General features: G+C 72.5%; 98 protein-coding genes, 5 tRNA genes, 1 pseudogene and 1 riboswitch (1 of these 105 only partly in view). Of the genes and pseudogenes, 61 read left to right on the top strand and 43 right to left on the bottom strand.

Annotated elements, in window-relative coordinates:
• Positions 1–372: 372 nt before the first annotated feature.
• Positions 373–1701 (bottom strand): nicotinate phosphoribosyltransferase, encoded by a 1329-nt coding sequence (locus ABT123_RS14165; protein WP_351313121.1) that lies wholly within the window; start codon positions 1699–1701, stop codon positions 373–375.
• Between the two features lie 95 nt (positions 1702–1796).
• Between ABT123_RS14165 and clpS the strand changes: the two genes are divergently transcribed.
• The 9 genes from clpS (at position 1797) to ABT123_RS14120 (ending at position 9003) form a co-directional block, all read left to right on the top strand.
• On the top strand, positions 1797–2111 hold the full coding sequence (gene clpS / locus ABT123_RS14160; RefSeq protein WP_351313119.1) for an ATP-dependent Clp protease adapter ClpS: 315 nt from the start codon (positions 1797–1799) through the stop codon (positions 2109–2111).
• Positions 2111–2725 carry a DUF2017 domain-containing protein gene (locus ABT123_RS14155; RefSeq protein ID WP_351313117.1) on the top strand — a complete coding sequence of 205 codons (615 nt, stop codon included), beginning with the start codon at positions 2111–2113 and terminating at the stop codon, positions 2723–2725. The genes clpS and ABT123_RS14155 overlap by 1 nt, the downstream gene beginning before the upstream one ends.
• Positions 2726–3081: 356 nt before the next feature.
• Positions 3082–4563: an amino acid permease gene (locus tag ABT123_RS14150; RefSeq protein WP_351313115.1), complete on the top strand. Its 1482-nt coding sequence runs from the start codon at positions 3082–3084 to the stop codon at positions 4561–4563.
• Between the two features lie 80 nt (positions 4564–4643).
• Positions 4644–5066: a M67 family metallopeptidase gene (locus tag ABT123_RS14145; protein ID WP_351313113.1), complete on the top strand. Its 423-nt coding sequence runs from the start codon at positions 4644–4646 to the stop codon at positions 5064–5066.
• A gap of 99 nt (positions 5067–5165) precedes the next feature.
• Positions 5166–5279 carry a putative leader peptide gene (locus tag ABT123_RS14140; protein ID WP_351313111.1) on the top strand — a complete coding sequence of 38 codons (114 nt, stop codon included), beginning with the start codon at positions 5166–5168 and terminating at the stop codon, positions 5277–5279.
• Between the two features lie 114 nt (positions 5280–5393).
• Positions 5394–5672, top strand: a complete 279-nt coding sequence (locus ABT123_RS14135; RefSeq protein WP_351313109.1) for a MoaD/ThiS family protein — start codon at positions 5394–5396, stop codon at positions 5670–5672.
• Positions 5672–6622, top strand: coding sequence for a PLP-dependent cysteine synthase family protein (locus ABT123_RS14130; protein ID WP_351313107.1), 951 nt, complete (start codon positions 5672–5674; stop codon positions 6620–6622). The genes ABT123_RS14135 and ABT123_RS14130 overlap by 1 nt, the downstream gene beginning before the upstream one ends.
• Positions 6623–7195: 573 nt before the next feature.
• Positions 7196–7642, top strand: a complete 447-nt coding sequence (locus ABT123_RS14125; protein WP_351313105.1) for a DUF7144 family membrane protein — start codon at positions 7196–7198, stop codon at positions 7640–7642.
• Complete coding sequence (locus tag ABT123_RS14120) at positions 7639–9003, top strand: DUF2254 domain-containing protein (protein ID WP_351313103.1); 1365 nt, start codon at positions 7639–7641, stop codon at positions 9001–9003. The genes ABT123_RS14125 and ABT123_RS14120 overlap by 4 nt, the downstream gene beginning before the upstream one ends.
• On the opposite strand, the gene ABT123_RS14115 is transcribed toward ABT123_RS14120, so the two are convergent.
• Together ABT123_RS14115 and ABT123_RS14110 are read right to left on the bottom strand one after the other, a co-directional pair.
• A complete protein-coding gene (locus ABT123_RS14115; RefSeq protein ID WP_351313101.1) occupies positions 8942–9304 on the bottom strand; it encodes a DUF488 domain-containing protein in 363 nt (120 codons plus the stop codon). The genes ABT123_RS14120 and ABT123_RS14115 overlap by 62 nt on opposite strands.
• The gene (locus ABT123_RS14110) at positions 9301–9714 is read right to left on the bottom strand and encodes a hypothetical protein (RefSeq protein ID WP_351313099.1); all 414 of its coding nucleotides are present in this window, start codon (positions 9712–9714) and stop codon (positions 9301–9303) included. Before ABT123_RS14110 ends, ABT123_RS14115 begins: the two co-directional genes overlap by 4 nt.
• Before the next feature lie 263 nt (positions 9715–9977).
• Here ABT123_RS14110 and ABT123_RS14105 point away from each other — a divergent pair, with 263 nt between their 5' ends.
• Complete coding sequence (locus tag ABT123_RS14105; RefSeq protein WP_351313097.1) at positions 9978–10730, top strand: MBL fold metallo-hydrolase; 753 nt, start codon at positions 9978–9980, stop codon at positions 10728–10730.
• A 73-nt stretch (positions 10731–10803) separates the two neighbouring features.
• On the opposite strand, the gene ABT123_RS14100 is transcribed toward ABT123_RS14105, so the two are convergent.
• Together ABT123_RS14100 and ABT123_RS14095 are read right to left on the bottom strand one after the other, a co-directional pair.
• On the bottom strand, positions 10804–12069 hold the full coding sequence (locus ABT123_RS14100; RefSeq protein WP_351313095.1) for a PTS transporter subunit EIIC: 1266 nt from the start codon (positions 12067–12069) through the stop codon (positions 10804–10806).
• Between the two features lie 296 nt (positions 12070–12365).
• Positions 12366–13667, bottom strand: coding sequence for a PTS transporter subunit EIIC (locus ABT123_RS14095; protein ID WP_351313093.1), 1302 nt, complete (start codon positions 13665–13667; stop codon positions 12366–12368).
• Positions 13668–13850: 183 nt separating this feature from the next.
• Between ABT123_RS14095 and ABT123_RS14090 the strand changes: the two genes are divergently transcribed.
• The 4 genes from ABT123_RS14090 (at position 13851) to rdgB (ending at position 16107) form a co-directional block, all read left to right on the top strand.
• Complete coding sequence (locus ABT123_RS14090; RefSeq protein ID WP_351313091.1) at positions 13851–14120, top strand: PTS sugar transporter subunit IIB; 270 nt, start codon at positions 13851–13853, stop codon at positions 14118–14120.
• A 98-nt stretch (positions 14121–14218) separates the two neighbouring features.
• Positions 14219–14944, top strand: coding sequence for a ribonuclease PH (gene rph, locus ABT123_RS14085; protein ID WP_351313089.1), 726 nt, complete (start codon positions 14219–14221; stop codon positions 14942–14944).
• A gap of 145 nt (positions 14945–15089) precedes the next feature.
• Entirely contained in the window at positions 15090–15473 is a 384-nt protein-coding gene (locus ABT123_RS14080; protein ID WP_351313088.1) for a hypothetical protein, read from the top strand.
• A gap of 31 nt (positions 15474–15504) precedes the next feature.
• A complete protein-coding gene (gene rdgB / locus ABT123_RS14075) occupies positions 15505–16107 on the top strand; it encodes an RdgB/HAM1 family non-canonical purine NTP pyrophosphatase (RefSeq protein ID WP_351313087.1) in 603 nt (200 codons plus the stop codon).
• Positions 16108–16162: 55 nt separating this feature from the next.
• On the opposite strand, the gene ABT123_RS14070 is transcribed toward rdgB, so the two are convergent.
• The 4 genes from ABT123_RS14070 to bcp form a co-directional block, all read right to left on the bottom strand.
• Positions 16163–16237 (bottom strand) — tRNA-Leu (locus ABT123_RS14070).
• A 51-nt stretch (positions 16238–16288) separates the two neighbouring features.
• Entirely contained in the window at positions 16289–16780 is a 492-nt protein-coding gene (locus ABT123_RS14065; protein ID WP_351313085.1) for an HNH endonuclease, read from the bottom strand.
• Positions 16777–17307: an HNH endonuclease signature motif containing protein gene (locus ABT123_RS14060; protein ID WP_351313083.1), complete on the bottom strand. Its 531-nt coding sequence runs from the start codon at positions 17305–17307 to the stop codon at positions 16777–16779. The genes ABT123_RS14065 and ABT123_RS14060 overlap by 4 nt, the downstream gene beginning before the upstream one ends.
• A gap of 169 nt (positions 17308–17476) precedes the next feature.
• Entirely contained in the window at positions 17477–17944 is a 468-nt protein-coding gene (gene bcp / locus ABT123_RS14055; RefSeq protein WP_351313081.1) for a thioredoxin-dependent thiol peroxidase, read from the bottom strand.
• A 75-nt stretch (positions 17945–18019) separates the two neighbouring features.
• Here bcp and ABT123_RS14050 point away from each other — a divergent pair, with 75 nt between their 5' ends.
• The 3 genes from ABT123_RS14050 to ABT123_RS14040 all read left to right on the top strand — a co-directional run bounded on the left by ABT123_RS14050 (position 18020) and on the right by ABT123_RS14040 (position 19224).
• Complete coding sequence (locus ABT123_RS14050) at positions 18020–18370, top strand: DUF3618 domain-containing protein (protein ID WP_351313079.1); 351 nt, start codon at positions 18020–18022, stop codon at positions 18368–18370.
• Between the two features lie 23 nt (positions 18371–18393).
• Positions 18394–18735: a GroES family chaperonin gene (locus ABT123_RS14045; RefSeq protein ID WP_351313077.1), complete on the top strand. Its 342-nt coding sequence runs from the start codon at positions 18394–18396 to the stop codon at positions 18733–18735.
• 72 nt (positions 18736–18807) lie between these two features.
• A riboswitch (guanidine-III (ykkC-III) riboswitch) is annotated at positions 18808–18872 on the top strand.
• A gap of 31 nt (positions 18873–18903) precedes the next feature.
• Positions 18904–19224: a DMT family transporter gene (locus tag ABT123_RS14040; RefSeq protein WP_351313075.1), complete on the top strand. Its 321-nt coding sequence runs from the start codon at positions 18904–18906 to the stop codon at positions 19222–19224.
• Here ABT123_RS14040 and ABT123_RS14035 read toward each other — a convergent pair.
• Positions 19218–21542 (bottom strand): transglycosylase domain-containing protein, encoded by a 2325-nt coding sequence (locus ABT123_RS14035; protein WP_502970950.1) that lies wholly within the window; start codon positions 21540–21542, stop codon positions 19218–19220. The two genes, ABT123_RS14040 and ABT123_RS14035, sit on opposite strands and share 7 nt — an antisense overlap.
• 175 nt (positions 21543–21717) lie before the next feature.
• Between ABT123_RS14035 and ABT123_RS14030 the strand changes: the two genes are divergently transcribed.
• The 5 genes from ABT123_RS14030 to ABT123_RS14010 all read left to right on the top strand — a co-directional run bounded on the left by ABT123_RS14030 (position 21718) and on the right by ABT123_RS14010 (position 27116).
• On the top strand, positions 21718–22545 hold the full coding sequence (locus ABT123_RS14030) for an ABC transporter permease (protein ID WP_351313073.1): 828 nt from the start codon (positions 21718–21720) through the stop codon (positions 22543–22545).
• Positions 22546–22660: 115 nt separating this feature from the next.
• Positions 22661–23488, top strand: a complete 828-nt coding sequence (locus tag ABT123_RS14025) for an ABC transporter permease (protein WP_351313071.1) — start codon at positions 22661–22663, stop codon at positions 23486–23488.
• Positions 23489–23498: 10 nt separating this feature from the next.
• A complete protein-coding gene (locus ABT123_RS14020; RefSeq protein ID WP_351313069.1) occupies positions 23499–24464 on the top strand; it encodes an ABC transporter ATP-binding protein in 966 nt (321 codons plus the stop codon).
• Between the two features lie 64 nt (positions 24465–24528).
• On the top strand, positions 24529–25218 hold the full coding sequence (locus ABT123_RS14015) for a DUF1707 SHOCT-like domain-containing protein (RefSeq protein ID WP_351313068.1): 690 nt from the start codon (positions 24529–24531) through the stop codon (positions 25216–25218).
• Positions 25219–25787: 569 nt separating this feature from the next.
• Entirely contained in the window at positions 25788–27116 is a 1329-nt protein-coding gene (locus ABT123_RS14010; protein ID WP_351313066.1) for a DUF445 family protein, read from the top strand.
• A 174-nt stretch (positions 27117–27290) separates the two neighbouring features.
• Here ABT123_RS14010 and ABT123_RS14005 read toward each other — a convergent pair whose 3' ends face one another.
• Positions 27291–27608: a hypothetical protein gene (locus ABT123_RS14005; protein ID WP_351313064.1), complete on the bottom strand. Its 318-nt coding sequence runs from the start codon at positions 27606–27608 to the stop codon at positions 27291–27293.
• Positions 27609–27676: 68 nt separating this feature from the next.
• A complete protein-coding gene (locus ABT123_RS14000) occupies positions 27677–27865 on the bottom strand; it encodes a hypothetical protein (RefSeq protein WP_351313062.1) in 189 nt (62 codons plus the stop codon).
• Between the two features lie 154 nt (positions 27866–28019).
• Here ABT123_RS14000 and ABT123_RS13995 point away from each other — a divergent pair, with 154 nt between their 5' ends.
• From ABT123_RS13995 to ABT123_RS13985, 3 genes are read left to right on the top strand one after another with little or no spacing between them, the layout of a single operon-like run.
• Entirely contained in the window at positions 28020–28613 is a 594-nt protein-coding gene (locus ABT123_RS13995) for a GNAT family N-acetyltransferase (RefSeq protein WP_351313061.1), read from the top strand.
• A 41-nt stretch (positions 28614–28654) separates the two neighbouring features.
• On the top strand, positions 28655–29635 hold the full coding sequence (locus ABT123_RS13990; RefSeq protein ID WP_351313060.1) for a hypothetical protein: 981 nt from the start codon (positions 28655–28657) through the stop codon (positions 29633–29635).
• Between the two features lie 51 nt (positions 29636–29686).
• Positions 29687–30670: a YDG/SRA domain-containing protein gene (locus ABT123_RS13985; protein WP_351313058.1), complete on the top strand. Its 984-nt coding sequence runs from the start codon at positions 29687–29689 to the stop codon at positions 30668–30670.
• A 31-nt stretch (positions 30671–30701) separates the two neighbouring features.
• Here the strand turns inward: ABT123_RS13985 and ABT123_RS13980 are convergent, their stop codons facing one another.
• Positions 30702–31709 carry an SEC-C metal-binding domain-containing protein gene (locus tag ABT123_RS13980; RefSeq protein ID WP_351313056.1) on the bottom strand — a complete coding sequence of 336 codons (1008 nt, stop codon included), beginning with the start codon at positions 31707–31709 and terminating at the stop codon, positions 30702–30704.
• A gap of 56 nt (positions 31710–31765) precedes the next feature.
• On the opposite strand from ABT123_RS13980, the gene ABT123_RS13975 reads away from it, so the two are divergent.
• From ABT123_RS13975 to ABT123_RS13960, 4 genes are all read left to right on the top strand, one after another.
• On the top strand, positions 31766–32596 hold the full coding sequence (locus tag ABT123_RS13975) for a class E sortase (protein WP_351313054.1): 831 nt from the start codon (positions 31766–31768) through the stop codon (positions 32594–32596).
• A gap of 92 nt (positions 32597–32688) precedes the next feature.
• The gene (locus ABT123_RS13970) at positions 32689–33018 is read left to right on the top strand and encodes a DUF6412 domain-containing protein (protein ID WP_351313052.1); all 330 of its coding nucleotides are present in this window, start codon (positions 32689–32691) and stop codon (positions 33016–33018) included.
• Between the two features lie 142 nt (positions 33019–33160).
• The gene (locus ABT123_RS13965) at positions 33161–33967 is read left to right on the top strand and encodes a YidC/Oxa1 family membrane protein insertase (RefSeq protein ID WP_351313050.1); all 807 of its coding nucleotides are present in this window, start codon (positions 33161–33163) and stop codon (positions 33965–33967) included.
• Between the two features lie 171 nt (positions 33968–34138).
• Positions 34139–34996: a fumarylacetoacetate hydrolase family protein gene (locus ABT123_RS13960; protein ID WP_351313048.1), complete on the top strand. Its 858-nt coding sequence runs from the start codon at positions 34139–34141 to the stop codon at positions 34994–34996.
• Positions 34997–35060: 64 nt separating this feature from the next.
• Here ABT123_RS13960 and ABT123_RS13955 read toward each other — a convergent pair whose 3' ends face one another.
• Positions 35061–36209, bottom strand: coding sequence for a Gfo/Idh/MocA family oxidoreductase (locus tag ABT123_RS13955; protein ID WP_351313046.1), 1149 nt, complete (start codon positions 36207–36209; stop codon positions 35061–35063).
• Between the two features lie 55 nt (positions 36210–36264).
• Here ABT123_RS13955 and ABT123_RS13950 point away from each other — a divergent pair, with 55 nt between their 5' ends.
• From ABT123_RS13950 to ABT123_RS13890, 13 genes are all read left to right on the top strand, one after another.
• The gene (locus ABT123_RS13950; protein WP_351313044.1) at positions 36265–37371 is read left to right on the top strand and encodes an ROK family transcriptional regulator; all 1107 of its coding nucleotides are present in this window, start codon (positions 36265–36267) and stop codon (positions 37369–37371) included.
• 645 nt (positions 37372–38016) lie between these two features.
• Positions 38017–38796, top strand: coding sequence for a hypothetical protein (locus ABT123_RS13945; RefSeq protein ID WP_351313043.1), 780 nt, complete (start codon positions 38017–38019; stop codon positions 38794–38796).
• Between the two features lie 121 nt (positions 38797–38917).
• Positions 38918–39643, top strand: coding sequence for a GntR family transcriptional regulator (locus ABT123_RS13940; protein WP_351313133.1), 726 nt, complete (start codon positions 38918–38920; stop codon positions 39641–39643).
• Between the two features lie 156 nt (positions 39644–39799).
• Complete coding sequence (locus tag ABT123_RS13935) at positions 39800–40921, top strand: TIGR03364 family FAD-dependent oxidoreductase (protein WP_351313041.1); 1122 nt, start codon at positions 39800–39802, stop codon at positions 40919–40921.
• A gap of 5 nt (positions 40922–40926) precedes the next feature.
• Positions 40927–41622 (top strand): phosphonatase-like hydrolase, encoded by a 696-nt coding sequence (locus tag ABT123_RS13930; RefSeq protein ID WP_351313039.1) that lies wholly within the window; start codon positions 40927–40929, stop codon positions 41620–41622.
• The gene (locus ABT123_RS13925; protein ID WP_351313037.1) at positions 41619–42668 is read left to right on the top strand and encodes an ABC transporter ATP-binding protein; all 1050 of its coding nucleotides are present in this window, start codon (positions 41619–41621) and stop codon (positions 42666–42668) included. Before ABT123_RS13930 ends, ABT123_RS13925 begins: the two co-directional genes overlap by 4 nt.
• 271 nt (positions 42669–42939) lie before the next feature.
• Entirely contained in the window at positions 42940–43827 is an 888-nt protein-coding gene (locus tag ABT123_RS13920; RefSeq protein ID WP_502970953.1) for a 2-aminoethylphosphonate ABC transporter permease subunit, read from the top strand.
• Positions 43814–44611 (top strand): ABC transporter permease, encoded by a 798-nt coding sequence (locus tag ABT123_RS13915; protein WP_351313035.1) that lies wholly within the window; start codon positions 43814–43816, stop codon positions 44609–44611. The genes ABT123_RS13920 and ABT123_RS13915 overlap by 14 nt, the downstream gene beginning before the upstream one ends.
• 35 nt (positions 44612–44646) lie before the next feature.
• The gene (locus tag ABT123_RS13910) at positions 44647–45738 is read left to right on the top strand and encodes a 2-aminoethylphosphonate ABC transporter substrate-binding protein (RefSeq protein ID WP_351313034.1); all 1092 of its coding nucleotides are present in this window, start codon (positions 44647–44649) and stop codon (positions 45736–45738) included.
• A 173-nt stretch (positions 45739–45911) separates the two neighbouring features.
• On the top strand, positions 45912–47438 hold the full coding sequence (locus tag ABT123_RS13905) for an alkaline phosphatase family protein (protein ID WP_502970952.1): 1527 nt from the start codon (positions 45912–45914) through the stop codon (positions 47436–47438).
• 97 nt (positions 47439–47535) lie between these two features.
• Positions 47536–48315: an HAD-IIA family hydrolase gene (locus ABT123_RS13900; protein ID WP_351313030.1), complete on the top strand. Its 780-nt coding sequence runs from the start codon at positions 47536–47538 to the stop codon at positions 48313–48315.
• 106 nt (positions 48316–48421) lie between these two features.
• Positions 48422–49075, top strand: coding sequence for a hypothetical protein (locus ABT123_RS13895; RefSeq protein WP_351313028.1), 654 nt, complete (start codon positions 48422–48424; stop codon positions 49073–49075).
• On the top strand, positions 49072–49728 hold the full coding sequence (locus ABT123_RS13890) for a class F sortase (RefSeq protein ID WP_351313026.1): 657 nt from the start codon (positions 49072–49074) through the stop codon (positions 49726–49728). The genes ABT123_RS13895 and ABT123_RS13890 overlap by 4 nt, the downstream gene beginning before the upstream one ends.
• 58 nt (positions 49729–49786) lie before the next feature.
• Here the strand turns inward: ABT123_RS13890 and ABT123_RS13885 are convergent.
• Positions 49787–49860, bottom strand: a tRNA-Lys gene (locus ABT123_RS13885).
• Between the two features lie 176 nt (positions 49861–50036).
• On the opposite strand from ABT123_RS13885, the gene ABT123_RS13880 reads away from it, so the two are divergent.
• The 4 genes and pseudogenes from ABT123_RS13880 to ABT123_RS13865 all read left to right on the top strand — a co-directional run bounded on the left by ABT123_RS13880 (position 50037) and on the right by ABT123_RS13865 (position 56932).
• On the top strand, positions 50037–51491 hold the full coding sequence (locus tag ABT123_RS13880; protein ID WP_351313130.1) for a peptidoglycan-binding protein: 1455 nt from the start codon (positions 50037–50039) through the stop codon (positions 51489–51491).
• A gap of 1841 nt (positions 51492–53332) precedes the next feature.
• Positions 53333–54382, top strand: a pseudogene (locus ABT123_RS13875) (SPFH domain-containing protein); the annotation flags it as partial.
• A 191-nt stretch (positions 54383–54573) separates the two neighbouring features.
• Entirely contained in the window at positions 54574–55188 is a 615-nt protein-coding gene (locus tag ABT123_RS13870) for a lytic polysaccharide monooxygenase auxiliary activity family 9 protein (protein WP_351313023.1), read from the top strand.
• Positions 55189–55213: 25 nt separating this feature from the next.
• Entirely contained in the window at positions 55214–56932 is a 1719-nt protein-coding gene (locus tag ABT123_RS13865; protein WP_351313021.1) for an AMP-binding protein, read from the top strand.
• On the opposite strand, the gene ABT123_RS13860 is transcribed toward ABT123_RS13865, so the two are convergent.
• Positions 56892–57752, bottom strand: coding sequence for a DMT family transporter (locus ABT123_RS13860; RefSeq protein ID WP_351313019.1), 861 nt, complete (start codon positions 57750–57752; stop codon positions 56892–56894). The genes ABT123_RS13865 and ABT123_RS13860 overlap by 41 nt on opposite strands.
• Positions 57753–57867: 115 nt before the next feature.
• On the opposite strand from ABT123_RS13860, the gene ABT123_RS13855 reads away from it, so the two are divergent.
• From ABT123_RS13855 to ABT123_RS13845, 3 genes are all read left to right on the top strand, one after another.
• On the top strand, positions 57868–59070 hold the full coding sequence (locus ABT123_RS13855; RefSeq protein ID WP_502970951.1) for an AI-2E family transporter: 1203 nt from the start codon (positions 57868–57870) through the stop codon (positions 59068–59070).
• Positions 59071–59240: 170 nt separating this feature from the next.
• Positions 59241–60536, top strand: a complete 1296-nt coding sequence (locus tag ABT123_RS13850; RefSeq protein ID WP_351313015.1) for a sensor histidine kinase — start codon at positions 59241–59243, stop codon at positions 60534–60536.
• The gene (locus ABT123_RS13845) at positions 60506–61174 is read left to right on the top strand and encodes a response regulator (RefSeq protein WP_351313013.1); all 669 of its coding nucleotides are present in this window, start codon (positions 60506–60508) and stop codon (positions 61172–61174) included. The genes ABT123_RS13850 and ABT123_RS13845 overlap by 31 nt, the downstream gene beginning before the upstream one ends.
• Positions 61175–61235: 61 nt before the next feature.
• On the opposite strand, the gene ABT123_RS13840 is transcribed toward ABT123_RS13845, so the two are convergent.
• Positions 61236–61309 (bottom strand) — tRNA-Lys (locus tag ABT123_RS13840).
• Between the two features lie 90 nt (positions 61310–61399).
• Positions 61400–62158, bottom strand: coding sequence for an IclR family transcriptional regulator (locus tag ABT123_RS13835; protein ID WP_351313011.1), 759 nt, complete (start codon positions 62156–62158; stop codon positions 61400–61402).
• Positions 62159–62418: 260 nt separating this feature from the next.
• Between ABT123_RS13835 and ABT123_RS13830 the strand changes: the two genes are divergently transcribed.
• Together ABT123_RS13830 and ABT123_RS13825 are read left to right on the top strand one after the other, a co-directional pair.
• Positions 62419–63507, top strand: a complete 1089-nt coding sequence (locus ABT123_RS13830; RefSeq protein WP_351313009.1) for an LLM class flavin-dependent oxidoreductase — start codon at positions 62419–62421, stop codon at positions 63505–63507.
• Positions 63508–63773: 266 nt separating this feature from the next.
• The gene (locus ABT123_RS13825) at positions 63774–65465 is read left to right on the top strand and encodes a glycosyl hydrolase family 18 protein (protein WP_351313007.1); all 1692 of its coding nucleotides are present in this window, start codon (positions 63774–63776) and stop codon (positions 65463–65465) included.
• 73 nt (positions 65466–65538) lie between these two features.
• Here ABT123_RS13825 and ABT123_RS13820 read toward each other — a convergent pair whose 3' ends face one another.
• Positions 65539–67338: a putative bifunctional diguanylate cyclase/phosphodiesterase gene (locus ABT123_RS13820; protein ID WP_502970949.1), complete on the bottom strand. Its 1800-nt coding sequence runs from the start codon at positions 67336–67338 to the stop codon at positions 65539–65541.
• A 374-nt stretch (positions 67339–67712) separates the two neighbouring features.
• On the opposite strand from ABT123_RS13820, the gene ABT123_RS13815 reads away from it, so the two are divergent.
• Positions 67713–68906, top strand: a complete 1194-nt coding sequence (locus tag ABT123_RS13815; protein ID WP_502970948.1) for a M6 family metalloprotease domain-containing protein — start codon at positions 67713–67715, stop codon at positions 68904–68906.
• A gap of 57 nt (positions 68907–68963) precedes the next feature.
• Here ABT123_RS13815 and ABT123_RS13810 read toward each other — a convergent pair.
• From ABT123_RS13810 to ABT123_RS13780, 7 genes are all read right to left on the bottom strand, one after another.
• Positions 68964–69037 (bottom strand) — tRNA-Lys (locus tag ABT123_RS13810).
• Positions 69028–69642, bottom strand: a complete 615-nt coding sequence (locus ABT123_RS13805; protein WP_351313003.1) for a bifunctional DNA primase/polymerase — start codon at positions 69640–69642, stop codon at positions 69028–69030. The genes ABT123_RS13810 and ABT123_RS13805 overlap by 10 nt, the downstream gene beginning before the upstream one ends.
• Positions 69643–69837: 195 nt before the next feature.
• Positions 69838–70182, bottom strand: a complete 345-nt coding sequence (locus ABT123_RS13800) for a DUF8844 domain-containing protein (protein ID WP_351313001.1) — start codon at positions 70180–70182, stop codon at positions 69838–69840.
• A gap of 259 nt (positions 70183–70441) precedes the next feature.
• Entirely contained in the window at positions 70442–71779 is a 1338-nt protein-coding gene (locus tag ABT123_RS13795) for an AAA domain-containing protein (protein WP_351312999.1), read from the bottom strand.
• Complete coding sequence (locus tag ABT123_RS13790) at positions 71776–73338, bottom strand: hypothetical protein (protein ID WP_351312997.1); 1563 nt, start codon at positions 73336–73338, stop codon at positions 71776–71778. Before ABT123_RS13790 ends, ABT123_RS13795 begins: the two co-directional genes overlap by 4 nt.
• The gene (locus tag ABT123_RS13785; RefSeq protein ID WP_351312995.1) at positions 73326–74540 is read right to left on the bottom strand and encodes a hypothetical protein; all 1215 of its coding nucleotides are present in this window, start codon (positions 74538–74540) and stop codon (positions 73326–73328) included. The genes ABT123_RS13790 and ABT123_RS13785 overlap by 13 nt, the downstream gene beginning before the upstream one ends.
• Positions 74479–75333, bottom strand: a complete 855-nt coding sequence (locus tag ABT123_RS13780) for a phosphatase PAP2 family protein (RefSeq protein WP_351312993.1) — start codon at positions 75331–75333, stop codon at positions 74479–74481. Before ABT123_RS13780 ends, ABT123_RS13785 begins: the two co-directional genes overlap by 62 nt.
• Before the next feature lie 99 nt (positions 75334–75432).
• Between ABT123_RS13780 and ABT123_RS13775 the strand changes: the two genes are divergently transcribed.
• Positions 75433–76026 (top strand): histidine phosphatase family protein, encoded by a 594-nt coding sequence (locus ABT123_RS13775; protein ID WP_351312991.1) that lies wholly within the window; start codon positions 75433–75435, stop codon positions 76024–76026.
• Between the two features lie 161 nt (positions 76027–76187).
• Here the strand turns inward: ABT123_RS13775 and ABT123_RS13770 are convergent, their stop codons facing one another.
• Positions 76188–77030 (bottom strand): YwqG family protein, encoded by an 843-nt coding sequence (locus tag ABT123_RS13770; protein ID WP_351312989.1) that lies wholly within the window; start codon positions 77028–77030, stop codon positions 76188–76190.
• Between the two features lie 33 nt (positions 77031–77063).
• Complete coding sequence (locus tag ABT123_RS13765) at positions 77064–78419, bottom strand: NsdA family TPR-like regulatory protein (RefSeq protein ID WP_351312987.1); 1356 nt, start codon at positions 78417–78419, stop codon at positions 77064–77066.
• Between the two features lie 247 nt (positions 78420–78666).
• Here ABT123_RS13765 and ABT123_RS13760 point away from each other — a divergent pair, with 247 nt between their 5' ends.
• Positions 78667–79062 carry a hypothetical protein gene (locus ABT123_RS13760; RefSeq protein WP_351312985.1) on the top strand — a complete coding sequence of 132 codons (396 nt, stop codon included), beginning with the start codon at positions 78667–78669 and terminating at the stop codon, positions 79060–79062.
• 57 nt (positions 79063–79119) lie between these two features.
• On the top strand, positions 79120–79986 hold the full coding sequence (locus ABT123_RS13755; protein WP_351312983.1) for a spermidine synthase: 867 nt from the start codon (positions 79120–79122) through the stop codon (positions 79984–79986).
• A gap of 30 nt (positions 79987–80016) precedes the next feature.
• On the opposite strand, the gene ABT123_RS13750 is transcribed toward ABT123_RS13755, so the two are convergent.
• A complete protein-coding gene (locus ABT123_RS13750) occupies positions 80017–80178 on the bottom strand; it encodes a type II toxin-antitoxin system Phd/YefM family antitoxin (protein ID WP_351312981.1) in 162 nt (53 codons plus the stop codon).
• A 35-nt stretch (positions 80179–80213) separates the two neighbouring features.
• The gene (locus tag ABT123_RS13745) at positions 80214–80753 is read right to left on the bottom strand and encodes a hypothetical protein (RefSeq protein WP_351312979.1); all 540 of its coding nucleotides are present in this window, start codon (positions 80751–80753) and stop codon (positions 80214–80216) included.
• A gap of 79 nt (positions 80754–80832) precedes the next feature.
• Here ABT123_RS13745 and ABT123_RS13740 point away from each other — a divergent pair, with 79 nt between their 5' ends.
• From ABT123_RS13740 to ABT123_RS13730, 3 genes are all read left to right on the top strand, one after another.
• Entirely contained in the window at positions 80833–81522 is a 690-nt protein-coding gene (locus ABT123_RS13740) for a response regulator transcription factor (protein ID WP_150207646.1), read from the top strand.
• Positions 81519–82907 carry a sensor histidine kinase gene (locus ABT123_RS13735; RefSeq protein ID WP_351312977.1) on the top strand — a complete coding sequence of 463 codons (1389 nt, stop codon included), beginning with the start codon at positions 81519–81521 and terminating at the stop codon, positions 82905–82907. The genes ABT123_RS13740 and ABT123_RS13735 overlap by 4 nt, the downstream gene beginning before the upstream one ends.
• A 148-nt stretch (positions 82908–83055) precedes the next feature.
• Entirely contained in the window at positions 83056–83769 is a 714-nt protein-coding gene (locus ABT123_RS13730) for an NADPH-dependent F420 reductase (protein WP_351312975.1), read from the top strand.
• Between the two features lie 17 nt (positions 83770–83786).
• Here ABT123_RS13730 and ABT123_RS13725 read toward each other — a convergent pair whose 3' ends face one another.
• The 5 genes from ABT123_RS13725 to ABT123_RS13705 form a co-directional block, all read right to left on the bottom strand.
• Positions 83787–84209 carry an NUDIX domain-containing protein gene (locus tag ABT123_RS13725; RefSeq protein WP_351312973.1) on the bottom strand — a complete coding sequence of 141 codons (423 nt, stop codon included), beginning with the start codon at positions 84207–84209 and terminating at the stop codon, positions 83787–83789.
• Between the two features lie 83 nt (positions 84210–84292).
• Positions 84293–84365: transfer RNA gene (locus ABT123_RS13720), tRNA-His, on the bottom strand.
• Positions 84366–84460: 95 nt separating this feature from the next.
• The gene (gene orn / locus ABT123_RS13715; RefSeq protein ID WP_351312971.1) at positions 84461–85063 is read right to left on the bottom strand and encodes an oligoribonuclease; all 603 of its coding nucleotides are present in this window, start codon (positions 85061–85063) and stop codon (positions 84461–84463) included.
• Between the two features lie 92 nt (positions 85064–85155).
• Positions 85156–86328 carry a helix-turn-helix domain-containing protein gene (locus ABT123_RS13710; protein ID WP_351312969.1) on the bottom strand — a complete coding sequence of 391 codons (1173 nt, stop codon included), beginning with the start codon at positions 86326–86328 and terminating at the stop codon, positions 85156–85158.
• A gap of 375 nt (positions 86329–86703) precedes the next feature.
• Positions 86704–87039 (bottom strand): hypothetical protein, encoded by a 336-nt coding sequence (locus tag ABT123_RS13705; protein WP_351312967.1) that lies wholly within the window; start codon positions 87037–87039, stop codon positions 86704–86706.
• A gap of 306 nt (positions 87040–87345) precedes the next feature.
• On the opposite strand from ABT123_RS13705, the gene ABT123_RS13700 reads away from it, so the two are divergent.
• Both ABT123_RS13700 and ABT123_RS13695 read left to right on the top strand, forming a co-directional pair.
• Positions 87346–87879 carry a universal stress protein gene (locus ABT123_RS13700; RefSeq protein ID WP_351312965.1) on the top strand — a complete coding sequence of 178 codons (534 nt, stop codon included), beginning with the start codon at positions 87346–87348 and terminating at the stop codon, positions 87877–87879.
• 109 nt (positions 87880–87988) lie between these two features.
• Entirely contained in the window at positions 87989–88555 is a 567-nt protein-coding gene (locus ABT123_RS13695; RefSeq protein ID WP_351312963.1) for a GPR1/FUN34/YaaH family transporter, read from the top strand.
• Between the two features lie 98 nt (positions 88556–88653).
• Here ABT123_RS13695 and glmS read toward each other — a convergent pair whose 3' ends face one another.
• From glmS to ABT123_RS13680, 3 genes are all read right to left on the bottom strand, one after another.
• Positions 88654–90471: a glutamine--fructose-6-phosphate transaminase (isomerizing) gene (glmS, locus tag ABT123_RS13690; protein WP_351312961.1), complete on the bottom strand. Its 1818-nt coding sequence runs from the start codon at positions 90469–90471 to the stop codon at positions 88654–88656.
• Positions 90472–90531: 60 nt separating this feature from the next.
• Positions 90532–90807: a hypothetical protein gene (locus tag ABT123_RS13685; RefSeq protein ID WP_150212064.1), complete on the bottom strand. Its 276-nt coding sequence runs from the start codon at positions 90805–90807 to the stop codon at positions 90532–90534.
• Between the two features lie 98 nt (positions 90808–90905).
• Complete coding sequence (locus ABT123_RS13680; protein ID WP_351312959.1) at positions 90906–91781, bottom strand: DUF4429 domain-containing protein; 876 nt, start codon at positions 91779–91781, stop codon at positions 90906–90908.
• A 52-nt stretch (positions 91782–91833) separates the two neighbouring features.
• On the opposite strand from ABT123_RS13680, the gene ABT123_RS13675 reads away from it, so the two are divergent.
• Entirely contained in the window at positions 91834–93420 is a 1587-nt protein-coding gene (locus ABT123_RS13675; protein ID WP_351312958.1) for a beta-N-acetylhexosaminidase, read from the top strand.
• An 88-nt stretch (positions 93421–93508) separates the two neighbouring features.
• Here ABT123_RS13675 and ABT123_RS13670 read toward each other — a convergent pair whose 3' ends face one another.
• From ABT123_RS13670 to ABT123_RS13650, 5 genes are all read right to left on the bottom strand, one after another.
• Entirely contained in the window at positions 93509–94399 is an 891-nt protein-coding gene (locus ABT123_RS13670; protein WP_351312956.1) for a siderophore-interacting protein, read from the bottom strand.
• An 88-nt stretch (positions 94400–94487) separates the two neighbouring features.
• Complete coding sequence (locus tag ABT123_RS13665; protein WP_351312955.1) at positions 94488–95501, bottom strand: ABC transporter substrate-binding protein; 1014 nt, start codon at positions 95499–95501, stop codon at positions 94488–94490.
• 120 nt (positions 95502–95621) lie between these two features.
• Positions 95622–96782, bottom strand: coding sequence for an acyl-CoA dehydrogenase family protein (locus tag ABT123_RS13660; protein ID WP_351312953.1), 1161 nt, complete (start codon positions 96780–96782; stop codon positions 95622–95624).
• A 7-nt stretch (positions 96783–96789) separates the two neighbouring features.
• Positions 96790–97731, bottom strand: coding sequence for a hydroxymethylglutaryl-CoA lyase (locus ABT123_RS13655; protein WP_351312951.1), 942 nt, complete (start codon positions 97729–97731; stop codon positions 96790–96792).
• Positions 97728–99164, bottom strand: partial view of an ATP-binding protein gene (locus ABT123_RS13650; protein WP_351312949.1) — the 3' portion only. 654 nt of this gene lie beyond the right edge of the window; only the last 1437 of its 2091 coding nucleotides appear in the window; its start codon lies beyond the right edge, outside the window; the stop codon is at positions 97728–97730. The genes ABT123_RS13655 and ABT123_RS13650 overlap by 4 nt, the downstream gene beginning before the upstream one ends.

The following is a 99164-nucleotide window of genomic DNA, read 5'->3' as shown; positions in this document are numbered from 1 at the left end:
TCCCGCTCTCGCCCCCCCCCGCGGGGGGCCCCCCCGGGGGGGGGGGCCCGGCGCCCGGGCGGGGCTCGGGGCGGAGCCCCCGGGCGGGCCGGGCCCCGGCGTCCCGGGCGGGGCTTGGGGCGGAGCCCCGGTGTCGGGTGCCGGGCGAAGCCCGGGCACCCCAGGGGCGCGGGGCGGAGCCCCACAAGCGGGGTCCGGGGCCGCAGGCCCCGGTTTCGGGAAGGGGCGGGGTGGGGGAAAGGCTCCGCGCAGCCGCAGCCGCAGCCCCGCCCCCGCAGCCCCGCCCCGCCCCCGCAGCCCCGCCCCGGCCCCGCAGCCCCGCCCCGGCCCCGCCGGCCCGCCCCGCCCCCGGTGCCCGCCCCGCCGGGAGGGCTAGGCGTACTCCGTCGGGATGACGGCGTCGCCCCGCGACAACTGTGTCGCCGACAGCGGCAGCCCCGCCCGCGCCCCCCGGTGCCGCTCCCGCGCCGCCTCCAGTGGCTCACGGGCCACCACCTCGCCGCCCTTCACCAACTGCACCAGCAGCTGCTCGCCGGCCAGCGCGGCCGGCACCGGCCCGGTGCCGATCACCTCCGCCTCCGCCACGCCCTCCGCGTCCCGGCGCCGCGCCGCCCACTTCCGGCCGCCCACCGAGGTCTTCCCGCCGGTGGACCTCTTCGCCACCGGCTGCAGCGCCGCCTTCGGGTCCGCGGACGTCGCCCGCGCCACCAGCTTGTAGACCATCGAGCACGTCGGGTGCCCGCTGCCGGTCACCAGCTGGGTGCCCACCCCGTACGCGTCCACCGGCGCCGCCGCCAGCGAGGCGATGGCGTACTCGTCCAGGTCGGAGGTGACCACGATCCTCGTGCCGGTCGCGCCCAGCTCGTCCAGCTGCTGCCGCACCCGGTGCGCGACCAGCAGCAGGTCGCCGGAGTCGATGCGGACCGCGCCCAGCCCGGTGCCGGCCACCTCCACCGCCATCCGGACCGCCTCGGCGACGTCGTACGTGTCCACCAGAAGAGTGGTTCCGCTGCCCAGCGAGGCCACCTGGGCGGTGAACGCGTCCCGCTCGGTGTCGTGCAGCAGGGTGAACGCGTGGGCCGAGGTGCCGACCGTCGGGATGCCGTACCGGAAGCCGGCCGCCAGGTCCGAGGTGGAGGTGAAGCCGCCCACGTACGCCGCCCGCGAGGCGGCGACGGCCGCCAGCTCGTGGGTGCGCCGGGCGCCCATCTCGATCAGCGGCCGGTCGCCGGCCGCCGAGGTCATCCGGGAGGCCGCCGCCGCGATCGCCGAGTCGTGGTTGAGGATCGACAGGATCACGGTCTCCAGCAGCACGCACTCCGCGAAGCTGCCCTCCACCCGCAGCACCGGGGAGCCGGGGAAGTAGACCTCGCCCTCCGGGTAGCCCCAGATGTCGCCCGAGAAGCGGTACGAGGAGAGCCAGTCCAGGGTGCGCATATCGACCACGGCCCGGTCCCGGAGGAACTCCAGCACCGCGGAGTCGAAGCGGAAGTTCTCCACCGCGTCCAGCACCCGCCCGGTGCCGCCCACGACCCCGTAGCGCCGTCCTTCGGGCAGTCGTCGGGTGAACACCTCGAAGACCGAGCGGCGGTCGGCGGTGCCGTTCGCCAGGGCGGCCTGCAGCATCGTCAGCTCGTAATGGTCCGTGAAGAGCGCTGTCGACGGCACGTCCACCGGCAGGCCCAGGTCCGCAGGGTTCATGGCATGGATGCTAGCACGCATTTCGTCAAACTGACGAGAACCTCGGCGCGCGTCGAGGACCCCCGTTTGTGCGACGGGCCGGTCACGGTGGCAGCATGGGACAAGTGAGTGTTGCTCCCATTGAGATCGAACGCACCGAATCGGCTGAAGAGACCGCCGCGGTTCCCGAACCGGATGTCCCCTGGGTGACCCTGGTGCACAACGACCCGGTCAACCTCATGAGCTATGTGACGTACGTGTTCCAGGCGTACTTCGGCTATACCAAGGACATCGCGCACAAGCTCATGCTCGACGTCCACCACAAGGGGCGGGCGGTCGTGTCCAGCGGCACCCGCGAGGAAATGGAGCGCGACGTGCAGGCCATGCACGGCTACGGCCTGTGGGCGACCCTCTCCCAGGACCGCACCTGATGGGCGGGACGTTCGCGCCGCTCAAGGGCGGCGGCGCCGCCGTCGCGCTGGACGAGATCGAGATCTCGATCCTGCGCTCCCTCGCCGTCCAGCTGCTGGAGCTGATCGGCCCGGGCGAGCCCGAGCCGGCCGCCGACGCCGACCCGCTGGCCGCGCTGATCGCCTCGGTCGAGGAGGGGCCGACCGAGCCCCCGTCCGACCCGGCGCTGGCCCGGCTGTTCCCGGATGCGTACGGCGGACCGGCCGCCGGGGGCGGGGACGAGGGCGTGGACCCGGCCGAGCTGAAGGCCCGGTCGGCGGAGTTCCGCCGGTTCACCGAGAACGACCTGCGCAGCCGCAAGCGCGAGGACGCGCTGGCCGTCGTACACAGCCTGAACGGGCTCAGCCCGGCCGGGGACGGCGGGGCCGTGCTGGAGCTCACCGGGGAGCTGCCGCTGCGCTGGCTGGGGGCGCTGAACGACCTGCGCCTGACCATCGCGGCCCGGCTGGAGATCACCCAGGACGAGGAGAGTGCGGAGCTGCTGCGCCTGCCGGACGAGGATCCGCGCAAGCCGATGGTGATGGCGTACCTGTGGCTGGGCGGCCTCCAGGAGACCCTCATCGAAACCCTCTGAGGCAACTCCCGGGGGCGTCCGCCATTGGTGTTCCGTTGGCGCTCCATTGGCGTTCCGTTCGCTCAGCGGACGCTCAAATCCGGATAACGATCAGATCACCACGTTGTGGTGATCTGTCGTATTTCGGAGCCCTTGATCCACTTTCTCTGTGCCCTGCGTCACATTCGGTACCTTCGATCACCCGTAAGCCCGTGATAAATCTTCACGACCGCCGACGGACGCCACCCCTGTCCTCTCGGCGGCGCTTGAACCGGCTGATCGCCGGCGTGCAACTCCAATCCGTTTCCGGGGGGATCGAGGACCCGATCCGCAGCCATCTGAAGGCGCGGACCGGCGTGGAGAAAGGCGCACCAAACATGACCTCTGTGCAGGTCGAGAAGAACGAACGCCCGGCCGGCGACGACGCCGCAGCGGGTGACGGCTACCACCGCACACTCGGCGCCCGCCAGATCCAGATGATCGCCATCGGCGGCGCCATCGGCACCGGGCTCTTCCTGGGCGCGGGCAAGGCCATCTCGAAGGCCGGTCCGAGCCTGATCCTGGCCTACGCCATCGCGGGCCTGGTCATCTTCTTCATCATGCGGGCCCTGGGCGAGCTGCTCATGTACCGCCCGGTCGCGGGTTCCTTCTCGGACTACGCCCGCGAGTTCATCGGCCCCTTCGCGGGCTTTGTCACCGGCTGGACGTACTGGCTGTTCTGGGTGGTCACCGGCATCACCGAGGTGACCGCGGCAGCGCAGTACATGTCGTACTGGACCCACGACAGCTTCCCGCAATGGGCCTACGCGCTGATCTTCACGGTCATCCTCTACGGCGCGAACCTGATCTCCGTGAAGCTCTTCGGTGAGCTCGAGTTCTGGTTCTCCATGGTCAAGGTCACGGCCATCGTCGGCATGATCCTGATCTGCGCCGGCATCCTCACCATCGGCTTCTCCGACGCCGCGGACACCGCGACCGTCTCCAACCTGTGGAACGACGGCGGCTTCTTCCCCAAGGGCATCGGCGGCACGCTGATGACCCTGCAGATCGTGATGTTCGCCTTCCTCGCGGTCGAGCTGGTCGGCGTCACCGCCGGCGAGTCCAAGGACCCCGAGAAGACTCTCCCCAAGGCCATCAACACCGTGCCGTGGCGGATCGCCGTCTTCTACGTCGGCGCGCTGATCATGATCCTGTCGGTCGTGCCGTGGACGCACTTCCAGCCGGGCGTCTCGCCCTTCGTCGCCGCCTTCGAGCGGATGGGCCTCGGCGTCGGCGCCGCCATCGTCAACTTCGTGGTGCTGACCGCCGCCCTGTCCTCCTGCAACTCGGGCATGTACTCCACCGGCCGGATGCTGCGCGACCTCGCGATGAACGGCCAGGGCCCGAAGTTCTTCAAGCGGCTCACCAAGAACGGCACCCCGCTGCTCGGCACCACCTTCTCGGCCTCGCTGATGCTGGTGGGCGTCTGGATCAACTACGTGGCGCCCGGCAAGGCCTTCGACTACGTCGTCTCCTTCGCCACCATCTCCGGCATGTGGGCCTGGATCATGATCCTGGTCTGCCAGCTGCGCTACCGCGCCAAGGCCGACCGCGGTGAGCTCCCCGCCTCCACGTTCCGCGCCCCCGGCGCCCCGTGGACCAGCTGGTTCGCCCTGCTCTTCATCGGCATGGTGATCGTGATGATGGGCGCCGACAAGGACGCCAGGGTCTCGCTGTACTGCGCGCCGCTCTGGGGCCTGCTGCTCGCCCTCGGCTACTTCTTCCTGTGGATCGGCAAGGACCGCACGCCGGAGATCGTCGGCAAGACCGGCCCGGCGGACACGGCCGAACCGGTCGACAAGGCCGGCCGGAGCGCGTAACTCCACGCCCCTGTCCAGCATCCGGGCCCTCCCGTACCACTCCTCGGTACGGGAGGGCCCGGATGCTTATCCTGTCGCTCATGCTGACCCTCACCCAGGCCCTGTACGACCAGATCGTCGAGCACGCCCGCAAGGACCACCCGGACGAGGCGTGCGGCGTCGTGGCCGGCCCGGTGGGCACCGGCCGTCCCGAGCGGTTCATCCCGATGCTCAACGCCGCCCGGTCGCCCACGTTCTACGAGTTCGACTCCAAGGACCTGCTCAAGCTCTACCGCGAGATGGACGACCGGGACGAGGAGCCCGTCATCATCTACCACTCGCACACCGCGACCGAGGCGTACCCCTCGCGCACCGATGTCACGTACGCCAACGAGCCCGGCGCGCACTATGTGCTCGTCTCGACGGCGGACACGGACGGCTCGGGCGAGTTCCAGTTCCGCTCGTACCGCATCGTGGACGGGGTCATCACGGAGGAAGAAGTGCAGGTCGTAGCGGAGTACTAAGCCGGTATTGAGCCGCTCTCGCTCAACATGTGAACGTTTTGGGTCCACCATCCAAGACGACACTCCATCCGGGTGACCGGGAATCGTTACGATGCCCGCATGGTTTCCCACGACGTGAGCACCGATACGCCCGGCGGCAGGCAGCTGCTGCTCGTGGCGCGGCTGCACGTCGACCTGTGCCGCCTCGCCAGCGCGATCTGTCCCGCTGCCTGAACCGCCGCACCACCCCCAGCACCACAGCCCCGTTCGCGCAGGGGCGCTTCAGCCGCGCGCGCCCGCCCGCTCTCCAGCACTCCAGCCCTCCAGCCCGATTCAGGAGCCACAGCCATGGCCATCGAGGTCCGCATCCCCACCATCCTCCGCACCTACACCGACGGCGAGAAGGCCGTCACCGGTGAGGGCGGCACGCTCGCCGAGCTGTTCGCCGACCTGGAGACCCGCCACACGGGCATCGAGGAGCGCATCGTCGACGGAGGCAAGCTGCGCCGCTTCGTGAACGTCTACCTCAACGACGAGGACGTCCGCTTCCTCAACGGCATCGAGACCAAGCTCGCCGACGGCGACAGCGTCACGATCCTCCCGGCCGTGGCCGGCGGCTCGAAGTAATGCGGTACGACTCCCCCCTGGCCGCGGTCGGCAACACCCCGCTGGTCCGCCTGCCGCGGCTGTCGCCGTCCGCGGACGTCCGCATCTGGGCGAAGCTGGAGGACCGCAACCCGACCGGCTCGATCAAGGACCGCCCGGCGCTGCACATGGTCGAGCAGGCGGAGAAGGACGGCCGGCTCACCCCCGGCTGCACCATCCTGGAACCCACTTCGGGCAACACGGGCATCTCCCTCGCCATGGCCGCGAAGCTCAAGGGCTACAAGATCGTGTGCGTGATGCCGGAGAACACGTCGCAGGAGCGCCGTGACCTCCTGGCCATGTGGGGAGCCGAGATCATCTCGTCGCCGGCGGCCGGCGGCTCGAACACCGCGGTCCGGGTGGCGAAGGAACTGGCGGAGCAGAACCCGTCCTGGGTGATGCTCTACCAGTACGGCAACCCGGACAATGCGGGCGCGCACTACGCCACGACGGGCCCGGAGATCCTCGCGGACCTCCCCTCCATCACCCACTTCGTGGCGGGCCTGGGCACCACCGGCACGTTGATGGGCGTGGGCCGCTACCTGCGCGAGCACAAGCCGGGAGTCAAGATCGTCGCGGCCGAGCCGAGGTACGACGACCTGGTCTACGGCCTGCGCAACCTGGACGAGGGTTTCGTCCCGGAGCTCTACGACGCGTCCGTCCTGACCTCGCGCTTCTCGGTCGGCTCCGCCGACGCGGTGACCCGGACCCGGGAACTCCTCCAGCAGGAGGGCATCTTCGCGGGCGTCTCCACGGGCGCGGCGCTGCACGCGGCGATCGGCGTCGGCCGGAAGGCGGTCGCCGCCGGCGAATCCGCGGACATCGTGTTCGTGGTGGCGGACGGCGGCTGGAAGTACCTGTCGACGGGCGTCTACACGGCGCCCACCACAGAAGAGGCCATCCAAACCCTCCAAGGCCAACTCTGGGCCTAACCCACCCCCCGGCCCGCCCGGCCCCGCGGGCCCCCGCCCGGCGGGCCGGAGCCCCCGCCGGGCCCAGCCCAGCCCTAGCGGGGCCCAGCCTGGCGAGCCCCGCCTTGCCGGGCGCACCACCGGGCCCCCGCCCGGCGGGAGCGGGACCTTCGCCCCGGACCTGCCGCCTCGGCCGCGCGGCTCGCCGCCGCCCGCGGCTGGCCGGCCGGCTCGGCCGTGGCACTGTTCGGCCCCCGGCCCGGACCACCGGCTTCGGTCTCGCCGCGGTCCGGCTTGGCCTCGGGCCGGGCGTGCGGAGGGCAAGCCCGGCCGGCCTTGCCCTCCCAGGCTCAGCCCGGCCCGGCGGGGCCGGGTGCGTGCCCGCGGCTCCCCAGGGCGCGGCCCCGGCCGCCCGTGCGGCCCCAGCCCGGCCCGGCGGGGCGCCCGCCCGGCACGGCCGAGCTCGCCGCCGCCCGCGCCGGGCCCCGCCCGGCCTGAGCGGGGGTCACCCGTTTGGGTCTCTGTGGTCGCCGTTTGCGGCAGCCTGTCGCACGCTCGGAACCGACCGGTTTCCCGCCACAGGAAGGTGGCGCCATGAGCACCACACCGGGCAGCGCACCCACCGCAGCCCCGACGCCCCGCCCCGGCCCCGCCAACGCCTGGGCAGTCGGCGGCACGCTGTTCGCCGGCGTTCTGCTGACCGTCATGGGAGTCTTCTCGATCTTCGAAGGCATCGCAGCCCTCGCGAACGACGAGGTCTACCTGCGCGTCGGCGACTACGTCTTCAAAGCCGACCTCACCACCTGGGGCTGGATCCATCTGATCCTCGGCATCCTGGCCCTCGTCGTCGGCTTCGCCATCCTCAAGGGCGCCTCATGGGGCCGGATCGCCGGTATCGTCCTGGCCGCCCTGTCCGCGATCGCGCACTTCCTCTGGCTGCCCTACCAGCCGGTCTGGGCGCTCATCGCGATCGCCATCGCCGTCTTCATCATCTGGGCCCTGTGCACCAACAACCCCGACCAGGAGCCGGCCAAGCAGTGAGGCGCCGGCCTCCCGTCGGCACCGGACACGAGCACCGCGCCCGCAGGCTCCGCAGCCATGTGGCTGCCCTGACCGCCGTCGTGGCGGGCGCGGTGCTCGGCTGGGCACTGCCGCGGTGGGAGCGCCACCTCCCGGTGGACGGGCTCGACTTCGACGCCGGCACGGCCCAGGCCACCCTCGCGGCCATCGCCGCCAGCATGATCACCCTCGCCGGGTTCGTGGTCACCGCCATCACCCTGGTCGTGCAGACCATCCAGTCCCTCTCGCCCCGACTGGTCGGCGCACTCGGCCACTTCGGCCAGTACCTGCTGGTCTTCGGGCTCCTGGTGGGCACCGCCCTCTACGCCCTGGTCGCACTCAGCGGCATCGACAGCGACGAGCCCACCCCGCGCCTCACCGTCACCTTCGCCATCGTCCTCGTACTGGCGGCCACCACGGCCGTGGTCTTCTTGCTCTCCGCACTGCAGACAGCGGTGACCCCCGCCGGCCTCTCCCGCGCCGTCGCCGACGGGCTGCGCGAGGCCGTCGATGCCGTCTACCCACCCGGCGACCCCGAACCCGATGGGGACCAGGAAGCGCGCCACCACGGCCCCCGAACCGCCGTCCGGCACCTCGGCACCCCCGGAGTGATCCGGTCCGTCGACGAGAAGGGCCTGACCCGGCTCGCCGCCGCCCACGACCTCCGGATCGAGCTGTGCGCCGTCGTCGGGGACTTCGTCTCCTACGGACAGACCCTGGCCCTGTTCACCCCGCCGCACAAGCCGCAGCCGAAGCTGGACCGGCAGATCGCCGGCTGCCTGCACCTCGGCACGGTCCGCACCATGGAACAGGACCCGCCCTTCGGACTGCGGCTGCTCGCCGACATCGGCATCCGCTCCCTCTCCCCGGCCGTCAACGACCCCACCACCGCCGTACAGATCCTGGACCAGATCACCGACGCCCTGACCCGGATCTCCGGACGCCCCCTGGGCCCCGCCCTGCTCACCGACCCCGACGGCGTCCCCCGGGTCCTCTGCTCCGCCCCCCACTGGACGGACCTGCTCACGCTGGGCCTCGACGAGATCATCCTCTACGGCTCGGCCCACCCCCAGGTGGTCCGCCGCCTGCACGCCGCCCTGGACACCCTGGAGGCCACCGCCCCGCCCGTCCGGGCCGCGGCCGTCGCCGGCCACCGCCGGGCCCTGGAGCGGCTGGCCGCCGCCCACTTCGAGGACCCGCTGCTGCGCACCCTCACTGCCACCCCCGACCCCCAGGGCCTCGGCGGCCCGCCCCGCCCCGGACACACCGGCACCGCCACCGCTACGACGGCCCCGCCAACACCTCCGCCAGCACCGCCGCGTGGCTCTGCCCCGGCTCCTTGACCGCGGTCAGCAGCGTCACCGTGCCCGCCGCGGCCAGCGCCCGCAGGTGCGCCAGCGCAGCCTCCGCCTCGGCTCCCGCCCCCGCCAACTCCGCCTCGTACCGGCTCCGGAACTCCTCCCACGAGCCCGCCCCGGAGTGGTACCACTTCCGCAGCTCTGCGGACGGCGTCAACACCTTCGGCCACTCGTCCACCTGCGCCTCCGCCTTCGCCAGCCCGCGCGGCCACAGCCGGTCCACCAGCACCCGTACGCCGTCCGCCACCGGGTCCGGCGGCTCGTACACCCGCCGCAGCCGGATCATCGCCCGCCTCCCAGTCCCTTCACCTCGTCCCACACGGCCGGGTCCAACTCGCCGACCCGCCGCCGGAACTCCCACACCGACACCTCGATCGGCCGGTCCGCCTCCAGGAACCCCGGACGGCCGTGGACATCCCCTTCCCCACCCGGCGGGAGCGGGATCACCCCGGGCCGCTCGTCGTGGTACTTCGTGGTGATCCGCGCGATCCGCGCCCGGTGCGCCCGTACCGACAGCACCAGGCAGGGCAGATCGTCGTCCAGCCGCCAGATCTCGCCCGGCCGGGGCCGCGGCTCGGGGCCCGGTCCGTGCCGCACCCGGGCCGGCGGCGGGGGAGCGGGGCGGCGGCCCGCGACCAGCACGACGAGGGCAACAGCCACCACCGCGGCGACCGCAGGCCACCACGACGTGTCCATGCATCGACCGTAACCGCGCCCGCACCACACGGCGCGACAAGGCGCGCCGGACCGCGTGCCCGACCGGACGCCCGACCGCACGCCGGACCGCGTGGCAACCCGGAACGGCCCGTCGCTCCCCCGGGTGACACCACAGGTGAGTTCCCCCACAACGGCCTGCCGCGGAGGAGCGACCGGACCTTTCGCGCCTTACGCTCGACCCACGCACGGCGCCGCGCATCCGTCGCTTCCGTCCACGGACCGTCCACGGAGGTTCCTGCTCCATGAAGCTCACCGTCGTCGGCTGCTCGGGCTCGTTTCCCTCCGCGGAATCGGCCTGCTCGAGCTACCTCGTCGAGGCCGACGGCTTCCGGCTGCTCCTCGACATGGGCAACGGCGCCCTGGGCGAGCTGCAGCGCCACAGCGGTCTCTACGACCTCGACGCGATCTTCCTGAGCCATCTCCACGCCGATCACTGCATCGACATGTGCGGATACTTCGTGGCCCGCTACTACCGCCACGACGGCGGCCGTTGCGGCACCATCCCCGTCTACGGGCCGGAGGGCACGGAGCGGCGGCTGACCACGGCGTACGAGGACGTGCCGAACGAGCGCGCCATGAGCGAGGTCTTCGACTTCCGCACACTGAAGTCCGGGGCCTTCGAGATCGGCCCCTTCCAGGTGCGCACCGAGCGGGTCGCGCATCCGGTCGAGTCGTACGGCATCCGCGTCGAACACGGCGGCCGGGTCCTGACCTACTCCGGGGACACCGGCGCCTGCGCCGAGCTCGGGCTGCTCGCCGAGGGCGCCGACCTGTTCCTCTGCGAGGCCTCCTTCACGCACGGCAAGGAGGACATCCCGGACCTCCACCTCAACGGCCGCGAGGCCGGCGAGTACGCCCGGAGCGGCAACGTCGGCCGGCTCCTCCTCACCCACATCCCGCCGTGGACCGACCCGGGCCGGAACCTCGCCGATGCCCGCGCGGTGTACGGGGGGCCGGTCGAGCTGGCGTCCCCGGGCGCGGTGTACGAGGTCTAGGTCTGCTTACGGCGAAGCCCCCGCCCTCCCGGAAGGGAGGGCGGGGGCTTCGTACGTGCGCGATACGCGGGGCCTACTTGGCCTCGGCCTTCTGGAGCTCGGCCAGCTCCTCGTCGGACTCGCGGCCCGGCGTGGGGAGGTTCCACTTGAGGATCGCGAAGCGGAAGATCGCGTAGTAGACCGCCGCGAAGCAGAGGCCGACCAGGACGAGCATCCATGGCTTGGTCGCGATACCGAGGTTCAGGAAGAAGTCGATCGCACCGGCGGAGAAGCCGAAGCCGTCCTTCATACCGAGGGCCCAGGTCAGTGCCATCGAGACACCGGTCAGCACGGCGTGCACCGCGTACAGCACCGGGGCGATGAACATGAAGGTGAACTCGATCGGCTCGGTCACACCGGTGACGAAGGCGGTGAGCGCGAGGGAGAGCATCATGCCGCCGACGATCTTGCGGCGCTCGGGGCGGGCGCAGTGGACGATCGCGAGGCAGGCCGCCGGGAGGGCGAACATCATGATCGGGAAGAAGCCGGTCATGAACTGTCCGGCGGTCGGGTCACCCTCGAGGAAGCGGGCGATGTCGCCGCTCTTGCCGTTGTACTCGCCGGCCTGGAACCAGGGGAAGGAGTTCAGCAGGTGGTGCATGCCGACCGGGATCAGCGCACGGTTGGCGACACCGAAGACGCCCGCGCCGACCGCGCCGGAGCCGACCAGCCACTCACCGAAGCCGTGGATTCCCTTGCCGAGGATCGGCCAGATGTAGCCGAACAGGATGCCGATGAACAGACCCGCGAAGGCGGAGAGGATCGGGACCAGTCGGCGGCCACCGAAGAAGCCCGCCCAGTCCGGCAGCTTGGTGCGGAAGAAGCGCTGGTAGAGCAGCGCGACAACGATGCCCATCACGACACCGCCGAGGACCTTGGCGTCGACCGGGGCTTCCACCAGGACGACCTTGTGGTCGACCACCTTTTCGACCTTCGGCAGGCTCGGGTCGGTGAAGGTCGCGAGGACCTTCTGGAACACCAGGTAACCGGTGACCGCGGCGAGCGCGGTCGAGCCGTCGGCCTTCTTCGCGAAGCCGATCGCGATGCCCACGGCGAACAGCAGCGCCATGTTGCCGATGATCGCGTCGCCGCCCGCCGCCATGTACGTGGCGATCTTGTTGATGAAGTCGGGCAGCGAGTCCCTGCCGAGCATGTCGTTCTGGCCGAGGCGGATCAGCAGGGCGCCGGCGGGGAGCACCGCAACGGGGAGCATCAGGCTGCGACCGATGCGCTGCATGACAGCCATCGCGGCGGAGCCCTTCTTCTTCTCGGCCGCCGGGGCAGCGCTAGCCGTGGTCACAACTTCCTCCAGTGGGCAAGGCGCCGCCAGGGGACATGCAGAAGGGGGGACGGCGGCGTCTCAGAAATGGGGGTACACGGGCCTGGGCAAGCCGCGTGGTCTACACCATTGCGTGGTGTAGACCAGTTGTAGCATGGCCGGGGTTAGATAAGGAACCTTCGATTTCCTGTGGTCTGGACCACATCGGGCGAGGCGGGGAGGAAGTCCCCCGGGCGCCGCCCCCGAGCACACCGGAAGGCCCCCGGATCGCAGGATCCGAGGGCCTTCCGAGGGCGGGCTCAAAGCCCCGTCAGGGCCTACGCCTTGGTGTTCTCCGCCTCCATGGCCGCGATCTCCTCGTCGGATTCCCGGCCCGGCGTGGGGATGTTCCACTTGGTGATCGCGAACCGGAAGATCACGTAATAGACGGCGGCGAAGGCGAGGCCGATCGGAATGATCAACCAGGGCTTCGTCGCCAGGTTCCAGTTGAGGATGTAGTCGATCAGGCCGGCCGAGAAGCTGAACCCGTCCTTGACCCCCAGGGCCCAGCTCACCGCCATCGACACACCCGTCAGCAGCGCGTGGATCGCGTACAGCGCCGGGGCCACGAAGAGGAAGGAGTACTCCAGCGGCTCCGTGATGCCCGTGACGAAAGAGGTCAGCGCGACCGACAGCATCAGGCCCCCGACCTCCTTGCGGCGCTGCGGCTTGGCGCAGTGCGTCATCGCCAGGGCCGCCGCCGGCAGGGCGAACATCATGATCGGGAAGAAGCCGGTCAGGAACTGGCCCGCCGTCGGGTCGCCGCTCAGGAACATGTTGATGTCGCCGTGCACCGTCACCCCGTCCGGTTTGGTGTACGAGCCGAACTGGAACCACACCGGCACATTGAGGAACTGGTGCAGGCCGATCACCAGCAGCGCGCGGTTCGCCACGCCGAAGATGCCCGACCCCCAGGAACCCAGGCTCACCAGCCAGTCGGAGAAGCTCTCCAGCCCGTTGCCCACCGGCGGCCAGATCCACAGGCAGAGCGCGGCGAAGCCGATCCCGACGAAGGACATGACGATCGGCACCAGCCGGCGGCCGTTGAAGAAGCCCAGCCAGTCGACCAGCTTCACCCGGTGGTACCGCTGCCAGAACCAGGCGGACAACAGGCCCATGATGATGCCGCCGAACACCCCCGGGTTCTGGTACGTGAACCCGGTGAAGGTGTCGGTCGGTGTCAGGCAGCCGCCCCCGACCTCCCTCGTCAGCGGCGGACAGGGGTCCGGGAAGGCGTGCAGCACCCCCCGGTAGACGAGGAAGCCGGCCGTGGCGGCCAGTGCCGTGGAACCGTCCGCCTTCTTCGCCATGCCGATGGCGACACCGATGCAGAACAGCAGGGGCAGGCCGAGGTCCGGGTCCAGCAGGGCTTCGCCCGCACCCTTCATCACGTTGGCCACGACGGTCCAGTCCAGGCCTTCCGCGCCGAACACATCGGGCTGTCCCAGCCGGGTGATGATGCCCGCCGCGGGCAGGACGGCAATGGGCAGCTGCAGACTGCGCCCCATCTTCTGGAGCCCCTGGAACAAGCCGTTCCACCACTGCTGCCGTGGCGCTGCGGCGGCGCTGCTCGCGCTCATCTCCGTCCTCCCTGACCGGCCCGTTTTGGCAGTTGGGCCACACTGGTGTAGACCAGTTGTGATGCCGTCGCAGATCACCGCCCGGCGGGCGGGTGGCTGTTGATCGTCATCATTCGGCAGCCGGCGGACGCGCGCTCGCGAAGTTGGGCCAACCGTGGGCTACCGTGACAAAGCGGACCAGTTGTGCGGACCCCGTACTCAGGCACTCAGGGAGAACACATGGCCACCAAGGCTGAGAAGATCGTCGCCGGGCTCGGCGGTATCGAGAACATCGAAGAGGTCGAGGGCTGCATCACCCGCCTCCGCACCGAGGTCGTCAACCCCGAGCTCGTCGACGAGGCCGCCCTGAAGGCCGCCGGCGCCCACGGCGTCGTCAAGATGGGCACCGCGATCCAGGTCGTCATCGGCACCGACGCCGACCCGATCGCCGGTGAGATCGAAGACATGATGTGAGCTGAGCCCCCGGCTCACCCCGCACGCGCGACCAGACCCCGTCCGGGACGATCCGGACGGGGTCTTCGCGTGCACCCGCGCAGGCTAGGCTCGGAGCCATGTCTCGCATTGACGGCCGTACGCCCGAACAGCTCCGCCCGGTCACCATCGAACGCGGATGGAGCAAGCACGCAGAGGGCTCCGTCCTCATCTCCTTCGGTGACACCAAGGTCTTCTGCACCGCCTCCTTCACCGAAGGCGTCCCGCGCTGGCGCAAGGGCAGCGGCGAAGGCTGGGTCACCAGCGAATACTCGATGCTGCCCCGCTCCACCAACACCCGCGGCGACCGCGAATCCGTACGCGGCAAGATCGGCGGACGCACCCACGAGATCTCCCGGCTCATCGGGCGCTCCCTGCGTGCCGTCATCGACTACAAGGCACTCGGCGAGAACACCATCGTCCTGGACTGCGACGTCCTCCAGGCCGACGGCGGCACCCGCACCGCCGCCATCACCGGCGCCTACGTCGCCCTCGCCGACGCCGTCGCCTGGGGCCAGTCCAAGAAGCTGATCAAGGCCGGCCGCAAGCCGCTCACCGGCACCGTCGCCGCCGTCAGCGTCGGCATCGTCGACGGCGTCCCGCTCCTCGACCTCTGCTACGAGGAGGACGTCCGCGCCGAGACCGACATGAACGTGGTCTGCACCGGCGACGGCCGCTTCGTCGAGGTCCAGGGCACCGCCGAGGGCGAGCCCTTCGACCGCAAGGAACTCAACGCCCTCCTGGACCTCGCGGCCGGCGGCTGCGCGGACCTGGAGGCCATCCAGCTGCACGCACTGGAAGGCTGATCGCCCCCCGCGGCAACCATGAACCCCGCCGCGGGCGTCCTACCTGGCACGGGTGCACGGTGTTGAAGCCGTGCACCCGTCCACATATTTACGTACTTACTTGCCTGTATATCCGCGTATCCGTACTCGAGGGGGAGCCGTCCCGATGCAGAAGAAGCACCGCGCAGCAGCCATGGCCCTGGCCGCCGTCCTGACCGTCCCCGCGCTCTCCGCCTGCGACGCGATCTCCACCGCCCTGGACTGCGCGAACACCGCCGTTGCCGTCGCGGACGCCGCCAACGACCTCCAGCAGGCCGTCTCCAACGCGGGCAACAGCCCGGAGGACGCGAAGAACGCCCTCAACCAGATAGAGGAAAGCCTCAAGAAGGTCGGCGAGCAGAGCGACAACGCGGACCTGAAGAAGGCCATGGACTCGATGAACACGGCCGTCAAGAACGTCCGCACCGCCATCGAACAGGGCGACGCCACCCCGGACATCAAGCCCGTCGCGGATGCCGCCGCCGAGCTCTCCAAGGTCTGCACCCCCTGACCCCGGCCTCGACCCTGGATAATCGGTGACCATGACCCGCCTGATCCTCGCGACCCGCAACGCGGGCAAAGTCACCGAGCTCCGCGCCATCCTGTCCGACGCCGGCCTGCCGCACGAGCTGGTCGGCGCGGACGCCTACCCCGAGATCCCGGACGTCAAGGAAACCGGCGTCACCTTCGCGGAGAACGCCCTGCTGAAGGCGCACGCCCTCGCCCAGGCCACCGGCCTGCCGGCCGTCGCCGACGACTCCGGGCTCTGCGTGGACGTCCTGAACGGCGCCCCCGGCATCTTCTCGGCCCGCTGGGCCGGCCGCCACGGCGACGACGCCGCGAACCTGTCGCTGCTGCTGGCCCAGCTCTCCGACATCGAGACCCCCCACCGCGGCGCCCACTTCGCCTGCGCCGCAGCCCTCGCCCTCCCGGACGGCACGGAACGCGTGGTCGAGGGCCGCCTCCTGGGCACCCTCCGCCACACCCCGGCGGGCTCGGGCGGCTTCGGGTACGACCCGATCCTCCAGCCGGAGGGGGAGGCGCGGACGTGCGCGGAAATGTCGGCGGCGGAGAAGAATGCGATCTCCCACCGCGGCAAGGCCTTCCGCGCCCTGGTCCCGGTGGTCCGGGAGCTCCTCGGCTGAGGCCCCGTACACGAAGGCCGGTCACACTCTCATCGAGCGTGACCGGCCTTCAATGTGGGCCCGGTGGGACTCGAACCCACGACACACCGGACCTAAACCGGCGCCCTCTGGCCAGCTGGGGTACGGGCCCAATGCTGCCCGCCTACTGTAACGGTCGTGGGGAGGAGGTGGCACGAAGACCTCAACCCTGGCGCTGACGGGTGCCGCCACGGCACCAGGTGCTCGTGGTTGCATGGCAGTTGGGGCACAGTAGTCGGAGGTTTTCCCGACGGTCGTCGCTCCAGTCACCGTTGACGTGGTCGATCTCCAGGGTCATGGAGCGTCCGCACCACTCGGGCGGGGTCCCGCACCGGTCGCAGCGCTCGGGCACGCCGATCGCACGCAGCGCCCGGCGCAGCGTCTTTGTGCTGGTTCGCCGCTGCCTGTCGTGGTGGATGAGCACCTCGTCCGGCGTCTTGGCGGTGGGCGACGGCTTGCCGCGCTGGTGGGCTTGGCCCAGGAAGTGAGCGGTGCTGATCCCCTCGTCCGTGACCCATCTCCGTAGGTACGCGCGCTGGTGGTGATTGTCCGGCCGCCTGAGGCGCCGAAGCGCCTCCGCGAAGGAACTCGACGTGTCCACCGCGCGCCGGAGTTCCGCTGCCGTCGGCCGGGGGAGCCGTTTGGCGGTGGTCATCGCCGGCCCTTGCCCCGGCCTCGGTAGGTGTCCGTCGTCGAGTGGCAGTTGGGGCAGAGGAACCGCAGGTTCTCCCGCCGGTTGTTGCGCCAGTCGCCGTCGATGTGGTCCACCTCCAAGGGGGGCGGATCGCCCTGCCAGACCGCCTCGATGCCGCAGAAGGCGCAGCACTCTTTGGTCCCGACCTCCAGGAGGGCGCGCCTCAGTCGGGAGTTCGGCGTCCTCGCGGCTTGCGGGGAACGGTCGTCGCGGAGGATCTCCTCGGGGGCGCGGCGACGGCCGTTGTTCCGCGTCCGCTCCGTCCGGGTCGGTCCGGTGAAGTGGCTGGTGTCGATCCCGAACGCCTTCACCTTGCGGCTGATGTGGGCGTGATGGCCGCCCACGGCGTCCAAGCCGAGGTGGTGCAGCACCTCGTACATGTTGCGGGAGCCGGCCACGGCCTCTTCGAGGATCTCCTTCGTCCACTTCACCCCCTCCCGTTCGAAGTGGGAGGTAACGACCCCGAGCTTCCGCATGCGGTCATGCACGTATCGCCTCCGCGACCCGCCCCGCGGGTCCACCCCCAGCCTCTCCAGCGCCTCGCTCAGCGTCCGCGACGACCCCGCCGCCTCTGCGAGCCGTTCTCGTGTGTCGTCCGATACGGAACGGCCCGCACCGGTTCGGTGCGGGCCGTTCCATGGGAAGGCGGGGCCGGGGTCAGATGCCCAGGTCCTTGATGATCTTGGCTACGTGGCCCGTCGCCTTGACGTTGTACAGCGCGCGCTCGACCTTGCCCTCCTCGTCCACGATCACCGTGGAGCGGATGACACCCGTCACCGTCTTGCCGTACAGCTTCTTCTCGCCGTACGCGCCGTACGCCTCCAGGACCTCCTTCTCCGGGTCGCCGACCAGCGTGACCTTCAGGTGCTCCTTCTCGCGGAACTTCGCCAGCTTCTCCGACTTGTCCGGGGAGACACCGATCACGTCGTAGCCAGCCGTCGCCAGCACCTCCAGGTTGTCCGTGAAGTCGCAGGCCTGCTTCGTGCAGCCCGGAGTCAGCGCGGCCGGGTAGAAGTAGACGATCACCTTGCGGCCGAGGTGGTCGGCGAGCGAGATCTCGTTGCCGTCCGCGTCGGGCAGGGTGAAGGCCGGGGCGGGGTCGCCGGGCTGGAGTCGCTCGCTCATGTTCACAGTCTCCTCGGGAGGGGATCAGTACCCGACGAGACTAAGCTGACAGACTGTCCATGAAGGACCAGGACCATGCCCACAGACGACCACGGAGGCAGCGCGGTGTCGGACGTCAGGACCCCAGCGCAGATCGAGGCGGACATCGTCCGCCGGCGCGAGCAGCTCGCCGAGACGCTCGACGAGATCGGCGTGCGCGTGCACCCGAAGACGATCATCGGGGATGCCAAGGCCAAGGTCGCCTCGCATGTGGACCATGCCGCCGGCCGGGCCCTCGGCACCGTGAACCGCCTGGTCGCGGAGGTCAAGGGCGGGCTGCGCACCGAAACCGGCGAGCCGCGGCTCGAGCGGATCGTGCCGGTTGCCCTGCTCGCCGTCGGGGTGGTCGGGCTGCTGGCGGTGTCGGCCCGCCGCAAGCGCGGCTGATCCGGGCGGGTAGGTTCACAGACGTGAGCGAGAACCACAACCACGACAAGCTGCCCATCCGCATGCTGCACGACCGGGTGCTCGTGCGGTCCGATTCGCCCGAGGGTGAGCGCCGCTCCGGCGGTGGCATCCTCATTCCGGCCACGGCCGCGGTGGGCAAGCGGCTGGCCTGGGCCGCGGTGGTTGCGGTCGGGCAGAACGTCCGGACCGTGGAGCCCGGTGACCGGGTGCTCTACGACCCCGAGGACCGGGCCGAGGTCGAGGTGCGGGGCGCGACGTACGTCCTCATGCGCGAGCGGGACCTGCACGCGGTGGCCGCGGAGCGGCTGGAGGGGTCCGAGGACTCCACCGGGCTGTACCTGTAGCCCGGCCTGGGCCCGACCTGACAGATGTCCGAAAAGGGCTGGTGATGACCGTCACCAGCCCTTTTGCCTGTTCTTTGCTACGGTGGGGGAGAACCCGACGAGACGCGCCGTACCGGGTCAGGACAAGACGACGCAGCCCGTACTGCTCCCGTCTCGGAGGTTCCTGTCATGGCCTGGGTTCTGCTGCTGCTCGCCGGTCTGATCGAAGTCGGCTGGTCGATCGGCATGAAGTTCACCGAGGGGTTCACCCGGCTCTGGCCGAGCGTGTTCACCGGTGCCGGCATCGTCGCGAGCATGGTGCTGCTGTCGATGGCCGCGAAGACCCTGCCGATCGGTACGGCGTACGGGGTCTGGGTCGGCATCGGCGCGGCCGGGGCGGCGATCCTGGGCATGGTGGTGCTCGGTGAGCCGGTGACCGCCGCGCGGATCTTCTTCATCAGTCTGCTGCTGGTCGCGGTGGTGGGGCTGAAGGCGACCTCGGGTCACTGATCTGCACCCGGATCCTCACCCGGATCCTCATCCGGTTGGGCCGGGCCCCCGGTGGTCGTCGTACCGCCCGGGGCCTGGCCTTCTTCCGTCTGGCCTTCTTCCGGCTGGCCCTCGTCCCTCGTGCCCTCGTCCGTCTGACCCCCGTTCGTCTGGCCGCCGTTGGCCGGGCTTCCGTTCAGCTGCCCGCCCCGGGGCTCGCCGATACCGGTCGTCGGGGCCGGAGCCGGCGGGCGGTCCGGGCGTGGTGGCCGGGCGTGCGGGGGTGGCGGGGGAAGGGGCCGGTCGGCGCCCGGCTGGAGTTCTAGGTCGAAGTCGACGGGGTCCGAGCCTTCCAGCGCCGCCTTCGTGTACGCCGCCCAGATCCGGGCCGGGTAGCCGCCCCCGCTGATCCGGGCCTCGCCGAGGGCCCCGTACAGGGATTGCAGGGTTCCGGTGTCCGGGTCCTGGCCCATCATCGCGACCACGGTCACCAGGTCCGGGGTGTAGGCGGCGAACCACGCCGAGCGGTCCAGCTCGCCGGTGCCGGTCTTGCCGGCGGCCGGGTGGCCGGCGGCCAGCGCGGCCGTGCCGGTGCCGTTGTCCACGACGCTGACCAGCATCGAGGTGGTCGTGTCGGCCGCCTCCCGGCTGATGGCCTGGTGCGGGTCCCGGTTCGGCAGTCCGATGTCGTCCCCGCCCTTGGTGATCTTCTCGACCAGGGTGTACGGGGTGTACCGGCCGTGGTCGGCCAGCGTCGCGTACGCCTGCGCCATGTCGAGGACGGATGCCTGCATGGTGCCCAGTGCCATGGCGGGGCCCGGGTCGAAGTTGGGGGTGTTCGCCGGGATGCCGAGGGCGATCGCGGTGTCCTTGACCTTGAGGGTGCCCACGTCCACGGCCATCTGCGCGAAGACGGCGTTGACGGAGAGGTCGGTGGCGGTGCTGACGGTGATGTCCCCGTAGGAGTCCTGTCCCTCGTTCTCGGGGGCGTAGTGGATCCTGCTGCCGGTGACGGGCCGTTTGTTGTCCCCGTTGTAGAGGGTGTTGGGGGTGATGGGCCGGCCGTCCTGGGTGCGGGAGTCGTTCTCCACGGCGGAGGCGAACACGAACGGCTTGAAGGCGGAGGCGACCTGGTAGTCGTGCCGGGTGGCGTTGTTGACGTACTGCCGGGTGTAGTCGATGCCGCCGTAGAGGGCGACCACCTTTCCGGTGGCGGGGTCGATGGACGCGCCGCCGGCCCGGACCAGCCGGTCCGCGGGCCGGGTCTGCGGCGCCAGTTTGCTCGTCAGTCTGTCGTCCACGGCGTCGACGAAGGCGGTCTGGCGGTGCTTGTCGATGGTGGTGGTGATCCGGTAGCCGCCCTCGGCGAGGGTGGTCTCGTCGAGGATCTTGTTGCCGGTGATGTGGTCCTTCACGGCTTCCACCAGGTAGCCGCGCTGCCCGGACAGGCCCGAGGCCGGCCGGGCCTGCTGCGGTTCGGGGAACCGGGCCGCCGCGCGTTCGGCCGGGGTCAGCCACTGTTGTTTGACCATGCCGTCGAGTACGTAGTTCCAGCGGGCCAGGGCCCGGCCGCGGCTCTGCGGGTGGGTGACCACGTCGAAGGCGGAGGGGGAGTTGAGGAGGGTGGCGAGGTAGGCGCCCTCGGCGGTGGTGAGTCTGCCGACGTCCTTGCCGTAGTACGCCTGGGCGGCGGCCTGGATCCCGTACGCGTTCCGGCCGAAGTAACTGGTGTTCAGGTACCCCTCGAGGATGTAGTCCTTCGATTTCTCGCGGCCGAGTTTGACGGCGATGAAGAACTCGTTGACCTTGCGGCTGATCGTCTGTTCCTGGCCCAGGTAGTAGTTCTTCACATACTGCTGGGTGATGGTCGATCCGGACTGTCTGCCTTTGCCGGTCGCCGTGTTCCAGGCGGCGCGGAGCATCGCCTTGGGGTCCACGGCCCGCTCGGAGTGGAAGTCCCGGTCCTCGGCGGCGAGTACGGCCTCCTGGACGGTCCGCGGGACCTGGGCGAGCGCCACGTTCTGGCGGTTGATCTCGCCGTCGCGGGCGAGGGGTGAACCGTCGGCGTAGAGGTAGACGTTGGACTGGGCGGTGGCGGCGGCATTGGCGGGCGGGATGTCGACCAGCCGGTAGCCGGCGATCAGGGCGCCGCCGAGGAGCAGGGCGAAGAGCAGGACCGCGCCCAGCAGCATGCGCCAGGTGGGGAACAGCCGGCGCCAGCCGGTCCGCTTCCGCTCCCTCTTCTTCTGCTGCCTTCTCTCCCGGTTGGTCTGTGGCCGGCCTGGGGTGGTGTCCGGGTCGCGAGGAGACCAGGCCGGCGGTGGTGACTGGTCGCTCATCTCCGGGACTCCTCGGCGCCGCACGAAATATCCATGTCTGTACCTAGTGGTGTCTACCCGAGAGCGAGTGGTTCCGCTCCGGCCGGGCGTAAATCGGTCGCGTGGCTCGCCCCTCCGCACTAAGCTCGCGCGCTTTCGCCGAAGTGGGAACGACGCAGGAGTTGGGAGAGAAACGGTGCGCCTGACAGTGCGTCCGGCAGCTTCGCTGTACCCGGCCGTGGCGGCCGGGGGATTCCGTCGCTTCGCCACCTACGGGACCGCGACCGCGGCGGGGGTGTTCACCAACACCGTCTTCGGTTTCATCGTCGCGTACACGTACATAGCGCTCTGGGCGGAGCGCCCCGACCTCGGCGGCTACGACCAGGCGGAGGCGCTCACCTTCGTCTGGGTGAGCCAGTCGCTGCTCGCTGCCGGCGCGCTCATCGGCGGCGGCTTCCAGGAGGAGGTCCAGGAGCGGATCCGGACCGGGGACATCGCGGTCGACCTGTACCGGCCCGCCGACCTCCAGATGTGGTGGCTGGCCGCCGATCTCGGCCGTGCCGCCTTCCAGTTGCTGGGCCGCGGGGTGGTGCCGCTGGCCGTCGGGGCGCTCGCCTTCCGGCTGGCGCTGCCCGGCGACCCGTTGCGGTGGCTGCTGTTCGTGGTGTCCGTACTGCTCGCGCTGGTGGTGAGCTTCGCGCTGCGCTACCTGCTCGGGTTGGCCGCGTTCTGGCTGCTGGACGGGCAGGGCGTCAATCTGATGGCCACCGTGGTCTGCATCTTCTTCTCCGGGATGGTGCTGCCGCTGTCGGTGTTCCCGGGCGGGTTCGGGGAGTTGGTCCGGGCGCTGCCCTGGGCGGCGATGCTCCAGGTGCCCCTGGACGTGCTGCTGGGCAAGCACTCCGGGGCGGGGAGCGCGGCCGGGGCGCTGGGCTTCCAGCTCGGCTGGGCGGTCGTCCTGTTGGGGGCCGGGCGGCTGGTGCAGTCGGTCGCGACGCGGAAGGTGGTGGTCCAGGGTGGCTGAGGCGCGCGTGGGGACGGTCGGGGCGTCGCAGACCGCCGGCGGGCCGGCATCGGCATCAGCGGCGGCATCGGAATCGGCATCGCCATCGGCATGGGTGCCGGATCCGCGACGGCCGATGGAGGTGCCGCGGCGCAACCGCGCGGTGGAAGGGCTGCGCGGCTACGGGCTGATCGTGGCGATGTGGATCCGGGCGACGATGACGTACCGGACGTCCTTCCTGCTGGCGACCTTCGGGAACGCCGCGGTCACGCTCCTCGACTTCATCGGCATCTACATCATGTTCCGGCACGTGGACGCACTGGGCGGGTTCTCGCTGCCCGAGATCGCCCTGTTGTACGGGTCCTGCTCGGCCTCGCTGGGCCTGGCCGACCTGCTGCTCGGCAACACCGAACGGATCGGGCAGCGGATCCGGGACGGCTCCCTGGACACGATGCTGGTCCGCCCGGTGCCGGTACTGGCCCAGGTCGCGGCGGACCGGTTCGCGCTGCGCCGGCTCGGCCGGATCGCGCAGGGGCTGGCGGTGCTGGGCTGGGCGGTCTGGGTGCTGGACGTGGACTGGACCCTCGGGCGGATGCTGCTGGTGCCGGTGATGGTGCTGGCCGGGGCGGCGATCTTCGGCGCGGTGCTGGTGGCGGGGGCGGCCTTCCAGTTCATCGCCGGGGACGCGGCCGAGGTGCAGAACTCGTTCACGTACGGCGGCTGCACGATGCTCCAGTACCCGCCGACGATCTTCGCCCAGGACCTGCTGCGCGGGGTGACCTTCGTGGTCCCGCTGGCCTTCGTGAACTGGCTGCCGGCGCTGGAGGTGCTGGGGCGGCCGGATCCGCTGGGGCTGCCCGGCTGGGTGGCGTACCTGAGCCCGGTGGTGGCCTTCCTGGTGTTCGTACCGGCCTCGCTGGCGTGGCGGGCCGGCCTTCGTTCGTATCGCAGTACGGGGAGTTGAGACAGCGGTCGTGAATGCGTTGATCGAGCTGTGCGAGGTCGAGAAGGTCTTCGACGTACGGCGTCGGGCGGGCCTGTTCCGGCGGGAGAAACACCAGGTCAGGGCCGTGGACGGGATCAGTTTCGAGGTCGCGGCCGGGGAGGTGGTCGGCTACATCGGGCCGAACGGCGCCGGGAAGTCGACGACGATCAAGATGCTGACCGGCATCCTGACCCCGAGCGGGGGCCGGCTGCGGGTCGCCGGGATCGATCCGTCGGCGGAGCGGACCCGGCTGGCGAGCCGGATCGGGGTGGTCTTCGGGCAGCGCACCACGCTGTGGTGGGATCTGCCGCTCAAGGACTCGTACCAGCTGATGCGGCGGATGTATCGGGTTCCGGAGGCCAGGTTCCGGGCGAATCTGGAGCGGTGCGTGGAGCGGCTGGACCTGGCCGAGCTGCTCGACGTACCGGTGCGGCAGCTGTCGCTGGGGCAGCGGATGCGCGGGGACATCGCGGCGGCGCTGCTGCACGATCCGGACGTGCTGTACCTGGACGAGCCGACGATCGGGCTGGACGTGGTGAGCAAGGCGAAGGTGCGGGGCTTCCTGCGGCAGCTGAACGAGGAGCTCGGCACGACGGTGCTGCTCACCACCCACGACCTCCAGGACATCGAGCAGCTGTGTGAGCGGGTGATGGTGATCGACCACGGGCGGCTGATGTACGACGGGCCGCTCGGCGGGCTGCATGCGGCCGGGTCGGCGGGGGAGAGCGAGCGCACGCTGGTGGTGGACCTGGAGCGGGAGCTTCCGCCGATTGTGGTGGAGGGTGCGCGGACGGTGAAGGTGGAGGGGCCGCGGCAGTGGCTGGCGTTCCCGGCGACGCAGTCGGCGGCTCCGCTGGTGGCCGCGGTGGCGGCGGCGTACCCGCTGCTCGACCTGTCGGTGCGGGAGCCGGACATCGAGGACGTGATCGCGCGGATGTACGCGGGCCGCGGATAGTCGGCCGCGGATAGTCGGCCGGTTGAGCGGAGAGTAAATAGTGTGACTGGCTAGGCTGTTGCTCATGAGCGATGACAGGCAGCCGGAACTGCCGGAACTGCGGGCTTCGGATGCCGACCGGGAGCGGGTGGTGGAGCGGCTGCGGGACGCGGTCGCCGAGGGCCGGCTCACGATGGAGGAGTTCGAGGAGCGGCTGGAGGCGGCGTACGCGTCCCGGACGTACGCGGAACTGGAACCGCTGACCCGGGACCTGCCGGCGGCGGGGGCCACGGCTCCGCTGGCCGCCGCACCGGCCGCGGGGGCGGCTCCGGCTCCGGCTTCCGCTGCGGGCCTGCCGGCCCGGATCGGCGGGGAGGGCACCTCGACCGCGGCGGTGGCGGTCATGTCCCGGGTGCAGCGGATCGGGCACTGGACGGTGCCTGCGCGGTTCAACGCGGTGGCGTTCTGGGGGCGGGGAGAGCTCGACCTGCGCGAGGCCCGGTTCGCAGAGCGCGAGGTCGTGATCAACTGCGTCGCGGTCATGGGCGGGATCGAGATCATCGTGCCGCCGGGTGTGGAGGTGGACGTCCGGGGCTTCGGCTTCATGGGCGCCTTCGACCAGGGCGACGGCCCGGGCCCGGCGGAGCCGGGGGCACCGCGGGTGGTGGTGACGGGGCTGGCCTTCTGGGGCGCGGTCGAGGTGAAGGTGCGGGCTCCGAAGGCGAGGCCCGGGGGGCCGGGGCTGGAGCGCGGGGAGCCGCGCAAGGAGCTGTAGCTGTAGCTGGTAGGAGCGGTCGTTCCGGCGTGCCGGGAACTCCTGGCGGCTCCCGGGAGTCGGATGCTATGCAGACAAAACCGGCGGCCCCCGGGGGAAGGCAGGAGCACGTGGAACGCACGGCGAAAGCGGGCAATGGCCCGGGCTCGGAGCCGGGCGCCGGCTCGGGGCCCGGCGGCTCGGGGCCAGGCGGCGGCGCCGGGCTGCCGACTGGGCCCGGATCAGGCGGTCCAGCCGGATCCGGCGGTCCAGCGGGCCCAGTCGGCGCGGCGGGTTCAGGCGGCTCAGCCGGTTCGGCGGGCCCCGGCGGTTCGGCCGGTTCGGCGGGCCCTGGCGGTTCAGCGGGTCCAGGCGGTTCGGCCGGTCCAGCCGGTCCAGCGGGTCTAGGCAGTCCCGGCGGATCCTCGGGTCCAGGTGGTCCAGGCGGCTCAGCTGGATCCGGTAGTCCGGCAGGTCCAGGCGGTCCTGGCGGATCAACCGGTGCAGCCGGTCCAGCCGGATCCGGCGGATCGGCGGGCTCCGGCGGATCCGGCGGACGAGCCGGGTCCGGCGCGGCCGGTGCACCGGGCATGCCGGGCCCACAGGGCCCACAAGGCAAGCCAGGCTCGCCCGGCGGGCATGGTGCGGCCGGCGCGTTTCTGTTCAGCGCGGCCGACGAGGAGCGCAGGCGCGGCGTCCGCCGGATGAAGGCCACCGCGACGGGCCTGCTGCTCCTGGTCGCCGTGATCTACGTACTCGCCAAGGTCGCCCAGCACGCCTGGGGCGCCGGCGGCTGGGCCGGCTATGTCGCAGCAGCCGCCGAAGCCGGCATGGTGGGTGCGCTGGCCGACTGGTTCGCGGTCACGGCCCTGTTCCGGCGGCCCCTGGGACTCCCCATCCCGCACACCGCGATCATCCCCACCAAGAAGGACCAGCTGGGCGTCTCGCTGGGCGAGTTCGTCGGCGAGAACTTCCTCTCCTCCGACGTCGTACGCGCCCGCCTGCACGCCCTCGGCATCGGCGGCCGGCTCGGCGCCTGGCTGGCCGAGCCCGCCCACGCCGACCGGGTCACGGCCGAACTCGCGACGGCCCTGCGCGGCGCCCTCACCGTGCTGCGGGACTCCGACGTCCAGGCGGTGGTCGGCGAGGCCATCACGCGGCGGGCCGAGACGGCCGAGATCGCGCCGGGCATCGGCAAGACCCTGGAGCGGGTCGTCGCGGACGGCGGCCACCGGCGGGTGGTCGACCTGGTGTGCGTCAAGGCCCACGACTGGCTGGTGACCCACGCGGACTCGGTGATGGACGCGGTCCAGGGCGGCGCCCCCGGCTGGACCCCGCGCTTCGTGGACCGGAAGGTCGGCGACCGGGTGTACAAGGAACTGCTGCGCTTTGTCACCGAGATGCGGGACATGCCCGAGCATCCGGCGCGCGGGGCCGTCGACCGCTTCCTGACCGACTTCGCGGCGGACCTCCAGGCGGACACCGACACCCGGGTCCGGGTGGAACGGCTGAAGTCCGAGATCCTGGCCCGGGGCGAGGTACAGGACGTCATCGCCTCCGCATGGTCGGCGATCCGCTCGATGATCATCTCGGCGGCCGAGGACGAGCGCAGCGAACTGCGGCTGCGGGTCCGCTCCTCGCTGATGTCCCTGGGGGCGCGGCTGGCCACCGACGGCCGGCTCCAGTCGAAGGTGGAGGGCTGGATCGAGGGTGCGGTGGTGTACGTGGTCACCACCTACCGTGCCGAGATCACCTCGCTGATCACGGACACGGTGGCGGGCTGGGACGCCGAACACACCTCCCGCAAGATCGAGGCCCACATCGGCCGGGACCTGCAGTTCATCCGAATCAACGGCACGGTGGTCGGCGCCCTCGCGGGCCTGCTGATCTACTCGGTGTCCCAGGCGTTCGGCGCGTAGCCGGGGCCGCCCAGGCCGTCTCTTCCGGATCTTGCCTAGCCCGCGCCGCCCGGCACCGCACCTCGCTGCGTTGTCGAGGCGCCCGAGTACGCCCAGTACAAGGGCGCCTCTCCGCCTTGCGATGCACGGCGCCGGACGACGCGGGCTTAACCGGCAAGATCCGAAAGAGACGGCCTAGCCCTGGCAGTCCCGGCCGCCGCGGTCGGCGACCACCCAGGCTGCGGTGGCCACCACGCCCGCGACCCCGAGTACGGCGGGCCAGGCGCCGACCTTCTTGGCCAGCGGGTGGGACCCGGCGAAGCCCGCGACGTACAGGGCGGAGAGGGCGGCCGTGGCCGGGGTACCGGCCCGGCGGTACCACTCCCGTCCGGCCGCTATCCCGGCCGCGCCCAGCACCACCCCGCCCAGGGGGCGCTTACGGGTGAAGCGGGCGACGGCGTACCCGCCGACCAGTCCTGCGGCGGCCACTGCCGAGGTGGGTACCTGCGCCATGATGTCTGTCCCTTCGCCGAATCCATCGGAATCCGTCCATGAATCCGTCCATGGTCCGACTCCCGAGGCTAACGGGAGCGCCGGGCGATCAGTCGGGCTCCCAGCAGACCGAGCACCAGCACCGCCCCGCCGATCGCCGCATCCGGAACCGCCGCCTGCACGGGCGCGGGCAGCAACGCGAGGAGGCCCAGCACGAGCAGGAACACGAAGAGGAATGCGAGCGCGCACGCGCCCAGCATTCCGATGAATCTGTCCACACCCGCTCAACGGCCGCGGGCAGGCACCCGACACGGGCGGATTTGTCGCACACTCGCCGGATCCGTCGATGGTCGGCCGGATGGAACCGGGCAGGCGTAGATTTACTCTCCAAAGGGGAGTAAATCCCCCCACCCATTCCAGGAGCGGCCAACCGTGATCTGCTACGGACCGACCGTCCTCGACCTGTCGGACGAACTGCTCGACACCTACGCCGAGGTGTTCTCCGCCCCGCCGTGGAACGAAGACGAAGAAACCATTCGTCAGTTCGCGACGCGACTGACCGCCGACACCCGCCGGGCCGGCTTCCGGGCCGCCCTCGCCCAGTCCGAGGCCGGCATCGACGGCTTCGCCACCGCCTGGCTGACCAAGGCCCCGTTCCCGACGGTCCGCGGCTACGCCCAGGTCGCCGCGCAGCTTGGCCCGGACCGGGTCCGCGAACTCCTCATCGGCGCCCTGGAGATAGACGAGCTCGCCGTACGCCCGCACGCCCGCGGCCACGGCACCGGCCGCGCCCTGCTCGCCGAGATCACGGCCGATGCACCGGACCGGCGGGCCTGGCTGCTCACCGCCCGCGCGGCGGTGGACACGGTGGCCACCTACCGCCGCCTGGGCTGGCACGAAGTACCGCCGCTGCCCGGCACGGAGAACGGCGTGGTGGTCTTCCTTTCCCCGGACCACCCCTCGGCCCCCAAGACCCCCAAGACCCCCAAGGCGACCAAGAACCGCCGCACGACCGTGGTGGTCTGACGACGCGGCTACGCCCGCCCCCGCCCGGGCATACAGCCCGCATGATCACGCGCATCGCCCACCGCCAACTGAACCTCGCCACCGCCCACCAGCTCCGCCGGGCCGGCATCCCGTCGGCCACCATCGCCGGCCGCACCCGGCGCGCCTCCGGGCCCTGGCAACGCCTGCTGCCCCGGGTCTACCTCCTCCAGACCGGCCCGCCCGACCCGCGCCAACGGGCCCTGGCCGCCGTCCTGTACGCCGCCCAGCCCGGCGCCGACCCGCTGTCCGGCGGCACCGCGGCCCTCACCGGCGGAGCCGCCCTCGCCCTGCTCGGCGTACGCGACGCCCCACCGGCCCCGCACGACGTCCTGATCCGCGCCCCCCGCACCCTGGCCCGCACCGCCGGGGTCCGCCCGCTGGCCACCCGCCGCTGGCCGGCCACGATCACCGTCTCCGGTATCCCGAGCGCCCGCCCGCTCCGCGCCGCGGCCGACTTCGCCGCCCGGGCCGAGGACCCGGACCTGGTCCGCTCGGTGCTGGCGGGCGTGGTCCAGTCGGGCTGGTGCCACCCGGCCGACCTGCACGCCGAACTCCGCACGGCCCGCCTCCTGAACCGCCCCGCGGCCCGCGCAGCCGCCGCCGAACTCCTGGCCGGCACCCGCTCCCTCGCCGAAGCCCAGGCCCGCGAGACCCTGGCGGCAACGGACCTCCCCGCCCCGCTGTGGAACGCCCGCCTCTACACCCCGGACGGCACCTTCCTGGCCAGCCCGGACGCGTACTGGCCGGACCAGGGCGTGGCCCTGGAGATCGACTCGGCCGAGTACCACTACACCCGCGACTCCTGGCACGCCACCCTCCACCGCCGCCTCCGCCTCGAAGCCCACGGCATCCTGGTGGTCTCCACGACCCCCTCAATCCTCCGCAACACCCCCCAAGAGGTAACCCAGGCCCTCCACACCCTCCTCACCCTGGCATCCACCCGCCCGACCCCACCCACGGCAACAGCCCGCGGCCACCAGCAGCTGGCCCTTCCGCTGTAGGTGGCGAAAAGGAGCTATCTGAGAGCGATCAAGGACGTTTAGGGTGTGCCGATGAAGGCAGAGCGGGTCATTGGACACATTGAAGGCGTTGTGCCCGGCAGAAGGCTTCGACGGCGCAAGGACGTCTTCGCCGCTTCCTTGCACGGCGATATGCAGCGGGGCATCTCACAACTGAAGGACGCGGATGGCGCGCACGTCTCGGACGCTATCGTCCTCAACGGTGGCTACATAGACGATGACGACGAATGGCATCGCATCATCTATACCGGGGCCTCGCCCCAGGTCGAACGGGACCCTACGACCAAGGCCCTGACGAAGAGCCAGCGCTGGGACTACCGGGACAACGCAGCGCTGAGGCGCAGCTACGACCGCGGGCACCCGATCCGCATCCTTCGAGGCTCCGAGGGCGATCGCCGCTATTCACCGAGCGACGGCTACCGCTACGACGGCCTGTATGCGATCACGGCGGTTCGTACGGCCCTCTCCAAAGTCCCTAGCCTGACGGGTGAGCCCATCCAGATCTGCCAGTTCGAGCTGGAGCGGCTGCCGACGCCGGCGCAGGAGCTCACGCCATTGGAGATCACTGCCGCCGAGGCCTTCGGTTTCGGAGACGAGGAGAAGTTCCCGGCCACGCGGACCACGCAGGTCCAGCGCATGGTCCGAGACGCAGCCGCCGCTCGTCGCATCAAGGACCTCTACGGAGGACAGTGCCAGACCTGCGGGATACGGCTGACGGGTGCGGACGCTAAGCCGTACAGCGAAGGCGCGCACCTGAAGCCGCTGGCTGCGCCGCACCGAGGGCCCGACGTCGAGCGGAACATCCTTTGCCTGTGCCCGAACTGCCACGTGCGCCTCGACCTCGGTGTCATCTCCTTCACCGATGACTGGTCGGTGATCGAGCGCAGGCCCGAGGGCACGGCGCCCACCACACTGCCCAAACTCCTGCTGAAGAAGGGGCACGGCCTTCACTCCTCCTACGCCCGCTACCAGCGCGAGTGGTGGGACAAGCTCTGGAGTGACTCCGCCGGAGAGTAGCCGCGCCCCCGTCTTCCTGCTCCCGGCCGGCCTACCCGCGTCCAGGCTCGCCGTGGCATGCGGCGTACGCCTTGCCCGAGGTGCACCAGCAGGGGGCTGTGGGGGAGGGGGGCCAGGGGGTGGCCTTGCCGCGGGCGGCGAGGGTGGTGGCGTATTCCGCGAGGAGGGACGGGGAGGCCGGGGAGGTCTTCTCCGAGGCGGCGAAGGCCTCGTACGAGGGAACGCTCGCGGTGACGATGCCGAGGTTGTGGGTGCCCGAGGCGGCCAGGGCGCGGAGGGAGGACTCGATGCCGGCCAGGTGGACCGCGTGGGACGGGTACTCCGTGGACAGGGTCGGGTAGGCGGTGAGGAGTTCCGCCAGTTCGGCCGCGGGCCAGTGGAGGAGGGCCACCGGGAAGGGGCGGGAGAGGGCGGCCCGGCGGTCGCCGAGTTCGGCGCGGAGGCGGGCGATCTCGGCGCGGAGCTCGGCCGGGTCGTCGGAGCCCAGGGCCCAGATGCGCTTGGGGTCGTGGAGCTCGTCCAGCGGGACGGGGCCGGTGTGGCGGGTGTCGGCGACCATGTCCCAGTCGTCGTGCGGGAGCCCGAGGAGCCGGCGGACCCGGTGCCGGCCGGTGAGGAGGGCGGTGGTGGCCGGGGTGAGCGGGGTGTCCTCCGAGATGAGCAGCGTCGCCGCCTCCGTGAAGCACTCCTCGGAGGCCGTCAACTCGTCGTGGGCCTCCAGGGTTTCGGCGATCACCTCCCACGGGGCCGGGTCGGCGGGCGAGGCCGCGCGGATGCCGGAGATCAGGGCGCGGGCCTCGGCCTCGTGGCCGTACTCCCACAGGTTCGCGGCCTGGAGGGCCTTGATCAGGTGGGGGTTGGCGGGGGAGGCGGAGAGGAGCTGGTCGTAGAGGCTGCTCGCCCGGTCCCGTGCGTCGGCCAGCTCGAGGTGGGCCGCGGCCTGCAGGAGCAAGGGCTCCTGGTCCTCGGGGTAGCGGGTCGCCGTGCGGATCAGGCGCTCGGCTTCGGCGATGTGCTCGGCAGGCGTGTCGGGGCGCATGGATCACACGGTACTGCTGCTGGTCAGTTGACGGGGGAGGACCTAGGGTGCCGGCCGTGAGAGATCGCATTCCGGTGGTGGTTCAGGGGCGGTGGCGCGGGCTGCTGGCCCGGGGACTGTGGGGTGCGGCCGAGTTGACGGTCACCGTGGGGGTGATCGTGATGTTGCTGGTGGTGCATCAGGTGTGGTGGACCAATCGGCAGGCGGTCGCCGGGGCCCGGGAGCAGGTGGCGGCGCTGGAGGAGCAGTGGGCGGCACGGCCCGTAGCCGAGCCGTCCGGGGACAGTGCCGGGGGCGGTCTTCCCTCTGGTGACGGTGTTGATGGTGGGCAGGTGGCTGGTGGTGCGGCTGATGGCGAGGTGGTTCCGTCCGGTGCGCCGCCGGTGAGCTTGGCTCCGTCGGCCGGTGGGTCTGTCCGGCCTCGGCCGGGCGGGTCGGAGCGGGCGTACGCCGTGCTGCGCATTCCGCGGCTGGGGGTGGTGGTGCCCGTCGCGCAGGGGGTGAGCCGGCGAGGGGTGCTCGACAAGGGGTATGTGGGGCACTACCCGGGGACCGGACGGCCGGGTGCGCAGGGGAACTTCGCGCTGGCCGGGCACCGGAACACGCATGGCGAACCGTTCCGCTACATCAACCGGCTGCGGGCGGGTGATGAGTTGATTGTTGATGTGAAGGGGCAGCGGTTTGTTTACGTGGTGGGGAAGACGCTGGACGAGACCTCCGAGCGGGACACCGGAGTGATTGCCGCGGTGCCGCGGAGCGCGGTCCGGCCCGAGTACGGGTACAGCGAGCCGGGCGCGTACATCACCTTGACCACCTGCACGCCCGAGTACACCTCCAAGTACCGCCTGGTGGTGTGGGGGACGCTCAGGTCGACCGAGCGGAGATGACCCCGTTGTCGGTGGCGCGGGCTACTATCGAAGGCACGATCGAAGACGCGATCGAAGACGGGGATGGAAGCGGAGAGAGAGAGGGGGGGTGGATGCGCGAGTGGATGCGTGCCTTGGTGGCGCGGGTCGGGCCGGTGGCCGTGCTCCTCGCGTGGGGGCTGGCCGGAGTGGCCGCCGCCGTCCTCGGTGAGGGTGGTCTCGCCTCCGCCGTGACCTTCGCGGCCACCGCTGCCGTGAGCGCCGCCGTCCTCGGCTGCGCCGCCCTGATGGCGCGCAGCGCCTCGCCCGTGCCGCCCACCCGAATACGCACCGCGATCCGTGATCGCGAGCAGCGTACGGCGTTCCTGCCGCAGCGTGATCCCGATGCCTCGGGCCGGTCGCGGCCCAGGGCTCCCGGCCGTCCGTCTTTGACGGCCGCGTAGGGGTTCGCTCCGCATCACCGCACCTCGTTGTTCCGCGCGCCCCTTGTGGCTCGTCACGCCGAAATTCCATCTTTCGGTGCCGTCGCCCAGATCCCGGTAGCAGGCGATCGCGACGGCAGGACGAGACCCCCGGAGGGTTCACGTGTCCGTTTTCACTGTCTTCGCTGCCTTTGTCGACCAACTCGCTGACCTCCTCGACCCGGTGTTCGCGGCCTCCGCGACCGCCGCGGCGATCGTGCTCTTCACCGTGCTCGTACGGGTCGCTCTGCACCCGCTCACCCGGGCCGCCTTCCGCGGTGAGCGGGCCCGGGCGGCGCTGGCGCCCCGGCTGGCCGAGCTGAAGCGCCGCCACCCCGGCCCCAAGAACGCGGACCGGCTGCAGAAGGCCGTCCTGGAGCTGCATGCCGAGGCCGGCACCTCGCCGTTGGCCGGCTGCCTGCCGATGCTGGTGCAGCTGCCGGTGTTCTTCGTCATGTACCGGGTGTTCTCCGCGGGCCGGCTCGGCGGCGAGACCAACGCACTGCTGGCCGAGGGGCTGCTCGGAGCGCCGCTCGGCGGGCACTGGGCCGATGCTCTCGGTGAGGGCGGGGTGTTCGGGGCGCAGGGGCTGGTGTTCCTCGGGCTGTTCGCGGCGATCGCTGCGGTGGCCGTCTGGACCGTGTTGCGGGCGCGGCGGGCCATGGCCGCGGGCAACGGCCCGGCCGGCCTGGCCGCCGCGGCCGGGGACGAGCCGGGGGCGGCGCTGATGGGCCGGATGCTCAAGGTGATGCCGCTGATGGCGTTCGGGACGCTGGTCACCGCCGCCATCGTGCCGCTGGCCGCAGGCCTCTACCTGCTGACCACCACTGCGTGGACGGCCGGTGAGCGGGCCTGGCTCCAGCGTCGCTGGGACCGTAAGGAGGGGAGTGGGGCAACGGGAACGGGAACGGTGGAAATCGGGGCGAAGTAGTCGGGCGGAAGGGCGCTGCGGTCCTGTTGCGGTCCAGTCCGTGAACAGGGTCTTGCAGATTGGACCGGCTTCTTGGAGGATCAACCAATCCTCCGATGGCCGCAACCCATCGGCCGACCCGTGGCATGCCATGCCCATGGGTCGACCACCCTCGACCACGGGAGAATGTTCATGAAGCTGCTGCGTGTCGGTCCGGTGGGGGCCGAGCGCCCCGCACTGCTCGACCGGGACGGGACCCTGCGGGACCTGTCCGGCCTCGTCACGGATGTGGACGGCGCCCTGCTCGCCGATGAATCCGTGCTGTCCCGCGTCCGGGGCGCGGCGGCCTCCGGTGAGCTGCCCGTGCTCGGTGCGGAGGGGCTGCGCATCGGTGCGCCGGTCGGCCGGATCGGCAAGATCGTGGGCATCGGCCTGAACTACCACTGCCACGCGGCCGAGGTCGGCGCGGAGGCGCCCGCCGAGCCGATCGTGTTCATGAAGGCTGCGGACACGGTCGTCGGCCCGGACGACACCGTGCTGATCCCGCGCGGCAGCGTGAAGACCGACTGGGAGGCCGAGCTCGGCGTCGTCATCGGCGCCACCGCCCGCTACCTGTCCTCCGCCGAGGAAGGCCTGGGGCATGTGGGCGGGTACGTCCTCGCGGACGACGTCACCGAGCGCGCGTTCCAGAACGAGCGCGGCGGCACCTGGGACAAGGGCAAGAACTGTGAGACGTTCACCCCGCTCGGCCCGTGGCTGGTCACCGCCGACGAGGTGCCGGACCCGCAGGCCCTCGATGTGAAGCTGTGGGTCAACGGCGAGCTGAGGCAGAACGGCTCGACCTCCGACCAGATCTTCCCCGTCGGCGAGGTCGTCCGGTACCTGAGCCACTTCATGACCCTGTATCCCGGCGATGTGATCGTCACCGGCACCCCGGCCGGTGTGGCCGCGGGCCAGCCGGAGCCGAAGCCGTTCCTGCGGGCCGGTGATGTGGTCGAGTTGGAGATCTCCGGGCTGGGCCGCCAGCGCCAGGAGTTCAAGAGCGCATAGCTGGTGAGCGCGGTGCGCCCGGTGTGACCGGCCGGGCCCGGGCGGGCCCGCCGGTCCCGGGCGGTCAGAGGGTGATCGTGGTGCCCTCGAGGGAGGAGCGGCGGGCCGCCTCCAGTACGGCCAGCGCCTGCGCCGCCTCCTGCGCGGTGACCGGCGCCGGGCCGCCCTCCCGGAGCGCCGCCGCCACCGCCGCGTAGTACGCCGGGTAGTCGCCCGGGACCGTCGGCACCGGCCGCCCGCCGCCGGTCAGCGGGGACTCGCCCGAGCCGACCGTCGCCCAGCAGTGCTCCGGCTCCTCGCCCCACGGCTGGCCCGGCTGCCCGGGGCGGCGGCCCTCGCGCAGCGCGGCCTCCTGCGGGTCCAGGCCGTACTTCACGAAGCCCGCCGAGGAGCCCAGCACCCGGAAGCGCGGGCCCAACTGGGCGGTGGTGGCGCTCATGTAGAGGTGGGAGCGGACCCCGTTCGCATGGGTGAGGGCGATGAAGGTGTCGTCATCCGTCTGGGCGCCGGGGCGGCTTACGTCGGTCTCGGCGTAGACCCGTACGGCCGGCCCGAACAGCACCAGGGCCTGGTCCACCAGATGGCTGCCCAGGTCGTACAGCAGGCCGCCGATCTCCTCCGGGGCCCCGGACTCGCGCCAGCCGCCCTTGAGCTGGGGCCGCCACCGCTCAAAGCGGGACTCGAAACGCTGGATCGCGCCGAGCTCGCCGCCGGCGATGGTCCGGCGGAGGGTGAGGAAGTCGTTGTCCCAGCGGCGGTTCTGGAAGACGGACAGGAGCGTGCCGGTCCGGTCGGCGAGCTCGGCCAGGGCGTGGGCCTCGGCGGCCGTCGCGGCGAGCGGCTTGTCCACGACCACCGGGATGCCGGCCTCCAGGGCGGCGGTGGCGAGCGGCACGTGGGTCTTGTTGGGGGAGGCGATCACGATGAGGTCGAGGGCGGGGGACCGCTCCCACAGCTCCGCGGGGGAGTCGGCGAACCGCACCTGGGGGAACTCGGCGCGGGCCTGGGCGCGGCGTTCCGGGTTCGCGGTGACGATCGTGTCGAGGACCAGTCCCTCCGTCGCGGCGACCAGGGGGGCGTGGAAGACGGAGCCGGCGAGGCCATAGCCGACGAGGCCGACGCGGAGCGGCGGGCGGGAGCCGGGGGCGGCGGCGGGGGCTGCGGCGCTGCTGGCGCTGGTGCTCGCACTGGTGGCGCTGGTGCTCGTGCTCATGCGACCACTTTGGCAACAGTGTTGCCAAAGTGCAAGGAGGGGAGAGAATGGGCGGGTGAAACGGGCGAACAGGGCTGCTGGGGTCAATCTGCCGGGCCTGCGCGGGCACAATGCGGCGCTGGTGCTGGACCTGCTGCGCGGGGCCGGGGCCGAGGGGCTGGGGCGTGGCGAGCTGGCCGAGCGTACGGGGCTCACCCCGCAGGCCGTCAGCAAGATCACGGCACGGCTGCGGGTGGAGGGCCTGGTCGCCGAGGCCGGCCGCGGCGCGTCCACCGGCGGCAAGCCGCGCACCCTGCTGCGGCTGGTGCCGGGGGCCGGGCACGCGGTCGGGGCACACCTCGACCGGGACGAGCTGCGGGTGGTCCGGGTGGACTTGGCCGGACGGGTGGTGGCGGAATCCCGGGGCGGGCTGGACTTCGCGGCGGGACCGGCGGCGGTGGTGGCGGAGCTCGTACGAGCGGTACAAGCGGTACAAACGGTACGGACGGCCACAGACGGCTCGGGCACGGCCGTACTCGGCGTCGGGGTGGCGGCTCCGGGCCCGCTCGACCGGAGCGCCGGCGTGCTCGGACGGGTCACCGGATTCCCGGACTGGGCCGGCTATCCGCTGCGGGACGCGTTGGAGGAGCGGCTCGGGGTGCGGGTGGAGCTCGACAAGGACACCCACGCGGGAGCCGCCGCGGCGGCCTGGTCCGGCCCGGGCGCGGGTGCGTACCTGCACCTCGGGACCGGTCTGGGAGCCGGACTGTGCCTGGACGGCGAGGTGTACCGGGGCGGCCGGGACGGCCGCTCGGGGGCGGGCGAGTTCGGGCACCAGGTGCTGCTGCTGGACGGCCCGCCGTGCCGGTGCGGGGCGCGCGGCTGCGTGGAGGTGCTGTGCCTGGCGGCGGTGGCCCGCGGGGACCTGGCGGAGGCGTCCCGGATCCTGGGGGAGGCGGCGGCGAACCTGGTGGCGCTGCTGGACGTGGAGCGGGTGCTGCTGGGCGGGCGGGTAGTGGCCCGGTCGCCGGAGGTGTTCCTGGCCGGGGTGGCGGAGGTCCTGCGGGCCCGGGCGCGGGCCGGGGTGCTCGGCCCGGCCGAAGTGGAGGTCTCACTCGCCGGCGGCGGGGTGGCAGAGGGCGCAGCAGACCTGATCCTGGGCCCCCTCTTCGGCCGCTCCTGACCCACCCGCGCCGGCCCTGGCAGAGCCCGGTCCCGCCGGGCAGAGCCGGGCATAGCGCTCGGCTGAGCCGAGCTGCGCCGGACCGGGTTGAGCCGAGCAGGGGCTGTTGGGCAGAGCCGGGCCTGCGGGCCGCGCTGGGCCGAACCAGCCCGGGCCGAGCCGGACACAGCCGAGTCGGGCCGGTTGGGTCGAGCCAAGCCGGCTGAGTGGAGGTGCGCTGGGCTGGGCTTGCTGGGCAGAGTCGAGCCGTTGCTGTCGGGCCGAGCCGGGCCTGGCCGGGCAGAGCCGGGCGGTGCCGCGCCGGACAGCGCCGACCGGGAGCTGGGCAGGCCCGAACCCGGCCCGGCCGAACCCGAACCCGGCGGCGCCCGCCCTGCCCACCCAGGCCCGACCGCGCCGCCCCGGCCTGCGCCCCGGCCGGAACCCAGCTCGCGCCCCGGTTACGCCCGGCCCGCGCCGCGCCGCCCCGGCCCAACCCCGACCACCCCACCTCAGGAGGCTCGACGGGTCCGCCATGTGGGGGGAAACGTGGGGATTTCGGGTGTGGTGGGTGGGGGTTGGGTCGCGCGCGTGGGAGGCTGCCTGGCATGGCGGGGTGATAGTCACCTGGTCTGATCATCGTCCGGCGAGCAGCGAAGGCCCTTCATGCGACTGCGCAAAGCCCTTGCCCTCTCCGGCGTCCTGCTCGCCTTGGCCGGGCCGGCCGCCGCCGCAGCGCACGCCGCCCACGCCGCCGCGCCCCGCGACATCGGCTCCGGCAGCGGCGGAGCCGCCAAGCCCGCGCCCGCGCTGCCCTCGCGGGCCAAGGCCGTCTGCGGCGACGGCAAGAGCGCCGAGTTCCCCATCGGCGCCCGGATCAGGGGCGGCCCCGCCGTCTACCGCCGCGGCGGGGACATCCAGACCTGGTACCTGGACCTGACCAACACCACCCGCACCTCCTGCACCGCCATCCACCCCGTCGTCGTGTTCAGCGACAAGGCCCGCACCCTCCGCCCCCAGCACCTCCGGATGGAGTTCCAGGCGCCCGCCGGCACCTTCCCGGTCAGTCTGGAGCGGACCGACCGCGACGAGATCGTCGCCGTCTTCGACGGCGGCAGCGCCTTCCCCGGTTTCTCGGTCGCCCCGGGCGGCTCCGCCACCGTCAAGGTCGGGCTGTCCTTCGCCCCCGACGCCCCCACCGGCGAGGTGGTCGCGGACGCGGCGCTCGTCCAGCGCGCGGCGGACGACGGGGAGTGGGTCGGCGAGGCCGGCGGCTACCGGTTCTCCGTCGAGGGGCCCGAGCAGCCGGCCGCCCCGGCCGGGGCGGTGCCGGACGGGCTGGCCCGGACCGGGGTGAAGGAGTGGGCGTACGCCGGTGCGGCTGCCGGGGCACTGGTGGTCGGCGGCGCCCTGTTGCTCGGGGCCCGGCGGCTGCGCGCGCGCTGATCGCCCGTACAGTCCGAGCGTGGAACCGACCGATCAGCACCACCCCGAAACCAGCCCCGCCCCTGCCCCCGGCACCGGCCCCCGCCCCGGCAATGGCCCCGACCACCGCCCCGGATCGCCCGTGCGTTCCGGGATTCCCGAGCACGGCCGCATCCCCAAGTACTACGCCGTCAAGGCCCGGATCGCCGACCTCATCGAGGAGTTGGGCGAGGGCGGGCTGCTGCCCACCGAGCGGGATCTGGCCGAGCGCTACGAGGTGGCCCGGGAGACCGTACGCCAGGCCCTGCGCGAGCTGCTCCTCGAAGGCCGGCTCCGCCGCTCCGGCCGCGGCACCGTCGTGGCCGGGCCCAAGCTGGAGCAGCCGCTGTCCCTCGCCAGCTACACCGAGGGGGTGCGCCGCCAGGGCCGTCGGCCGGGCCGCAACCTGATCGGGCTGGAGCAGTTCCCCTGCCCGCCCGACCTCGCCCCCGGCATCGGCGCCGAGCCCGGCGAGCCGGTCTGGCACCTGGAGCGGGTGCTGCTCGCCGACGACGAGCGGGTCGGGCTGGAGAGCACGTACATCCGGGTGGCCCGGGTGCCCCGCCTGGACAGCGAATTCCAGCCGGATTCCTCCTTCTACGGCTACCTGCGCGACCGGCTCGGGATCGTCTTCGGGGACGCCGACGAGAAGCTGGAGACGGTCCTCGCCACTCCCCGCGAGGCCCTGCTCATCGGCACTCCGCCCGCCCTCCCCATGCTGCTCATCCACCGGTTCTCGCGGGACCAGGACGGGCTTCCCCTGGAGCGCGTGCGTTCGCTCTACCGTGGTGACCGGTTCAGCTTTACGACCCACCTGAAGCCCGAATAGCGCTGCGAGGGGAGGGCGTTCGGGGCGATTCCGACATAGCGCCACCTGCGAATATCACGAGAAGATAACGGGTCTAGTCCAAGCTTGGGGGGCTGTTCACCGTTACGTTGCCGGGCCGCCCTCCCCGGGTCATTGGTCACGCCCACCTTGGACGACGTGAGAGTCATAGTCGTCGGAGGCGGCGTGGTCGGCACCATGCACGCCTGGCAAGCAGTCCAGCGCGGCCACGAGGTCGTACAGATCGAGCGCGAGGCCGAGGCGCGCGGTGCTTCACTGCGCAATTTCGGCCAGATTTGGGTCAGCGGACGGGCCGGTGGTGCGGAGCTCCGGACCGCGCTGCGCGCCCGCCAGCTGTGGGAGGAGATCGGGGCGCAGGTCCCGGACCTGGGGTTCCGGGCCATCGGCTCGCTCACCCCGGTCCGCAACGACCGCGAGTACGCCGTCGCCGAGGCCGCCACCCGGCGGCCGGATGCCGCCGACCGCGGCCACAAGCTGATCACCGCCGCCGAGGCGCGCGAGATCAACCCGGCCCTGCGCGGCGCCTTCGAGGCGGCCCTGTGGTGCGAGCGCGACGCGGCCGTCGAACCGCGCACCGCCCAGCTCGCCCTCCGGGCCGCCCTGAACGCCTCCGGCCGCTACACCTTCCTCCCCGGACGCGAGGTCCGCGAGGTCACCGGGCCCGGCGCCGTCCGCGACGACCACGGCGACGTCCACCAGGGCGACGCGGTGATCCTGGCGACCGGCGCCTGGCTGACCGGACTCGTCCGCGAACTCGTACCGGACCTCCCGGTCCGCCGGGTCCGCCTGCAGATGATGCAGACCGAACCGCTCGGCGAGCCGCTGACCACCTCCGTCGCCGACGCCGACAGCTTCCGCTACTACCCCGCCTACCGGTCCGCGGCCCTCGACGCACTCAACGCCGAGCAGCTCCAGACGGAGATCGCCGCCGCCCACAAGATGCAGCTGCTGATGGTCCAGCGCCTCGACGGCGGTCTGACCATCGGCGACACCCACGAGTACGAGCACCCCTTCGCCTTCGACACCCTCGAAGACCCCTACGAACACCTCACCCAGGTCGTCGAATCCTTCCTGGGCCGCCCCCTGCCGAAGATCCGGCACCGCTGGGCGGGCGTGTACGCGCAATGCACCGACACCACCCGGGTCGTCCACCGCCAGCAGGTGCGGGACGGCGTGTGGCTGGTGACCGGACCTGGCGGGCGCGGCATGACCTGCTCCCCCGCCATCGCCGAAACCACCGCGAACGAACTGGGCTGGTGAACCACATGACCGTCAACCGACAGCAACAGCGCCTCGTCGTCCTCGACATGGCCGGCACCACCGTCGCCGACGGCGGCCTGGTCGAGCGCGCCTTCGAGCGGGCCGCCGGACACCTCGGCGTCGAGCCCGGCTCCGCCGACCACGCCGCGAAGCTCCAGTACGTACGCGACACCATGGGCGAGTCGAAGATCTCCGTCTTCCGCCACCTCTTCGGTACGGAGGACCTGGCCCGGCAGGCCAACTCCGCCTTCGAGTCGGCGTACGGAGAACTCGTCGACGGCGGCCTCGTCGAGCCGCTGCCCGGTGCCCGCGAGGCCATCGAGCAGCTCCGGGCCGACGGCCGGACCGTGGTCCTGACCACCGGCTTCGCCCGGGTCACCCAGGACGCCATCCTCGACGCGCTCGGCTGGCGCGACCTGGTCGAACTCACCCTGTGCCCGGCCGACGCGGGTGGCCGCGGCCGGCCCTACCCGGACATGGTGCTGGCCGCGTTCCTGCGGACCGGCGCGGTGGACGACGTACGGCAGCTGGTGGTCGCCGGCGACACCGCCTACGACATGCTCAGCGGCAGCCGGGCCGGGGCCGGCCTGGTCGCCGGGGTACTGACCGGGGCGCACGGGCGGGAGGCCCTGCTGGAGCACGGCGCCACCCATGTCCTGGGCTCGGTGGCCGAACTGCCCGCGCTGCTGGAGCAGTCGTGAGCGGCATACGGTTCGACGCGGTGTCCGTGGCCTACGGCGGCACCACCGTCCTGGACCGCCTCGACCTGACCGTCGAACCCGGCGAGGTCATGGCGCTGCTCGGGCCCTCCGGGTCCGGCAAGACCACGGCCCTGCGGGCGGTGGCCGGCTTCGTCCGGCCGGCCGCAGGGCGGGTGCTGATCGGCGGCCGGGACGTCACCGCGCTGCCGCCGCACCGCCGGGGCATCGGCATGGTCGTCCAGCAGTACGCGCTGTTCCCGCACATGCGGGTCGCGGACAACGTCGCCTTCGGGCTGCGCGCCCAGAAGGCGCCCAAGGCGGAGATCCCCGGCCGGGTGGCGGAGGCGCTGGAGCTGACGGGCATGTCCGCGTACGCCACCCGCTACCCGCGGGAACTGTCCGGGGGACAGCAGCAGCGGGTCGCCATCGCCCGGGCGCTGGCCATCCGGCCGGGCGTGCTGCTGCTCGACGAGCCGCTGTCCGCACTGGACGCGCAGCTGCGGTCCGGCATGCTGGCGGAACTCGCCCGCCTGCACCGCGAACTGCCCGACGTGTCCATCCTGTACGTCACCCACGACCAGGTGGAGGCGCTCACGCTGGCCGACCGGATCGCGGTGATGGACCGGGCCCGCCTGCAGGACTGCGGCACGCCGCAGGAGCTGTACCGGGCGCCGCGCACCGAGTTCACCGCGTCCTTCGTCGGCAACGCGAACCTGCTGCCGGTCACCGTCGCGGACGGCGGCGCGGTGTTCGCGGGCCGCCCGCTGACCCTCGATGCGGGGCGCGCCGTTCCGGGCGCCGCCGCGACCCTGTGCGTACGCCCGCACCTGCTCGGCCTCGGCGATGGGCCGAACGCCCTGCGCGGCCGGATCACCGAGGTCCAGTGGCGCGGCTCCACGCACCGGCTGTACGTGGACATCGACGGGCACCGCGTGAAGGCGGACCTGCCGGAGCTCCGCGAAACCCCGGCCCTGGGCGAGGACATCACCCTCCACTTCGAACCCCGCGACGCGGTACTCCTGTCGGCGGCGGTCTCCCATGCCTGACCGCTCCGCTAGGGACACCGCCGCCGCCCCTGCCCCGGGCCACGCTTCGGCCACGGGCCCGGTGCCCGGCTCCGGCCCGGCCTCCGGCCGCGCGACGGTGCAGGCCCCGGCCCAGGCCTCCGGCCGGGACACGGCCGGCGCCCTGGGCTCCGCCCCAGCCCCGGCCAGCGCCCCGGGCTCCGCCCCGGCCCCGGGCCACGCTTCGGCCACCGGCCCGGGCGCTGCCCGTGGTCCGCAGCCCTCAGGGGGCCACGCCCCGGAGCAGGGCCGGGTGCCGGGCGGAGCCTCCGGCTCCGCGCCCGCGCCCGCGCCCGGCCCCGCGCCCGCTCCCGGCCGGGGGCTGCGGGTGCCGCGGAGTGTGTGGGCGGTGCCGCCCGTGGCCGTGCTCGGGCTGGTGTTTCTGTATCCGCTCGCGCTCGTCGTGCAGCAGTCCCTCACCCCCGAGGAAGGCGGCGCCTTCGCCGCCTACGCCGAGGTCTTCGGCTCCACCGCCTTCCGCGAAGCGCTCGGCACCACCGTATGGCTGGCCGTCGGCGCCACCATCGGCTGCCTGGTCCTCGGCTTCGCCCTCGCCCTGGTCATCGCCTTCGTACCGTTCCCCGGCGCCAAAGCCGTCGCCCGCTTCATCGACGTCTTCCTCTCCTTCCCCTCCTTCCTCATCACCCTCGCCCTCCTCTTCATCTACGGCACCGTCGGCATGGCCAACGGCGTCTGGACCGACCTCACCGGCACCGCCGAAGGCCCGTTCCACTTCCTCACCACCCCCTGGGGCGTACTCCTCGCGGAGATCACCTACTTCACCCCCTTCGTGATGCGCCCGCTGCTCGCCGCGTTCTCGCAGATCGACACCGCCCAGCTGGAAGTCGCCGCAAGCCTCGGCGCCAAGCCGCTGCGGATCATCCGCCGGGTGATCCTCCCCGAGTCGCTCCCGGCCCTCGCCGCCGGCGGCAGCCTCGTCCTCGTCATGTGCCTCAACGAGTTCGGCATCGTCCTCTTCACCGGAGCCAAGGGCGTCACCACCCTCCCGATGCTGGTCTACGGCAAGGCCATCCTCGAATCCGACTACCCGGCCGCCTGCGTGGTCGCCGTCGTCAACATCGCGATCTCCGTGGGCCTGTTCGGCCTCTACCGGGTGGTGAGCAAGCGTGCTGGTGCATAGCAAGGCGGGCCGCTGGGCCGCATGGGCCCTGTTCGCCCTCCTCTTCATCCCCCTCTTCGCCCTGCCGCTGCTCGTGGTCCTCGCCGCCTCCTTCGCCACCAACTGGTCCGGCGCGTTCCCCTCCGGCCCGACCGCCGAGCACTACGCCTCCGCCGTCCGCGGCGAGTCCCTCCAGGCCCTGACCACCAGCCTGGTCACCGCCGTCACCGCCAGCCTGCTGGCCCTCGCCACCGGAACCTGGGCGGCCCTGGCCGCCGCCCGGCTGAAGAAGCGCGGAAAGCGCACCCTGGACGCGCTGTTCATGCTTCCGGTGGCGGTGCCCTCAGTGGTCGTCGGCCTGGCCGTGCTCGTCGCGTTCAGCCGGCCCCCGCTGCTCCTCAACGGCACCAGCAGCATCGTCATCCTGGCCCACACCATCCTGGTCACCGCCTTCGCCTACCAGTCGGTGTCGGCCGCGATCGTCCGCCTCGACCCCGCCTACGCGCAGGCCGCGGCCAGCCTCGGCGCCCGCCCCTCGTACGTCCTGTGGCGGGTCGAACTGCCCCTCCTGCTGCCCTCCCTCAACGCGGCTGCCGGCCTGTGTTTCGCCCTCTCCATGGGCGAGCTGAGCGCCACGATGATGCTCTACCCGCCGGACTGGATGCCCCTGCCGGTCCGCGTGTTCACCGCCACCGACCGGGGTTCGCTGTTCAGCGGCTCCGCCATCGCCGTGGTCCTGATGGCCACCACCCTGCTGGTCCTGCTGGCCGTCTCCCGCATCCGCACCAAAGCCTCCTACCGCTGAACCCCCGTCACCTCAGCCCTCCAGAAGGAAGCGTCATGTCCCGCAACGCCCGCGACCCCCGCACCCTCCTCCGCTCCGCCGTCGCCGTCACCGCCGCCCTGGCCCTCACCCCCGCCCTCACCGCCTGCGGCGGCTCCTCCACCGCCGACTCCAAGGACAGCACCGAGAAGGTCGTCACCGTCTACAGCGCCGACGGCCTCAAGGGCGAGAAGGGCGACGGCTGGTACGACAAGGTCTTCGCCGACTTCACCCAGAAGACCGGCATCAAGGTGAAGTACGTCGAGGGCGGCTCCGGCGAGATGGTGCAGCGCGCCGTCCGCGAGAAGACCAACACCCAGGCCGATGTCCTGATCACCCTCCCGCCGTTCATCCAGCAGGCCGACGGCAAGGGCCTGCTCGAGTCCTACACCCCGCAGGGCGCCGACAAGGTCAACGGCCGCGACAAGGCCGCCGACGGCCGCTGGACCTCGGTGGTGAACAACTACTTCGGGTTCATCTACAACAAGAAGGAGCTCCCGGAGGCCCCCAAGACCTGGGAGCAGCTGCTGGACCCGAAGTTCAAGGGCAAGCTGCAGTACTCCACCCCGGGTGTCGCCGGCGACGGCACGGCCGTGGTCATCAAGGCGATGCACGACTTCGGCGGCAAGGAGCCGGCGATGGAGTACCTGAAGAAGCTCCAGACCAACAACGTCGGCCCGTCCTCCTCCACCAGCAAGCTCGCCCCGAAGACCGACAAGGGCGAGATCCTGGTCGCCAACGGCGATGTCCAGATGAACTTCGCCCAGTCCCGGTCCATGCCCAACCTGGGCATCTGGTTCCCGGCGAAGGATGGCGGCCGGCCCACCACCTTCGCGCTGCCGTACGCGGCCGGCCTGGTCGCGGACGCCCCGCACACCGAGAACGGCAAGAAGCTCCTCGACTACCTGCTCAGCGAGGAGGCCCAGAAGCAGGTCAGCGCGGTCGGCGGCGGCTTCCCGGCCCGTACCGACGTCAAGCCGACCGACGCCAACGCCGTCGAACTCACCAAGATCATGACCGGAGTCGAGATCTTCGAGCCGGACTGGGCGGACATCGACAAGAACCTGACCGCGTACGTCGACGCGTGGAAGTCCGCGACCGGCAGCTGACTTGTAACCCCCTGGCCACCCCCGGCCGACAGCATGACCATTGCATAACAGGTCTGGACCGAAGACCGCACCTTCGGTCCGGACCTGCGGCACGTCCCCGCACCTCTCCCTGCACCGCGCACCGACACCCCCCGTCCCTCACTTGCTCCCAGGAGGAGTACGTGTCCCCTGTCATGCCCGGACGACGTGCCGCGGCCGTCGCCGCATCGGCCGCCGCACTGATCACCGCCACGCTCGCCGCCGCCCCCGCCGGCGCGGCCCTTCAGGCCCCCGCCGCTGAGGCCGCCGCCACCGACAAGGTCCTCGTCATCGGCCTCGACGGGGTCGTCCTCGACCGCGTCAAGGTGGCGAACGCGCCGCACCTCAACGGCCTGATGGCCCAGGGCCTCACCGCCAAGAGCACCCTCTACGCGAACCCCATGGGCGCCACCTCCTCCGGCCCCGGCTGGTCCACCATCGCCACCGGCGTCTGGCCCGACAAGCACGGCGTGAAGGACAACTCCTTCATCGGCAAGAACTACGCCGCCCACCCGGACTTCCTGACCCGCATCGAGAACGCCAACCCGGCGCTCAACACCTATGCGGCGGCCGACTGGGAGCCCATCGCCTCCACCGACCAGAACGGCCCGATCTTCTCCGCGAAGACCGACAAGCGCCTCTCCCTCAAGGGAGACCGCGACGGCTACCGAAATGAAGACCCGAAGATCGCCTCCGCAGCCGCCACCGAGCTGCGCACCGGCAACCCGGACGCCTCCTTCGTCTACCTCGGCGAGGTCGACGCGGCCGGCCACTCCAGCGGCGCCAACAGCCAGGCCTACCTCGACTCCATCGCCCGCGTCGACGCGCTCGTCGGCCAGCTGCTCACCGCCGTCCAGCAGCGCCCGACGTACCCGCAGGAGAACTGGAAGATCCTGGTCACCACCGACCACGGCCACACCTCCGCCGGCGGCCACGGCGGCTCCTCCATCGCCGAGCGCGGCACCTTCGTCCTCGCCAAGGGCCCCGGTATTCCCGCCGGTTCGGTACGCGAGGACGTCCGCCTGGTCGACGTCGCGGCGACCGCGCTCCAGCAGGTCGGCGTCTCCACCGCCGGGCTGGACGGCGTACCGCTGAACACCCCCGACAGCGACCCGTTCGACACCCTGCGCCCCAACCTCCAGGCCCGGGTGGACGAGACCGGCATCCCGGCCGGCACCAAGGGCTTCACCCGCACCCCGCCGGCCGGCTGGTCGGTCGACAACTCGAAGATGGGCGCCGGCGGGGTCACCGAATGGGCCGGCTGGGCCTTTGCCACCGACGAGTTCTGGAGCCAGGCGCAGCGCGACCAGTGGCGCGAGCTGAACGTCCGCTCCCGTGACGTGTTCGCCGTCGCCGACTCCGACGAGTGGGACGACAAGACCCACACCGGCACCTTCGACTCCACCCTGATCACCCCCAAGTGGGCGGTCACCGGCGGCACCACGAAGACCCTGAAGTACCAGACCCACTACCGGCACGAGGCCGGCCAGACCGCCCAGGTCCTGGTCTCCTACAACGGCGGTGCCGCGACCGTGGTGAAGAGCTACACGGCCGATGCGGTCGCCAAGTCCGAGGCCGTCACCCTCCAGGTCCCGGCCGGCGCCACCGACGTGCAGATCCGCTTCCGCTACACCGGAACCAACAACTGGTTCTGGACCGTCGACAACGTCACCCTGGGCTAGCGTGTCCGGGCCGTGGACGCCGTCGGCGTCCACGGCCCGCTCCCGATAGGGTGGTGGTACAGACCACAGCACAGGTCATGCAGAGTGGAGAACGTCAGTGGCAGAGCGCAAGCCGATCGAATCCTGGCTCACCGACATGGACGGGGTCCTGATCCACGAGGGCACCCCGATCCCCGGCGCCGATGCCTTCATCAAGCGGCTGCGCGAGTCCGGCAAGCCCTTCCTGGTCCTGACCAACAACTCGATCTACACCCCGCGCGACCTCCAGGCCCGGCTGCAGCGGATGGGCCTGGACGTTCCGGTCGAGAACATCTGGACCTCCGCCCTGGCCACCGCCAAGTTCCTGGACGACCAGCGCCCGGGCGGCACCGCGTACGTCATCGGCGAGGCGGGCCTCACCACCGCCCTGCACGACATCGGCTATGTGCTCACCGACCACGAGCCCGACTACGTGGTCCTCGGCGAGACCCGCACCTACAGCTTCGAGGCGATGACCAAGGCCGTCCGCCTGATCAACGCCGGTGCCCGCTTCATCTGCACCAACCCGGACGAGACCGGCCCCTCCACCGAGGGCCCGCTGCCCGCCACCGGTGCGGTCGCCGCGCTGATCACCAAGGCGACCGGCAAGCAGCCGTACTTCGCCGGCAAGCCGAACCCGCTGATGATGCGTACCGGCCTCAACGCCATCGGGGCGCACTCCGAGACCAGCGCGATGATCGGCGACCGGATGGACACCGATGTGCTGGCCGGCCTGGAGGCGGGCATGCAGACCTTCCTGGTGCTGACCGGCCTGACCACGCTCGGTGACACCGAGAAGTTCCCCTACCGCCCGACCAAGACGGTGGACTCCATCGCCGATCTGGTCGATCTCGTCTGACTGGTCTGACCGGTCTGACGGGTCTGACCCGTACGGGCCAGTAGCGCGCCGCTCCGGATGCGGGGCGGCGCCGCGCACGCGAATCTCGTTGACGAGGAGGTTCACGATGCGCATTGCTCTGCTCGCTCTCCGTGCCGCCGGAGTGGCCGTCGCGCTGACCGCCGGCTCCGTCGTCTCCGCCGTGTCCGTGCCCACCGCCCTGGCCGAGGAGGGGCAGCGCGGCACGGTCTGGGCCACTCCGTCCACGGCCCAGCCGGGGGCACAGATCGAGCTGCGCGTCACCGGGTGCAAGGGCACCACCGGCCTGGCGAAGTCCCCCGTCTTCGTCGCGGACGCGGACCTGTCCGGCCGGGACGGCCGGGGCAAGCCGCTGTACGGCGAGGCGATGATCAGTACGCACGCGAAGCCCGGCTGGCACACGGTCCGGGCGTTCTGCGACGGCGGCGAGAAGGCGACCGGCTCGCTGCAGATCGTCCCGCACACGCCGGACCACCACCGCCCGGACCACCAGCGTCCGGACCACCAGCGCCCGGACCAGCGCCCCGAACACCACCGCCCGGACGCCCACCAGACCCCGCACTGGCCGGTGCATGCGGGCGGCGGCGGTATGTCGGCGGAGCTGGCCACCGCGAAGAAGGAGCCCGAGCGGGACGGCCCGAGCCTGCCGCACACCGTGATCGGCGCGGTCCTCGCCGCCGCGGCCGGCCTCGCCGTGGCGGGCCGGGCGCTGAAGCTGCGGCGCCGCCGCAGCGGCGAATGACGGACACCGAGCCGAGGTCCTCCGGCGGGGGCCGGCTGCTCACCGTCACCGCCTGGACGGTGCTCGTGCTGGGCCTGTGGCTGTGGGGCCGCGAGATCACCGACGTGGTGCCCGTCGAGCGCCCCGGCCAGGCCGGCGCACTGTTCGGCCGCGAGCTCCCGGCCGCCCACAGTCCGCTGCCGGCGGGCGGGCCGCCGCAGCGGGTCGACGTACCGTCCATGGGCATCCGGGCCCCGGTGATCTCCCGGGGCCTGGACCGCAACGGCGCGATCGATCCGCCGCCGTACGACCGGCCGGGCGTGGTCGGCTGGTGGTCGGGCGGCACCAAGCCGGGCGAGGCGGGGGCGGCGCTGCTGGTCGGGCACGTGGACACGGAGTCAAAACCGGCGGTGTTCTACGGGCTCAGCACGGCGCAGCCGGGCGACAAGGTGCGGGTGGTCCGGTCGGATGGCTCGGTCGTCGAGTTCACCATCGAGGCGGTGCGGGTGTACGAGCGCCGCCACTTCGACGCGCACAAGGCGTACGGGCCGCGGGTGCCGGGGCGGGCCGAGCTGCGGCTGGTGACCTGCGGCGGCACGTACGACAAGGTGGCGAAGGAGTACACGGCGAACGTGGTGGTCTCGGCCTACCTGACGGCGACGCGGCGCCGGTGACGACGGCGGCGGAGACACGAAAAAGCCCCTCGCTGCTGCGAGGGGCTTTTTCCGTCTGTGCGCCGCCAGGGACTCGAACCCCGGACCCGCTGATTAAGAGTCAGCTGCTCTAACCAACTGAGCTAGCGGCGCCTGCTGACAGAGAAAACTCTACCCCACCTGGGGTGATGCTCGCGACCAGCCACGCCCGGCTTGTCCGATTAACCCATATTCGTGGGGTTTTCCGTGCACTATGTCTCTGGGTTGCGTCGAATCTGACGCTGTGCCAGGTACGGGTGAGGAGTGAACGGAACCGCATGACGACGCAGATGCAGATGCCGGTCTTCGAGGAATACGAACCCGCGGGCGACTGTGCATGCCGGGGGTGCGTCCAGCGGCGCCGCACGATGGGCGGTGCGCGGGCCATACCGCTGCGGGACGGCGGCCACCCCGGGGCGCACGGCGCGCGGCGTGCGCTGGTGCTGATGACGGCCGCCGGGGTGGTGCTGGGCGGTGGCGGCACCTCGACGGTGGCGGCGGCCGATCCGCCGCCGGGTACGGGCACGGGTGCTGGTACGGGCGCCGGGGCCGAGGAACCCGGCACACCCCAGGGCACGCAAGGCCCGCTGCACGGCCCGCGCGGCATCCCCGCGCACCCGCCGACCAAACCGGGCGAGATCCCGGCGATCAAGCGGATCCACCGGGCGTCGATCATCAACCGGGCCAGGCTGTGGCTGGACGCGGAGGTCCCCTACAGCATGTCCGAGTACTGGTCGGACGGCTACCGGCAGGACTGCTCCGGCTACGTCTCGATGGTCTGGAACCTAGGGACGAACGAATGGACCGGCAGCCTGGACAAGTTCGCGACGAAGATCACGAAGGATGAGCTGCTGCCGGGGGACATGCTGCTGTTCCACAACCCGGCGGACCCGAACAAGGGCTCCCACGTGGTGATCTTCGGCGGCTGGGTCGACGAGACGAAGGCGCACTACGTGGCGTACGAGCAGACGCGTCCGGCGACGCGGAAGCTGGCGACGCCGTACGGCTACTGGAAGAACGCGGACAAGTACATCCCGTACCGGTTCAACGGGGTGGCGGGCGGGATCCTCCCGGACGACGGGAACTCGGCGGCTCCGGCCGTGCCGGTCGGCGGGACGGAGTTCCCCGGCGCGGCGAAGTTCGGGCCGGGCGCGGACAACGAGCACGTCGCCCGGCTCGGCCGGATGCTGATCGACCGCGGCGCGACCCGCTTCTACCCCAAGGGGCCGGCCACCCGCTGGTCCGACGCGGACCGGCTCGCCACGCAGGCGTTCCAGCAGGCGCAGGGGTGGACCGGCGCGGATGCGGACGGGGTGCCGGGCCCGGACACCTGGAAGCTGCTGGTCACGGGCGCGGGCAAGGACATCCGCCCGACGGTGGGCGCCGGCACCCCACCCACGCCACCGGCCCCGGCGACCCCGGCCACTCAGCCGGCCCCCACCACCCCGGCGGCTCCGGCGACCCCGGCGACTGCGCCGGCGCCGAGCACCCGGCCGGTGACGGCGGCTCCGGTGTACCCCGGCGCGGCCGTGTTCCGGCCGGGCCGCACCCACCCGGCGATCGAAGCGCTGGGCCGCCGGCTGGCCCGGAAGGGCTTCGGCAAGCACTACCGATCCGGCCCCGGCCTCAGCTGGACCGAGGCCGACCGCCGCAGTGTCGAGGCCTTCCAGCGCGCGCAGGGCTGGCGCGGGGCCGAGGCAGACGGCTACCCCGGCCCGGAAACCTGGCGACGGCTGTTCGCATGACGGAGGCAAGGATGTTCCCCACGCGCACCACTTCCACGACGGGCAGCATGCCCCTCCGCCCGCCCACCCCCGCGAACCCGCGCGCCGCAACGCGGTCGGCACGGGGCGCCGCCGGGTCCTGGGGGCCGGCGGCTGCGGCTCCGCAGCCGCCGACCCGGCACGCCCCGACGGCCGACACCGCGGGCCCTGCTGGGCCCGCGGCCGGGCTCGCCCAGCCGGAGTCCGGCCTCGCCGACCCCGGCACCGGGCCTGCGGCCGGGCTCGCCGGGCAGGCAAGGCCTCCGGCCGGGCCCGTCCGGCCGGAGCCCCTGCTTACGGCCCCTGGCGGGCCCGCATATGGGCCCGCGGCCGGAGCCGCCGGCCCCGCCGGGTCCGCACCGGCGTGGCCAGAGTCCGGCCCTGCGGGCCCCGCCACCGGCCCTGCACCCGGTCTTGCCGGGCGGCTGGCGTCCGGGGTTACGGGCCCTGCGGGCCCCAACCCTGCCCTTGCCGGGTCGGGCACCAGGCAGTTCGGGCCGCTGGCCGGGCTCGCCGACCCTGTCGGGCCTGCGGCCGGGCCGGTGCATGGGCCTGCCGCCGGGCCCGGCCGGTCGGAGTTCCGGCTTGCCGGCTCTGCCGAGCGCCCGCATGGGCCTGCGGCCGGAGTTGCCGGCTCCGCCTGGCCGGAGTCCGGCCTTGCCGGCCCCGCGGGCCCCGGCGCCGGGCCTGTGGCCGGGTCCGTCCGGCCGGAGCCCCGGCTTGCCGGCCCTGCCGAGTCCGAACACCGGCCTGCGGCCGGAGTTGCCGCGCCCGCACCCGGCCTGACCGGCTCCGCCTGGCCGGAGTCCGGCCTCACCGGTCCTGCGGGCCGCGGCACCGGGCCTGTGGCCGGTCTCGCCGGGCGGGTGCCGTCCGAGGGTGCGGGCCCTGCCGGGCCGGCGCATGGCCGGGCCGACAACGGGCCGTCCGGGCCTGCGGTCGGGCCCGTCCGGCCGGAGCCCCGGCTTGCCGGCCCTGCCGGGCCCGAGCACGGGCTTGCGGCCGGAGTTGCCGCGCCTACACCCAGCCTGACCGGCTCCGCCTGGCCGGAGTCCGGCCTCACCGGTCCTGCGGGCCCCGCCACCGGCCCTGCGGCCGGTCTTGCCGGGCGGGTGCCGTCCGGGGGTGTGGGCCCTGCCGGGCCGGCGGATGGCCTGGCCGACAACGGGCCGTCCGGGCCTGGGTCCGGGCTCGCCGGGCGGATGCCGTCCGGGCATACCGGCCCTGCCCTTGCCGGGGCCGGCACCAGGCAGTTTGGGCCGCCGGTCGGGCTCGCCGGTCAGGCAGGGCCTGCGGTCGGGCCCGCTCGGTCGGAATCTCGGCTTGCCGGCTCTGCCGGGTCTGCGCACGGGCCTGTGGCCGGAGTTGCCGCCGCCGGTCCCGCACCCGGCCTCACCGACCCTGCCGGGCCGGAGTCCGGCCCCGGCACCGGGCCTGGGCCCGCTCTCGCCGGGCGGGTGCCGTTCGGGCTTGCGGGCCCCGGCGAGCCGGCCGGGCCTGCGGCCGGGTTCGCTGTCCAGGCAGGGCCGGCCGGCTCCGTCGCCGGGGCTGTGGTGCCGGCGGCCGGGCGTACTGGCCCGACCGGGGTCGGCGCCGGTGGGCCTGCCGGGCCGGCGCATGGCGCCTCCCTTGCCGGGGCCGGGTCCGGTGGGCCGGGGCCGGGGGTGGCTCAGGCTGTGGCGGGGGTGCGGGCGATTGGGGTGCCCGGTACCGATGGGCGGGGTCGGATTCCCGGGCCCGGTGTCGAGGTGATCGTTGCCGACGCAGTCGCCCGTGGCATGGGCGAGGACGGCGACGACACCCTGAAGTTGCCCCGGCTCGGGCCGGGCCGGACCGTGGCCGCCACCGAGATCCCGGTGCACCTGATGTTCCGCGAGCAGGCGGCGGCCAGCCGGGTGGCCGCGAAGCCGGCGGCCACCGCCAAGGCCCCGCGCCGCCCCCGGCCGCCGCAGGCTCCCGCCGGGCGGCGGGTGCCGCCCGGGGACGACCGGCTGCGGGAGCGCCGTGGCCCCGTACTGCCCGGCTGGGCCGGCGCCGCGGTCGGCGGCCTGGCGCTCGCCGGGTGCGCGGCCCTGCTCTGGCGGACCGGCGCCCTGCCCGGCGCTCTGGTCGCCGCGTTCGGTGCGACGCCCCGCCCCTACCAGGGGCTCAGCGCCCAGGACTACCCCCCGCTCGCCTTCCTCGGCATCGTCGCGCTGCTCGCCCTCGGCGGACTCGGCCGCGGCAAGGTCGGCCACGCCTGGGTGCTGACCCTGTTCGGCCGGTACCGGGGCACCGTCCGCCGCACCGGCCTGGTCTGGGTCAGCCCACTGCTGCTTCGCAGGCGGGTCGACGTACGCCTGCGGCACTGGCGCAGCGAACCGCTGCCCGCCGTGGACTCCGGCGGCCTCGCCCTCCAGGTCGTCGTCCAGGTCGTATGGCAGGTCCGGGACACCGCCCGGGCAGCCCTCGCCGTCGCCGACCACACCGACTACCTCGCCGAGCAGGTCGAGTCGGCCATGGCCCGGGTGCTGTCCCAGCTGCCGGCCGACGCCTTCCACGAGGACGCCCCCACCCTGCGCGATGCCGAGGCCGTCGGTGACGCGCTGACCCGGATGCTGGCGGCCGAGACCGAGGCGGTCGGGATCGAGGTGTTCTCGGCGCAGCCGACCCGGATCGAGTACGCCGCGGAGGTCGCGGCGGCCATGCGGCGCCGCCGGATCGCCGCGATCGATGCCAAGCACCGGGACAGCGTGCTCACTTCGGTGGTGGACGCGGTCGACGACACCGTGAACCGGCTGACCTCGCGCGGGCTGGTCGAGCTCGACGACTACGAGCGCAAGGCCCTGGTCAAGGACCTCACCGTCGCCTTCTACACCGGCCGGGGGGAGTAGCACCCCCGGCCCCGCGGCGGCCCCGCGACGGCCCTGCGCCGTCGCGGGGCCGGCCGGGGGAATCCCCCGGTTCTCCGATTGGTCTGGACATGGCCAACTCCCGTCAATAATCTGGGACTTGGTCTAGACCTGAGAATCCATCCCCACGCGTGCGCACGCTCACAGAACTCCCCCCACGTTCAAGGAGCATCATGCGTAACACCCGTACCCGTACCGCCAGACGGGCCGGCGTCGCCGCGCTCGGCCTCGGCGTCATAGCCGGGGTCTCCCTCCTCGTGGCCCCCAATGCCACCAGCCACGGCTACACCGACAACCCCATCAGCCGCCAGAAGCTCTGCGCCAACAAGACCGTCCCCGACTGCGGCGCCATCCAGTGGGAGCCGCAGAGCGTCGAAGGCCTCAAGGGCTTCCCGGCGGCCGGCCCGGCCGACGGCAAGATCTGTTCCGCCGGCCTGCCCCAGTTCGCCGAGCTCGACAACCCGCGCGGCGGCAGCTGGCCCGCCACCAGCCTCACCAGTGGTCAGAACCACACCTTCCGGTGGCAGTTCACCGCCAACCACTCCACCACCGACTTCAAGTACTACGTCACCAAGAACGGCTGGGACCCCACCAAGCCCCTCACCCGCGCCTCGCTCGAATCCCAGCCCTTCCTGACCGTGGCCTACAACGGCGCCCGCCCGCCGATGACCTTCACCCACCAGGGCCAGCTGCCCGGCGGCAAGTCGGGCCGGCATCTGATCCTCGCCGTCTGGACCATCAACGACACCGCGAACGCCTTCTACGCCTGCTCCGACGTTCAGTTCTGACGAGTCGTCAGTTACCGTTCCGCCCATGCGGACAGGGACAGGGGCAGAGGCAGCGACCGTGGCGGAGCTCATCGCACGCCAGTGGGGCGATCACCGGCCCGGGCTGAGGTACGGGACCACCGTCCTCAGCCACCACCGGACCGCCCGGGAATCCGCCGCGCGCGCCGCGCTCCTCACCGACCTGCTCCCCAGGGGCGCGGAACCGCACATCGGAGTGCTCCTCGACAACACCCCCGAGTTCCCCTTCTGGCTCGGCGCGGCGGCCCTCGCGGGGGCCGCCGCGGCCGGCATCAACCCCACCCGCCGCGGCCCCGAACTGGCCCGCGACATCCTGCACACCGACTGCCGGATCCTCGTCACCGAACGCGCCCACCTGCCCCTGCTCCGCGGCCTCGACCTGCCCGGCGTACGCATCCTGGTGACGGACAGCGAGGAGTACGCCGACCTCCTCGCCCCGTACGCGGGCGCCGAACCGGGCGCGGCGACGGTCCACGGCCGGGCCCCGGCCCCCGGGGACCTGCTGCTCCTCTACTTCACCTCCGGGTCCACCGGCGCGCCCAAGGCCGCCCTCTGCACCCAGGGTCGGCTCGCCGCCGCCGGTACCTCCCTGGCCCGGCACTTCTCCGTCACCCCGGACGACGTCCACTACATCTGCATGCCGATGTTCCACGGCAACGCCGTGATCGCGGACTGGCTGCCCGCGCTGGCCGCCGGGGCCGGGGTGGCGCTCCGCCGCCGCTTCTCCGCCTCCGCGTTCCTGGACGACGTACGCGCCCACGGGGCCACCTACTTCACCTACGTCGGGCGGGCCGTCCAGTACCTGCTCGCCACCCCGCCCCGCCCGGACGACCGGGACAACCCGCTCCGTCTCGGCTTCGGCACCGAGGCGGGCGCGGTGGACGCCGCCCGGTTCGCCGAGCGGTTCGGGGTCCGGCTGGTGGAGGGCTACGGCGCGACCGAGGGCGGCGCCTCCCTCCAGCGCAGCCCCGACACCCCGGCCGCCGCGCTCGGCCGGCCCGCCCCCGGCGAGGACTTGGCGGTCATCGACCCGGACACCGGCGCCGAATGCCCGCCCGCCCACCTGGACGGGGCCGGCCGGCTCCTCAACGGCGAACAGGCCATCGGCGAGCTGGTCAACCGGGGCCGCAGCCTCTTCGAGGGCTACTGGCGCAATCCGGAGGCGGAGGCCGCGCGCACCCGGGACGGCTGGTACTGGACCGGGGACCTCTTCTTCCGCGACCCGGCAGGCTTCCTCTACTTCGCCGGCCGCACCGACGACCGGCTGCGGGTGGACAGCGAGAACCTGGCCGCCGCGATGATCGAGAACATCCTCGCCCGGTGGGCGGACGCCGCGGCGGTCGCCGTGTACGCGGTCCCCGACGAAGCGGCGGGGGACCAGGTGATGGCCGCGCTCGCGCTCCGGCCCGGGGCGGTCTTCGGCCCCGCCGGCTTCGCCGCCTTCCTCGCCGCCCAGCCCGACCTCGGCACCAAGATGGCCCCCCGCTACGTCCGCATCGTCCCGGCCATGCCCGTCACCGCCACCAACAAGGTCCACCGCGCCGCCCTGCGCCGGGCCGGCTTCGACTGCGCCCCCGACCCGGTCTGGCACCGCCCGCCCGGCGCACCCGCGTACACCCCGCTCGACGCCCCGGCCCGCTCCGCCCTGCTCGCCGCCTACGCGGCGCACGGCCGGACCGGCCTGCTCAGTCCACCCCCTCCGGCGGAGCGCCGCGGGCCAGGGTGAACACCCCGGCCGTGATCAGCGCCACCCCCAGCAGGGCGGGCAGCAGCCACCAGCCCGTCCGTACGTGTTCCTCGTACAGCAGCACACCCAGCAGCAGGCCGGTCCCCGCATCGCCCAGCGTCAGGGCCGGCTGGGACGCGACCAGCGGGCCGCCCTGCATGGCGTGCTCGAACAGCAGCAGCGCCGCGATGCCCGTCACCACCAGGCCGTACGTCTCCCAGGCGGTCAGGAACGCCTCCGGCCCGCCCTCGTCGAGGGCGTGCACCGCCGACTTCATCAGCGCGGCCGTCAGCGCGTAACAGAGCGCGGTGGCCAGACCCAGGCAGGCCGCCCGCATCCGGCCCGGCGGGCGGCGCAGCCCGGCCGCGGCCAGCGCCACCACCGCACCGCCGCCCGCGGCCAGCGTGGGAACCCACCGGTCCAGCGGCACGTCCGTCCGGTTCCCGGTGGGCGCCAGCGCCACCAGCGCCACCCCCAGCCCGGCCACCACGGCGGCCACCGCCAGCCACTGAGCCCGCGGCAGATGCCGCCGCGCGAACAGCGAGGCGATCAGCAGCGCCAGCGGCAGCTCCAGCACGAACAGCGGCTGTACGAGCGACAGCGGGCCGGTCGCCAGCGCCACCGCCTGGCCCGCTCCGGCGGCCACCACCGCGAACATCCCCACCAGCCACACCGGGCGGCGCAGCAGGTCCAGCACGAGTCCCGGCCGGAACCCGCGGCTCTGGGGCACCGTCAGTGCGGCCCGCCGCTGCAGCACCGTGGCCAGCGCATTGCTGCACGCGGCGAACAGCGCGGCGAGGACCGGCACTACGAAGCCCATGGGCCGATCCTGACCGGGCCCGGCGCCCACCGCACGCCGGGGCGCGGCACCCCGGTCGGGCGAATGTGCGCCATGCGCCGTGGCCGCACGGACCGCCGGTGGTACGGGGAAGGACATGCAGCCCCGGCCCCCGCACGACCCGCCGCCTGCCGGCCCGCAGGCCGGACCGCCTGCCCGACCGGATGCCCGGCCGCATGTCCCGCCCCTGCTCCGCACTGCCGCCGCGCAGGCATGGCGGCTGCTTGTCGTCGGCGCGGCCGTATACGCGGGGTTCGCCGTCCTGGGCCGCTTCCACGAGATCGGCGTCGGGATCTTCCTCGGCCTCGTGGTCACGGCCCTGCTCCGGCCGGTCGCCGATCTGGTGACCCGGGGCGGCGTACCGCGCGGGCTCGCGGTCGCCGTCACCCTGCTCGGCGGCATCGCCCTGGTCCTGGCCGTGCTGGCGCTGGTCGGCGAGGCGGTGGCCGGCCAGACCACCACGCTGACCCGGGAGTTCCGGGAGGGCCTGGACAGCATCGAGGAGTGGCTGGAACGGCCGCCGTTCCGGCTGAATCCGGAGGTGCTGACCGACATCCAGTCCCGGATCGGCCAGTACCTCTCCAGCCACCGCTCGACCGTGGTCAGTACGGCGGTCAGCGGCGCCGGCCACCTGGTGCACGTCCTGACCGTGCTGGCCCTGGCCCTGTTCACCGCCGTCTTCTTCATCCACTCCGGGCACCGCCAGTGGTCCTGGTTCTGCGAACAGCTGCCCGGCCCGGAGCGCAGCCGCTGGGACACGGCGGGCCGCGCGGCCTGGCGCACCTTCACCGGCTACACCCATGGCATTGTGCTGGTGGCCGCCATCAACGCGGTCCTGGTCGGGGTGGCGCTGTACTTCCTGGGCGTGCCGCTCGCCGTGCCGCTGGCGCTGCTGGAGTTCTTCGCCGCGTTCGTCCCGCTGGTGGGGTCGCCGGTTGCGCTGGCCGTGGCTGCGGTGGTCGCCCTCGCGGCGAAGGGGCCGCTCGTCGCGGCCGTCGTGGTCGGACTGATCGTGATCATCGGGCAGATCGAGGGGCACCTGCTGCATCCGCTGGTGATGAGCTGGGCGGTACGGCTGCACCCGCTGGTGGTGGCGATCTCGGTGCTGGCCGGGGCGACCGCGGCGGGGATCGTGGGAGCGGTGGTGGCGGTCCCGCTCGTCTCCGTCATCTGGTCCATCCGCACCGCCCTCCGCCCCCCACCCCCGCCGGCCGCGCCGCCCCCGCCCGCCGCACCCGACACACCGGCCCCGCCCGCCATGCCGCCCCCGACCGCAGCGCCCACCCCGCCCCCGGGGTAGTGCGCGCCCCACCCGGGGACACCGCCCGGGCCCATCGCCCGGCCGCCGCCGCTCCTTACCCGCCCGCACCGTCCGCCCCGCCGCCCCTGCGCGGGTAGTGCGGACCCCGCCCCGCGGACACCGCCTGGGCCCATCGCCCGGCCGCGGCCCCGCCGCATAGCCTCGCCCGCATGGACGACGCACCCACCCCCTGGCAGGCCCTCGCCCGCCCCGGCTACCTCCGCGGCCCCGCCCCCTGGCGCGCCGCCGGGTACCTCGCCGGGTCCGCCGTCACCGGGATTCCCGTACTCCTCGGCATCGTCCTGCTGGCCGGCACCGGCGGCGCCCTCGGGATCTTCCTCGTGGGGCTGCCCCTGCTCGCCCTGCTCTGCCTGGCCGGCCTGCCGACCGCCGCCGTCGAGCGCCGCCGGCTCCACCTGATCGACCCCGCCCCCGCGCCCAGCCCGCACCGCACCCCCACCGAGCCCGGCCTGCTCGCCTGGGGCCGGCTCCGGTTCCGCGAGCAGGCCACCTGGCGCGAGCTCGCCTACGCCGTGCTGCACGGCTTCCTCCTGTGGTGGCTGGACCTCGCCGCGGTCGCCCTCCTCCTCGGGCTTCCGCTCGGCATGATCGGCGCCCCGCTCCAGCTCGCCCTGACCGGCGGCGAAGAGGCGCGGATCGTCAAGCTGTGGCTGGTCACCTCCTACCCGGCCGCCTTCGCCCTCGCCGCGGCCGGCCTGGTGCTGCTGCCCGTGCTGCTGTATCCGCTCGGCGCGCTCGCGGCGGCCCGCGCCGCCCTCACCCGGGCACTGCTCGCGCCCCGCGAGAGCGAGCTCCGCGACCGGCTCGGCGAGGTCACCCGGTCCCGGGCCCGGCTGGTCGAGGCCTTCGAGGCCGAGCGGCGCCGCATCGAGCGGGACCTGCACGACGGGGCCCAGCAGCGACTCGTCGCGCTGACCATGTCCCTCGGGCTGGCCCGCCTCGACGCCCCGCCCGGCCCGCTCGCCGACCAGCTGGCCCGCGCGCACGAGGAGGCCGGCCGGGTCCTCACCGAGCTGCGCGAGCTGATCCACGGCATCCACCCGCAGGTGCTCACCGACTACGGGCTCCCCGGCGCCCTCGCCGACGCCGCCGAGCGGTCCGTCGTACCGGTCGGGACGGAGATCGCCGACGGGCTGCCCCGGCTGCCCGCGCCGGTCGAGGCCGCCGCGTACTTCGCCTGCGCGGAGGCGCTCGCCAACATCGGCCGGCACAGCGGCGCCGCCCGGGCCTCCGTCGCCGCCCGGTACGACGGCTCCGCCCTGCTGATCGAGATACGGGACGACGGGCGCGGCGGCGCCGACCCGGCCGCCGGCTCCGGCCTGACCGGACTGGCCGACCGCCTCGCCGTCCTCGATGGCACACTGACGATCACCAGCCCGCCCGGCGGGCCGACCGTCCTGAGCCTGGAGATCCCGTGCGCGCCAGCGAGCAGCAGCAGCCCCTGAACGTGGTCCTCGCCGAGGACGGCGTGCTGCTGCGGGAGGGCCTGGTGGGGCTGCTGGAGCGGTTCGGCCACCGGGTCTCCGCCGCCGTGGGGGACGCGGACGCACTGCGCGCCGCCGTCACCGAGCACACCCCGGACATCGTGGTGACCGACGTCCGGATGCCGCCGGGCCTGGCAGACGACGGGCTGCGGGCCGCGGTGGAGCTGCGGGCGGCCCGGCCGGGGCTGCCGGTCCTGGTCCTCAGCCAGTACGTGCAGCGCTCCTACGCCGCGGACCTGCTGGACTCCGGCGACGGCAGTGCGGTCGGCTACCTGCTGAAGGACCGGGTCGGGCAGGTGGAGCAGTTCCGGGACGCGGTGGTCACCGTCGCGAGCGGCGGCACCGTGGTCGACCCCGAGGTCGTACGGCAGCTGCTGCGCCGGCGCCGCGATCCGCTGGAGGCGCTGACCCCGCGGGAGCGGGAGGTGCTGGGGCTGGTGGCGGAGGGGAAGTCGAACGGGGCCATCGCCCGGGAGCTGGTGGTCTCGGAGGCCGCCGTGGGCAAGCACATCGGGAACATCCTGGCGAAGCTGGACCTGCCGCCCGCCGAGGAGACGCACCGGCGGGTCCTGGCCGTCCTCGCCTACCTGCGGGGCTGAAAAACCGCTGGTGAAAACACTCAGGGCGGTTCCGGTGAACCGGAACCGCCCTGAGATCAGGTGCGCCGCCAGGGACTCGAACCCCGGACCCGCTGATTAAGAGTCAGCTGCTCTAACCAACTGAGCTAGCGGCGCCTGCTGACAGAGAAAATACTACCCGGTCCCGAGGAGTGCTTCCGACCACCCCGGAACGGACACCTCGCAGGCCGGAGGCTCAGAGGGCCCTCAGAGGGTCAGCGACAGCAGCAGTGGCGCGGCCTTCCGGTTCAGCGCGTCCGCCGCGGCCCGCAGCCGGTGCGCGTGCTCCACCGGCAGGGACAGTGCCAGGCAGCCCACCGAGGCGCCCGCCGTGATCGGCACCGCCGCGCAGACCGTGCCCACCGCGTACTCCTGGAGGTCCAGCACCGGCACGGTGGCCGGCTGGCTGTCCAGCTTCGAGAAGAGGATGCGCTCGCTCGTGATCGTCTTCGAGGTGAGCCGGGCGATCTTGTGCCGGGAGAGGTGGTCGCGCCGGCCGTTCACGTCCAGCTGGGTGAGCAGGCACTTCCCCACGGCGCTCGCATGCGCTGCCGAGCGGAAGTCGACCCATTCGTGCACCTTCGGAGTGCGGGGGCTGTCCGCGAACTGGGTGATCCGGACCTCGCCGTCCACATACCGGCTGATGTAGACGGCTGCGCCGACGGAGTCGCGCAGCCGGTCCAGGGTCTCCTGCAGTTTGGCCTGCAGCGCCTGCTGGCGGTCGACCCCGGAGCCGAGGAGCACCAGCGAGTCGCCTATTGCATACGCGCCGTCGGACACCTGGAGGACATAGCCCTCGCGGCGCAGCATGAGCAGCATGGGGGCGAGGTGGGCGGCCGGCAGGCCCGTTTCGCGGGCGATCTGCGTATCGGTCACGCCACTGTGGTGCCGTCCGATCGTTTCCAGCACGCGCAGGGCGTACTGCACCGAGTGGAACGGCGCGGTCGGCTCGGGCTTCAGCGCCACGGTTTCCCCCTACCAGGTTGTTACCGCTTGCCCTACCACGATAGCCATCAAGGGGCCCGCGCGGAGCGCCTGTTGAAGAGATTGATGGCTCAATCAGGCCCTCTGGCCGGGATCTACTCCACTGGCATATGCCAAGGTCACGCCCACTGTCCCGTGTGCCGGGAATGCCCGGCGGTCACCTCCTGTTCGACACCTTCGTACGCCCTACCGGACGGTAGGGGCAGACCGGAAACCGTGTAGGAACCGAGACGGGAGCAACGATGAGTGACGTGCGGGACGCGATCCGCGGGACCGCCCGCGGGACCGCGCCGGTCCCCCTGTCGGTGCTGGATCTGGCCACCGTCGGCAGCGGCAGTACGGCCCACGACTCCCTGCGGACCAGCGTCGAGCTGGCCCGACTCGCCGAATCCCGCGGCTACCACCGCCACTGGGTGGCCGAACACCACTCCATGCCCGGGGTCGCCAGCTCCTCCCCGGCCGTGATCCTCGCCCACCTCGCCGCCCACACCCGGCGCATCCGGCTCGGCTCCGGCGGGGTGATGCTGCCCAATCACGCCCCGCTGGCCATCGCCGAGCAGTTCGGCACCCTGGAGGCGCTGGCGCCGGGGCGGATCGACCTCGGGCTCGGCCGCGCCCCCGGGACCGACGGCCGCACCGCCGCCGCGCTCCGCGGCACCGGCCGGCCCGATGCCGAGGCGGCGGACTTCCCCCGGCAGCTCGCCGAGCTGACCCGGTTCCTCGACGACGACTTCCCCGACGGGCATCCGTACGCCCGCGTGCACGCCGTGCCCGGCCCGGTTCAGGGCCCGGCGGCCCGGCCGCCGCTCTGGCTGCTCGGCTCCTCCGGCTTCAGCGCCCGCCTTGCCGGGGAGCTCGGCCTGCCCTTCGCGTACGCCCACCACTTCTCGGCGGCCGGCACCCTGCCCGCGCTCCGGCTGTACCGGGAGAGCTTCCGGCCCTCGGCGGTGCTCGACGCCCCCTACACCGTCATCGGGGTGTCCGCGCTGGCCGCCGAGGACCCCGCGGAGGCCCGGGCCCAGGTGCTGACCGGCGCCCTGTCGATGCTGCGGCTGCGCACCGGGCGGCCGGGGCTGATCCCGACCCCGGAGGAGGCCGCCGGGTACCCCTTCTCCGCGGCGGAGCGGGAGTTCGTGGACGGCTGGCTGGCCAACGTGGTCCACGGCACCCCGGAGGAGGTCCGGGCGGGACTCGACGCGCTGGTGGCACGGACCGGCGCGGACGAGCTGATGCTGACCGCCAACGCACACGGCGGGGCCGCCCGGCTGCGCTCGTACGCGCTCGTCGCAGATGCGTACGGGATGCCGGAGGAGGAAGTTCCGCTCGACTGACGGGAGATGAACGGAGTTTGGCTGGTCTATTGCAGCAACCTTGCGCCAGCGCCTCCTCAAGGGAGCCTTAAGTCGCTCGTCACCGGGGGTGGCGAGCGATTTCTGATGTTCCCTCAGCCCTCTGACTTGGGAAAGTGTGCCTCAACTGGTCTAGTCCTTCTTTCTTTGGGGTTTGGCTCAAACCATTGACGCAGCCTTGTCGTGATCGCTATCTCTTCTCCCACCCGGGCCGTCACATCCTCCCCTCCCACCTCCGGAGGCTGTTCATGCACATCCGTAAACCCCTCGTCGCGGCTGCGACCACCGCGGCGCTTGCCGCCGGAGCGCTGGCCACCTTCGCGAGCCTCGGCACCGCCCAGGCCGCAGACACCTCCACCACCACCACCGCCTCCGCCGGGGGCGTGAGCATCGCGTACTACGACCAGTGGAGCGTGTACGGCAACGCCTTCTACCCCAAGCACCTCGACACCCGGGGCATAGCGAGCAAGCTGGACGTCATCAACTACTCGTTCGGCAACATCCACCCCACCGAGCTCACCTGTTTCGAGGCGAACAAGGCGGCCGGTGACGACAACAACCCCAACGCCGGTGACGGCGCGGGCGACAGCTACGCCGACTACCAGAAGTCCTTCGCCGCGGCCGACAGCGTCGACGGGGTCGCCGACAAGTGGGACCAGCCGATCGTGGGCGTCTTCAACCAGTTCAAGGAACTGAAGGCGAAGTACCCGCACCTGAAGATCAACATCTCGCTGGGCGGCTGGACGTACTCCAAGTACTTCCACGACGCGGCCAAGACCGACGCCTCCCGCAAGAAGTTCGTCGCCTCCTGCATCAAGCAGTACATCAAGGGCGACCTCCCGGTGGAGGGCGGCTTCGGCGGCCCCGGCACCGCGGCCGGCATCTTCGACGGCATCGACATCGACTGGGAGTACCCCGGCTCCTCCGGCGGCCACCTGGGCAACCACTACGGCCCCGAGGACAAGCAGAACTTCACCCTGCTGCTCCAGGAGTTCCGCAAGCAGCTCGACGCCGAAGGCGCGGCCAACGGCGGCAAGAAGTACCTGCTGACCGCTGCCCTCCCGGCCGGCCAGGACAAGATCAAGTACATCGAGACGGACAAGATCGGCGCGTACCTCGACTACGCGAACATCATGACGTACGACATGCACGGCGCCTGGGACGGCGACGGGCCGACGTACCACCAGTCCCCGCTGTACCCCTCCGCGGCCGACCCGACCGACCCGATCGCGCCGGGCACCGAGAAGTACAGCATCGACAACGCCATCGACTCCTGGATCGACGGCAACCCGGCCTACGGCATCGCGGGCGGCTTCCCCGCCAACAAGCTGACCCTGGGCTACGAGTTCTACTACCGCGGCTGGAAGGGCGTCCCGGCGGGCACCGCAGGCGGCCTCGCCCAGCCCGCCACCGGCGCCTCGGCCGTCCGCCCGGTCAGCCAGCAGGCCGGCATCGCCCACTACAAGGAGCTCGGCGGGATCGTCGACAACCCGGCGACCACCTACTGGGACGACGCCGCCAAGGCCTCGTACTTCTACAAGGACGGCGAGTTCTTCACCGGCCTGAACCAGAAGTCCATCCAGGCCCGGGTGGACTACGGCAAGCAGCGCGGCCTGGCCGGCGCGATGATGTACTCGCTCCTCGGCCTGGACAACAACACCACGCTGCTGAACCAGATCAACGACGCCCTCGGCGGCACCACCCAGCCCCCGACGACGCCGCCCACCACCCCGCCCACCACCCCGCCGACGACGCCTCCGACCACGCCGCCGACCACCGGCTGCGGTTCGCTCCCGGCCTATGTCGCAGGCACCGTCTACACCGGCGGCAGCGAGGTCTCCCACAACGGCCGCAAGTACAAGGCCCAGTGGTGGACCCAGAACGAGACGCCGGGCACGACCGGTGAGTGGGGTGTCTGGAAGGACCTCGGCGCCTGCTGATCCCCCCACCTCGCGCCGAGCGACCCACCGCCCCCTGCCCCGACCAGGCAGGGGGCGGTGGTGTGCGGCAGGGTCACCATGCCCCGGGCGCGGGGCGCGTGGTGATCATTTCGGCGATGCGTTCCGGGGCCACCGCCCGGGAGTACAGCCAGCCCTGGCCGGTGTCGCAGCCGACCCGCCGCAGCCGGGCGGCCTGGCCGGCTGTCTCCACGCATTCCGCCGTCACCGTCAGGCCCAGCCGGTGCGCGAGCTGTACCAGTGCCTCCACGATCGTCTCGTCCGCCGGATTGGGGTGGGTGCCCTCGTCGTAGCGGAAACCGCGTACGAAGGAGCCGTCCAGCTTCAACACGGACACCGGCAGCCGGCTCAGATAGGCGAGGTTCGAGTAGCCGGTGCCGAAATCGTCGATGGCGATCCGTACGCCCATGTCGCTGAGCGCCTGCAGGGCCTGGAGCGGGCGTCCCGCCGAGCCCATCACCGCCGATTCGGTCAGCTCCAGTTGCAGCAGCTGCGGGGCCAGCCCGGTCTCGGCGAGGATCTCGGCCACGTCCCCGACCAGGTCGGAGTCCCACACCTGCCGCACCGCCACATTGACGGACACGAACACCGGAGCATGCGTGCAGTCGTCGGGCCGCTCGATCTGCCAGCGCCGGGCCTGCCGGCAGGCCGTACGCAGCACCCACTGGCCGAGCTGGACGATGGAGCCGTCCTCTTCCGCAATTCCGATGAACCGATTCGGCGTCAGCAGGCCGAACTGCGGGTGATTCCACCGGACCAGCGCCTCGACCCCGCGCACGACCCCGCTCTCCAGATCGACCAGCGGCTGGTACTCCAGCTCGAACTCGCCCCGCTCCACCGCCGGGCGGAGGGTGCTCGAGAGCGCCTGCCGTGTCATCCGGTGCGCGTTGCGCTCCGGATCGAACAGCGTCCAGCGGGCCTTGCCGTCCGCCTTCGCCCAGTACAGCGTGGTGTCGGCGGCCTGCATCAGCCCGGTCGCCGAGGTGCCTGCGGCGGCCCGCTCGACCACCCCGATGGACGCCGACACCGACAGCCGCTGCCCGGACAGGTCGAACGGCTCCTGTACGGCGGCCAGTACGGACCGGGCCAGGTCGACCAGCTCCTCGGTGCCCGTGGAGTCCTCCACCAGTACGGCGAACTCGTCGCCGCCGAGCCGGGCCACCAGATGCCCGCCGGTCCGCCCGTACCCGGACTGGTCCGCGCACTGGGAGAGCCGGGCCGCCACCGCCGTCAGCAGCCGGTCGCCGACCCGGTGCCCCAGGGTGTCGTTGACCGCCTTGAACCCGTCCAGGTCCAGGTAGCAGAGGCCGATCCGGCCGGTGCCGCCGTGTTCGTAGGAGGAGGCCTCCAGGGCGGCCGACAGCCGCTCGAAGAACAGCGCCCGGTTGGGCAGCCGGGTGACCGGATCGTGCATCTGCAGATGCCGGAGCCGGGCCTGGAGATCGCGCCGGTCGCTGATGTCGGCGACGGACAGCAGGACGTCCCGGGTGCCCGGTACGGGGCCCAGGGTGACCTCCGTCCACAGCGTGTGCCCGTCCGGGTGTTTGAGCCGGCGGGTGCAGCGCAGCCGGGCCTGCCGGCCGCGCAGTACCTCCCGGTAGGCCTGCCAGGTCCGGGCCTCGGCGGCCAGGTCCACCAGATCGGCCGCCGACTGTTCGATCAGGGCGTGCGGCTCGGTGCCGAGCAGCCCGCCGAAAGCGTCGTTCGCGGCAACGACGAAGCCGTCCCGGTCGACGACGGCCATCGCCAGATGGGCCGCGTTGAAAGCCGCTCGGTAGTCGCGCAGTTCACGCTCTGTAGTGGCCGATCGGATGCTGTCGGCCGCCGAACCGGTTCCTTCTGAGGTTCCGCTCACCGTTCGCTCCCGCAGTGCTCGTGATGTCCGCGCAGGAAAGTGTGCCGATCATAGAGGCAGCCGGGAGGGCCTATCCAGCGGCGTCGCCGTCCTGGACACGGTACTTCGGCGTGCTGACGGCAGGCGCACCGCCTCGCGCTCGATCGCTTCTGCGCGGCTGTGAACGCAGTGGTCATCCCCGTGATCGGTCGTGACGCTTCGTAATGTTCCGTTCGGACGTGTGCGAGATGGCCGGTGGGGGGTGCTCACTCATGTGGGGCACCGGAACAGGGCATACATAGGACAATCGCCGCAAGGTGGAGGGTATAGGTCGAATCCACCCACCGGAGGTCGATGTGCCGCGACAGCAGACACCCGGGGGAGTGGACCGTCGGATGCGCAGCGCGGCGGCGTCCCTCACCTCGCTGACGGCCCTCGCCGCCATGTCTCTCGTCGCGGGACCTGCGGCTGCCGACATCACCGCCGGCCCGTGCGCCCTCAGCCGCACGGCTGCGCACCACTCCCTGGGCGTGGACACCTGGAACCGCGCCTACCCCAAGCCGGAGCGCCGCCTCAATGCGGTCATGGTCTTCCTGTCCTTCCCCGATGCCCGCCCGAAGACCACCCCGGAGGAACTGACCGCCGACTACTTCCCGGTCACCAGCGACTTCTTCGAGCGGGCCTCCTACGGCAGGTTCCGGCTGGTCCCGCACCCGCAGAAGGAATGGGTGCAGATGCCGAAGACCTCCACCGAGTACGGGATACAGCGCGACTGGGACCCGGACGACCGGGCCGCCTACCTGCGGGACGCAGTGGTCACCGCCGACCGGTCGGTGGACTTCTCGGCGTACGACATCGTGTACTTCGTGGCCGACCCGGACGCCCCCGGGGTGGACTCGGACGCCACCAAGGTCGTCAACTTCGACCGGCCGATCCGGGCGGACGGGACCGAGCTCCGCCGGATCGTCACCGTCTTCGAGCAGCACCCGCCGGACCGGAATGTGCTCGCGCACGAGACCGGCCATGTCTTCGACCTGCCGGACCTCTACCACCGGCCAACCGACGGCAAGGGCGACTGGGACACCTACGTCGGCGACTGGGACGTCATGGGCAGCCAGTTCGGCATGGCCCCCGACCTTTTCGCCTGGCACAAGTGGAAGCTGGGCTGGCTGAAGACCGACCAGGTGGACTGTGTGCAGAGCGGCACCTCCCTGCACACCCTGCAGCCGCTCGCCGAGGCAGTGCCGCGGGGCAGCACCGGCGGCACCCGGCTGGCGGTGGTCCGTACCGGCCCGGGCAGTGCCATCGCGGTGGAGGCGCGCGGGTCGGCCGGCAACGACGGGGACACCTGCACGGAAGGGGTGCTGGTCTACCGGGTCCGCAACGAGGCGGCCTCCGGCGGCGGCCCGATCGAGGTGCTGGACGCCCACCCGGACACCGAGGCCTGCTGGGACCGGTCGGTCTACCCGCCGCTGGCGGACGCGCCGCTGGAGGTGGGGGAGGCGTACACGGTGCCGGGGGAGCGGATCACCATCGAGGTGGCGGACCGCACCCAGTCCGGCGCGTACACGGTAAAAATCACCACGTAGTGAGTGAGAGCACGAAGAAGGCCCCCACTCTCGCGAGTGGAGGCCTTCTTCCGTCTGTGCGCCGCCAGGGACTCGAACCCCGGACCCGCTGATTAAGAGTCAGCTGCTCTAACCAACTGAGCTAGCGGCGCCTGCTGACGTCGTAGACATTAGCACCAGGATCCGCCGTTGGAAAAATCGATACCCGCAGGTCCGCCGTGGCGGCGGAGCGGGCCGCCCGCACGCACGCCCACAGCAGCGCCTCGGCCCCGGGCAGCCAGGGCAGCCGGCTGTCCGGCGCGACCAGCCAGCGGGACGGGCCTGGCCCGGAGGTCAGGGCCGGGACGGTGACGGCGTCCCCCCGCCCGTGGCACAGCGGCGCGGGCACGGTGTCCCCCCACTCTTCCCAGTCCAGCAGCGAGGGCAGCCGCTGGGCGGTCCCGGGCGCGGCGAAGAGCAGCATCCGGCCCCGGTGCACGGCGACCGGCCCGGAGCCCGGCCCTTCGCCCCAGAGCAGGCCGAGCATGCGCCGCCCGAACACGACGGGCACGTTGACGATGTCGAAGACGGTCCCGCAGGGCAGTACGGCGGGCGAGCCGGGCTGCCCCTGCCACAGGGCGAGGGTGCTCCGCGGATGCGCCGACGCGGACGCGAGCCAGGCAGCTCCCTGCGGGGTGACCTGGGCGGCCGAGGGGGTGTGCGCGGGCTGCGCGGCCCCCGCGACTCCCGTGGCTTTCGTCGTGAGCGTCGTCGTCATGCCACCACATGTACCGGCTGTGCCCGTCCCGTTCCGCCGGGTTACGGGAAACGGGGACAGGGGCCGGTCGCGTGGAGTATCTTGCGCCCCGCATATGCCATGCCGCTGCGCTGGGCTGAGCCGTACGGGCGCCGAAGCCGCCGAAGCCGCCGGAGCGCGGCGCCCGCCCGGTGCCGGCGGCCCGGCCTCTCACCCCTAGGGGTGCTCCGGTGCGCCGCGCAGCAGGTCGTGGCCGAACTCGATCATTTTCTCGGCGTAGTCCTCGGTCCACTCCGCCCGCGCCGCGATGTCAGCCGGCGACAGCCGGTCGAACCGCCGCGGGTCGGCCAGCTGGGCCGCGGCCACCGCCTGGAACTCCATCGCCCGGTCCTGCGCCGCCCGGAACGCCAGGGTCAGCTCGGTGGCACGGGCCAGCAGCTCGCGCGGGTCCTCGATGGACTCCAGGTCGAAGAAGTGCTCCGGGTCCGCGGCGGCCTCCGAGGGCTCGAAGAGCAGCGGTGCGGGCCGCAGCCTTCGCTCGGTCCGCTCGGGCTCTGCCATACGTGTCCTCCTGCGCTCGCTGTCCGCCGGTTCGCCGTCCCGTACCTGCTTTTCCGGGCCACCTTCCATTGTCCAACGCCGCGCAAGACCGCCCCGAACCCGCCCCGAACCCGCCTAAGCCCGCCAGAGCACCCGGTGCTCGGCCAGCTGCTGGAGCACCGCATGGTTCGCCTCCCACCCGTCCGGGCTGTATCCCTGGCCCGCCTCCGGCGGGGTGCCGGACTCCGTCCGGCGGCGGGGCGTGCTTGCCGGGCCGGGGCTACGGCCGCCAGGAGATGCGGTGGTTGGACCAGAGGTCCCAGGTGGTCATCATTGCCTCCCACCCGTCCGGAAACTTCACCGTGACGCCCAGCTGGACCGGTTCCGTCGACGGATGGGCGTCCAGGAGGTCGGCGATGCCGGCGCGGGCCACCACCACGCAGGCGTGGCGGTGGCGGGAGGCCAGGACGCAGAGGCGGCCCGTCTCCAGGTGGAAGGCCGTTGCGTCCGGGCGGCCGGACAGCGGGTGCAGCACGACCGTCAGGTCGTACTCGCGTCCCTGGAGGCGGTTCGCGGTGTCCACCGTGACCCCCTGGACGCCGAGCTCGGCCAGCGCCGCGCGCACCGCGCTCGCCTGGTCCCGGTGGGCCGTGCCCACCGCGATCCGGTCCGCGGAGAGCGGCTGCGGGGCGGGCGTGCGCTCGTCCGTGGTGACCGTGCCGCGGTCCAGGGCGCGGCGGACCACCAGGGCCACCGCGCGGACCGCCTCCGGATCGGTGCGCGGGGTGTGCCGGGCGGGCAGTTCCAGGAGCCCCCACCCGGCCTCGGCCGCCTCGTCCAGGACCCGGTCCGGTCCGGAGCCGTCCGAGGCCACCCCGAAGGACAGCCGCCGGTCGCCGTGGCCGGTGCCGCTGCGGAACGGCGTGTACGGGTAGAACGCGCGGGAGACCAGCGGGGCCGCGGAGGCCGGCAGCCGCCAGGACACCGGCAGCCGGTGCTGCGGCAGTTCCGGGTTGTGGGCCAGCAGGGTGGAGACCGCCGAGGCGGACGGGTCGTACGACAGCCCCGCCCACTGCTCGGCTCCGACCACGCTGAACGGGTCCAGCTGCCCCGGGTCGCCCACGAACAGCGCCCGCTCGAACAGCCCGGCCACGGCCAGCAGCGCATCCGAGCGCATCTGGTAGGCCTCGTCCACGATCGCGTGCTCCCAGGGCTCCACGCCCTGGACGTACGCCCACTTCGCCGCCGTGGAGATGGCGACCGGGAGCTCGGCCAGGTCCCCGGGCTTCGCGGACAGGGTCACCGAGGGGAGCTCGCGCAGGGCCGGGTCGTAGGCGTCGCCGTCGCTGCTGTGCAGCCGGCCGACCGGCAGCTCCGGGTCCGCCTCGGCCAGCCGCAGCACCAGGTCGTCCACCTGGGCGTTGGTCTGCGCCACGATCATCAGCCGGCGCCCGGCCCCGGCCAGCTCGCGGGCCGCCCGGACCACCAGGGTGGACTTCCCGGCCCCGGGAGGGGAGTCGACGACCACGCCCCGCCGGGGGCTGTGCAGGGTGTCGTGCAGGATCGCCTCGGTGGCCCGGGCGGCAGCCGCCCCCGGGTCGGACACGGTCGCGCTCACAGGAGGTCCTCGTCGGTCACGGCATCGGGCAGCGGGGCGGTCGCGGATCCGGGCGGCCCGCCATGGGTCCACGGGGTGTGCTCCGGATCGGGCAGCTTCGGGCCGCCGCGCGCATCGTGCTCGAACAGGGTCCAGCACACCCGGTCGCCCTTCTCCGGCACCGAACCGGGCTCCGGGTCCCGGCCCCGGCCCATCTTGTCCAGGAGCCGCAGGACCAGCAGACCGCCCTCCTCCGCGCGCACGAACTCGGCCGTCTGCGGGCGGCCGTCCAGCGAGCGGTACACCTTCCCGCCGCCGCCCTCCGGCAGCTGCGGCCGGTCCTCGGTCGCCACCGTCACCAGCGGGCGCGGGCTCGGCCGCTTCGACTCCGTCCACGCCATCACCACCTCGGTGACCTCGCCCGCGAAGGCCTCGCCCGCCAGCCGGCGGCCGGCCATGACCAGCGGGTCGTCCAGGGCCTCCTGCGCGTCCAGCCGGACCTGCTCGGTCTCCCGGGCGGCCAGCTTCTGGGCCGCCGTCACCGCGTCGTCGCGGCGCGGCTGCGGGGGTTCGCCCGCCCGCACCCGGTCCCGGTGAGCGGTGAACGACCAGCGGTCCCGGGTCCAGCGCTCCTCCGTACGCCCGCCCGGCGGCAGCTCCCGCAGCAGGTCGACGGCCTGCCAGACCGACCGCCAGGTGGCGGACATCTGCTCCGCCACCAGCTGCCGGACCGCCTGTTCGGCCTGTTCCGCCTGCCGAGGCCGGCCCTCCGCCCGCGCCGCGTCGAACTTCGCCATCGCCGGGGCCAGCAGCCTGTTGTCGAAGGCCGGGTCGGTGGCCGGTCCGGCCGGCGGGACCAGCAGCTGCCCCTCCGCGTCCCGGGCCAGCTCCGCCCGCAGCGCCTCCTCGGCCCCCGAACGGCCCTCCGGCGGGTCGATCCAGGCCAGCAGGGCGGCCAGGTGCTGGTCCTCCAGGCTGCTCTGGCCGGTGGCCCAGTGCCGGGACAGCAGGTCCGTCGCCGACAGCAGCATCGAGGACCCCGGCACCCGGGACCGCTCGGCCAGGTGGGTGAACCACCGGCCCAGCAGCGGGACCTGGGACGGGACCGGATACGCGGCCTCCGGGTCCTCCTCCGCGGTCCGGCGGAACCGCATGGACCGGCCCAGCAGCCGTACGTACTCGATGCCCGCGCGGCTGGGCACGATCAGCTGCGGGGCGTCCGTGCACAGCTCGGTCTCGACCTTCACCCGCTTCCCGGACTCCGGGTCGGTCTCGGTCCGCTCGGCCGGCTCCACCACGTCCGCACGGGCCTCGAGGTAGGGCATCAGGTGCGTCGCCAGCTCGGCCAGGAACTCCCAGCGCAGGTCGCGGTCGCGCGGCTGCGGTATGACGAGGATCCGCGGGTCGTCCCGGTCGGTGCCGACCATCGCGCCGAGCGGGGCGCCCGCCTCGCCGGCCGTGGTCAGCGGGACGAAGATCATCGGCTGCTCGCTCAGGTGCCGGTGCCGCATGGTCGTCAGCGGCCGGGCCCGCCCGGCGCGGACCGCCTCCAGCCGGGCCAGGGTGCTCAGCAGGGGCATTCCGGGGCCTCCGGTCGGGTTCGCTGGTACGGCAGCACGGCGGCGGACTCCAGGGCCTCGGCCCGCAGCCGGGCCGCCCGCCGCAGGGCTTCGGCGGTGGTCGGGTCCTCGGCCTCGCCGCCGGGGACCACGCCGTCGGGGACCGGGCCGCCGTCGGCCGCCGCCAGGGCCCGGTCGACCGTGCCGAGCATGCCGAGCTCGCCCCGTACGGACCGGCCGAGGACCGTCACCGTGCCGGCCTCCCGGGCCCGCTGCCGGCAGTGGAAGGCCAGTTCACAGGCGGCCAGACAGTCCGGTGCGTACGCCGCATCGACCGCGTCGACCGCCTCGGCCAGCTCCTCGGCGGGCCGGCCGGGGTCGAAGCTCAGGCCCTCGGGGAGGGCGGCGGCCAGCTCCTCCACCCGGGTGAGCCGGTCCAGCTGGCGCCGGGTGACCGCGCGCTGCTTGCGCAGGTCGAGCACGGCGGCGGTGGGCAGGTTGGAGAAGTCCTTCGGACAGACCAGCAGCGCCTGGTGGCCGACGGCGGCCCCCGCCACCCGGTCGGCCGTCCGCTCCAGGGCGAGCAGGTACACCGCCGCCTGGCGGGCGGCGGCGCCGACCTTGGCCGCGTCCGCCGAGCCGTCGATCATCGGGAAGGACTTGATCTCGACGACCGTCCAGCGGCCGTCGGGATGCACCACGATCGCGTCCGGCTCCAGGTAGGCGGGGGTGCCGGCGACCTCCAGAACCAGCATCGGATGGTCCAGGAAGGTCCAGGCCCGCTCCGCCGCGGCGGCTGCGGTGGCCTCGCGCAGGGCCAGCGCCGTACGGCCGGCCCGGCCGTCGGGGCCGGCCGCGGTGAGGTCGGGGACCCGGATCTGCCCGGCCGGCGGCTCGCCGCCCGCGCCGAGCCGCTCGTACAGCAGCCGCAGCAGCTCGGTCCCGCCGTCGCCCTTGACCTTCGCCTCGAAGGAATTCCCGCGGACGATCGCGAACTGCGACTGGCCGAACGCGGCCGGGGTGCCGAGCGCCGTGGCGAGCGCGGTCTTGTCCACGCCGGCACCGTCCAGCAGGGCGCGTCTGCCGCAGCCGGGGTTGGCCGCCAGGGCCGCCAGCGCGCGGGCGTCCAGCGGGCGGGGCGGCACGGCGGGGCCGCGCAGGTCAGCGAGCCGCTGCCGGAGAGTCGTCGTCTGCGGAGGGCCGCTGGGCGGGTAGGAGCTCACCCGCGGAAGTGTCCCATCCGCCACTGACAATCGGGGCCCGGCGGCGGAAAACGACTCTCCCCGAGATCCACGGGACTCTTCCCGTGACTCTGCGGGCAAGGAGGAAGCCCGCCCCCATCACGGCTGCACCGGCCACCGCGTCGAGGAAGTAGTGGTTGGCCGTCCCCATCACGACCACCGTCGTGACCAGCGGATACACGATGCCGGCCGCCTTGGTGAGGGGCTTCCTGCCGTGCATCCACAGCATGACCCCGCACCACAGGGCCCAGCCCACGTGCAGGCTCGGCATGGCGGCGTACTGGTTGGTGAAGGAACCCATTCCGCGCGGCGCACTGGCCTCCGCGCCCCACCAGCCGTACGCGCTGTACTGCGCCATCGTGTCGGTGAACCCCTGCGCGGCGTCCAGCAGCCGCGGCGGACAGGTCGGCATCAGCGTGAAGCCGGCCAGGCCCAGCAGGGTGGAAAGGGCCAGCCAGGTGCGCGCGGCCCGGTAGTGGGCCGGCCGGCGGAACCACAGCCAGATCAGCACCGCCGGGGTGACCAGGTAGTGCAGCGAGGCGTAGATGAAGTCCGCGGGGACGCCGACCCAGGTCTGGGCGGTGAACAGCCGGTTGAGGGGCCGTTCGAAGTCCATGCCGAGCACGTGCTCGTAGTGCAGGATGGCGAGGCCGTGGTCGACGGCGAGCTGTACGTCGCCGCGCGCGAGGAGTCTGCCGCCGGAGTACGCGCCGTAGAGGAGGCCCAGCAGCAGCAGTTCGGCCCACCAACGGGTGGGCCGGTGCCGTTCAGTCATACGGCGTAAGACGAATGTATGAGCGGTTGGGTTGCCCGCGGTTCACGTATTGGATGATGGTCGGACGACCCAACATGCACGAACCCGGGAGAAACAGACATGGCCCCGCGCATCCTGCTGGTCCGTCACGGACAGACGGCCTGGTCGCTGTCCGGCAAGCACACGGGCCGCACGGACATCCCGCTGCTCGAAGAGGGGAAGCGCGGCGCCAAACTGCTCGGCGAACGCCTGGCCCGCGAGCCGTGGTCGGGCCTGCCCGGCCTGGAGGTCCGCACCAGCCCGCTGGCCCGCGCCAGCGAAACCTGCGACCTGGCAGGTTTCGGCCTGCAGGCCGAACCCTGGGACGCCCTGATGGAGTGGGACTACGGCGACTACGAGGGCATGACCCCGGCCGAGATCCACGCGGTCCGCCCCGGCTGGCTGCTCTGGCGCGACGGTGCGCAGGGCGGCGAATCCATCGCCGACGCCTCCGCCCGCGCCGACGAGGTGGTCGCCTGGGCCCGTTCGGCCGAACGCGACGTCCTGGTTTTCGCCCACGGCCACATCCTGCGCACCCTGGCCGCCCGCTGGCTCGGCCTGGACGCCTCCTTCGGCGCCCGCATCCGCCTCGACCCGACCTCCCTGTCGATCCTGGGCTGGGCATACGGCGCCCCGGCCCTGGAACGCTGGAACGACACCGGCCACCTGGACTGACTCTTTTTGGGGCTCGGTTCGCCTCCGGGGCGCTTCTGCCGTGCTCTCAGGGCGGGCGTCCTCAGAAACCCTCGTCCCTCGGGTTTCCTCCGGGCGCCCGCCCTGAGAGCACGGCGCGCCCCTTCGGCTCACTCGCCCGCGCAGGCTGCGAGACGGGCGGCTCAGCGGTCGTAGCAGTGGGCGACGGGCCGGCCGGGGCAGGCGGGGCACTCGAACAGGTACACCCCGCCACCGCCGCCGAGCCCGAGTCCCGTCGCGTTCTGGGCGCTGCGGTCCGGCCCGTCCTCGCCGCGGTCCTCCCGGGGCAGCCAGGTGCGCCAGGACTCGGCGTCGAACTCCCAGGCGGCCACCGTCATCAGATGCGCCATGGGCCGCCGGCAGCCGCGGCAGTCCGGCCAGCGGGGGTCCTGGCACCAGCCGGGCCAGCCGCCCGCCTTGATGCCGGGGGCCTCCGCCAGGTGGTACTCGTACGACACACCGGTCGCCTCCTCCAGTGCGAGGAAGCGGGCGTCCAGCCGGTCGAACAGCTCCTGGGGAAGGTTCCAGGCGGCGTACTCCGCCACCGTCTCGGGGTGCACCGCGCAGGGCTGCGGCACGTTGCCGGAAAGGGCCCCGGCCGGCGGAACGGGGGTGGGCAGCACCGCGCCCACCGCGGCCGAGTCCCGCCAGCGGACGTGCGGTGACTCCGGCCAGTGCGTGTCCTTGTGAAGCAGGGCGCACCACAGCACCTGGAGCAGATCGCAGCCCTCTGGGTAAGCCACCCCGGCCGTGTCGGGCAGGTCGGCCCGGAACAGCTGGGCGACCGGCACGAGCGGCTGCCCGTCCTCCTCGCAGACCGGCCACGGCTCCTCCGCCGGCCACAGCAGCGGGCCACCCACCGAGCTTTCCCGGCAGGACGGGGTGCCTGTGCGCGGGTGCAGCCGGACGGTTTCGCGGCGGTACGGGATCAGCTCCGGGAAGAGCTCCTCCACGTCCACCGGCGGCGGCGGGGTGTGACGGGCCATGCCCGCGAGCCTACGAGGCGCCCCCGCTCCGGGTCAGGCCTCTGCCTGGCGGGTCAGGAAGGCGCCGACGCGGGGGGAGCGTTGGTGGGGGATCAGGGTGCGGGCGGTGGCCGACAGCATGGAGCTGATCCGGGTGGAGCGGACCTCGGCGAGGTGGTCCAGGACCCGCTGGCCGGCCCAGGCGGCCTCGTCGGGGGCGCCCGCCCGGGCCAGGTCCGCGGCCAGTTCGGCGGTGTAGAGGGCCAGGTTCCGGGCGAAGTGCGGGTCCTGGAGGTCGGCCGCGCGGCGGGCGTGCCGGGCGGCCCGGCCGTATTCGCCGAGCGCGGCCCAGCAGCGGGACTCCAGGGACTCCAGCTCGGCCTCCCCGAAGAAGGACATCCACTCGGGGTCGGCCGCGGCCGGACCGCGGGAGAAGTGGGTGTGCGCCCGGGTCAGCGCCTCCTCGCAGGCCCGGCGGTCCGCCAGGCCGGCCCAGCCGCCCGCCTCCCGGAGGGAGAGCAGGGACAGCAGCCGCGCCGACCCCAGGGTGCGGGCCGCCCGCAGCCCCGCCTGGGCGGCCCGGACCGCCTCCCGCGGGCGCCCGCAGTCCCGGGCCAGGAAGGCGGTGTTGCTGAAGGCGTGCGCTTCGAGGGCCGCATTGCCCGAGACCCGGGAGGTGGCCAGGGCTTCGGCGTAGTGCGAGCGGGCGTCGTCGAGCCGGCCCGAATCGTGCGCCAGCCAGCCCACCGAGAGGGCCAGTTCCCCCGCGCCCGCGTGCAGCCGGTCCTCGGTGGACTGGCGGGTCGCCCCGGCGTCCAGCAGGGCGTAGGCGGTGCGCAGCGGCTCGGCGGCCCGCCGGTACAGGGTGTCCGCGCCGTGCCGGTCGTCCAGCAGCCGGATCTGGCGTACGGCTTCCTCGACGGCGGCGGCCTCGGACGCGCCGGCCCGGCCGGACACCCTGCGGTGGTCGCCGAGCAGGCCGAGGTTGAGGGTGGCGGCGGCCACCGTGGCCGAGCCGCCGGCCATGAACGCGCGACGCAGCACGTCGCTCTCCTCGGAGGGGGTGGTGGGGACGGGGAGAAGTCGGCTGTGCTCCTGCCGGGCCTGCCGGGCCTGCCGGGCCTGGCGATCCCGACGGTCCCGGCCGCGGACCGCTTCGCGCGGGGAGAAGCCGAGGTCGGCCAGGGTGCGGCCGGGGAACATGTGCAGGAACACGCGCTCGTAGGCGTAGTTGGGGCAGCGGATCTCGCCGGATTCGACCCGGCCGATGTAGCGCGCGTCGCAGGAAACCGTTTCTCCGATGTCCCGGGCCGCCCGGCGCACCAGGGCCGCGAACTCGGCGGGGGAGTGCCGGCCGCGCAGCCGCCGGAAGGATGTGTTGGGCGTGAGCGCGATGGGGGACGCCGTCATCCACGTGGCCTCTCTGGCGAGACGTATCTGCCGGTTGCTGGTGGGGTACCGGCGCGCATGAACGTACCGCCAGTCGGCTGTCCCCCACACGGCGTTTGGCTACAAAACGGATATCTCACCCGCGATCCGCCATGAACTGCCATCCTTTGCGGCGGCCTGTCACCGCCACCGTTGACGCTCCCGAGCGTTGAACCTTGAGGAGTGGTCAAGGAGCACAGGAGGAGGGGTTCCCTTGTTGGAGGCCGGCATGGAGAACAGCACACTGGGCACCGCATCCGGGCGGGGTGCCGCCCCGGATCTCGTGACCGTGCCCACCCGGCAGGGCCTGGAGGCCGTCGACATCATCCGCCGGGCCGCGGTCTCCGCGGCCGGGGTCGGTCCGGTCCTGCACGACGGCTCGGGCGACACCCTCGGCTTCCTGGTCCCGCCCGGCACCGCCGATGCCTGGGACCTGCCGGGCAGTGCCTGTACGCAGACCAACGGCCGCGGGATGCGGTTCGGCGAGCCGCCCGCCGGGAGCAGCCCGAGCACCGGCTGGCTGCTCCCTCCGGAAGCGGGTGACCCGGTGACCGATCCGGAGGTCCTGAGGGCGGCCCTCGGCGAGGCGGCCCGGCTGATCGAGGCCGCCGACAACTGCCGCTGACCAGCGACAATGGGGCAGCCGTGATGGCAGTCGTGATGGGGCACCCATAATGAGGGCGTGGCAAAGAGCAGGCGAAAGAGCGGCCGAGAGGCTTCCGCGGCGGTCAGCGGGCAGGTGGACGGCGGTCTCGCCGAACTGGCCCCGGACCGCGAGCGGGCCAACGCCTGGACCCTGCTGATCGACGGCGCTCCGCAGTCCCATGTGGACCTGGACGAGCCGACCCACCTCGACTTCGCCTACCAGCGGCGGATCGGCCACCTCATCGACCTGGCCGCGCCGGCCCGGCAGCCCCTCAACGTGCTCCACCTGGGCGGCGGGGCCTTCACCCTCGCCCGGTACACCGCCGCCACCCGCCCCCGCTCCGGTCAGCAGATCGTGGAGATCGATGCGGGCCTGGTGGCCTTCGTACGGGAGCACCTGCCGCTGGACCCGCAGGCCAGGGTCCGGGTCCGGGCGGTGGATGCGCGGGCCGGCCTGGCCAAGGTGCCGGACGGCTGGGCGGACCTGGTGATCGCGGACGTGTTCAGCGCGGCCCGCACCCCGGCGCACCTGACCAGCGCCGAATTCCTGGACGAGGTACGGCGGGCCCTGTCGCCCACCGGCTGGTACGTGGCCAACCTCGCCGACGGACCGCCGCTCGCCCACCTGCGCGGGCAGATCGCCACCGCCGCGTCCCGGTTCGGGCAGCTGGCGATGGCCGCGGATCCGGTGGTCTGGCGGGGGAAACGATTCGGCAATGCGGTGCTGGTGGCTGCCGACCGGGAACTCCCGCTGGCCGAGTTCACCCGCCGGGTGGCGAGCGACCCCCACCCGGGCCGGGTCGAGCACGGCCGGTCCCTCGCGGACTTCGCCGGCGGCGCAACCCCGGTGGCCGACGCCTCGGCCTCCCCCTCCCCGGCACCCCCGCCGTCCGTGTTCCGCTGAACCGGAGCGGGGGCGTGGGGGTTCAGCCTTTCACGCGGTGGCACCTTCTTCGCCTTCGGCGCCGATCAGCTCCCTGGCCTGCCCGTGACCGGCGTCCAGATCCGCGACGGATTCCATCAGAATCCGGGCGTTGCGCGGCGAGCGCAGCAGATAGACGGTCTCCTGCCGGGCAGCGTTCGCGGAGATGGGCACGATCTGACCTCCGAGTGCGTTCTGGATCAATACAGTCAGGCGTCCCAGACGTCCACCCTCGGCGGGTGGTCGTTCCAGACGCAGAACACCGACACCTCACGGCCGTCCCGGGTGAAGGTCACCCGGATCCACTTCGGCTGCTTCCACACCTGCATCTGCCAGCCGGCCGCCGGAGTCGCCGAGACCAGCTCGGCCGAGGACTCGCCCAGGTCGAAGACCACCCGGCCGCCGTCCACCGTGTACCCCTTCACCGTGCCGGAAGCCTTGCCGTCCGGCTGCTGCCGGGGGCGGGTGCCCGGCGGGGACTTCTTCGGCGGCTTCGGGGACGGAGAGGCGGCCGGGGTGGACGAGGCCGACGGCGCCGACGAAGGGGCGGAGGGTGTGGGGGAGGGCGGCGGGGGTGGCGGTTCCGTGCTGTGCGTCGACGAGGACAGGGCTCCGGAGGTCAGCGGTATCGCCTTCGGCCGGTCGTAGGCCGTACCGGACATGACCGAGTGCACGCCCCACCAGGACAGCGTCACCGCCGCCCCGGTCGCCAGCGTCCAGGCCAGCCCATGGACAAGTCCTCGTTGCATCAGCCCACATACTGCACCACCTCCCCCAACCCCGGCCTGCCACCCCGGCCACTCCCCCGAATGGGCTACGGTGCCGCCCATGGCAAGTGTGCTCGTGGTCGAGGACGACCAGTTCGTACGTTCCGCTTTGATCCGGCACCTCACCGAGGCCTCGCACACCGTGCGGAGCGTCGGGACGGCTCTGGAGGCCCTGCGGGAGGTCGCGCACTTCCGCTTCGACGTGGTGATCCTCGATCTCGGGCTGCCCGACCTGGACGGCTCGGAAGCGCTGAAGATGCTGCGCGGCATCACCGACGTCCCCGTGATCATCGCCACGGCCCGGGACGACGAGGCCGAGATCGTCCGGCTGCTCAACGACGGCGCCGACGACTACCTCACCAAGCCCTTCTCCGTGGAGCACCTGTCCGCCCGGATGGCCGCCGTACTGCGCCGCGCCCGCTCGGCCGCCGGGGCCGAACCCCCCTCCCGGGTGCTGCGCGTCGGCGGCCTGGCCATCGACCCGCTGCGCCGCCAGGCCGAGCTCGACGGAACCGTACTGGACCTCACCCGGCGGGAGTTCGACCTGCTGGCCTTCCTGGCCGGGCGGCCCGGTGTGGTGGTGGCCCGGCGTGAACTCCTCGCTGAGGTCTGGCAGCAGTCCTACGGAGACGACCAGACCATCGACGTCCACCTGTCCTGGCTGCGCCGCAAGCTTGGGGAGACGGCCGCGAACCCCCGCTACCTGCACACCCTCCGCGGGGTCGGGGTGAAGCTGGAGCCGCCGGCGTGAGGTGGGCCCTGGTCAAGGTGTGCCTCGCGGTCACCGTGATGGTGGTCGTGGCCTTCGCCGTGCCGCTGGGCATGGTCGTCCAGGAGATGGCCCGCGACCGGGCCTTCTCCAACGCCGAACGGCAGGCCGCCACCATCGGCCCCACCCTCTCCATCACCACCGACGGACAGCAGTTGCGCCGGGCTGTGGAGAGCACCGACATGGGCGCGGTCCGGCGGATGGCGGTGCACGTCCCCGCCGTGGACGGCCATCCCGCCGTGACCGTCGGGGAGCCCGGCTGGGCGGGCGCCCGGGCGGTGGAGCAGACCCGGCAGGAGGGCTCGGCCCGGACGGCCAGGGTGGCGGGCGGGGGCTCGGCCCTGCTGCAGCCCACCGCCATCGGTTCCGGGGACATCGCCGTGGTCGAGATCCTCGTCCCGGAGAGCGAGGTGAGCAACGGGGTCACCACCGCCTGGGTGGTGCTCGCCGGAGTCGGCTTCGCCCTCATCGTGGGCTCGGTGGCGGTCGCGGACCGGCTCGGCGCCCGTATGATCCGCCCCGCGCAGCGGCTCGCGTACGCCGCCCAGCAGCTCGGCGAGGGCCGGCTCGGGGCCCGAGTCCCGGAGGACGGGCCCAAGGAACTCCAGTCGGCGGCGGTGGCGTTCAACTCGATGGCCGACCAGGTGGTCGAACTCCTCGCCAACGAGCGGGAGCTGGCCGCCGACCTCTCGCACCGGCTGCGCACCCCGCTGACCGTGCTCCGGCTCAACGCGGCCTCCCTGGGCGACGGTCCGGCGGCCGAGCAGACCCGGGCGGCCGTGGAACAGCTGGAGCACGAGGTGGACACCATCATCCGGACCGCCCGGGAGCAGCGGTCGCCGCAGTCGGCCGCCGTGGCGGCCGGCTGTGACGCCTCGGAGGTCATCCGGGAGCGGATGGGGTTCTGGTCGGCGCTGGCCGAGGACGAGGGCCGGGAGGTGCGGCTCGCAGGGGTCGACCGGACCGTACGGATCCCGGTGGCGCGGCCGGAGCTGGCCGCCGCGCTGGACGCGATGCTGGGCAACGTCTTCCGGCACACCCCCGAGGGCACTCCGTTCGCGGTGGACGTGCACGACGCGGGCGACGCGGTGATCGTGCTGGTCTCGGATGCGGGACCGGGCATCGCCGACCCGGATGCGGCGCTGCGGCGCGGCAACGACGGCGGCCGGACCGGCTCCACCGGCCTGGGGCTGGACATCGTACGGAGGGTCGCCGAGTCCACGGGCGGGGACCTGCGGCTGGGACGTTCGGTGCTCGGGGGGACCGAGGTCCGGGTGTGGATCGGGCTGGACGACCGGGCCCGGGGCGAGGCGGAGGCCGGGCGGGGGCGCCGCGGGCGGCCGGGCCGGCGCAAGCGCAAGGGCTGAGTCGCAGGGGCTGAGCCGCAGGGGGGCGGTCCGGCAGTCCGAATGGCTGAACCGGCCCCGCTGCCGGGGGAGCGCGGATCGTGGATCGTGGTTGTGTCAGAGGAACGGGCCGCACCACCCGCCGTCATCCACGAAGGGGCGAACCCCTATGCGCTACGCAGTTCTCGGCACCGGAATCGTCGGACGGACCCTGGCCGGCCGGCTCTCCGGCCTCGGCCACGAGGTGGTGATCGGCACCCGGGACCCCGAGGCCACCCTGGCCCGGACCGAAGCCAGCCCCATGGGCACCCCGCCCTACGCCACCTGGCAGGCGGACCACCCCGGGGTCCGGCTCGCCGGCTTCGCCGAGGCCGCCCGGGCCGGCGAGGCGCTCGTCAACGCCACCGCCGGGCTGGTCAGCATCGCCGCCCTGACCGAGGCGGAAGCCGGGCGATCGGACGGCAAGCTGCTGATCGACGTGGCCAACCCGCTGGACTTCTCGCGCGGGTTCCCGCCCGGCCTCGACCCGGTGGACCGGGACAGCCTGGGCGAGCTGATCCAGCGCACCTTCCCCGGGCTGCGGGTGGTCAAGACCCTCAACACCATGAACTGTGCGGTGATGGTCGATCCCAGCCGGGTCGCCGGTGAGCACCACGTGTTCATGGCCGGGGACGACGCGGACGCCAAGAAGGCGGTGCGCGAGCTGCTGCACACCTTCGGCTGGCCGGAGGGCGGCATCCTCGACCTGGGCGGCATCGAGAGCGCCCGGGGTACGGAGATGCTGCTGCCGCTGTGGCTCCGCCTGATGGGCAGCCTCGGGCACACCGACTTCAACTTCCACATCCAGGGGGCCGGCGGGCCGGGCTCCTGGGGCGGCCACTAGGACAGGGCCTACGGAGGTCAGCGCAGGCCGGCCACCGCGTCGGCCGCCGGCGGGGAGAGCGGAACGTCTGCCAGGTCGGGCAGCTGGACCCAGGCCGCGGCGTCGGTGGAACCCGCCGCCTCCACGACCCGCGCGGTGCCCTCGCCGAGCTCGACGGCGTAGAAGATCGCCACCAGGTCCCAGTCGATGCCGTTGCGGTGGGTCCGGTAGGAGCGGGCGTCCAGCAGCCGGGCGTCGAGCAGGGTCAGGCCGGTCTCCTCGTGGAGTTCCCGGGCGAGGGCCTCCAGCGGCTGCTCCCCGGGGTCGATACCGCCGCCCGGGAGGTGCCAGGCACCCGGCGCGAACACCGGCGAGTCCTCGGTGAGCCGGGTGAGCAGCAGTCGGCCCTCCCGTTCGGCGATGGCGTACACCGACATGCGCATCCGTGACTCGGCGCCCATGGTCGTCCCCGTCCTTCCTCATCGCTGACCTTGCCAACGCAGAAGGCCCCGGTCCGCTTGCGCGGACCGGGGCCCTCCTACAGGGTGAGTGACGGGACTCGAACCCGCGGCCACCTGGACCACAACCAGGTGCTCTACCAGCTGAGCTACACCCACCATGTCCGGTCGGAATTCCGACCGGCCGAAGAAAAGGGTACAGGGTCTTCAGGGGTGCTCGCTCCCCCCTTATCGCCTCCCTTACTCCGGGGCGGTTATTCGGCGGGCAGGACGTACTTCGCGGCGATGGTCCGCGCCGTGTCCGAGTCGGGTCCGGGCTGTGCCACGAACACCGCCTCCCGGTAGTAGCGCAGTTCCGCGATGGACTCCTTGATGTCCGCCAGCGCCCGGTGATTGCCGTTCTTCGGGGGGCTGTTGAAGTAGGCCCGCGGGTACCAGCGGCGCGCCAGCTCCTTGATCGAGGACACGTCCACGATCCGGTAGTGCAGGTAGTCCTCCAGCGTGGGCATGTCGCGCAGCAGGAAGCCGCGGTCGGTTCCGACCGAGTTTCCGCAGAGCGGGGCCTTGCCGGGTTCCTTGACGTGCTGGCGTACGTACGCCAGCACCTGCGCTTCGGCGTCGGCGAGGGTGGTGCCGCCGGCCAGCTCCTCGAGCAGGCCGGACGCGGTGTGCATCTCGCGCACCACGTCGGGCATGGTTTCCAGGGCCGCGTCCGGCGGGCGGATCACAATGTCCACGCCTTCGCCGAGCACGTTGAGCTCCGAGTCGGTGACCAGTGCGGCCACCTCGATAAGTGCGTCGTCCGTCAGCGAGAGCCCGGTCATCTCGCAGTCGATCCACACCATGCGATCGTTCATGTGTCTCACCTTATGCGGAAGGTCCCCGGATCGGTCATGGACCGATCCGGGGACCTCCGTCGTGCGATGCCCGGGGATGCCCGGGCGAGGGGCTACGCGTGCTCGCGCAGTGCCCGCCCCGGGGCGTACAGCTCGGTCACCGAGGGGCCGCTGGCCGCCAGCGCCGCCGCCGCGCGCTGCGGCTGCGGGGTGCGCTGGTGCGGAACGGGACCGTCGGAGAGCTGGCTCACCGGCTGGACGTCCACCTGCGGGCGGCGGGCCCGGTACGCGGACCGGTAGGCCGCGGGGGAGGACCCCAGCTGCCGCCGGAAGTGCCCGCGCAGGGCGACCGGCGAGCGGAACCCGCAGCGGCCGGCGACCTCGTCGACCGAGTAGTCGGAGGTCTCCAGCAGCCGCTGGGCCTGGAGCACCCGCTGGGTGATCAGCCACTGGAGCGGAGCGCTGCCGGTCAGCGACCGGAACCGGCGGTCGAAGGTGCGCCGGCTCATGTACGCCCGGGCGGCGAGCGTCTCCACGTCGAACTGCTCGTGGAGGTGCTCCAGTGCCCAGGCCACGACCTCGGCCAGCGGGTCGGCGCCGATCTCCTCCGGCAGCGACCGGTCGAGATAGCGTTCCTGGCCCCCGGTGCGCCGTGGCGGTACGACCAGCCGGCGGGCCAGGGCCCCGGCGGCCTCACTGCCGTGGTCGGTGCGCACGATGTGGAGGCACAGGTCGATTCCGGCCGCGGTGCCCGCGGACGTCAGCACATCGCCGTCGTCGACGAACAGCTCGCGCGGATCGACATGGACGGACGGGTACCGCTTGGCCAGCGTCGGCGCGTACATCCAGTGCGTCGTCGCGGGCCGGCCGTCCAGCAGACCGGCGGCGGCGAGCACGAAGGCTCCCGTGCACAGTCCGACGATCCGGGCCCCTTCCTCGTGGGCCAGACGCAGTGCGTCGAGCGCCTCGGGAGGTGGTGGCGATGTGATGGACCGCCAGGCCGGAACGACGACGGTGCCTGCCCGGGCGATCGCCTCCAGCCCGTATGGTGCCGTCAGTTCGAGTCCGCCGGTGGTCCGCAGCGGACCGTCCTCCCCGGCGCACACGAGCAGTCGATAGCGTGGAACTCCCGCGTCCTGCCGGTCAATGCCGAACACGGAAAGTGGAATGGAACTCTCGAAGATCGGACCGCCGCTGAAGAGCAGCACCGCGACGATTTCCCTGCGGCGGCGCCCCGCGAGCTTCCGGCCGGCGTCCGCGACGACGGCGGTGGAGTCCTGGCTCATGGCGCTAAGCCCCCCTTGGGTGTCGCGACTCCTTGGTCTGGTCGCACCTGCACGTTTCCCCTCGGCCTTGCACGTGATCCCCCGCCGTAAATACATGATCGAATCTACTGCGTCCCGTGGTGTCGGCGTGACAAGTTCAGCACGCAGCGCTATGTCGACTTGGCAACTTGGCGAAAAGCATTCGATCAGGAAGCGTTCCACTCCGCGACCTTGGGGGGAAGCCGGACGTCTGTGCGTGGCCAGTACCCATAGGGTCTTCGCGCCCCCCGTACACGGTTGTTGCTGATGGTGGGGCGGTTGGGAGGACATTCCGGCAAGGGATGCGTCCGGATGTGAAGTTGGCTGAAAACATGCGGGCGCGGGTGTGCGAACCGGTCAGTCGCGCGGGGAGCCGCCGCCCGTCGCACGACAGCCACGGTGGGCGCCCGCTCCGGTCCGCGAGTGCCGGCCGCGATGGACGAGCACCCGGGCCGTGGCCCGCTGCATCCGCTCCGCGTGGCGCAGCATCACCCGGCACGCCGCCGTGACGGCGGCCAGGCCGAGGGTCGCCACCACGGCCCCGCCGAGCGAGGTCCCGTAGACGACGAGGACCACCGGTACGAGCAGACAGCTGAACGTCGCCCAGCGCACCACGTCCCCCGCCGGGTCCTCGCGGGCGGGCGGCGCGGGCGGCTCGGCGGACTGGACGGGGTGAACCGGACGGCCTGACACGGTTGTACTCCCTGCGGGCGCTTCCTGACGGCTCGGTCTCTTGTCCAACGCCGTCCGGCGGGGCTCGGTCACTGCGCGTCCGGGTGGCTCGTCACTGCCTGTAGGGACCATCCGCCATTGCCAAGGAGGTCCGCCTCCGGCATGCTCCCTGGGACGCTCTCCAAGGGCGGCAAGCCCTGTCCAGGACAGGAGTGTCGCCGTACCCTGGTGGGTAAGGGCTTGGGAAGATGCTTCCCGGACAGAGCTCCGTCACCCTGCGTCGCCAATCCGCCCGTTGATTCCCGAGGATCCAACGCCGAGACATTCATGGCCGGTCAAGAATTCCCCGAACCCGCGGACCGCAAGCGCAAGCGCGTCTCCGACGCCGCGTCGGCCGACCTGCGCGCTGCGGAGGACACCCGCCCCCACCCCTGCGATCCGGCCTTCCGGCACGGCGTCGTGGTGGGATTCGATGGCTCCACCTCCAGTGAACGGGCCCTTGCGTATGCGATCGGGATGGCCCGCCGGTCCGGTTCCGGTCTGATCATCGTGCATGTGGCCAACCGGCTGCCCACCACCGTGTGGGCCGGCTGCGAGCCACCGGTCTTCGTGGACGTGCCGGACCACCGCACCGAGGTGCTGGGGCTGGAGCTGGCCTGCGCCGACTATCTGGCCGAGGTGCCGTGGATCCTGGTCGAGCGGGGCGGGGACATCTGCCACGAGCTGGAGGAGGTCGGCCGGGAGTACTCGGCCGACGCGATCGTGGTCGGTTCCACGCACGGCATCGTGGGGCGGATTTTCGGCTCCGTGGCCGGCCGGCTGGCCAAGCGCGCCCAGCGGCCCGTCGTTGTCATTCCGTAATCGCTCCGTGACGGCTCGACTGCGCATTGTGCGGTTGTGACCCGGTGTGAAGGGTAGATAAAACTCGCTGGGTAGCAGCACAAAACTGCAGATCGAAGGGAGCCCCGCCGTGGACAATGACGTCTCTGCGGGAAGCACGGCCACGACTTCGACCCTGGGACACCTGGTCCTGGGTCTCACCCTTCTCGCATTCGGAATCGGCCACACCTCGGTGATCGACGGTGTCTCCGCGGCCGACTCCGTACTCCTCGCCATGTACGTCGGCGGCGCCGCCCTCTTCCTCCTCGGACTCCTGGAGTACCGCGGCGGCAACGGATTCAACGGCACCGCGTTCGCGGGCCTGGGCATCTTCTGGTTCACCTGGGCCAAGGGGGCCGGGGCAGAGGTCTCCGCGGAAGCAGGCGGAACGTTTCTGGTGCTCTTCGCGCTGCTCGCGCTGAGCCTTACGGTCGCCGCCTCGAGCGGCTTGTTCGGCCAGGGCATGTACGCCCTGCTCACCCTGTCCCTGCTCCTTCTGGCCATCGGCGCCTTCGCGGACAGCGGGGGCCTCGCCAAGGCCGGCGGCTGGGTGGCCGCGGTCTCGGGCCTGCTGGCCTGGTACGGCGCCACTGCTGCGCTGGCCAACTGGCCGATGGCCCTGGGCAGGTCCAGCCGCGGCGCGGTCGCCGCAAGCTGACGGCCCGGTCCGGTTCGGCGCGACGGGAAAGGCCCCGTGCAGGGTGCACGGGGCCTTTCCTCTGGCGCGGAGCCGCCCCGCAGGGCGGAGCGGGTCCGCTACTCGACGGTGACGGACTTCGCCAGGTTGCGCGGCTTGTCGATGTCACGGCCCAGGGCCAGGGCCGTGTGGTACGCCAGGAGCTGGAGCGGGATGCCCATCAGGATCGGGTCCAGCTCGTCCTCGTTCTTCGGGACGACGATGGTGTGGTCGGCCTTCTCCTGCTCGCGGTGGGCGACCGCCAGGATCCGGCCGCTGCGGGCCTTGATCTCCTCCAGCGCCGCGCGGTTCTTCTCCAGCAGGTCGTCGTCCGGCACGATCGCGACCGTCGGCAGCGAGGGCTCGATCAGCGCCAGCGGGCCGTGCTTGAGCTCGGAGGCCGGGTAGGCCTCGGCGTGGATGTAGGAGATCTCCTTCAGCTTGAGGGAGGCCTCCAGCGCCACCGGGTAGCCGCGCACGCGGCCGATGAACATCATCGACTTGGCGTCGGCGTACTCGGCCGCCAGCTTCTTGATGTCCTCCTCGCCCTCCAGGATCTCCTGGATCTGGGCGGGGAGCTTGCGCAGGCCCTCGATGATCCGCTTGCCGTCGGTCACCGACAGGTCGCGGATCCGGCCGAGGTGGACGGCCAGGAGCGCGAAGGCGACGACCGTGTTGGTGAAGCACTTGGTGGAGACCACGCAGACCTCCGGGCCGGCGTGCACGTACACGCCGCCGTCCGCCTCGCGGGCGATCGCGGAGCCGACCACGTTGACCACGCCCAGCACCCGCGCGCCCTTGCGCTTGAGCTCCTGCACCGCCGCCAGCACGTCGTACGTCTCACCGGACTGGGAGACCGCGATGTACAGGGTGTCGGGGTCCACCACCGGGTTGCGGTAGCGGAACTCCGAGGCCGGCTCGGCGTCGGCGGGGATCCGGGCCATGCCCTCGATCAGGCCGGCGCCGATCAGGCCCGCGTGGTAGGAGGTGCCGCAGCCCAGGATCTTCACCCGGCGGATGCCGCGCGCCTCGCGCGGGTCCAGGTTCAGGCCGCCCAGGTGCACGGTGTTGAAGCGGTCGTCGATCCGGCCGCGCAGCACGCGGTCGACCGCGTCGGGCTGCTCGGAGATCTCCTTGTGCATGTAGGTGTCGTGGCCGCCCATGTCGTAGGAGGCGGCCTCCCACTCCACGGTCTCCGGGGTGGCGGTGGTCTTGGTACCGCTGGTGGTGTAGGTGCGGAAGTCGTCGGCCTTCAGGGTGGCCATCTCGCCGTCGTTCAGGGTGACGACCTGGCGGGTGTGGGCGATCAGCGCGGCCACGTCGGAGGCGACGAGCATCTCCTTCTCGCCGATGCCGAGGATCACCGGGGAGCCGTTGCGGGCGACCACGATGCGGTCGGTGAAGTCGGCGTGCATGACGGCGATGCCGTAGGTGCCCTCGATGAGCTTGACCGCCTCGCGGACCTTCTCCTCCAGGGAGTCGGCGGTGGAGCGGGCGATCAGGTGGGTGATCACCTCGGTGTCGGTCTCGGAGGCGAAGACCACGCCGTCCGCCTCGAGCTTGGCGCGCAGCTCGGAGGCGTTGTCGACGATGCCGTTGTGGACGACGGCGACCTTGTTCTCCGGGTCCAGGTGCGGGTGCGAGTTGATGTCGCTCGGGGCACCGTGGGTGGCCCAGCGGGTGTGGGCGATGCCGGTGGTGCCGGCGAACCGCTTCGGGACGCGCGCCTCCAGGTCCCGGACCCGGCCCTTGGCCTTGACCATCTTGAGCGCGCCGGCCTTCGGGCTGTTGACGACGATGCCCGCGGAGTCGTAGCCGCGGTACTCGAGCCGCTGCAGACCTTCCAGCAGCAGTGGTGCCACGTCACGCTTGCCGATGTAACCGACGATTCCGCACATGTGGTTGTGCCCCTCCTGAAGTTCCGGTGTGTGTGCTCGGCCTAAGCCTCAGCCTTGGCCTCAGCCGTAGACGATCCGGCGCAGCTGCCGGAGCGAGAGCTCCGGCGGCGCCACGGCGCGGTGCGGCAGTTCGGCCGCGATCCGATCGAAGATCTCCGCGTTCACCGCACCACCGGACTGGAGCTCGCGGTGGCGACGGCGGACGAATTCCTCGGTCGTCTCGTCGAAGTACGCCAGCACGTCGAGCACCACCCGGGCCGCCTCCCCGCGCTGGAGCGCGGTGCTGCGCACCAGGTGGTCGACAAGATCGTCATGCGACGGGCGGCGGTCGAGCACCCGTAGATACTGACGTCTCACGCCTCGGAACGCAAAGATCCTGCCCGAATTCGGGCAGGATCTTAAAGGTCCAGACCTGTCCAGACCTGTTGAGGAGGCTAGAAGCGGCTCAGTACCGCCGCCTTGGCCGCGGCGAACTCCTCCGGGGTGAGGACCCCTGCCTGGTGCAGTTCACCCAGCTCGCGGAGCCGCCGCAGCAGTGCGTCGTGATCTTCGGCGGCGTCCGCAGAAGGTGCGACAGGTGCGGCCGGCGGTATCGCGTCCCGTGGGGCCGACGGGTGCGGCATCCGGGCCAGCACCGCGGCCCCCACCAGCGCCATCAGCGGATCCTTCTTGAAGCCGAAGAGCTCCACGGCGTGCGGGTCGTACTTGGGTTCCGGTGCCTTCGAGCCGCTCCCGGCCAGGGTGAACCGGAGCCAGCCGTTCTCCAGCCCTGCCGCCGGGTACCAATCCACCGCGCCGATGTCCGCCACCGCAAAGGACCGGGTCCCGCCGGAGGCCTTGGCGTCCTCCGTCTTCCAGTTCCACTCCAGGGACACCCGCGTCCCGTCGAAGGAGGCCGTACCGTCACCCGCCCCCACCGTGATCGGCAGGGCCGGCCCCGGCAGCAGCCATCCGTCCGCCGGGCCGGGGTCGACCTCGTCCAGCAGCAGGGCGTTGCGCACCTCGTCCACGAAGTACTCGGCGACCCCCGTCCGGTCCGCCTCCACGGTCAGCCGGTACGGGTCGGAGGCCTCGGGCAGCCGCCCGGCCGTCACGTGGAGCAGCGGGTCGGCCCCGTCGCGCAGGCGCAGCCGCAGCCGGCCCGCCTTGCGGCCGGGCTCATAGGAGATCCCCGCCAGTGCCTGCAGCGGCACGGTCACCTCGCCGAGCGTCTGCCGCAGCAGTCCGGTCCCCTTGTCCCGGCCGGGCACGATGCGTATTGCGTCCCCGTCGAAAGTCCATGTGCCGTCCTTTTGGATGATTTCCGCCATCCGGCGATTCTCCCATCGTCCAGGGCAAGGGAGTTGGCCTATACCTGGGCCCATGAGACGGGTCCTGTGCGCACTCGGTGTCCTGCTGATCCTCACGGCGGCGGTCTCCTGTACGGAGTCCAGCGGCGCCGACGACGCGAAATCCGGGGAGCTCCTCCGCCACGCCGAGCCCCCGCCGTACGAACGCATCCTGCCCGCCCCCGCCGACGCCCGCCCCGGCGGCTCCGGCTACCGCCTCGTCCCGGGCACGGTGATCCGTACCGGCACCCGATCCGAAGAGGCGCGGCAGATCGGCGAGCGGCTCGCCGAACAGCTGCGCGGCCCCAGCGGGCTGCCGCTGCCCGTGGTGGACGGCGGTACGACGGCCGACGGGATCCTGCTACGGCTGGACGAGTCCGCGGCGGAGCTCGGGGAGGAGGGCTACCGCCTGGAGTCCACCGCCGCCGCCGTGACCCTGACCGCCCGCACCCCGGCCGGGCTGTTCTACGCCGGACAGACGCTGCGCCAGCTGGTGCCGGCCTCCGGGGCCGGGGAGGTCCCCGGCGGCACCGTCACCGACCGCCCGCGCTTCGCCTACCGCGGCGCGATGATCGACATCGCCCGGCACTACTTCACGGTCCCGCAGGTGAAGCGGTACCTCGACCAGCTCGCCCAGTACAAGATCAACAAACTGCACGTCCACCTCACCGACGACCAGGGCTGGCGGCTGGCCGTCGACTCCTGGCCGCGGCTCGCCGAGTACGGCGGGGTGGGCGGGGTCGGCGGCGGCCCGGGCGGCCACTGGACCAAGGGCGACTACCGCGAGCTCGTGGAGTACGCGGCCGAGCGGTATGTGGAGGTGGTCCCGGAGATCGACATGCCCGGCCACACCAACGCGGCCCTCGCCTCCTACCCGGAGCTGAACTGCGACGGGAAGGCCCCGGCCCGCTACACCGGGATCAAGGTCGGCTTCAGCTCCCTGTGCGTGTCCAAGGAGGTCACCTACGAGTTCGTCGAGGACGTGCTGCGGGAACTCGCCGCGCTCACCCCGGGCCGGTACCTGCACATCGGCGGCGACGAGGCCCATGCGACACCGGCGGCGGACTACGCGGCCTTCATGGAGCGGGCCCAGGAGGCGGTGGCCGGCCAGGGCAAGACGGTGGTGGCCTGGCACCAGCTGGCGGCGGCGGAGCCGGCGCCGGGCGCGGTGCTCCAGTGGTGGGGCCACGACAAGACCACGGCCGCCGAGCGGGAGCGGGTGGTGGCCGCCGCGAAGGCGGGCCACCAGCTGATCCTCTCCCCGGCCGACCACGCCTACCTGGACATGAAGTACGACAAGGACACCGCGCTGGGGCTGGCCTGGGCGGGCCACGTCCCGGTGCAGCGGTCCTACGCCTGGAACCCGGGGAGCCATCTCGCCGGAGTCCCCGAGTCCGCGGTGCTGGGGGTGGAGGCCCCGCTGTGGACGGAGACCATCGCCACCCGGGCCGACCTGGAGCTCATGGCCTTCCCGCGGGTGCTGGGCATTGCGGAACTGGGCTGGTCCCCGGCGGCGAAGCTGGACTGGGCCGCGTACTCCCAGCGCCTGGCCTCCCACGGCCCGCGCCTGGACGCCCAGGACATCGGCTACTTCCGGGCCCCGGACGTCCCCTGGCCGTAGGACCTTAGGGCCTTAGGGCCTGCAAAGAAGCCGGGCGCGCGTCGAGGGACCGTATCGACGCGCGCCCGGACAATCAGGGGGCCGACGGCTACAGGGCCGCTTCGGGCTCCTCGCTGGGGGCCTGGCCGGCGTAGGCCTCGGCCAGCAGCTGTTCCTCGCCGACGCCCAGCCGCCAGTAGCCGGTGAAGCGGACCGCGCGGCGGTCGACGGAACGTTCCTGCACCAGGTGCCGGCGGACCGCCCGTACGGTGCCGGACTCGCCCGCGATCCACGCGTACGGGGCCTTCGCCTCGGGGAACCCGGCCCCGCGCAGCACCCCGAGCACCTGCTCGGTGCGCTCGGGGCTGGTGCCCTGCCGGACGATCCAGGTGATGCGGGCGCCGGCCGGGGCGGCGAGGGCGAGCCGGTCGTCGGCGTGCGGCACTTCGAGGAAGGCCGCGACCGGGAGGTCCGCGGGCAGCGCCTCGAGGATGGCCGCGGCGGCCGGCAGCGCGGTCTCGTCGGCGTACATCCAGATCGTGTCCGTACCGGCCGGCAGCCGGAAGCGGACCGACTTGTTCTCGGCGACGGCGGGGCCGATGGCCAGGATCCGGCGGCCGGTCACGGCGCGCCCCGCCCAGTGCGAGGCGGGGGAGGAGTCCCCGTGCAGGACGAAGTCGATGTCGAGCTCGTCCACGCCCCCGGCGGTGCGCCGCTGCTCGCGCACCGTGTACGAGCGCATCACCGGCCGCTCCTCGTCCGGCATGTCCCGCCAAGCCGCGAACCAGGTCTGCTCGTCGGTGGACGGGAGCTCCGTGTGTTCCCGGTGCGGGGGCGGGAGGAAGAGCGACAGGCTCTGGTCGTGGCCGCCCGAGCGGAAGTCCGCGAGGGAGGCGCCGCCGAAGGTGACCCGCAGGAAGGAGCGGCCCAGACGGCGGGTGCGCAGCACCTCGAGCGCGAAGAAGCGGAAGTGGGCGACGGCCGCCTCGGCCTCGGTCATGCGGTGGATCCCCCCGGGAGTGGTTCGGTCGTACGGACGCGGGGCGCGCGCCGCGGGCCGGTCGAGCCCGCGGCGCCGGTGTCCCGGGTCAGCTGGTCTTCTTGGCCTTCTCCAGGGTGGCGGCCAGGTCCTCGATGAGCTTGGCGCAGGCCTCGTAGGAGAAGACCGGCTCGGTGACCCGCGGGGCGACCTGGTTGGCCTTGACCGCCGGCAGGCCCGCCCAGGTGGGCTTGCCCGCGCGCAGGTCCTTGTCCTGGAGCGTGCCGGTGCGGTTGTCCAGGATGATCAGGTCGGCCTGGTACTTGCCGGCGTTCTCCCAGGACAGCGGCTCGAAGAAGCCGGCCGCGTCGGGGTTCTGCGGCTCGACGAACTCGACCCCGAGCTCCTTGAAGTACTTGGTGTCGGCGGACTTGTCCGGCACCGAGACGTAGAAGTGGTCGGGGTCGCCGGAGCCGATCAGCACCTTGATGCCCGGGTTGGCCTTGGCGGCCTGGCGCAGCCGCTCGGAGGCCTTCTCGAAGCGGGCCTTGGCGTCGGTGGTCTTCTTGGTCTTCAGGTCGGCGCCCAGCGCCTCGGCGAGCTCGGCGTTGCGGGCGATGGCCTTGGGGAGGGTGGTGTCGGGGCCGGCGAAGAGGCCGACGCTGGGCGCCAGCTTGCCGATCTTGTCCTTGGACTCCTCCGGGACGTACCAGAGGACGTCCTTCTCCCACACGTTGGAGACGAGCAGATCGGGCTTGAGGGCCGCGTACTTCTCGATGTTGAACTCGCCGAAGGTGTTGCCGAGGATCTCGACCTTGTTGACGTCGAGCGAGCCGGCCTGGACATCGGCCTTGCCGTCGGCGGTCTTGGTCGGGCCGAACACGCCCTTGACCTCGACGCCGAAGTCGTGGAGCGCGGCGGCGGTGCCGACGTAGGCCACGACGTTCTTCGGGGTGCCCTTGGTGCTCGCGGTCTGGCCGCGGTCGTCCTTGAAGGACCAGGCCCCGCCCTTGTCGTCGGCGCTCCCTGAGCCGCACCCGACCAGGACGGCGCCGAGGCAGAGGGCGCTGCCGGCGGCGAGGACCCCGCGGCGGGTGAGGTGAGCGGCTCGGGACTTGGGCATGGCTGTGTCTGCTTTCGTGCGGTGCGGCTCGCGGCGACCGCCGGCCGCCGTCGGGAGTGAGGTTAGCCTAACCTCACTCCCGACGGGCGAGGGGGGCCGGTCCGGCCGGCCCCGGCACACTCAGCCGGCGAAGCCCAGCTCGCGGGCGATCAGCATGCGCTGCACCTCGCTGGTTCCCTCACCGATCTCCAGGATCTTGGAGTCCCGCCACATCCGGGCCACCGGGTACTCGTTCATGAACCCGTACCCGCCGTGGATCTGCGTGGCCTCCCGGGCGTTGTCCACGGCCACCGTCGAGGAGTACAGCTTCGCGATCGCCGCCTCCTTCTTGAACGGCTCCCCGGCCACCAGCCGGGACGCGGCATCGCGCCAGCCGATCCGGGCCATGTGGGCGCGCATCTCCATGTCCGCCAGCTTGAACTGGATGGCCTGGTTGTCGCCGATCGCCTTGCCGAAGGCGTGCCGCTCCTTCGCGTACTTCACCGACTCGTCCACGCAGCCCTGGGCCAGGCCGGTCGCGAGCGCGGAGATGGCGATCCGGCCCTCGTCCAGGATCCGCAGGAACTGCGCGTAGCCGCGGCCCTCCTCGCCCACCAGGTTGGCGAGCGGCACCCGGACGCCGTCGAAGGACAGCTCGCGGGTGTCGGAGGCGTTCCAGCCGACCTTGGAGTAGGGCGCGGCCACCGTGAAGCCCGGGGTGCCGGACGGGACGATGATCGAGGAGATCTCCGGGCGGCCGTCCACCTTGCGGCCGGTCACGGCGGTGACCGTGACCAGGCCGGTGATGTCCGTACCGGAGTTGGTGATGAAGCACTTGGAGCCGTTGATCACCCACTCGTCGCCGTCCCGGACGGCCGTGGTGCGGGTGCCGCCGGCGTCGCTGCCCGCGCCCGGCTCGGTCAGGCCGAAGGCGCCCAGGATCTCGCCGGAGCACATCTTCGGCAGCCACTGCCGCTTCTGCTCCTCGGAGCCGAAGAGGTAGATCGGCATGGCGCCGAGCGAGACACCGGCCTCCAGGGTGATGGCGACCGAGGAGTCGACGCGGGCCAGCTCCTCCAGGGCGATGCCGAGGGCGAGGTAGTCGCCGCCCATGCCGCCGTACTCCTCGGGGAAGGGCAGGCCGAACAGGCCCATGCGGCCCATCTCGGCGACGATCTCGTACGGGAACTCGTGGCGCTCGTACAGGTCGCCGATCTTCGGCGCGATCACGTCGTGCGCGAACGCCTCGACGGTGCGGCGGAGTTCCTCGTGCTCAGGGGTGAGCCGGTGGTCGAGGGACATGGTGTGACTACTCCTTGTGGGAGAGGGCGCGGACGGTACGGGAGGGGCTGGGGCGTCCCAGCTGTTCGGCCATCCACACGCTCGTGGCGGTGAGGGCGGCCAGGTCGACCCCGGTCTCGATGCCGAGGCCGTGGAGCATCCACACCAGGTCCTCGGTGGCGAGGTTGCCGGTGGCGCTCTTCGCGTACGGGCAGCCGCCGAGGCCGCCGGCGGAGGCGTCGACGGTGGTGACGCCGTGCTGGAGGGCGGCGAGGGTGTTGGACAGGGCCTGGCCGTAGGTGTCGTGGAAGTGCACGCCGATCCGGTCGGTGCCGACGCCCGCCTCGTTGAGGCTGCCGAGCAGTTCCCGGACGTGGCCGGGGGTGGCGACGCCGATGGTGTCGCCCAGGCTCAGCTCGTCACACCCGAGGTCGAGCAGTGCCTTGGCGACCCGGACCACCTGGGGGACCGGGACCGGGCCCTCCCAGGGGTCGCCGAAGCACATGGAGAGATAGCCGCGGACGTGCACCTTCTCCTGCTTGGCCCGGGCCACCACCGGCTCGAACATGGCGAGGGACTCGGCGACGGTCCGGTTGAGGTTGCGGGAGGCGAAGGTCTCGGTGGCGGATCCGAAGACGGCGATCCGGCGGGCGCCGAGCTGCAGGGCCCGGTCCAGTCCGCGCTCGTTGGGGACGAGGACGGGCAGGGCGACCCCGCCGAGGTCCGCGAGCTTCGGGAACAGCTCCTCGGCGTCGGCCAGCTGCGGCACCCACTTGGGGTGCACGAAGCTGGTGGCCTCGACGGTGGTCAGCCCGGCCGCGGCCAGCCGGTGGATGAACTCGGCCTTCACCTCGGTCGGCACGGCCGACGGCTCGTTCTGCAGGCCGTCGCGGGCACCGACCTCGTGGATCCGCACCGCGGCGGGGAGGCCGGGGTCCGGCACGGGCATGGGCAGTCCCGGTGCGGTCATCGGCCCTCCTCCTGGTCCGGGTCCTGGTCCGGGTCCGGGGTGACGACGGCGAGCACCTGGTCCATGGCGACGGTGCTGCCGGGGCTCACGTCGAGCTCGGTGACGGTGCCGGCGTGCGGGGCGGAGATGACGTGCTCCATCTTCATCGCCTCGACGACCAGCAGGCTCTGGCCGGCGGCCACGGTGTCGCCGACCGCCACCTTCACCACGGTGACGGTGCCGGGCATGGGGGCGGCGAGGGTGTCGGCGCCGGCCCGGCCGCCGCCGGTGAGGCTCGCCTCGACCGGGTCGTGGGCCTGGACGTGCCAGGTCTCGCCGTCGCGGCTGAGCCAGACCCCGTCCGGGGAGGGGGCGTACGCGAAGGTGTGGGTGACCCCGTCGAGTTCTACGGTGACCCGGTCGCTGCCGAGCAGAACGATCCGGGCGGGGACCGCGGCTGCGCCCCCGGGACCCGGGAGGAGCACCTCGTGGCCGGCCCCGGTCACCCGGGTGCGGATCTCGACCGGGTCCTGGCCCGGGAGCCGGAAGTGGTGGACGGTCCAGGCGGGGGTGCCGCCCAGGCGCCAGCCGTCGGCGACCCCGAAGGGGTCGACCCAGCCGGTCGGCTGCGCCGCAGCCGACGCGGGGGTCTGGGGGCGGAGCCCCCAGTTACGGGAAGGGGCGGGGTGGGGGAAAGAGCCCCCGGCCGCCAGCAGCGCCGCCACCGCGTACACCTCCGCCGGGACGCCCTCCGGCAGGAGCGAGGCGAGGTCCCGCTCCACCAGCCCGGTGTCAAGGTCGCCCGTGACGACGGACGGGTGGGCCAGCAGCCGCCGCAGGAACCCCGCGTTCGTCTGGACCCCCAGGATCACCGTGTCCGCCAGCGCCGCCCGCAGCGTCCGCAGCGCAGCCGCGCGGTCCGGACCGTACGCGATCACCTTCGACAGCATCGGGTCGTACGTCGACCCCACCGGCACGCCCGCCGTGAGTCCGGAGTCCGTACGGACCACCGACGAGGACGGCTCCGACAGCGCCAGCACCGTGCCGCCCGACGGCAGGAACCCGCGCGCCGGGTCCTCCGCGCAGACCCGCGCCTCGATCGCGTGCCCGGTCAGCCGGACCTCGTCCTGGCCGAAGGCCAGCTCCTCGCCGGCCGCGACCCGCAGCTGCTGCTCGACCAGGTCCAGGCCCGTGATCAGCTCCGTCACCGGGTGCTCGACCTGGAGCCGGGTGTTCATCTCCATGAAGTAGTACGCCGACGGGTCCGTGCCCGGCACGATGAACTCGACCGTGCCCGCGCCCACGTACCCGCAGGAGCGCGCCGCGTTCACCGCGGCCTCGCCCATCGCCGCCCGGGTCTTCTCGTCCAGCAGGACGGACGGCGCCTCCTCGATGATCTTCTGGTGGCGGCGCTGCAGGGAGCACTCGCGCTCGCCGAGGTGGACCACGTTGCC

It is taken from the genome of Streptomyces sp. NPDC002054, from assembly GCF_040296685.1.
GTDB lineage: Bacteria > Actinomycetota > Actinomycetes > Streptomycetales > Streptomycetaceae > Streptomyces.
The sequence above is the reverse complement of the archived record's forward strand: the minus strand, read 5'-3'. Positions and strand labels throughout refer to the sequence as shown.

What these genes read in the sequence shown, in the direction of transcription:
- ABT123_RS14165 (WP_351313121.1), bottom strand. Translation starts at nt 1,701, where the DNA reads ATGAACCCTGCGGACCTGGGCCTGCCGGTGGACGTGCCGTCGACAGCG.
- clpS (WP_351313119.1), top strand. Translation starts at nt 1,797, where the DNA reads ATGGGACAAGTGAGTGTTGCTCCCATTGAGATCGAACGCACCGAATCG.
- ABT123_RS14155 (WP_351313117.1), top strand. Translation starts at nt 2,111, where the DNA reads ATGGGCGGGACGTTCGCGCCGCTCAAGGGCGGCGGCGCCGCCGTCGCG.
- ABT123_RS14150 (WP_351313115.1), top strand. Translation starts at nt 3,082, where the DNA reads ATGACCTCTGTGCAGGTCGAGAAGAACGAACGCCCGGCCGGCGACGAC.
- ABT123_RS14145 (WP_351313113.1), top strand. Translation starts at nt 4,644, where the DNA reads ATGCTGACCCTCACCCAGGCCCTGTACGACCAGATCGTCGAGCACGCC.
- ABT123_RS14140 (WP_351313111.1), top strand. Translation starts at nt 5,166, where the DNA reads ATGGTTTCCCACGACGTGAGCACCGATACGCCCGGCGGCAGGCAGCTG.
- ABT123_RS14135 (WP_351313109.1), top strand. Translation starts at nt 5,394, where the DNA reads ATGGCCATCGAGGTCCGCATCCCCACCATCCTCCGCACCTACACCGAC.
- ABT123_RS14130 (WP_351313107.1), top strand. Translation starts at nt 5,672, where the DNA reads ATGCGGTACGACTCCCCCCTGGCCGCGGTCGGCAACACCCCGCTGGTC.
- ABT123_RS14125 (WP_351313105.1), top strand. Translation starts at nt 7,196, where the DNA reads ATGAGCACCACACCGGGCAGCGCACCCACCGCAGCCCCGACGCCCCGC.
- ABT123_RS14115 (WP_351313101.1), bottom strand. Translation starts at nt 9,304, where the DNA reads ATGATCCGGCTGCGGCGGGTGTACGAGCCGCCGGACCCGGTGGCGGAC.
- ABT123_RS14110 (WP_351313099.1), bottom strand. Translation starts at nt 9,714, where the DNA reads ATGGACACGTCGTGGTGGCCTGCGGTCGCCGCGGTGGTGGCTGTTGCC.
- ABT123_RS14105 (WP_351313097.1), top strand. Translation starts at nt 9,978, where the DNA reads ATGAAGCTCACCGTCGTCGGCTGCTCGGGCTCGTTTCCCTCCGCGGAA.
- ABT123_RS14095 (WP_351313093.1), bottom strand. Translation starts at nt 13,667, where the DNA reads ATGAGCGCGAGCAGCGCCGCCGCAGCGCCACGGCAGCAGTGGTGGAAC.
- rph (WP_351313089.1), top strand. Translation starts at nt 14,219, where the DNA reads ATGTCTCGCATTGACGGCCGTACGCCCGAACAGCTCCGCCCGGTCACC.
- ABT123_RS14080 (WP_351313088.1), top strand. Translation starts at nt 15,090, where the DNA reads ATGCAGAAGAAGCACCGCGCAGCAGCCATGGCCCTGGCCGCCGTCCTG.
- rdgB (WP_351313087.1), top strand. Translation starts at nt 15,505, where the DNA reads ATGACCCGCCTGATCCTCGCGACCCGCAACGCGGGCAAAGTCACCGAG.
- ABT123_RS14065 (WP_351313085.1), bottom strand. Translation starts at nt 16,780, where the DNA reads ATGACCACCGCCAAACGGCTCCCCCGGCCGACGGCAGCGGAACTCCGG.
- bcp (WP_351313081.1), bottom strand. Translation starts at nt 17,944, where the DNA reads ATGAGCGAGCGACTCCAGCCCGGCGACCCCGCCCCGGCCTTCACCCTG.
- ABT123_RS14050 (WP_351313079.1), top strand. Translation starts at nt 18,020, where the DNA reads ATGCCCACAGACGACCACGGAGGCAGCGCGGTGTCGGACGTCAGGACC.
- ABT123_RS14040 (WP_351313075.1), top strand. Translation starts at nt 18,904, where the DNA reads ATGGCCTGGGTTCTGCTGCTGCTCGCCGGTCTGATCGAAGTCGGCTGG.
- ABT123_RS14035 (WP_502970950.1), bottom strand. Translation starts at nt 21,542, where the DNA reads ATGAGCGACCAGTCACCACCGCCGGCCTGGTCTCCTCGCGACCCGGAC.
- ABT123_RS14025 (WP_351313071.1), top strand. Translation starts at nt 22,661, where the DNA reads ATGGAGGTGCCGCGGCGCAACCGCGCGGTGGAAGGGCTGCGCGGCTAC.
- ABT123_RS14015 (WP_351313068.1), top strand. Translation starts at nt 24,529, where the DNA reads ATGAGCGATGACAGGCAGCCGGAACTGCCGGAACTGCGGGCTTCGGAT.
- ABT123_RS14010 (WP_351313066.1), top strand. Translation starts at nt 25,788, where the DNA reads ATGCCGGGCCCACAGGGCCCACAAGGCAAGCCAGGCTCGCCCGGCGGG.
- ABT123_RS14005 (WP_351313064.1), bottom strand. Translation starts at nt 27,608, where the DNA reads ATGGCGCAGGTACCCACCTCGGCAGTGGCCGCCGCAGGACTGGTCGGC.
- ABT123_RS13990 (WP_351313060.1), top strand. Translation starts at nt 28,655, where the DNA reads ATGATCACGCGCATCGCCCACCGCCAACTGAACCTCGCCACCGCCCAC.
- ABT123_RS13985 (WP_351313058.1), top strand. Translation starts at nt 29,687, where the DNA reads ATGAAGGCAGAGCGGGTCATTGGACACATTGAAGGCGTTGTGCCCGGC.
- ABT123_RS13980 (WP_351313056.1), bottom strand. Translation starts at nt 31,709, where the DNA reads ATGCGCCCCGACACGCCTGCCGAGCACATCGCCGAAGCCGAGCGCCTG.
- ABT123_RS13970 (WP_351313052.1), top strand. Translation starts at nt 32,689, where the DNA reads ATGCGCGAGTGGATGCGTGCCTTGGTGGCGCGGGTCGGGCCGGTGGCC.
- ABT123_RS13960 (WP_351313048.1), top strand. Translation starts at nt 34,139, where the DNA reads ATGAAGCTGCTGCGTGTCGGTCCGGTGGGGGCCGAGCGCCCCGCACTG.
- ABT123_RS13955 (WP_351313046.1), bottom strand. Translation starts at nt 36,209, where the DNA reads ATGAGCACGAGCACCAGCGCCACCAGTGCGAGCACCAGCGCCAGCAGC.
- ABT123_RS13945 (WP_351313043.1), top strand. Translation starts at nt 38,017, where the DNA reads ATGCGACTGCGCAAAGCCCTTGCCCTCTCCGGCGTCCTGCTCGCCTTG.
- ABT123_RS13930 (WP_351313039.1), top strand. Translation starts at nt 40,927, where the DNA reads ATGACCGTCAACCGACAGCAACAGCGCCTCGTCGTCCTCGACATGGCC.
- ABT123_RS13910 (WP_351313034.1), top strand. Translation starts at nt 44,647, where the DNA reads ATGTCCCGCAACGCCCGCGACCCCCGCACCCTCCTCCGCTCCGCCGTC.
- ABT123_RS13905 (WP_502970952.1), top strand. Translation starts at nt 45,912, where the DNA reads ATGCCCGGACGACGTGCCGCGGCCGTCGCCGCATCGGCCGCCGCACTG.
- ABT123_RS13895 (WP_351313028.1), top strand. Translation starts at nt 48,422, where the DNA reads ATGCGCATTGCTCTGCTCGCTCTCCGTGCCGCCGGAGTGGCCGTCGCG.
- ABT123_RS13890 (WP_351313026.1), top strand. Translation starts at nt 49,072, where the DNA reads ATGACGGACACCGAGCCGAGGTCCTCCGGCGGGGGCCGGCTGCTCACC.
- ABT123_RS13880 (WP_351313130.1), top strand. Translation starts at nt 50,037, where the DNA reads ATGCAGATGCCGGTCTTCGAGGAATACGAACCCGCGGGCGACTGTGCA.
- ABT123_RS13870 (WP_351313023.1), top strand. Translation starts at nt 54,574, where the DNA reads ATGCGTAACACCCGTACCCGTACCGCCAGACGGGCCGGCGTCGCCGCG.
- ABT123_RS13865 (WP_351313021.1), top strand. Translation starts at nt 55,214, where the DNA reads ATGCGGACAGGGACAGGGGCAGAGGCAGCGACCGTGGCGGAGCTCATC.
- ABT123_RS13860 (WP_351313019.1), bottom strand. Translation starts at nt 57,752, where the DNA reads ATGGGCTTCGTAGTGCCGGTCCTCGCCGCGCTGTTCGCCGCGTGCAGC.
- ABT123_RS13855 (WP_502970951.1), top strand. Translation starts at nt 57,868, where the DNA reads ATGCAGCCCCGGCCCCCGCACGACCCGCCGCCTGCCGGCCCGCAGGCC.
- ABT123_RS13850 (WP_351313015.1), top strand. Translation starts at nt 59,241, where the DNA reads ATGGACGACGCACCCACCCCCTGGCAGGCCCTCGCCCGCCCCGGCTAC.
- ABT123_RS13830 (WP_351313009.1), top strand. Translation starts at nt 62,419, where the DNA reads ATGAGTGACGTGCGGGACGCGATCCGCGGGACCGCCCGCGGGACCGCG.
- ABT123_RS13825 (WP_351313007.1), top strand. Translation starts at nt 63,774, where the DNA reads ATGCACATCCGTAAACCCCTCGTCGCGGCTGCGACCACCGCGGCGCTT.
- ABT123_RS13815 (WP_502970948.1), top strand. Translation starts at nt 67,713, where the DNA reads ATGCGCAGCGCGGCGGCGTCCCTCACCTCGCTGACGGCCCTCGCCGCC.
- ABT123_RS13805 (WP_351313003.1), bottom strand. Translation starts at nt 69,642, where the DNA reads ATGACGACGACGCTCACGACGAAAGCCACGGGAGTCGCGGGGGCCGCG.
- ABT123_RS13800 (WP_351313001.1), bottom strand. Translation starts at nt 70,182, where the DNA reads ATGGCAGAGCCCGAGCGGACCGAGCGAAGGCTGCGGCCCGCACCGCTG.
- ABT123_RS13790 (WP_351312997.1), bottom strand. Translation starts at nt 73,338, where the DNA reads ATGCCCCTGCTGAGCACCCTGGCCCGGCTGGAGGCGGTCCGCGCCGGG.
- ABT123_RS13780 (WP_351312993.1), bottom strand. Translation starts at nt 75,333, where the DNA reads ATGACTGAACGGCACCGGCCCACCCGTTGGTGGGCCGAACTGCTGCTG.
- ABT123_RS13775 (WP_351312991.1), top strand. Translation starts at nt 75,433, where the DNA reads ATGGCCCCGCGCATCCTGCTGGTCCGTCACGGACAGACGGCCTGGTCG.
- ABT123_RS13770 (WP_351312989.1), bottom strand. Translation starts at nt 77,030, where the DNA reads ATGGCCCGTCACACCCCGCCGCCGCCGGTGGACGTGGAGGAGCTCTTC.
- ABT123_RS13765 (WP_351312987.1), bottom strand. Translation starts at nt 78,419, where the DNA reads ATGACGGCGTCCCCCATCGCGCTCACGCCCAACACATCCTTCCGGCGG.
- ABT123_RS13760 (WP_351312985.1), top strand. Translation starts at nt 78,667, where the DNA reads ATGGAGAACAGCACACTGGGCACCGCATCCGGGCGGGGTGCCGCCCCG.
- ABT123_RS13745 (WP_351312979.1), bottom strand. Translation starts at nt 80,753, where the DNA reads ATGCAACGAGGACTTGTCCATGGGCTGGCCTGGACGCTGGCGACCGGG.
- ABT123_RS13740 (WP_150207646.1), top strand. Translation starts at nt 80,833, where the DNA reads ATGGCAAGTGTGCTCGTGGTCGAGGACGACCAGTTCGTACGTTCCGCT.
- ABT123_RS13730 (WP_351312975.1), top strand. Translation starts at nt 83,056, where the DNA reads ATGCGCTACGCAGTTCTCGGCACCGGAATCGTCGGACGGACCCTGGCC.
- ABT123_RS13725 (WP_351312973.1), bottom strand. Translation starts at nt 84,209, where the DNA reads ATGGGCGCCGAGTCACGGATGCGCATGTCGGTGTACGCCATCGCCGAA.
- orn (WP_351312971.1), bottom strand. Translation starts at nt 85,063, where the DNA reads ATGAACGATCGCATGGTGTGGATCGACTGCGAGATGACCGGGCTCTCG.
- ABT123_RS13710 (WP_351312969.1), bottom strand. Translation starts at nt 86,328, where the DNA reads ATGAGCCAGGACTCCACCGCCGTCGTCGCGGACGCCGGCCGGAAGCTC.
- ABT123_RS13700 (WP_351312965.1), top strand. Translation starts at nt 87,346, where the DNA reads ATGGCCGGTCAAGAATTCCCCGAACCCGCGGACCGCAAGCGCAAGCGC.
- glmS (WP_351312961.1), bottom strand. Translation starts at nt 90,471, where the DNA reads ATGTGCGGAATCGTCGGTTACATCGGCAAGCGTGACGTGGCACCACTG.
- ABT123_RS13680 (WP_351312959.1), bottom strand. Translation starts at nt 91,781, where the DNA reads ATGGCGGAAATCATCCAAAAGGACGGCACATGGACTTTCGACGGGGAC.
- ABT123_RS13675 (WP_351312958.1), top strand. Translation starts at nt 91,834, where the DNA reads ATGAGACGGGTCCTGTGCGCACTCGGTGTCCTGCTGATCCTCACGGCG.
- ABT123_RS13670 (WP_351312956.1), bottom strand. Translation starts at nt 94,399, where the DNA reads ATGACCGAGGCCGAGGCGGCCGTCGCCCACTTCCGCTTCTTCGCGCTC.
- ABT123_RS13665 (WP_351312955.1), bottom strand. Translation starts at nt 95,501, where the DNA reads ATGCCCAAGTCCCGAGCCGCTCACCTCACCCGCCGCGGGGTCCTCGCC.
- ABT123_RS13660 (WP_351312953.1), bottom strand. Translation starts at nt 96,782, where the DNA reads ATGTCCCTCGACCACCGGCTCACCCCTGAGCACGAGGAACTCCGCCGC.
- ABT123_RS13655 (WP_351312951.1), bottom strand. Translation starts at nt 97,731, where the DNA reads ATGACCGCACCGGGACTGCCCATGCCCGTGCCGGACCCCGGCCTCCCC.